Source organism: Blastococcus sp. TF02A-26 (assembly GCF_003319125.1).
GTDB lineage: Bacteria > Actinomycetota > Actinomycetes > Mycobacteriales > Geodermatophilaceae > Trujillonella.
On sequence record NZ_QOHG01000006.1, the window covers coordinates 1 to 111,289 of the forward strand.

The 111,289-nt window shown below is 73.0% G+C and carries 110 protein-coding genes and 3 tRNA genes (1 of these 113 cut by a window edge); 51 read left to right on the plus strand and 62 right to left on the minus strand.

Features of this window, described 5'->3' with window-relative positions:
- Nucleotides 1-102 precede the first annotated feature (102 nt).
- From DQ240_RS08125 to DQ240_RS08150, 4 genes are all read right to left on the minus strand, one after another.
- Nucleotides 103-765, minus strand: coding sequence for a hypothetical protein (locus tag DQ240_RS08125; protein ID WP_147261959.1), 663 nt, complete (start codon nt 763-765; stop codon nt 103-105).
- A 1,793-nt stretch (nt 766-2,558) separates the two neighbouring features.
- Complete coding sequence (locus DQ240_RS23575; RefSeq protein ID WP_199589169.1) at nt 2,559-2,780, minus strand: hypothetical protein; 222 nt, start codon at nt 2,778-2,780, stop codon at nt 2,559-2,561.
- 296 nt (nt 2,781-3,076) lie between these two features.
- Entirely contained in the window at nt 3,077-5,824 is a 2,748-nt protein-coding gene (locus DQ240_RS08145) for a site-specific DNA-methyltransferase (protein ID WP_113839142.1), read from the minus strand.
- Nucleotides 5,824-8,841 carry a BPTD_3080 family restriction endonuclease gene (locus tag DQ240_RS08150; RefSeq protein WP_113839143.1) on the minus strand — a complete coding sequence of 1,006 codons (3,018 nt, stop codon included), beginning with the start codon at nt 8,839-8,841 and terminating at the stop codon, nt 5,824-5,826. The genes DQ240_RS08145 and DQ240_RS08150 overlap by 1 nt, the downstream gene beginning before the upstream one ends.
- Nucleotides 8,842-9,277: 436 nt before the next feature.
- Here DQ240_RS08150 and DQ240_RS08155 point away from each other — a divergent pair, with 436 nt between their 5' ends.
- A complete protein-coding gene (locus tag DQ240_RS08155) occupies nt 9,278-9,481 on the plus strand; it encodes a hypothetical protein (RefSeq protein ID WP_113839144.1) in 204 nt (67 codons plus the stop codon).
- Between the two features lie 13 nt (nt 9,482-9,494).
- On the opposite strand, the gene DQ240_RS08160 is transcribed toward DQ240_RS08155, so the two are convergent.
- Complete coding sequence (locus tag DQ240_RS08160; protein WP_113839145.1) at nt 9,495-10,487, minus strand: DMT family transporter; 993 nt, start codon at nt 10,485-10,487, stop codon at nt 9,495-9,497.
- 80 nt (nt 10,488-10,567) lie between these two features.
- On the opposite strand from DQ240_RS08160, the gene DQ240_RS08165 reads away from it, so the two are divergent.
- Nucleotides 10,568-11,101 carry a CGNR zinc finger domain-containing protein gene (locus DQ240_RS08165; protein ID WP_113839146.1) on the plus strand — a complete coding sequence of 178 codons (534 nt, stop codon included), beginning with the start codon at nt 10,568-10,570 and terminating at the stop codon, nt 11,099-11,101.
- Nucleotides 11,102-11,110: 9 nt separating this feature from the next.
- Here the strand turns inward: DQ240_RS08165 and DQ240_RS24400 are convergent, their stop codons facing one another.
- Nucleotides 11,111-11,842, minus strand: coding sequence for an alpha/beta hydrolase (locus DQ240_RS24400; protein ID WP_113839147.1), 732 nt, complete (start codon nt 11,840-11,842; stop codon nt 11,111-11,113).
- A gap of 266 nt (nt 11,843-12,108) precedes the next feature.
- Between DQ240_RS24400 and DQ240_RS08175 the strand changes: the two genes are divergently transcribed.
- On the plus strand, nt 12,109-12,729 hold the full coding sequence (locus DQ240_RS08175) for a DUF4333 domain-containing protein (protein ID WP_113839148.1): 621 nt from the start codon (nt 12,109-12,111) through the stop codon (nt 12,727-12,729).
- A 9-nt stretch (nt 12,730-12,738) separates the two neighbouring features.
- Here DQ240_RS08175 and DQ240_RS08180 read toward each other — a convergent pair whose 3' ends face one another.
- Nucleotides 12,739-13,779 carry an LLM class flavin-dependent oxidoreductase gene (locus tag DQ240_RS08180; protein WP_113839149.1) on the minus strand — a complete coding sequence of 347 codons (1,041 nt, stop codon included), beginning with the start codon at nt 13,777-13,779 and terminating at the stop codon, nt 12,739-12,741.
- 174 nt (nt 13,780-13,953) lie between these two features.
- Here DQ240_RS08180 and DQ240_RS08185 point away from each other — a divergent pair, with 174 nt between their 5' ends.
- Nucleotides 13,954-15,993 carry a bifunctional diguanylate cyclase/phosphodiesterase gene (locus DQ240_RS08185; RefSeq protein ID WP_233498591.1) on the plus strand — a complete coding sequence of 680 codons (2,040 nt, stop codon included), beginning with the start codon at nt 13,954-13,956 and terminating at the stop codon, nt 15,991-15,993.
- A gap of 116 nt (nt 15,994-16,109) precedes the next feature.
- Here the strand turns inward: DQ240_RS08185 and DQ240_RS08190 are convergent, their stop codons facing one another.
- Nucleotides 16,110-16,760 (minus strand): hypothetical protein, encoded by a 651-nt coding sequence (locus DQ240_RS08190; RefSeq protein ID WP_147261960.1) that lies wholly within the window; start codon nt 16,758-16,760, stop codon nt 16,110-16,112.
- Nucleotides 16,757-17,230, minus strand: a complete 474-nt coding sequence (locus DQ240_RS08195) for a hypothetical protein (protein WP_113839151.1) — start codon at nt 17,228-17,230, stop codon at nt 16,757-16,759. The genes DQ240_RS08190 and DQ240_RS08195 overlap by 4 nt, the downstream gene beginning before the upstream one ends.
- A gap of 294 nt (nt 17,231-17,524) precedes the next feature.
- Between DQ240_RS08195 and DQ240_RS08200 the strand changes: the two genes are divergently transcribed.
- A complete protein-coding gene (locus DQ240_RS08200) occupies nt 17,525-18,310 on the plus strand; it encodes a transglutaminase family protein (RefSeq protein ID WP_199589171.1) in 786 nt (261 codons plus the stop codon).
- A 1-nt stretch (nt 18,311) separates the two neighbouring features.
- On the opposite strand, the gene DQ240_RS08205 is transcribed toward DQ240_RS08200, so the two are convergent.
- On the minus strand, nt 18,312-19,745 hold the full coding sequence (locus DQ240_RS08205; protein ID WP_233498592.1) for an NAD(P)/FAD-dependent oxidoreductase: 1,434 nt from the start codon (nt 19,743-19,745) through the stop codon (nt 18,312-18,314).
- A gap of 36 nt (nt 19,746-19,781) precedes the next feature.
- Between DQ240_RS08205 and DQ240_RS08210 the strand changes: the two genes are divergently transcribed.
- Both DQ240_RS08210 and DQ240_RS08215 read left to right on the plus strand, forming a co-directional pair.
- Nucleotides 19,782-20,282 (plus strand): flavin reductase family protein, encoded by a 501-nt coding sequence (locus tag DQ240_RS08210; protein WP_113839153.1) that lies wholly within the window; start codon nt 19,782-19,784, stop codon nt 20,280-20,282.
- A gap of 83 nt (nt 20,283-20,365) precedes the next feature.
- A complete protein-coding gene (locus DQ240_RS08215; RefSeq protein WP_113839154.1) occupies nt 20,366-22,978 on the plus strand; it encodes a bifunctional FO biosynthesis protein CofGH in 2,613 nt (870 codons plus the stop codon).
- A 14-nt stretch (nt 22,979-22,992) separates the two neighbouring features.
- On the opposite strand, the gene DQ240_RS08220 is transcribed toward DQ240_RS08215, so the two are convergent.
- Entirely contained in the window at nt 22,993-23,277 is a 285-nt protein-coding gene (locus tag DQ240_RS08220; RefSeq protein ID WP_113839155.1) for a hypothetical protein, read from the minus strand.
- Between the two features lie 26 nt (nt 23,278-23,303).
- Complete coding sequence (locus DQ240_RS08225; protein WP_113839156.1) at nt 23,304-25,151, minus strand: bifunctional diguanylate cyclase/phosphodiesterase; 1,848 nt, start codon at nt 25,149-25,151, stop codon at nt 23,304-23,306.
- A 104-nt stretch (nt 25,152-25,255) separates the two neighbouring features.
- On the opposite strand from DQ240_RS08225, the gene DQ240_RS08230 reads away from it, so the two are divergent.
- The gene (locus DQ240_RS08230; protein WP_113839157.1) at nt 25,256-26,269 is read left to right on the plus strand and encodes an NADPH:quinone reductase; all 1,014 of its coding nucleotides are present in this window, start codon (nt 25,256-25,258) and stop codon (nt 26,267-26,269) included.
- 48 nt (nt 26,270-26,317) lie between these two features.
- Here the strand turns inward: DQ240_RS08230 and DQ240_RS08235 are convergent, their stop codons facing one another.
- From DQ240_RS08235 to DQ240_RS08245, 3 genes are read right to left on the minus strand one after another with little or no spacing between them, the layout of a single operon-like run.
- Nucleotides 26,318-27,472: an acyl-CoA dehydrogenase family protein gene (locus tag DQ240_RS08235; RefSeq protein ID WP_113839158.1), complete on the minus strand. Its 1,155-nt coding sequence runs from the start codon at nt 27,470-27,472 to the stop codon at nt 26,318-26,320.
- Between the two features lie 5 nt (nt 27,473-27,477).
- A complete protein-coding gene (locus tag DQ240_RS08240; protein WP_113839159.1) occupies nt 27,478-29,469 on the minus strand; it encodes a biotin carboxylase N-terminal domain-containing protein in 1,992 nt (663 codons plus the stop codon).
- Between the two features lie 8 nt (nt 29,470-29,477).
- Nucleotides 29,478-31,091 carry a carboxyl transferase domain-containing protein gene (locus DQ240_RS08245; protein ID WP_113839160.1) on the minus strand — a complete coding sequence of 538 codons (1,614 nt, stop codon included), beginning with the start codon at nt 31,089-31,091 and terminating at the stop codon, nt 29,478-29,480.
- 56 nt (nt 31,092-31,147) lie between these two features.
- Here DQ240_RS08245 and DQ240_RS08250 point away from each other — a divergent pair, with 56 nt between their 5' ends.
- On the plus strand, nt 31,148-31,759 hold the full coding sequence (locus DQ240_RS08250; protein WP_113839161.1) for a TetR/AcrR family transcriptional regulator: 612 nt from the start codon (nt 31,148-31,150) through the stop codon (nt 31,757-31,759).
- A 67-nt stretch (nt 31,760-31,826) separates the two neighbouring features.
- Here the strand turns inward: DQ240_RS08250 and DQ240_RS08255 are convergent, their stop codons facing one another.
- Together DQ240_RS08255 and DQ240_RS08260 are read right to left on the minus strand one after the other, a co-directional pair.
- Complete coding sequence (locus tag DQ240_RS08255) at nt 31,827-33,611, minus strand: hypothetical protein (protein WP_113839162.1); 1,785 nt, start codon at nt 33,609-33,611, stop codon at nt 31,827-31,829.
- 122 nt (nt 33,612-33,733) lie between these two features.
- The gene (locus DQ240_RS08260; RefSeq protein ID WP_113839163.1) at nt 33,734-34,945 is read right to left on the minus strand and encodes a hypothetical protein; all 1,212 of its coding nucleotides are present in this window, start codon (nt 34,943-34,945) and stop codon (nt 33,734-33,736) included.
- 151 nt (nt 34,946-35,096) lie between these two features.
- Here DQ240_RS08260 and orn point away from each other — a divergent pair, with 151 nt between their 5' ends.
- Nucleotides 35,097-35,759 (plus strand): oligoribonuclease, encoded by a 663-nt coding sequence (orn, locus tag DQ240_RS08265; RefSeq protein ID WP_113839164.1) that lies wholly within the window; start codon nt 35,097-35,099, stop codon nt 35,757-35,759.
- Nucleotides 35,760-35,814: 55 nt separating this feature from the next.
- A tRNA-His gene (locus tag DQ240_RS08270) sits at nt 35,815-35,890 on the plus strand.
- A gap of 52 nt (nt 35,891-35,942) precedes the next feature.
- Here DQ240_RS08270 and DQ240_RS08275 read toward each other — a convergent pair.
- On the minus strand, nt 35,943-36,707 hold the full coding sequence (locus DQ240_RS08275) for an MBL fold metallo-hydrolase (RefSeq protein ID WP_233498593.1): 765 nt from the start codon (nt 36,705-36,707) through the stop codon (nt 35,943-35,945).
- Nucleotides 36,708-36,732: 25 nt separating this feature from the next.
- Nucleotides 36,733-37,605 carry an alpha/beta hydrolase gene (locus tag DQ240_RS08280; protein ID WP_113839166.1) on the minus strand — a complete coding sequence of 291 codons (873 nt, stop codon included), beginning with the start codon at nt 37,603-37,605 and terminating at the stop codon, nt 36,733-36,735.
- Nucleotides 37,606-37,836: 231 nt separating this feature from the next.
- On the opposite strand from DQ240_RS08280, the gene DQ240_RS08285 reads away from it, so the two are divergent.
- Together DQ240_RS08285 and DQ240_RS08290 are read left to right on the plus strand one after the other, a co-directional pair.
- Nucleotides 37,837-38,784: a helix-turn-helix domain-containing protein gene (locus DQ240_RS08285; protein WP_113839167.1), complete on the plus strand. Its 948-nt coding sequence runs from the start codon at nt 37,837-37,839 to the stop codon at nt 38,782-38,784.
- A gap of 116 nt (nt 38,785-38,900) precedes the next feature.
- A complete protein-coding gene (locus DQ240_RS08290) occupies nt 38,901-40,508 on the plus strand; it encodes a peptide chain release factor 3 (RefSeq protein WP_113839168.1) in 1,608 nt (535 codons plus the stop codon).
- A gap of 43 nt (nt 40,509-40,551) precedes the next feature.
- On the opposite strand, the gene DQ240_RS08295 is transcribed toward DQ240_RS08290, so the two are convergent.
- From DQ240_RS08295 to DQ240_RS08310, 4 genes are all read right to left on the minus strand, one after another.
- A complete protein-coding gene (locus DQ240_RS08295) occupies nt 40,552-41,340 on the minus strand; it encodes an FAD:protein FMN transferase (protein WP_199589173.1) in 789 nt (262 codons plus the stop codon).
- On the minus strand, nt 41,337-41,792 hold the full coding sequence (locus DQ240_RS08300; protein ID WP_113839350.1) for an FMN-binding protein: 456 nt from the start codon (nt 41,790-41,792) through the stop codon (nt 41,337-41,339). The genes DQ240_RS08295 and DQ240_RS08300 overlap by 4 nt, the downstream gene beginning before the upstream one ends.
- Before the next feature lie 5 nt (nt 41,793-41,797).
- Nucleotides 41,798-43,204 (minus strand): ferric reductase-like transmembrane domain-containing protein, encoded by a 1,407-nt coding sequence (locus DQ240_RS08305; RefSeq protein ID WP_113839349.1) that lies wholly within the window; start codon nt 43,202-43,204, stop codon nt 41,798-41,800.
- A gap of 91 nt (nt 43,205-43,295) precedes the next feature.
- The gene (locus tag DQ240_RS08310; RefSeq protein WP_113839169.1) at nt 43,296-43,685 is read right to left on the minus strand and encodes a hypothetical protein; all 390 of its coding nucleotides are present in this window, start codon (nt 43,683-43,685) and stop codon (nt 43,296-43,298) included.
- Between the two features lie 220 nt (nt 43,686-43,905).
- On the opposite strand from DQ240_RS08310, the gene DQ240_RS08315 reads away from it, so the two are divergent.
- Nucleotides 43,906-44,151, plus strand: a complete 246-nt coding sequence (locus tag DQ240_RS08315) for a hypothetical protein (protein ID WP_113839170.1) — start codon at nt 43,906-43,908, stop codon at nt 44,149-44,151.
- Between the two features lie 7 nt (nt 44,152-44,158).
- Here the strand turns inward: DQ240_RS08315 and DQ240_RS08320 are convergent, their stop codons facing one another.
- The 4 genes from DQ240_RS08320 to DQ240_RS08335 form a co-directional block, all read right to left on the minus strand.
- A complete protein-coding gene (locus tag DQ240_RS08320) occupies nt 44,159-44,434 on the minus strand; it encodes a MoaD/ThiS family protein (RefSeq protein ID WP_113839171.1) in 276 nt (91 codons plus the stop codon).
- A complete protein-coding gene (locus DQ240_RS08325; protein WP_113839172.1) occupies nt 44,431-45,513 on the minus strand; it encodes a sialidase family protein in 1,083 nt (360 codons plus the stop codon). The genes DQ240_RS08320 and DQ240_RS08325 overlap by 4 nt, the downstream gene beginning before the upstream one ends.
- Nucleotides 45,514-45,580: 67 nt before the next feature.
- Complete coding sequence (locus tag DQ240_RS08330; protein ID WP_113839173.1) at nt 45,581-45,967, minus strand: hypothetical protein; 387 nt, start codon at nt 45,965-45,967, stop codon at nt 45,581-45,583.
- A gap of 75 nt (nt 45,968-46,042) precedes the next feature.
- Complete coding sequence (locus tag DQ240_RS08335; RefSeq protein WP_233498594.1) at nt 46,043-47,230, minus strand: Ig-like domain-containing protein; 1,188 nt, start codon at nt 47,228-47,230, stop codon at nt 46,043-46,045.
- A 176-nt stretch (nt 47,231-47,406) separates the two neighbouring features.
- On the opposite strand from DQ240_RS08335, the gene DQ240_RS08340 reads away from it, so the two are divergent.
- Nucleotides 47,407-47,479 (plus strand) — tRNA-Lys (locus DQ240_RS08340).
- A 109-nt stretch (nt 47,480-47,588) separates the two neighbouring features.
- On the plus strand, nt 47,589-47,777 hold the full coding sequence (locus DQ240_RS08345; protein WP_113839175.1) for a hypothetical protein: 189 nt from the start codon (nt 47,589-47,591) through the stop codon (nt 47,775-47,777).
- Nucleotides 47,778-47,787: 10 nt separating this feature from the next.
- Here the strand turns inward: DQ240_RS08345 and DQ240_RS08350 are convergent, their stop codons facing one another.
- The 3 genes from DQ240_RS08350 to DQ240_RS08360 form a co-directional block, all read right to left on the minus strand.
- Complete coding sequence (locus DQ240_RS08350) at nt 47,788-48,966, minus strand: amidohydrolase family protein (protein WP_113839176.1); 1,179 nt, start codon at nt 48,964-48,966, stop codon at nt 47,788-47,790.
- Nucleotides 48,967-49,047: 81 nt separating this feature from the next.
- Nucleotides 49,048-49,719, minus strand: a complete 672-nt coding sequence (locus DQ240_RS08355; protein ID WP_199589177.1) for a TetR/AcrR family transcriptional regulator — start codon at nt 49,717-49,719, stop codon at nt 49,048-49,050.
- A 37-nt stretch (nt 49,720-49,756) separates the two neighbouring features.
- Nucleotides 49,757-50,500, minus strand: coding sequence for a GntR family transcriptional regulator (locus DQ240_RS08360; RefSeq protein ID WP_113839177.1), 744 nt, complete (start codon nt 50,498-50,500; stop codon nt 49,757-49,759).
- 322 nt (nt 50,501-50,822) lie between these two features.
- Here DQ240_RS08360 and DQ240_RS08365 point away from each other — a divergent pair, with 322 nt between their 5' ends.
- The 6 genes from DQ240_RS08365 to DQ240_RS08390 are packed head-to-tail and all read left to right on the plus strand — an operon-like array spanning nt 50,823 to nt 56,591.
- Nucleotides 50,823-52,268, plus strand: coding sequence for an FAD-binding oxidoreductase (locus DQ240_RS08365; RefSeq protein ID WP_113839178.1), 1,446 nt, complete (start codon nt 50,823-50,825; stop codon nt 52,266-52,268).
- 56 nt (nt 52,269-52,324) lie between these two features.
- Nucleotides 52,325-53,419, plus strand: coding sequence for an ABC transporter substrate-binding protein (locus DQ240_RS08370; protein WP_113839179.1), 1,095 nt, complete (start codon nt 52,325-52,327; stop codon nt 53,417-53,419).
- A 5-nt stretch (nt 53,420-53,424) separates the two neighbouring features.
- The gene (locus DQ240_RS08375) at nt 53,425-54,291 is read left to right on the plus strand and encodes an ABC transporter ATP-binding protein (protein ID WP_113839180.1); all 867 of its coding nucleotides are present in this window, start codon (nt 53,425-53,427) and stop codon (nt 54,289-54,291) included.
- Complete coding sequence (locus tag DQ240_RS08380) at nt 54,288-55,112, plus strand: ABC transporter permease (RefSeq protein WP_113839181.1); 825 nt, start codon at nt 54,288-54,290, stop codon at nt 55,110-55,112. Before DQ240_RS08375 ends, DQ240_RS08380 begins: the two co-directional genes overlap by 4 nt.
- 34 nt (nt 55,113-55,146) lie before the next feature.
- Complete coding sequence (locus DQ240_RS08385; RefSeq protein ID WP_113839182.1) at nt 55,147-56,187, plus strand: isopenicillin N synthase family oxygenase; 1,041 nt, start codon at nt 55,147-55,149, stop codon at nt 56,185-56,187.
- Entirely contained in the window at nt 56,187-56,591 is a 405-nt protein-coding gene (locus DQ240_RS08390) for a VOC family protein (RefSeq protein ID WP_113839183.1), read from the plus strand. The genes DQ240_RS08385 and DQ240_RS08390 overlap by 1 nt, the downstream gene beginning before the upstream one ends.
- A gap of 22 nt (nt 56,592-56,613) precedes the next feature.
- On the opposite strand, the gene DQ240_RS08395 is transcribed toward DQ240_RS08390, so the two are convergent.
- The gene (locus tag DQ240_RS08395; RefSeq protein ID WP_147261961.1) at nt 56,614-58,092 is read right to left on the minus strand and encodes a class I adenylate-forming enzyme family protein; all 1,479 of its coding nucleotides are present in this window, start codon (nt 58,090-58,092) and stop codon (nt 56,614-56,616) included.
- A gap of 86 nt (nt 58,093-58,178) precedes the next feature.
- Between DQ240_RS08395 and DQ240_RS08400 the strand changes: the two genes are divergently transcribed.
- Both DQ240_RS08400 and DQ240_RS08405 read left to right on the plus strand, forming a co-directional pair.
- A complete protein-coding gene (locus tag DQ240_RS08400; RefSeq protein WP_113839185.1) occupies nt 58,179-59,561 on the plus strand; it encodes an MFS transporter in 1,383 nt (460 codons plus the stop codon).
- 49 nt (nt 59,562-59,610) lie between these two features.
- A complete protein-coding gene (locus DQ240_RS08405) occupies nt 59,611-60,426 on the plus strand; it encodes an alpha/beta fold hydrolase (RefSeq protein WP_158548600.1) in 816 nt (271 codons plus the stop codon).
- Between the two features lie 193 nt (nt 60,427-60,619).
- On the opposite strand, the gene DQ240_RS08410 is transcribed toward DQ240_RS08405, so the two are convergent.
- Nucleotides 60,620-61,237 carry a hypothetical protein gene (locus DQ240_RS08410; protein ID WP_113839187.1) on the minus strand — a complete coding sequence of 206 codons (618 nt, stop codon included), beginning with the start codon at nt 61,235-61,237 and terminating at the stop codon, nt 60,620-60,622.
- Between the two features lie 144 nt (nt 61,238-61,381).
- Between DQ240_RS08410 and DQ240_RS08415 the strand changes: the two genes are divergently transcribed.
- From DQ240_RS08415 to DQ240_RS08440, 6 genes are all read left to right on the plus strand, one after another.
- Nucleotides 61,382-62,449: an NAD(P)-binding domain-containing protein gene (locus DQ240_RS08415; protein WP_113839188.1), complete on the plus strand. Its 1,068-nt coding sequence runs from the start codon at nt 61,382-61,384 to the stop codon at nt 62,447-62,449.
- 70 nt (nt 62,450-62,519) lie between these two features.
- Nucleotides 62,520-63,026: an RNA polymerase sigma factor gene (locus tag DQ240_RS08420; protein WP_113839189.1), complete on the plus strand. Its 507-nt coding sequence runs from the start codon at nt 62,520-62,522 to the stop codon at nt 63,024-63,026.
- Nucleotides 63,023-64,054: a CU044_5270 family protein gene (locus DQ240_RS08425; RefSeq protein WP_113839190.1), complete on the plus strand. Its 1,032-nt coding sequence runs from the start codon at nt 63,023-63,025 to the stop codon at nt 64,052-64,054. The genes DQ240_RS08420 and DQ240_RS08425 overlap by 4 nt, the downstream gene beginning before the upstream one ends.
- Before the next feature lie 127 nt (nt 64,055-64,181).
- Complete coding sequence (locus DQ240_RS08430) at nt 64,182-65,105, plus strand: ABC transporter ATP-binding protein (protein WP_113839191.1); 924 nt, start codon at nt 64,182-64,184, stop codon at nt 65,103-65,105.
- Nucleotides 65,102-65,911 carry an ABC transporter permease gene (locus DQ240_RS08435; protein WP_113839192.1) on the plus strand — a complete coding sequence of 270 codons (810 nt, stop codon included), beginning with the start codon at nt 65,102-65,104 and terminating at the stop codon, nt 65,909-65,911. The genes DQ240_RS08430 and DQ240_RS08435 overlap by 4 nt, the downstream gene beginning before the upstream one ends.
- 29 nt (nt 65,912-65,940) lie before the next feature.
- Nucleotides 65,941-66,285, plus strand: a complete 345-nt coding sequence (locus tag DQ240_RS08440) for a hypothetical protein (RefSeq protein WP_113839193.1) — start codon at nt 65,941-65,943, stop codon at nt 66,283-66,285.
- Here the strand turns inward: DQ240_RS08440 and DQ240_RS08445 are convergent.
- A complete protein-coding gene (locus DQ240_RS08445; RefSeq protein WP_113839194.1) occupies nt 66,282-67,442 on the minus strand; it encodes an MFS transporter in 1,161 nt (386 codons plus the stop codon). The genes DQ240_RS08440 and DQ240_RS08445 overlap by 4 nt on opposite strands.
- A gap of 165 nt (nt 67,443-67,607) precedes the next feature.
- Here DQ240_RS08445 and DQ240_RS08450 point away from each other — a divergent pair, with 165 nt between their 5' ends.
- Nucleotides 67,608-68,222 carry a biliverdin-producing heme oxygenase gene (locus DQ240_RS08450; protein ID WP_147261962.1) on the plus strand — a complete coding sequence of 205 codons (615 nt, stop codon included), beginning with the start codon at nt 67,608-67,610 and terminating at the stop codon, nt 68,220-68,222.
- Nucleotides 68,219-70,561, plus strand: coding sequence for a SpoIIE family protein phosphatase (locus DQ240_RS08455; RefSeq protein ID WP_113839352.1), 2,343 nt, complete (start codon nt 68,219-68,221; stop codon nt 70,559-70,561). The genes DQ240_RS08450 and DQ240_RS08455 overlap by 4 nt, the downstream gene beginning before the upstream one ends.
- Here DQ240_RS08455 and DQ240_RS08460 read toward each other — a convergent pair.
- From DQ240_RS08460 to idi, 4 genes are all read right to left on the minus strand, one after another.
- Entirely contained in the window at nt 70,539-70,796 is a 258-nt protein-coding gene (locus DQ240_RS08460) for a hypothetical protein (protein WP_113839196.1), read from the minus strand. The genes DQ240_RS08455 and DQ240_RS08460 overlap by 23 nt on opposite strands.
- An 11-nt stretch (nt 70,797-70,807) precedes the next feature.
- Entirely contained in the window at nt 70,808-71,587 is a 780-nt protein-coding gene (locus DQ240_RS08465; protein WP_113839197.1) for an SDR family NAD(P)-dependent oxidoreductase, read from the minus strand.
- Between the two features lie 134 nt (nt 71,588-71,721).
- Complete coding sequence (locus tag DQ240_RS08470; protein ID WP_199589179.1) at nt 71,722-72,501, minus strand: polysaccharide deacetylase family protein; 780 nt, start codon at nt 72,499-72,501, stop codon at nt 71,722-71,724.
- Between the two features lie 211 nt (nt 72,502-72,712).
- Nucleotides 72,713-73,255 (minus strand): isopentenyl-diphosphate Delta-isomerase, encoded by a 543-nt coding sequence (idi, locus tag DQ240_RS08475; protein WP_113839198.1) that lies wholly within the window; start codon nt 73,253-73,255, stop codon nt 72,713-72,715.
- A 57-nt stretch (nt 73,256-73,312) separates the two neighbouring features.
- Here idi and DQ240_RS08480 point away from each other — a divergent pair, with 57 nt between their 5' ends.
- Both DQ240_RS08480 and DQ240_RS08485 read left to right on the plus strand, forming a co-directional pair.
- Nucleotides 73,313-74,146 carry an alpha/beta fold hydrolase gene (locus DQ240_RS08480; RefSeq protein WP_113839199.1) on the plus strand — a complete coding sequence of 278 codons (834 nt, stop codon included), beginning with the start codon at nt 73,313-73,315 and terminating at the stop codon, nt 74,144-74,146.
- 41 nt (nt 74,147-74,187) lie between these two features.
- Nucleotides 74,188-74,838 (plus strand): pyridoxamine 5'-phosphate oxidase family protein, encoded by a 651-nt coding sequence (locus DQ240_RS08485; RefSeq protein ID WP_233498595.1) that lies wholly within the window; start codon nt 74,188-74,190, stop codon nt 74,836-74,838.
- A gap of 21 nt (nt 74,839-74,859) precedes the next feature.
- Here DQ240_RS08485 and DQ240_RS08490 read toward each other — a convergent pair whose 3' ends face one another.
- Entirely contained in the window at nt 74,860-75,381 is a 522-nt protein-coding gene (locus DQ240_RS08490; RefSeq protein WP_113839201.1) for a dimethylamine monooxygenase subunit DmmA family protein, read from the minus strand.
- A gap of 154 nt (nt 75,382-75,535) precedes the next feature.
- Here DQ240_RS08490 and DQ240_RS08495 point away from each other — a divergent pair, with 154 nt between their 5' ends.
- On the plus strand, nt 75,536-76,612 hold the full coding sequence (locus DQ240_RS08495) for an NAD-dependent epimerase/dehydratase family protein (protein ID WP_113839202.1): 1,077 nt from the start codon (nt 75,536-75,538) through the stop codon (nt 76,610-76,612).
- On the opposite strand, the gene DQ240_RS08500 is transcribed toward DQ240_RS08495, so the two are convergent.
- From DQ240_RS08500 to DQ240_RS08515, 4 genes are read right to left on the minus strand one after another with little or no spacing between them, the layout of a single operon-like run.
- The gene (locus DQ240_RS08500) at nt 76,602-77,345 is read right to left on the minus strand and encodes an SDR family NAD(P)-dependent oxidoreductase (protein WP_113839203.1); all 744 of its coding nucleotides are present in this window, start codon (nt 77,343-77,345) and stop codon (nt 76,602-76,604) included. The two genes, DQ240_RS08495 and DQ240_RS08500, sit on opposite strands and share 11 nt — an antisense overlap.
- Nucleotides 77,342-78,109 carry an SDR family NAD(P)-dependent oxidoreductase gene (locus DQ240_RS08505; RefSeq protein ID WP_113839204.1) on the minus strand — a complete coding sequence of 256 codons (768 nt, stop codon included), beginning with the start codon at nt 78,107-78,109 and terminating at the stop codon, nt 77,342-77,344. Before DQ240_RS08505 ends, DQ240_RS08500 begins: the two co-directional genes overlap by 4 nt.
- Complete coding sequence (locus DQ240_RS08510; RefSeq protein ID WP_113839205.1) at nt 78,109-79,146, minus strand: phosphotransferase family protein; 1,038 nt, start codon at nt 79,144-79,146, stop codon at nt 78,109-78,111. Before DQ240_RS08510 ends, DQ240_RS08505 begins: the two co-directional genes overlap by 1 nt.
- Nucleotides 79,143-80,501: an acyl-CoA dehydrogenase family protein gene (locus tag DQ240_RS08515; RefSeq protein ID WP_113839206.1), complete on the minus strand. Its 1,359-nt coding sequence runs from the start codon at nt 80,499-80,501 to the stop codon at nt 79,143-79,145. The genes DQ240_RS08510 and DQ240_RS08515 overlap by 4 nt, the downstream gene beginning before the upstream one ends.
- A gap of 44 nt (nt 80,502-80,545) precedes the next feature.
- On the opposite strand from DQ240_RS08515, the gene DQ240_RS08520 reads away from it, so the two are divergent.
- Nucleotides 80,546-81,220 (plus strand): TetR/AcrR family transcriptional regulator, encoded by a 675-nt coding sequence (locus DQ240_RS08520; RefSeq protein WP_199589181.1) that lies wholly within the window; start codon nt 80,546-80,548, stop codon nt 81,218-81,220.
- Between the two features lie 100 nt (nt 81,221-81,320).
- Here DQ240_RS08520 and DQ240_RS08525 read toward each other — a convergent pair whose 3' ends face one another.
- Together DQ240_RS08525 and DQ240_RS08530 are read right to left on the minus strand one after the other, a co-directional pair.
- Nucleotides 81,321-82,475 (minus strand): acyl-CoA dehydrogenase family protein, encoded by a 1,155-nt coding sequence (locus DQ240_RS08525; RefSeq protein ID WP_113839208.1) that lies wholly within the window; start codon nt 82,473-82,475, stop codon nt 81,321-81,323.
- 123 nt (nt 82,476-82,598) lie between these two features.
- On the minus strand, nt 82,599-83,453 hold the full coding sequence (locus tag DQ240_RS08530) for an aldo/keto reductase (RefSeq protein WP_113839209.1): 855 nt from the start codon (nt 83,451-83,453) through the stop codon (nt 82,599-82,601).
- A gap of 58 nt (nt 83,454-83,511) precedes the next feature.
- Between DQ240_RS08530 and DQ240_RS08535 the strand changes: the two genes are divergently transcribed.
- Nucleotides 83,512-84,090: a histidine phosphatase family protein gene (locus DQ240_RS08535; RefSeq protein WP_113839210.1), complete on the plus strand. Its 579-nt coding sequence runs from the start codon at nt 83,512-83,514 to the stop codon at nt 84,088-84,090.
- On the opposite strand, the gene DQ240_RS08540 is transcribed toward DQ240_RS08535, so the two are convergent.
- Nucleotides 84,071-85,171 carry an EAL domain-containing protein gene (locus tag DQ240_RS08540; protein ID WP_113839211.1) on the minus strand — a complete coding sequence of 367 codons (1,101 nt, stop codon included), beginning with the start codon at nt 85,169-85,171 and terminating at the stop codon, nt 84,071-84,073. The genes DQ240_RS08535 and DQ240_RS08540 overlap by 20 nt on opposite strands.
- A 128-nt stretch (nt 85,172-85,299) precedes the next feature.
- On the opposite strand from DQ240_RS08540, the gene DQ240_RS08545 reads away from it, so the two are divergent.
- Nucleotides 85,300-85,917: a TetR/AcrR family transcriptional regulator gene (locus DQ240_RS08545; RefSeq protein WP_113839212.1), complete on the plus strand. Its 618-nt coding sequence runs from the start codon at nt 85,300-85,302 to the stop codon at nt 85,915-85,917.
- Nucleotides 85,918-85,929: 12 nt separating this feature from the next.
- On the opposite strand, the gene DQ240_RS08550 is transcribed toward DQ240_RS08545, so the two are convergent.
- Together DQ240_RS08550 and DQ240_RS08555 are read right to left on the minus strand one after the other, a co-directional pair.
- The gene (locus DQ240_RS08550) at nt 85,930-86,349 is read right to left on the minus strand and encodes a DUF427 domain-containing protein (RefSeq protein WP_233498596.1); all 420 of its coding nucleotides are present in this window, start codon (nt 86,347-86,349) and stop codon (nt 85,930-85,932) included.
- Between the two features lie 77 nt (nt 86,350-86,426).
- Entirely contained in the window at nt 86,427-86,663 is a 237-nt protein-coding gene (locus tag DQ240_RS08555) for a DUF3618 domain-containing protein (RefSeq protein ID WP_113839214.1), read from the minus strand.
- 193 nt (nt 86,664-86,856) lie between these two features.
- On the opposite strand from DQ240_RS08555, the gene DQ240_RS08560 reads away from it, so the two are divergent.
- Nucleotides 86,857-86,937: transfer RNA gene (locus DQ240_RS08560), tRNA-Leu, on the plus strand.
- Nucleotides 86,938-86,943: 6 nt separating this feature from the next.
- Here the strand turns inward: DQ240_RS08560 and DQ240_RS08565 are convergent.
- A complete protein-coding gene (locus DQ240_RS08565; RefSeq protein WP_113839215.1) occupies nt 86,944-87,342 on the minus strand; it encodes a hypothetical protein in 399 nt (132 codons plus the stop codon).
- 81 nt (nt 87,343-87,423) lie between these two features.
- Between DQ240_RS08565 and DQ240_RS08570 the strand changes: the two genes are divergently transcribed.
- The 3 genes from DQ240_RS08570 (at nt 87,424) to DQ240_RS08580 (ending at nt 89,935) form a co-directional block, all read left to right on the plus strand.
- A complete protein-coding gene (locus tag DQ240_RS08570; protein ID WP_113839216.1) occupies nt 87,424-88,008 on the plus strand; it encodes a TetR/AcrR family transcriptional regulator in 585 nt (194 codons plus the stop codon).
- A 16-nt stretch (nt 88,009-88,024) separates the two neighbouring features.
- Complete coding sequence (locus tag DQ240_RS08575) at nt 88,025-88,954, plus strand: sterol desaturase family protein (RefSeq protein WP_199589183.1); 930 nt, start codon at nt 88,025-88,027, stop codon at nt 88,952-88,954.
- Between the two features lie 171 nt (nt 88,955-89,125).
- Entirely contained in the window at nt 89,126-89,935 is an 810-nt protein-coding gene (locus DQ240_RS08580) for a hypothetical protein (RefSeq protein ID WP_113839217.1), read from the plus strand.
- Here the strand turns inward: DQ240_RS08580 and DQ240_RS08585 are convergent.
- Nucleotides 89,928-92,291, minus strand: a complete 2,364-nt coding sequence (locus tag DQ240_RS08585; RefSeq protein WP_158548602.1) for a CaiB/BaiF CoA-transferase family protein — start codon at nt 92,289-92,291, stop codon at nt 89,928-89,930. The two genes, DQ240_RS08580 and DQ240_RS08585, sit on opposite strands and share 8 nt — an antisense overlap.
- Nucleotides 92,292-92,374: 83 nt before the next feature.
- Between DQ240_RS08585 and DQ240_RS08590 the strand changes: the two genes are divergently transcribed.
- From DQ240_RS08590 to DQ240_RS08605, 4 genes are all read left to right on the plus strand, one after another.
- Complete coding sequence (locus DQ240_RS08590) at nt 92,375-93,208, plus strand: enoyl-CoA hydratase/isomerase family protein (RefSeq protein WP_113839219.1); 834 nt, start codon at nt 92,375-92,377, stop codon at nt 93,206-93,208.
- Nucleotides 93,205-93,993, plus strand: coding sequence for an enoyl-CoA hydratase-related protein (locus DQ240_RS08595; RefSeq protein WP_199589185.1), 789 nt, complete (start codon nt 93,205-93,207; stop codon nt 93,991-93,993). Before DQ240_RS08590 ends, DQ240_RS08595 begins: the two co-directional genes overlap by 4 nt.
- Nucleotides 93,990-94,937: an LLM class flavin-dependent oxidoreductase gene (locus DQ240_RS08600; protein WP_113839220.1), complete on the plus strand. Its 948-nt coding sequence runs from the start codon at nt 93,990-93,992 to the stop codon at nt 94,935-94,937. Before DQ240_RS08595 ends, DQ240_RS08600 begins: the two co-directional genes overlap by 4 nt.
- 162 nt (nt 94,938-95,099) lie before the next feature.
- On the plus strand, nt 95,100-95,924 hold the full coding sequence (locus tag DQ240_RS08605; RefSeq protein WP_113839221.1) for a hypothetical protein: 825 nt from the start codon (nt 95,100-95,102) through the stop codon (nt 95,922-95,924).
- A 10-nt stretch (nt 95,925-95,934) separates the two neighbouring features.
- On the opposite strand, the gene DQ240_RS08610 is transcribed toward DQ240_RS08605, so the two are convergent.
- Together DQ240_RS08610 and DQ240_RS23240 are read right to left on the minus strand one after the other, a co-directional pair.
- On the minus strand, nt 95,935-96,855 hold the full coding sequence (locus tag DQ240_RS08610) for a hypothetical protein (protein WP_113839222.1): 921 nt from the start codon (nt 96,853-96,855) through the stop codon (nt 95,935-95,937).
- A 45-nt stretch (nt 96,856-96,900) separates the two neighbouring features.
- Nucleotides 96,901-97,047, minus strand: a complete 147-nt coding sequence (locus DQ240_RS23240) for a hypothetical protein (RefSeq protein WP_158548604.1) — start codon at nt 97,045-97,047, stop codon at nt 96,901-96,903.
- A gap of 178 nt (nt 97,048-97,225) precedes the next feature.
- Between DQ240_RS23240 and DQ240_RS08615 the strand changes: the two genes are divergently transcribed.
- Nucleotides 97,226-97,414, plus strand: a complete 189-nt coding sequence (locus DQ240_RS08615) for a hypothetical protein (protein ID WP_113839223.1) — start codon at nt 97,226-97,228, stop codon at nt 97,412-97,414.
- A gap of 22 nt (nt 97,415-97,436) precedes the next feature.
- On the opposite strand, the gene rdgB is transcribed toward DQ240_RS08615, so the two are convergent.
- Together rdgB and rph are read right to left on the minus strand one after the other, a co-directional pair.
- Entirely contained in the window at nt 97,437-98,048 is a 612-nt protein-coding gene (gene rdgB, locus DQ240_RS08620) for an RdgB/HAM1 family non-canonical purine NTP pyrophosphatase (RefSeq protein WP_113839224.1), read from the minus strand.
- A complete protein-coding gene (gene rph / locus DQ240_RS08625) occupies nt 98,045-98,797 on the minus strand; it encodes a ribonuclease PH (protein WP_113839225.1) in 753 nt (250 codons plus the stop codon). The genes rdgB and rph overlap by 4 nt, the downstream gene beginning before the upstream one ends.
- A gap of 125 nt (nt 98,798-98,922) precedes the next feature.
- On the opposite strand from rph, the gene DQ240_RS08630 reads away from it, so the two are divergent.
- The 3 genes from DQ240_RS08630 to bcp all read left to right on the plus strand — a co-directional run bounded on the left by DQ240_RS08630 (nt 98,923) and on the right by bcp (nt 100,583).
- Nucleotides 98,923-99,573: a DUF4337 family protein gene (locus DQ240_RS08630; protein WP_113839226.1), complete on the plus strand. Its 651-nt coding sequence runs from the start codon at nt 98,923-98,925 to the stop codon at nt 99,571-99,573.
- A gap of 43 nt (nt 99,574-99,616) precedes the next feature.
- Nucleotides 99,617-100,021, plus strand: coding sequence for a YjbQ family protein (locus DQ240_RS08635; RefSeq protein ID WP_113839227.1), 405 nt, complete (start codon nt 99,617-99,619; stop codon nt 100,019-100,021).
- 61 nt (nt 100,022-100,082) lie between these two features.
- Nucleotides 100,083-100,583, plus strand: coding sequence for a thioredoxin-dependent thiol peroxidase (bcp, locus tag DQ240_RS08640; RefSeq protein WP_113839228.1), 501 nt, complete (start codon nt 100,083-100,085; stop codon nt 100,581-100,583).
- A gap of 18 nt (nt 100,584-100,601) precedes the next feature.
- Here bcp and DQ240_RS08645 read toward each other — a convergent pair whose 3' ends face one another.
- From DQ240_RS08645 to DQ240_RS08665, 5 genes are all read right to left on the minus strand, one after another.
- A complete protein-coding gene (locus DQ240_RS08645; protein ID WP_113839356.1) occupies nt 100,602-101,189 on the minus strand; it encodes a QsdR family transcriptional regulator in 588 nt (195 codons plus the stop codon).
- A gap of 130 nt (nt 101,190-101,319) precedes the next feature.
- Nucleotides 101,320-102,195 (minus strand): dienelactone hydrolase family protein, encoded by an 876-nt coding sequence (locus tag DQ240_RS08650; RefSeq protein ID WP_199589187.1) that lies wholly within the window; start codon nt 102,193-102,195, stop codon nt 101,320-101,322.
- A gap of 210 nt (nt 102,196-102,405) precedes the next feature.
- Nucleotides 102,406-102,891: a DUF4262 domain-containing protein gene (locus tag DQ240_RS08655; protein ID WP_113839230.1), complete on the minus strand. Its 486-nt coding sequence runs from the start codon at nt 102,889-102,891 to the stop codon at nt 102,406-102,408.
- A 95-nt stretch (nt 102,892-102,986) separates the two neighbouring features.
- A complete protein-coding gene (locus tag DQ240_RS08660) occupies nt 102,987-103,877 on the minus strand; it encodes a TIGR03854 family LLM class F420-dependent oxidoreductase (RefSeq protein WP_113839231.1) in 891 nt (296 codons plus the stop codon).
- Nucleotides 103,874-104,620, minus strand: coding sequence for an ATP-dependent DNA ligase (locus tag DQ240_RS08665; RefSeq protein ID WP_369832003.1), 747 nt, complete (start codon nt 104,618-104,620; stop codon nt 103,874-103,876). Before DQ240_RS08665 ends, DQ240_RS08660 begins: the two co-directional genes overlap by 4 nt.
- A 273-nt stretch (nt 104,621-104,893) precedes the next feature.
- Between DQ240_RS08665 and DQ240_RS08670 the strand changes: the two genes are divergently transcribed.
- On the plus strand, nt 104,894-105,388 hold the full coding sequence (locus DQ240_RS08670; protein WP_113839232.1) for a hypothetical protein: 495 nt from the start codon (nt 104,894-104,896) through the stop codon (nt 105,386-105,388).
- A 79-nt stretch (nt 105,389-105,467) separates the two neighbouring features.
- On the opposite strand, the gene DQ240_RS08675 is transcribed toward DQ240_RS08670, so the two are convergent.
- The 4 genes in view from DQ240_RS08675 to DQ240_RS08695 are tightly spaced (at most 44 nt apart) and all read right to left on the minus strand, a layout consistent with a single transcriptional unit that may run on beyond the window.
- Entirely contained in the window at nt 105,468-106,001 is a 534-nt protein-coding gene (locus DQ240_RS08675; RefSeq protein WP_113839233.1) for a hypothetical protein, read from the minus strand.
- Complete coding sequence (locus tag DQ240_RS08680) at nt 105,998-108,184, minus strand: hypothetical protein (protein ID WP_147261964.1); 2,187 nt, start codon at nt 108,182-108,184, stop codon at nt 105,998-106,000. Before DQ240_RS08680 ends, DQ240_RS08675 begins: the two co-directional genes overlap by 4 nt.
- Before the next feature lie 44 nt (nt 108,185-108,228).
- Complete coding sequence (locus DQ240_RS23110; protein ID WP_147261965.1) at nt 108,229-109,998, minus strand: hypothetical protein; 1,770 nt, start codon at nt 109,996-109,998, stop codon at nt 108,229-108,231.
- Nucleotides 109,995-111,289 carry the 3' portion of a hypothetical protein gene (locus tag DQ240_RS08695; protein WP_113839237.1) on the minus strand. It continues 274 nt past the right edge of the window, so the window shows 1,295 of its 1,569 coding nt (coding positions 275-1,569); its start codon lies beyond the right edge, outside the window — the gene reads right to left on this strand; the stop codon is at nt 109,995-109,997. Before DQ240_RS08695 ends, DQ240_RS23110 begins: the two co-directional genes overlap by 4 nt.

Sequence of the window (111,289 nt, forward strand, 5' to 3'; positions counted from 1 at the left end):
TGAGTCCTCTTCGGTGAGTTCCTTGGCGGGTACTCACAGAGCCTCACGCGGTGGCCCCTCGACGTCGGTGACCGACACGATCACCGAGGCCAGGGGCCCGATCTACACCACTCCAGGGGACTCACCCATCGGCACCAACTCGACGTTGACGTCCAGCGGCCGGCCGAGCCCAGGTGCAATCGGGTCGATCGCTCTCCCGTCACGCTCCTCCTGTACCAGGGGAGCGATGATGTGAACGGCCAGGTCGTCCAGGCTGTCACCTGAGTAGACGGTTACCTGCCCTGTAGCTGTCACCGTCCGCGTGACTCGGACATCGTCGACCGCCTCCGTGGGCGTGACTTCTCGAACAGCGAAGCGCACGTCTCGCACTATCGGCTCTGGACTGCCGTAACGCAGCTCTCGCGCTGCCTTCGACTCGACTCTCTCAATCAGCCGCTCAACCCAATAGGTCGCGTCCGCCTGGAGGTCTGTCTCCCTGATGACGGGTGCCCCCTCAGGTAGGGCTCTCTCGACTGCGACCCGGTGCATCTCGTAGAGCGACCCGTCGGCGAGTGTGATGGGAGCACGCCCTGCAGAACGAAGTGTGTGTCCTCCGACTCCGGACCGCTCTCCGATGACCATCGCCCTCGTCCGTGCCGCCGATACCCAGCGGTCGCTGTACTGCGGGAGGTGAGTGCCAGCAGGAAGGACGACGACGACCTCTCCAGAGTCAATCCCGGTCCGGGCCTCTCGCTCCGTCGGCGCATCCTGCGTCAGGTAGAACACTCGCTCCTGGCTCTCGGACGGCCGTTGCGACTCGATGTCAGACCACGACACTGCTCGGAACGTCGTTGGGGCATGCCGGACGAGGTGGCCGTTCACACGTTCAGCAAGCGGCAACCGATGCAGCGCGTCGGCGAGGCGAGTTGCTAGACGAAGGTCGGCGGAGGCCCGTAGGTAGGCACGGTGAGCCTCGGCCGCTGTGAGGGCATGAGCCTCCTGCAGCCGGGATGACCGTCGTACTGCCAGTTCCGCTCGTTCCAGTTGATTCAGGCTGACGGTGTCGTCTCCGGCGTCGAGACGAGCGTTCAGTGCGGCCAGCGCGACCCGTGCGTCCGCCTCCTCTGCGGCGGCCGTTGCGTGACGAGCCTCCGCATGCCGCCAAGCGTCGACGGCTGCGGCCGCGGCAGGGGGGGATGGCAGGCGGGGAGTTGACGGTCATGTTGTTCCTTCTCGTTGAAGCCTCAGGATTCCGACTCCGCGGTTTACGCGTCGACGTCCGGACGACGCCTGGATGCTCGGTCATGTGGTTCCTTCCTCACAGTCCCGATGTATTTCGGGCATGCTGAATAGACCCGCTCTCGGCGGGCACTTTGTAGGGGTGCGCCTTGGGCGATGTGATCGACGCCTTATCGCCTTCAAGGCCGGGTGGTTAGGGCTAGGCCCCCGAGTCCGTCGGGGGCTCAGGCTGAAGCCCCTAGCAGGTCTGGCGCTTAGGCCTGTGGCCGCGCTCCGCGCGGCCCAGCGCGTTCATGCTTAAGTCGCTTAGCGCTTCTGGCCTTCCTTTGGTTGCTCCTTTCTCTGTTTCGCCGCTGCTCTAACTAGATAGAGAAGGGCAACCCTCAAACCCCGGGATTCCGGGGAAGTTGTAAACGCCTCGCGTGTATCGAGTACACGCCGTAGAGGTGGTGGTACTGGTCAAGGCGTCCGGATTCCATGCCGCCCGCAGTGCATCGTCCCGCGGCCCTCCTTCTGGAATTGCCACCGGCCCACAACAAGGCATCCCGCACCCGACTCCGAGAGGATGAGCCCGAGCTTCTTTGCTCGGTCTATGGCATTGGTGACACTTTGGACGGTTCGCGCCTGCCCATCTCGGTCGCAAAGGATCCGCCCCAAAGCGCCTTCGCCGAACTCCGCATGACCCAACCGATTCGCCCAGCCGAGCGCTGCAAAGTAGACGCGGTACGCCAACGGATGTCGCTCGTCTTGTGCCATGCGCCGGTATTCGAGCTGAGATACTGCCGCCCACGGGATGTTATGACCGAAATCGATACGAGCCATCCAACTTCCCACTCATCAAGACTCACGAGACGCCCTGGACCTTGGCAATCGTCGACGAGGTGCAGGCGATTACACACGCCACGCCTTATGCAACCTCTGTCGTGCCGATACGACGACCTTCGACATAACGACGGAGCTCCGCCAGGTCGTACAGGGGGATGCGCCCGATGCGATGGAACGACGGCCCTCTCCCAGCACTGGCCCAGTTGGCCAGTGTCCCGGTAGCCAGCCCGAGAAACCGCGCCGCGTCGTCCCGGCGCAGGTAGTGCCGTGGCAGGTGGTCGGCCGGCGCCTCAGGCTCCCCGCCCGGGATCAGGTAACCAGTGCCGCGCCGCGTGCTTGTAGGTGCCATGGTGCAGTGCTGCCTCTCCGTGTTGCTCACCTCGGCCGACACGAAGTGTGACCGGCCCCTCACGCAAGACGTTACACACCCGACTGGCCTAGGCGAAGCATCTGACCGGAACTCGTGAGGCAGGTCTCAGGCGGCAGCAAGGGAGTCGTCCAGGAAGCGCCCACGCTCAGTCGGCGCGGCGCTTGGCCGTCAGCCCCACCCGCGGCCGCCGGACGATGTCGTCGTCGTCGGGGAGGCGAGGCACCAGGCGGAAGCCCGCAGCGCTGTGCGGGTCGTAGGCGACAACGACGTCCTCCTCGGCCAGTCGACGCATGAAGTTTCGGTGCCTGCTGGCGTCGATCTCCCGCACCGGCTCCCCGGCTCGGGCACGGGCCTCGAGACGGAGCATCTGTAGAGCGTGCGCCCCACGATGCTCGGGTCGAATCGCCCATGGGATGAGGTCATGATCCCGTACGGTGCGCCGCGTCAGGCCTCGTCTGCGGCGGAAGTTTCCCCAGAGCGACGGCCTAGTCTCAATGTCGTACTTGCGCTTGTATTCCTCGCACATCCAGTCATAAGTGCGTCCTTCTTCGAACCAGCGGACAACTTCCTGCTCGTCGACAATCTTCCGCGCTGGCATTACTCACCCCCTAGCGTCGTGTTGATGGGGACTTCGGTGAACCGAGGAGTCGCCGATACGAGGACCTAGTGAGACCCGCTGCTCTTGTCGACGTCATAAACTTTCATGACTTCATCGCCGTAGTAGTTGATGACCTTGATGGCAATCTTGCCTGTAGAAGGTCTAGCGAAAGGTCGACTAACCGTCGAGTGCAACGTCTTCCAAGCGCTCTTATCGATCTCGCTCTGCAGCGCATCCGACAAGCGCTTGAAGGGTTCCTCGTCACCCGCGAAGTAGGCATGACGCACGAAGAAGCTCTCGTTGTTGTACTCCGTATCGATGAACCAGCAGTCGATGTGCGAGGTTGAGCGGCTACGCACCGATCCCGTGGTGGGATCGAAGACGTCGACCCCGCGGATTTCGACCTTCAAATCGCCCTCAGGCGTATTTGCGATGTCGACGTCAGGCTCTCCGAACACCATGAACATGTTGCCCACTCCGGTGTTCTTGAGAAGCGTGTCGCCCATCTGCAGGTCCGGGTTCATGTGGACCAACAACACTGGGAGTTTGCCCATCTTCAATTCCTGCCGACGGACCGTGAAGGCGCTCTCGTCGGTTCTCACGTCGGGCGCGAACTCGGAAGCGACCTCGCCGGCACGCCCATCAAAGGCGAAGCCCAGGACGAGGAGTAGGTCGAATCCTGCACCGCGCAGCGCTTCCTTCGCGGCTTCCTTGATCTGCTCTGGGCCGACCGTGCCGTTGTGGGGGCCCAAGCTCACCGCGACGCGACGGGTGTAGCCATCGCTGGTCTCGTACTCGCCGGCCGCCTGAAGCCACGCACCCGGATGAGCTTCCAGCGTCTCGAACGTCAGACGCTCGTCCTTCACGGTGTTCTGAACGCCGGCCTTCCTCAGGTGGTCGAGAATCGTCTGCTCGTACGAGCTCCCTGACGACCACTCGCCGGACGCCTCTGTAACTGGTCGCTCCTCGGCAGGGTCCACAACGCGGTGTGGAGCCAAGCTCTCAACCGTGAACGGACCAGCCACGCGCACCCGCTTGCGATCCTCGTAGGGCTGATCGTGGAGGACCTCGAAGTCGGCGTGCCGACTGATCGCCTCATCGACTTCCTCCCGGGTCATTCCTGGCTTGATGTCCGGGTTCTGAGCGATCGACCTGAGCGTGATGTGAGGGATGCGCTTGCAGACGAAGCCCTGCCGGATGTTGTCAGTTGGCGGGTCAACGTCGTCTGGCAAGCCGGCGCTGAGTTCGGCCTGGAGCTTCCTACCGGCCTCTGAATCCGCGAGTATGTAGTAGGGGAAGCGCGCCGACATCATCCGCGCACGCGTGATCGTCACTGCGACGCGTGATGTATCGACCGTAATCCACCGTCGCCCCCATTGCTCCGCAACAAAGGCCGTCGTACCGCTACCGCATGTGGGATCTAGGACAACGTCCCCAGGGTCCGTCGTCATGAGAAGGCACCGCTCGACAACCTTCGTGCTGGTTTGAACCACGTATCGCTTCGAGGGACCGAACCCAGCGATCGTTGTGTCGTCCCACATGTTGGAAAGAGGGAAGACCGGAAAGTCATCCGCGAACCGGATGTATCCGAGGGTATTTCCAGAGTGACCGATACGGTCAGCGATCAGCAGGTTCTGCATCCCCGACTCGTTCGTCTTCCACCTGCTCTGCATAGAGGGCCGGAAAGTGCGATCTGCATACTCCACGGGGAACCAGGACGCAGCCCCCTCCCCCTTCTCCCGCCCCGCCGACTGGCTGGTGATGTTGTCAAGGCGAAAGATTCGAGCGCCCTCGGGAATCCCCTGCACCCGCTCGGTTCGAGTAACCCGGCGACGAGTGCCGTCAGGCAGCTCAATCTGCGAGTAGGGGCCGCTCAAGTCCTGCGGTCGGTTCTTGTACAGCTTGTTAAATTTGACCCTATTCCTGTCCTTCGCATACCAGACAAGGAAGTCGGTCGTGCCCGCCAACAGGTCACCAGTGGCGCTTGTCGTCTTCTTAAATGTGATGAGCGAGACGAAATTCTCCCGTCCGAAGACCTCGTCCATCAGGCTGCGAACAAGGTGAACGTTCTCGTCCCCGATCTGCACGAATACACTGCCAGTTTCGTTCAGCAGCTGGTGAGTCACCATCAGTCGGTCGCGAAGATAACCTAGGTAGGTGTGGACGCCGTCGCGCCATGTATCCCGAAAGGCCCGGATTTGCTCCGGCTGCCTAGTCAGATCGGACTCGCGACCATCCTGAACCTCGCGGTTGTTCGTTGACTGTTGCCAATTGCTCCCAAACTTGATCCCATAGGGCGGGTCGATGAATACCGTTTGCACTTTGCCGCCTAGGCCCTCCTTCTCTGCCAGGCTCGTCATGGCAAGGAGGCTGTCGCCCAAGATCAGCCGGTTTGACCAATTGGCATTATGGTGGTAGAAGTCCACCAACTCATCGAAGTCCAGGCCGTCGAAGTCGTCGAAGAGGCTTGGGGATTCATCAGTGTCCACACTTCGGCGGCTGTATCGACGCAGGTCGTCGATCAGCGCTTGTGGCTTGACCTTCTCTTGAATGTAGATCGGCACAGAGGGGACCTGCAGGTCCGACTCGTCCTGTTCGTCCTTGCCGCGCCAAACCAGCTGAGGATCTGCTGCAGGGTCACGCGGATAGAGCAGCCGCCGCGCGAAGGACGCACTGCGTGGTTCGCGCTCGTCGTCCGCGACGAAGTCAGACAACTCACCGGTCGGGATGTTCGTGCGCTTGTCCGAATGCCGGAAGGCGTCGACTTCCGCGACGTCCGTTGTGTCCTCGTAGGTTGCGTCTTCAGCGGACATCAGGCCGCCCCCTCACTAACGTCTTCAAGAAGGTCCTGCACCTTGGCATGCAGGGCACTTAGGGCGGAAGTTGGATCAGTGATCTGAAGGAAATCCCAGCGTCCTTCTTCGCCATAGTTGTTGATAGCCGGGAGCCACAGGTTCTTGGCGGCAGTCACTTTGGCAGCCTTGTCGGCCCGCCTCTCTCCGGTCACTTCCACGATCAGTGTGGTCCGCTTCCCACCCTCGGGCGAACTCAGCGCTGCGATGAAGTCAGGCTCATAAGTGCGTTGCTGACCTTCAAAGGCATAGGGGATGTGAAAGCCAAGGCGGTCGTTCTTGACGTACTTCTCAATTCCGTGCGTTGCTTCAAGCGCCCGCGCGACGGTCTGCTCCCAACCGGAGTCGAGCGTGACGTAGTTTATGTGACACCGATCAGGATCCGTCTCATAGACGCGTCTTGTCGTGTCGAAAGAAACGGCGTCAGTCGTGCCAATAGGGTCGTAGGGCCGCAGGATAGGCAGCAGGCGAGGGGATTCACCTTTCGAACCGGTAGCACCCCGCACGACTGCTTGGTAGATCCGCTGCACTGCCTCGGCCTTGCGCTGATCGAGGAGGACAAGTCCGGGGAACGCCCAATCAGCCAATTGGAGTTGGGTCTCGACCCATTCGCGAGCAATCCTTAAGAGCTGCGGAAATAGCCACGGTCGCTCTCCTCCCGCCTCATCACGGAAGAGGACCAGCGCGCTCCGAGCAAGTTCGTACGCAATGCTCTGCGGGCGAATCCCTTCAAGGTCCTCAAGCCGGTGGAACTCGCGCTCGCCCACAACTCCCCGGACTTCTGTCTCTGTCGGCAGGTCCGCCACCGTCAGGCGCAGTTGTGAGTCCTCTGCGAAAGCGGCGACGAGACGCTGGTCGGGGATGTCGTACCGATACCCGGTCACCCGAGGGAACGTCATGGCCAGGTGACTCCGCTCGCTGAGCGCGCGCACACGAACCACGGGCCGCGTAGGTGTCTCACGGGTCGTGCCCGACGACGCAATGAAGGAGAAGGGCACGCCGTAGACCTCGGCGTACTCAGGAGCGAAGTGACCGGACTCCTCATCGACGGCATAAGAGCGACGCCTCAAGGCGCGGCCCACGACCTGCTCGCACAACAGTTGAGTCCCGAACGCTCGTACGCCCAGGACGTGGGTCACCGTGTTCGCGTCCCATCCCTCAGTAAGCATGCTGACGGAGACGACGCAGCGCACCTGCTCCCCCAATCTTCCCGGGGACCCAACCGTATTGAGGACTTCTCGCAGGATGTCTTCGTCCGTCAGGGCATCCGCATTCCGGCCAGGAAAGCGCTCCCGGTATTCGGCTCGGAACTCAGCAATTTCCTTTGCCGCTACCTGCTTGAACTCCGACGACATGCCCTCGCCGGATTCGAGCTGCTGGCTATCCACGAGAATGGAACGGGGGCGGCTCAGCCAATTGCCTCGCTCGTCATCGTTCCGTAGAAGGTCTAGCGCGCCAGTATGCACGGTCTTTGTCTCACCGTCGGGTAAGAGCTTCTCCCAGCCGGCGACGTAGTCGTAAACCAACTTCGAGACGGCAGTGTTGTTGCAGACGACGATGAATACCGGAGGCGTCGACCCATGCGCGCGATCGGAATCCTCCCACCGTCTGAAGGAGCGCTCATAATCGCTGTACAGGCTGTGTAGCGCCGCCTTAAGGGCGTCCGGCAGTTCCGGCTCCGACTGACCCGCAAGTGCCTTGCGGCTCTTCTTGGGTAATCCCTCCCGGATGCGCGGCCAGAGATCCCGATAGGTGGGCATGTCAGCCGGCGCCGCATTGTCCGCGACCGGAAGGCGAGGAATCTTAACGATCCCCGCCTCGATCGCATCGATGAGAGAGAAATCGGATACGGTCCACGGGAAGAGGGTTCCCTCGCCGAAGCCCGAGCCCTTGAGGAAGAAGGGCGTAGCCGATAGGTCATAGACCTGCCGGATGCCGAACCGTTCGTTGACGGCCTTCAAGCCATTGATCCAGAGACGAGCGTCCCGCCGCCGAGCTTCGGCCTCCTTGCGCTCTTCGGCGGTCAGCTTCTCGCCATCGGTGCTTTCGGGCCCCTGCCAACAGTGGTGCGCTTCGTCGTTCAGGACGACGATGTTTCGCTTTCCTCTGCTTCGCGACACAAGTTCCCTGCAGACACGGCGCGCCATTTGTTCGGGTGTTTCAATGAACGGATCGGGCCCACCGTCAGTCAGGATTGACTTGGCGAGTCGTCCCGTAGGTACGGCGCCCGCGGCCTCCCTCTGCTTGAAGGCATGAAAGATGGTGATTGAGACTCTCGCCCTGGACATCGCAGATTCCAGATCTAGGGGAACGAGGTCGTTCGATCGGTAGTAGTTGTTGGGGTCCGTCGGGAGAAGGACCCGCAAACGGTCGCGAATAGTGATGCCTGGGGCGACCACAAGGAACGCGTCAGAGAATCGACGATCCTGGGGGTTGGCAGCTTTATTGCAGGTGTGCCAAGCGATCAGCATGGCCATGACCATGGTCTTACCGCTGCCAGTCGCCATCTTGTGCGCGAGTCGAGGCAGTGCATCATTGAATTGTTCGTTGGATTCTCGGAGCGCGTTAGCGACCCACGCGTCCCCCTTACCGGCAACCTCTGTGATCCAGATGGCTGTTTCCAGCGCCTCGACTTGGCAGAAGAAGAGAGGCCGCGCTCGGTCAGCGCTCAGCCAATGCGAAAGAAGTCTTCGACTCGTGGGGGTGATGCCCGGCCGGTTCATCCGGCGCCAGACGTCGAGCTTGGCCCGAATCAGATTGACTTGGTCGTTCGCTCGGCGGCGGTCGAGTGTCCAGTCCAAGCCGAGGGACAGCTGACCTGAGGATCGTCGCGCCTGCGGGACGGGGACGAAGTACTCCGAGGCCCGCCGTCCTTCGACTACCTCGTTGGTGATCCCTTCATCGTCGAACCGCCAGTGACGCGCTGGAACCGTGAAGGGTGAGTTCAAGATCGGGTTGTCGATGTCCCGCCCAGCCACAGGCCCGCCGTCCTCTCATCGTCCTTAGATCAGACACCGGAACCGTATGTCCCCGGTTGTGAGTCGCCGGTGTCAGGCTCACCGCACAGGGCCAGCGCGTCTGCCTGTGAGGACGCCTGAGGGCACACGGGCACCATCCTTCTCAGCGGACCTCCCGCTTGGCCCTCAAGTCACATCGGCGTGCGTGGAGGTCGGACTCCCGGCCGGGAGTTGCTTCGCCCGTTACCGAAGCCGTTACCGGTGAAGGCGTGAAGACCCGGTCTCTGCCGTGATGCCTGGGGATCCCACTCGTAGACAAATGCGCTGTTCAGAGGTCCAGCGGTTGACTTGGGGGCACTCCCGTGATGCGCGGCGCTTCTAAGCACTTGGTCGCAGGTTCGATCCCTGCCGGGCGCGCTCCACCCCGTCCGTCGGTTCCCGCGGCTACGGTCCTGGCGTGCGGTACTGGGTGTACGAGGACCGTCGCGGCGACCGGGCGACCATCCACCTCGCCCACTGCGCGCACTGCGACCACGGTCGGGGCAGGCAGGGGACGAGGCCGGAGAACGGCCGCTGGCACGGGCCCTTCACCTCGCGCGACGGCGCGCACGTCGCGGCGACCGCCACGCACCGCGCCGTCCGGCGCTGCGCCCACTGCTGAGGGCGAGCGCCGCTCAGCTCCGCGCCGGCTCGGATGCCGCGGATTCGCTCGCGACGGCCGTCCCGGGGAGGACGGCGACCGGGGCATCCGGTCCGGGCGAGCGCATCTCGTCGACCTGGACCAGCCCGATGCCGCACAGGACCAGCAGTCCCCCGATCAGCTGCCACGGCGTGAGCCCCTGGCCGAGCAGCAGCCACGCGAACAGGACCGCGAACAGCACCTCGGTGAGCCCGACGAACGAGGCGATCTTCGCCCCGAGCAGACGGGCACCGATGACGCCGGTGACGTAGGCGACGACGGCCGCGAGCAGCGAGAGCCCGAGCACCGGGACCAGCCAGCTGACCTCCTGGTCCAGCAGGACGACGGAGATGCGGGGCGCGGCGAGCGGCAGCACCCCGAGCGCCCCGGCGCCGGCCAGCACCACGCCGCCGACGGCGAGTCCGCCCCAGGCCACGACCAGCGGCGGCAGCGCGTCGTCCTTCCCCGCGGAGAGCACGAAGTAGGTGGCGAGCCCGACGGCCGCGCCGAGGCCCCACAGCACCCCGACCGGATCGAGATCGGCCCCGCTGAACAGGTCCAGGACCAGCGCCAGGCCGGCCACGGCGACGGCGGCGCCCGCCACGGTCAGCGCCCGGGGCCGCTGCCCGTGGCGCAGCCACAGCCAGCCGACCACCAGCAGCGCGCCGGAGTACTCGAGCAGCAGGGCGACGGCGACCGACAGGTGCTGGACGGCGTTGAAGTAGCACAGCTGCGCCCCGGCGACGGCCGCGACGCCGTAGACGGTCACGGTGCCGGCGTCCCGCCGCAGCCGGCCGAGCTGACCCCGGAGCAGGACCAGCGCCACGGGCGTCAGCACGAGGGCGGCGAGGACGACGCGGACCGTCACGGCCGCCCCCGGCGTCCACCCGGCCTCCAGCAGGCTGCCGGCGAACGCCCCGGAGGTGCCGAAGGTGGCCGCCGACAGCAGGGCCAGCCCCAGTCCCACCCCGCCTGTCCGCTGCTGCATCGCTCCGCCTCCGTCAGGGGTGAACTGCCTTATGATCCTTACGCAACCTCACCGTAGGGGTGCCGGCGTAAGGAGTCAAAGTGGTATTCGCACATGACACCGAACTCGCGCTGGTGGCTGCCGCGTCGCTGGTGAACACCGACCAGGCCGAGGGCGACGAGCTGGCGACGACGGCCGCGCTCGACGCCTTCGTCGAGCGGTGGGGATGGACCGGACGGCGGGCCGGTGACGTGGACGAGCTGGAGCAGGTGCGCGCGCTGCGGCCACGGCTGCGGGAGCTGTGGCAGCTCGACGAGGACGCCCAGGTCGAGCGGGTCAACGCGATGCTGCGTGACGCCCGGGCCCTGCCCCAGCTGGTCGAGCACGACGGCTACGGCTACCACCTGCACGCGACCCCCTCGGACGCCCCGCTCGCCGACCGGATGCTGGTCGAGGCCGCGATGGCGTTCGTGGACGTCGTCCGCCAGCAGGAGCGCGAGCGGCTGCGCGTCTGCGAGGCCGACGAGTGCGCCGACGTGTACGTCGACCTGTCGCGCAACCGGTCCCGGCGCTACTGCAGCACCTCGTGCGGCAACCGGATGAACGTCGCCGCCTTCCGCGCCCGTCAGGGCTGACGTCCGCCGTCACCGCAGGTGCCGGCCCAAGAACCGCTTGACGGAGTCGCCCTCGAACGCCGGCACGCCGGTGTGCCCGCCCGTGTTGGCGTGCAGCGTCTTCTGCTCGGAGCCCAGGGCGTCGAAGAGGTCGAGGGCCATCTGCCGGTCGTTCCACTCGTCGTCCCACTGCAGCAGGACCAGCAGCGGGACGGTGACCAGCCGGGCCTCCGCGACCGTGGCGCGGGGCACGAAGCTCCCCGCGTACAGGACCGCGGCCGCGATGCGCGGCTCGACCAGCGCCATCCGGACGCCGATCGCGATCACCCCGCCCGACCAGCCGACCGGGCCGCCGAGCCCGGGGAGGGCGAGGAGGGCGTCGAGCGCGCTCCGCCACTCCGGGACCGAGCGTTCGACGAGCGGGACGACGAGGCGGTCGACGACGTCGTCCCCGACCCGGTCTCCCGCCGCCAGCGCCCGCTGGAGTTCCGCGCGGGCCCGGTCGACGTCCGGGAGCGGGGCCCGGCCCCCGGCTCCGGGCAGCTCGATGGTGGCCGCGGCGTAGCCCGCCGCCAGGCAGTCCCGGGCCCGGGCCTGGAGACGGGGGTACATCCGGTCCAGCCCGCCGGGATGGCCGAGCAGGACCAGTGGCGCTGCCGCGGATGAGGGCTCCGCGGTCCAGAGGAGGCCGGGGATGCCGTCGAGGGTGAAGGCGCGCTCGAGGACGTCGTCGTCGAGGGGTCGTTCGGAGGTGAAGTGCACGGTCGTACCTCTCGGGAGTGCGAACGGCGCTCCCGGACGACCTACCGCCCGACCGTGACCCCGGAGGGGAGCACCCACGTCGACATCTGCACGGGTCCCACCTCCTCGTCCTCTCGCACGGCCGGCGGGAAGCTAGCGCGAGTCGCCGCTGCCCGCCGAGCGGTTTTCCTGCACCGCCCCGCGACCAGCACCGCAAGCGCGGTGCAAGTCGGCCCGAAGCGGCCCGCGGCACGGTCCTCCTGTCCGCCCCGACAGGAGGAAGAACGATGACCCAGATCCAGCAGCCCCCGCAGTACGCCCCGCCGCAGCAGTACGCGCCCTTCCCCGTCGGCGGCTTCGGCTACCCGCCGCCCGCTCCGCCGCGCCGGCGCACCGGCCTGGTGGTCGGCTCGGTGGCCGGCGCCGTCGTCGTCGCCGGTGGACTGGGGGTCGGCGCCTTCCTCCTGTTCGGCGGCTCGACGCTCGACGACGCCGACGCGGAGGGCCAGATCAGCGCCCGGGTCCAGGAGCAGACCGGTGTCGCGCCCGACGCCGTCGACTGCCCGTCGGGTGTGGACCTCGCCGAGGGGACGACGAGCACCTGCTCGGTCACGCTCCAGGGTCAGGCCTTCGACTACACGGTCACCCAGCTCGACGACGAGGGGAACGTCGAGTTCAGCAGCGACGCCGTCTACGTGCCGGTCGCCGACGTCGAGACGCTTCTCGCCGAGGCGTTCGCCGAGGAGAGCCTCGAGGTCGAGGCCAGCTGCGACGCCGGGGACCGCACCGTCCTCATCGCCGCCGACGGCCTGTCGATCCCGTGCACCGTGGTGAATGCCGAGGACTCGACCGACAGCGCCGACGTCACCGCGCTCCTCGACGCCGCCGGGACGGTCACCTTCGAGTGACCGGCCCGGTCAGCGCCCGCCGGGGGGCGCCCAGCCGATGGCCGGCGCGACGTGGCGGGCGATCGTCTCCAGCAGGGAGGCGTTGTGGTCGACGCCGAGCATGTTCGGGACGGTGAGGAGCAGGGTGTCGGCGTCGCGGACGGCGGCGTCCTTGGCGAGGGCCTCGGCGAGGACGTCGGGCTCGCCGGTGTAGCTCTTGCCGAACCGGGACCGCACCCCCTCCAGGAGACCGACCTGGTCCTCACCGGGGTCGTCGCCGAAGTACAGCCGGTCGGTGTCGGTGACGATCGGGAGCACGCTGCGGCTGACCGAGACCCGCGGCTCGCGGTCCCAGCCGGCGTCGGCCCACGCCTGGCGGAAGCGGGCGATCTGCTCGGCCTGCAGCTGGTCGAACGGGACGCCGGTGTCCTCCGACAGCAGCGTCGAGCTCATCAGGTTCATGCCCTGCTGGGCGGTCCACACCGCGGTGTCGAAGGTGCCCGACCCCCACCAGATCCGGTCGGCCAGACCCGGGGACTGCGGCTGGATCGGCAGCCGCGCCCGCTGGCCACCGGTCATCCGCGGATCGGCCTCGACCACCGACGCGCCACCGATCGCGGCGCGGAAGAGCTCGGTCTTGTCGCGGGCGAGGTCGGCGTCGGTCGTCCCCTCCGGCGGCACGTAGCCGAACGCGTGGGAGCCACGCAACGCGGTCTCCGGTGACCCCCGGCTGACGCCGAGCTGCAGCCGTCCGGCGCTGAGCAGGTCAGCCGCGGCGGCCTCCTCGGCCATGTAGAGCGGGTTCTCGTAGCGCATGTCGATGACGCCGGTGCCGAGCTCGATGCGCGAGGTGCGCATCGCCATCGCCGTCAGCAGGGGGAACGGCGAGGCCAGCTGGCGGGCGAAGTGGTGCACCCGCACGTAGGCGCCGTCCAGCCCCAGCTCCTCCGCGGCGACGGCGAGCTCGACGCTCTGCATCAGCGCGTCGCGCGCCGTCCGCACCTGCGAGCCGGGGACGGGCTGCCAGTGCCCGAAGGAGAGGAACCCGATCCGCTTCGGCAGTGCGCTCATGGCCGGTGCAGCGGTGGAACGGGCACCGGGATTCCGCAGCGCTCGGAACCCCTCCGTCACACCACTCACTCGGGGCCCCCCTCCCCCGATTTCTCACGCAGTGTGATCGATTGACCACGACATACCGGGCACGGGTTCCGTCACTCCACGCCTCCGGTGCAGCACCCTGAGCGCGTGACCCTGCACGCCCACGACGTCCCCAGGCCCCGGTCGGGCGCCGGGCACGACCCGGCCGCCTCCCGGCTGCGTGCGATCGACACGCTGCTGGCCGACCGCGGTCAACTCTTCCGCGCGCTGTTCCTCACCGCACCGGTGCCCAAGGCGCTGGTCGACCTGGACGGACACTTCCTCGTCGTGAACGAGGCGCTGTGCGCGATGACCGGGCGCACCGTCGACGACCTCGTCGGCCGGCACGTCGATCTCCTCGCCCACCCCGACGAGGCGCCGGTCCCCGACCTGCCCGCGCCCCTGGACCCGTGGCTGCAGGTCGACGGCGAGCGGCGGCTGCGCCGGGCCGACGGCACCGAGCTGTTCGTGCTGCAGACCCACGAGGTCGTGCACCGCAGCGACGGGCAGCCGCACTTCGTCGTCCTCTCGCTCGTCGACGTCACCGACCGCCGCCGCGCCGAGGAGGACCTCGTCCGGCGTGCCTTCACCGACCCGCTGACCGGGCTGCCCAACCGGCGCGCCCTCGGCGACCGGCTGAACCACGCGCTCGCCCTCTCCAAGCGCCGCGGTCTGCAGGTCGGCCTGGTGCACCTGGACCTCGACCGGTTCCAGGCCGTGAACGACGCGCTCGGCCACGAGGCCGCCGACCAGGTGCTCATGCAGGTCGCCGACCGGCTGCGCTGGAGCACCCGGGTCGAGGACACCGCCGTCCGGTTGGGCGGCGACGAGTTCCTCATCCTGGCCGAGGACGTCGAGGACCTCGACGGCCTGCGCGCCCTGGCCGACCGCCTCCTGTCGGTCCTGGACGACCCGGTCGTCGTGGGCGAGCGGGAGATCGTCCTGTCGGCGAGCGTGGGGCTCACCCTCGGCTCCGACGTCGCCCCCGACGACCTGCTCCGCCAGGCGCACGGCGCCCTCATGCGGGCCAAGTCCGACGGCAGCCGGGCGCGCATCGAGGTCTACGACGGCGTGCTGTCCGACGACGAGATCGACCAGCTGCAGCTCGAGGCCGACCTGCGGCACGCGCTGGAGGGCGACGAGCTGCGGCTCTTCTACCAGCCCATCGTGTCGCTCACCGACGAGACGCTGCTGGGCTACGAGGCGCTCATCCGCTGGCAGCACCCCACCCGGGGTCTGCTCATGCCCGGCGCCTTCCTCGCCTGCGCCGAGGACAACCGGCTGACGGCGAAGCTCGGTGCCTGGGTGCTCCGCCAGGCCTGCCACGACGCGGCCGGCTGGCCCGCCGGGCTGCGGGTGCACGTCAACGTCTCCGCCCGGCACCTGGCCGAGCCCGGGTTCACCGAGCTGGTGATCGCGGCGCTCGACGAGTCGGGCCTGCCGCCGGAGCGGCTGGAGCTGGAGATCACCGAGTCGACGGCGCTGTTCGCCGCCGACGCCACCCTGCAGGCCGTCAGCGAGGTCACCGACCACGGCGTGACCCTCGCGCTGGACGACTTCGGCACCGGCTACTCGGCCATCACCGCGCTGCATCGGCTGCCGATCCACACCGTGAAGATCGACCGCTCGTTCGTCGCCGACGTGGTGACCGAGCCCTCCACCGCCGCGCTGGTGCAGGGGCTGGTGCAGCTCGGCCTCGGCATGGGGCTGCAGGTCATCGCGGAGGGCATCGAGGACCTCGACCAGGCCCACTGGCTGCGCGAGCACGGTTGCGCCATGGCGCAGGGCTACGCCTTCGGGCGGCCGGCGCCGCTGCCCGGGCCGAGCACGGTCAGCGAGGACGCCGCGGTCGAGCAGCTCGTCCCGGTCGAGGTGCGCAGCGACGCCCCGCTGACCGCGGAGGAGGTCATCGTCGCGGCCGACACGGCGCCGGCGACGCTGGAGGAGCCTGTCGCCGACGTGCTGGCCTTCCCGACGGCTGCCGCTCCGGCCGTCCAGCCGCCGACGGCGCAGTTCGACGCGCTCGCCGACTGGGACGGGGAGGACGACGACGCCGTGGTCCCCGCGCCGCGCGACGGGCTGCCCGACGTCCCGCACCTCTACGCCGTCCTCGACGACACCGGCGAGACCCCGCCCGTCCGGGACTAGGTCCCAGCACGCTCCGTCAGTGCCCCGCCCCGCGGGGCACTGACGGAGCGCCGGAGAACCCCTCTGCGCTCGCTCGTGCTCTGCCCCGCCCTGGGGGCAGAGCAAGAGCAAGAGAATCACTCCTTGATGAATGTCCCGCAGCGGTTGTTCTCGAAGTCCTGGCCCACGCTCAGCGTGACCGTCGGGAACCCACCGGTGACGATGTCGTTCTCGATGATGTCGTCACCGTTGGAGCCCGTCCGGTAAATGCCCCAATAGCAGTCCCCGGTAACGGCCTGGGCGGTGCGGTAGGTACCTGGCTCGATGTCGCGTCCGACGGTCCACGTGCCCTGACCGATGGAGGTCGCCGCGATGCGCTGCTCCACGACAGCGACGGCCTGCTCCCGTGCGGACACCTCGGCGTCGCGCTGCGCCAACTCGTCGGCGTATTGGGAAGCCGACGCTGCGGCGGCACTAGCTGAGGCCTCAGCGCTCTCGACCGCCGACCGGGCCTCGTCCTCGGTGGCTCGTTGGGCCTCCGACGCCTGCGACTGCTCCGCTGCCATTCGGCCCTCGAGGTCGCGGTACTCGTCAGACGTCGTGGGGTCGAGCGCAGCGACGGCGATCACGGCCCCTACCGCCATGCCCAATAGCGCACCGCCCCCGCCGAGCGCCCATGGGAGCCAGCCGCCCAGGCGAGTGGCTTTCGTCGGTCCGGCAAGCACGCTCTGATGTGGGGCCGGGAGCAGCGCATCATTACCGGTATCCACCTTGTCGGGCCCGGTCATGACTGCTCCATGGTCTGCGGCGCCGTGCGGGCGGTGTGCGGATCTCCGGCCGCGCCGGCGGGTGCGGAGTACCCGCTGGCGGTCGTGAACCCCGACGTACCGGCGACGAGCGCAAGACCGACGACAGCCAAGGCGGCGAAGGCAGGAATCCGGTCGTCCCGAGGCACGATCGGCGTGACAGTTGCGGCGACCTCCGGACGGGTCAGTGCCTCGTTCTGCTGCTCGGCGATGATCGTGAGCAAGTCCTTGGCGACCCAGCCGTTGACGACGGCTTGCTGCGGCGCGCCCGCGGTACGGGCATCGTTGAGCTCGTAGTCGGCCAGCGCGGCGTCGATCTCATTGCCCCGGTCGCGAACCTGCTCCTGCGTCTGCGGCTCTGGGCTCCGGACCTCGTCCGGAGCCATGAGGAACCAGACGGCGAGGGCAGCCACCGCCAAGATGGCGGCCCCCGCACGGCGGACGATGATCATTGCTCTGAGCTCCCGGTCTCAGGGGAGTATCGCGTACCGATACTTCTTCGTTCCGGTCTTCGGTCGCTGTCCGCAGAAGTGAAGCTGACCGCCGCAGCCCATCGACAACACCGGTGCAACCCCTCCGGTCCGCGATTGGGTCCTCGCTCGCTCGTGCTCTGCCCCGCCCTGCGGGCAGAGCACGAGCGTGCGCGGAGCACCTCAGGTCCGCTCCGCGTGACCGGCGCATGACGTCTGGGGAACGGTCGCGTTCCCGACCGGCGACCGGGCCCGGCGCGGGTGAGGATGCCGCGCATGCCCACCGACGTCGCCGCCACCATGACCGTCTCCTCGACCGGCCCCGCGACGGCGTTGCTGCAGGTCGCGGTCGCGTCGCCGCTGACGGAGACGCTCACCGTGCTGTGCGACGGCGAGCCGCTGGAGCCCGAGGAGTTCGCCGTCGGCGAGGCCCGGGTGCACCGCGTCGAGCTCCGCGCGGGGACGACGACCGTGGCCTACACGGCCGCCGTCGACCCGGCCGGTCCGCCGCGGGCGGTCACCCCGGCGGCGTGGGCCGAGGCGCTGCGGCCCAGCCGCTACTGCCCGTCGGACCAGCTGGAGGGGTACGCCGCCGCCGAGTTCGACCGGACGCTGCCGCGCGCGGAGCTGGTCGGTGCCGTCGCGACCTGGGTGCACGACCGGCTGAGCTACGTGTCGGGCGCGAGCCGGCCGGTCGACACCGCCGTCGACACGCTGCTGCTCGGCCAGGGCGTCTGCCGGGACTACGCACACCTCACCGCCACGCTGCTGCGCGCCCTCGAGGTGCCCGCCCGGCTGGTCGCGGTCTACGCGCCCGGACTGGACCCGATGGACTTCCACGCGGTCGTCGAGGCCGACGTCGACGGCACCTGGTGCGTCGTCGACGCCACGCGGCTGGCGCCGACCGGCGCGCTGGTGCGCATCTGCTCCGGCCGCGACGCCGCGGACACCGCGTTCCTCACCCTGCTCGACGGCGTGGCGCGGTTCGAGTCGATGACCGTCACCGCGACCGTGGACGGCGACCTGCCCGCGCCCGCGGACGCGCCGTTCCCGCTGCCGTGAGTCAGCCGCGCCAGGTCTCCAGCAGCCGCAGCCACACCTCGCTGATCGTCGGGTAGGCCGGCACGGCGTGCCACAGTCGGGCGATCGGCACCTCGCCGGCGACCGCGATGACCGCGGAGTGAAGCAGCTCGGCGACGTCGTACCCGACGAAGGTCGCCCCCAGCAGCACCTCGCGCTCGGTGTCGACGACCGCGATCGCCGTCCCCTCGTAGCCGTCGCGGTGCACCGAGGCGCCGGCGACCGAGCCGATCGGGTACTCCACGACCCGGTGCGGGCGGCCGGACTCGGCGGCCTTGGTGCTGGTCATGCCGACGCTGGCCACCTGCGGGTCGGTGAAGACGACCGAGGGCACAGCGTGGGTGTCGGCGGTGGCGACGAAGGGCGACCAGTCCGCGGTGTCCACGTCCTGCCCCGTGGCCCGGGCGACGATGGCGGCGCCGGCCTGGCGGGCCTGGTACTTGCCCATGTGGGTCAGGAGCGCGCGGCCGTTCACGTCACCCACGCCGTAGAGCCACGGGACGCCGCGGACCTGCAGGGTGTCGTCGACGTCGAGGAAGCCCTCGCCCTCGAGGCCCACGGTCTCCAGGCCGATGTCGTGGGTGCGGGCGCGACGGCCGGCGGCGACGAGCACCTGGTCGCCGCGGATCTCCTCGGCCGGCCCGTCGCCCGCGGCCACCGTGACCACGACCTCGCCGCCCTCGCGCCGGGCGGACTGCACGGCGGTCCGCAGCCGGACGTCGACCCCGGCCGCGCGCAGCGCCGCGGTGACGGCGTCCCCGGCCGCGGGCTCGGCACCGCCCAGCACCCGCTCCCCACGCTCGATCACCGTGACGGTCGAACCGAGCGCGCTCCAGGCCGTGGCCATCTCGCAGCCGACGTAGCCGCCGCCGATCACGACGAGCCGGCCGGGCACCTCCTTGGCGCTGGTGGCGTCCCGCGGGGTCCACGGCTCGACGTCGCGCAGCCCGTCGACCGGCGGGACCGACGCCTCGGAGCCGGTGCACAACGCGACCGCGTGGGTGGCGGTCAGCCGGGTCTCGGCGCCCTCGGCGTCGGTGACGACGACGGTGCGCTCGCCGTCCAGGCGCGCACTGCCGCGCACCAGGTCGATGCCGGCGCCGCGCACCCACTCGACCTGCGAGTCGTCGGACCAGTTCGAGGTGAACGAGTCGCGGCGGGCGAGGGTCGCCGCGGCGTCCTGCTCGCCGGTGACCGCGGCCGAAGCACCGGACACGGCACGCGCGGCGGAGATCGCCTCCGTGCCGCGCAGCAGCGCCTTGCTCGGCATGCAGGCCCAGTAGGAGCACTCACCGCCGACGAGCTCGGCCTCCACGAGCACCGCGGACAGCCCGCCGCGGACGACGATGTCGGCCACGTTCTCACCGGTCGAGCCGGCCCCCACCACGACGACGTCGTACGTCCGCTCCTCGGTCACACGGCCCATCCTCGCCGGTGTGGTCGACTGACCGCCATGCCGCCGGTCGACCCCGCCGAGTACGCCGCCGCGCTGCGCTCCTACGCCGCCGGCGTCGCGCTGATGACGGTGCGCGACGACATCGACGACGTGGGCACCACCGTCTCCTCGGTGATGAGCGTGTCCGCGACCCCGCCGCTGGTCGCGGTCGGGCTGACCGCCGCGGGGTACCCGCGCGAGGTGCTGGAGGACGTCGGCCGGTGCGGGATCACCGTCCTGGCCGCCGGGCAGGCGATCCTGGCCAGCCGGTTCTCCTCGGCCGGCCGACCCAGCGCCCGCCACCTGCTCGAGTCGGTGCCGTGGTCGCGGGCGGCGGAGAGCGAGGCGATCGTGCTCGACGGCGGTCTGGTCGCGCTGGACTGCCTGCTCGAGCGCGTGGTGGAGGCCGGGGACCACGTGCTGGCGCTGCTGGAGGTGGTCGGCGTGCCGGTCCCGCCGTCCTCGGGCGACCCGCTGGTGCGCTTCCGCGGCCGTTACGTGCCCGTTCCGCCGTCCTGACGGGGCATTTCGCGCGCGGAAGTCCCCCGCGATCCGGTCGGGGCAACGGACCGGACACCTCCCGGGGTTAGCGTGCAGGGGCCATGAGTTCGCAGCCCGCGCCCGACGGTGCCCCCAGCCACGCCCTCCGCCGCGCCCTCGCCCGTGCGGAACGAGGCGTCGCGCTCGACGCGGCCGAGGCCGAGGCGCTGCTCTCGGCGCGCGGCCTGGCCGAGGGGGAACCGCTGGACCGGCTGCTCACCGCGGCCTCCCGCGTCCGCGACGCCGGCCTGGCGTCGGCCGGCCGACCGGGCGTGGTCACCTACAGCCGCAAGGTGTTCATCCCGCTCACGCACCTGTGCCGCGACCGCTGCCACTACTGCACGTTCGTGACCACGCCGGGCCGGCTCCGCACGGAGGGCAGGGCGCCGTTCCTCTCCCCCGACGAGGTGCTCGACATCGCCCGCGCGGGGGCGGCGATGGGGTGCAAGGAGGCGCTGTTCACCCTCGGCGACCGTCCCGAGGCGCGCTGGCCGGTGGCTGCCGAGTGGCTGGAGGCGCACGGGTTCGACTCGACGCTGGGCTACCTGCGGGCGATGGCGATCCGGGTGCTGGAGGAGACCGGGCTGCTCCCCCACCTCAACCCCGGCGTGCTGTCGTGGGAGGAGATCCAGCGGCTCAAGCCCGTCGCCGCGTCGATGGGGATGATGCTGGAGACCACCGCGACCCGGCTGTGGTCGCAGCCCGGTGGCCCGCACTTCGGCTCCCCGGACAAGGAGCCCGCGGTCCGGCTGCGGGTGCTCGAGGACGCCGGCCGCTCCGCCGTCCCGTTCACCACCGGCGTGCTGCTGGGCATCGGCGAGACGCCGGCCGAGCGCATCGACGCCGTCCTGCAGATCCGCGGCACGCACCAGCGGCACGGGCACGTGCAGGAGACGATCGTCCAGAACTTCCGCGCCAAGCCGCGGACCGCGATGGCCGCCGCCGACGACCTGGAACTGCAGGAGTACGTCGCCGCCGTCGCCGTCACCCGGTTGCTGCTCGGGCCGAAGGCGCGGGTCCAGGCGCCGCCGAACCTGTCGGACTCCACCGAGCTCGGGCTGCTGCTGCGCGCCGGCGTCGACGACTGGGGCGGGGTCTCGCCACTCACGCCGGACCACGTGAACCCCGAGCGGCCCTGGCCGAACATCGACAAGCTCGCCGAGCTGACCGCAGACGCCGGGCTGACGCTGCGCGAGCGGCTGGCCGCCCAGCCCCCGTACGTGCTGCAGCCCGAGCCGTGGCTGGACCCGCGGGTGCGCCCGCACGTGTCCGCGCTGGCCGGGCCGGACGGGCTCGCCGTCGAGGGCCGCATCCCGGCCGGGTTGCCGTGGCAGGAGCCGGACGAGGCGTGGACGTCGTCCGGCCGGGTCGACCTGCACGTGGAGGTCGACACCGTCGGTCGGACCGACGACCGGCGCAGCGACTTCGACGCGGTCTACGGCGACTGGTCGGAGCTACGCGACCGCACGACCAGCGCCCGCGACGGGCACTCCACCGCGATCGCCGCCGGCGACCCCGAGGTGCGCGCCGCCCTGGCGCACGCCGAGCGCGACCCCGCCGGGCTGTCGGACACCGAGTACCTGGCGCTGCTCGGCGCCGACGGCCCGGACCTGGAAGCGCTCGCCGCGCTCGCCGACGCCGTGCGCACGGACGTCAACGGCGACGACGTCACCTACGTCGTGAACCGGAACATCAACTTCACCAACGTCTGCTACACCGGCTGCCGGTTCTGCGCCTTCGCCCAGCGGCGCACCGACGCCGACGCGTACACGCTGTCGCTGACCGAGGTCGGCGACCGGGTGGACCGCGCGTGGGCCGCGGGCGCGACCGAGATCTGCATGCAGGGCGGCATCCACCCCGACCCGCCGGGCACCGCCTACTTCGACCTGGCGCGCGAGGTGAAGAAGCGCCAGCCCGACATCCACCTGCACGCGTTCTCGCCGATGGAGATCGTGAACGGCTCGGCGCGGACGGGTCTGTCGTTCGAGGAGTTCCTCACGGCGGCTCGCGAGGCCGGGCTCGATTCCGTCCCGGGGACGGCGGCGGAGATCCTCGACGACGACGTCCGCTGGGTGCTGACCAAGGGCAAGCTCCCGGCCGCGACGTGGGTGGAGATCATCTCGACCGCGCACCGCGTCGGGATCCCGACGACGTCGACCATGATGTACGGCCACGTCGACACCCCCGCGCACTGGGTGGCGCACCTGCGCACGCTGGCCGCCATCCAGGACGAGACCGGCGGCTTCACCGAGTTCGTGCTGCTGCCGTTCGTGCACCACAACGCGCCGATCTACCTCGCCGGTGTCGCGCGGCCGGGGCCGACGGTGCGGGAGAACCGGGCGATCCACGCGGTGGCACGACTGCTGCTGCACGGCCGCATCCCGAACATCCAGACCTCGTGGGTCAAGCTCGCCGAGGCCGGCACGAAGGCCGTGCTCCAGGGCGGCGTCAACGACCTGGGCGGCACGCTGATGGAGGAGACGATCAGCCGGATGGCCGGCAGCGAGAACGGCTCGCTGAAGACCATCGCCGAGCTCGAGGCGATCGCCGCCTCGATCGGCCGGCCCGCCCGTCAGCGGACGACCGAGTACGGCACCCCATCAGCGGAGCGGCTGGCCACGGCGCGCTCCGACGAGGGCCGCCGCAACCTCAGCCTGTCCATCACCCCGGTCTGAGGCGCCGTAGCGGGTCAGCAGTCGCCGGGCCACTCACAGCTGTCGTAGCCGTAGTAGTCCGAGTACTGCTCGAGCTCGCTGATGCTGATGCCGCTGCCGCTCTCGAAGAGCCGCGCGACGTCGTCGTCCGACCCGGTGTCGGACGAGCCGACGGACAGCCCGATCGTCAGTGCGACCACGGCGAGCAGGACGGCGACGACGACCGTCCACACCTGCGCCGGGTCGAACCGCGACGAGTGCGGCACCGGCGCCCAGCCGGACTGCGGGGCGTAGGAGTACTGGGGCGCGGTGGTGGTCATGGCTTCTCCTGGAGCGGTGGATCGGGTCAGTGCGCGAAGAGCTCGGCCGGGTCGTCCGGCGCGGCGGGCAGCGACTCGGAGCCGGCGGCCTGCGGACGGCCGAAGAGGTAGCCCTGGGCGTGCGAGCAGGCGAGTTCGGTGAGCACCGCGCTCTGCTGCGAGGTCTCCACGCCCTCGGCGACCACGGACAGCCGAAGGCTGCGGGCCAGCTCGATGATCGAGGCGACCAGCGTGGTCGACCGGCCACCGGCGTCGAGGTCCTGCACGAAGCTCTGGTCGATCTTGATGATGTCGGCCGGGAGCCGGCGCAGGTAGGACAGGCTCGAGTAGCCGGTCCCGAAGTCGTCGATGGCGATCCGGACGCCCAGCCGGCGCAGCGCCTGGAGCTGGTCGATCACGGCGTCGATGTCGTGCACGAGCACGCCCTCGGTGACCTCGAGCGTGAGCTGCCCGGCCGGGAGCCCGCTCGCCGTCAGGACGTCGCGCACGGTCGCGACGACGTCGTCGTCGGCCAGCTGCCGCGGCGACAGGTTCACCGCCATCTCCACGGGCTCGCCGGCCTCGGCGGACCACGCCACGGCCTGCTGCACGGCCTGCTCGAGAACCCAGCGGCCGATCTCGACGATCAGGCCGCCCTCCTCGGCGAGCGGGATGAACTCGCCGGGCGGCACGAGCCCGCGCTGCGGGTGCTCCCAGCGCAGCAGCGCCTCGTACCCGGTGGTCCGCCCGTCCGACAGGCGGATGGTGGGCTGGTAGTGCACGCGCAGCTGGCCGCCGGCCACGGCGCCGGCGAGGTCCTCGAGCAGACGGACCTTCTCCTCGGCCGCCTGGGCCATGCCGTCGGCGTAGTGGACCAGCCGGTTCTTGCCGAGGGCCTTGGCCATGTACATCGCCAGGTCGGCGTTGCGCAGCAGCACCCCGGCGTCCCGCTCGGGCGAGGAGGTGGTGCTCGCGGCCCCGATGCTCACGTGCGGCACGTGCGGGCGACCCTCGATGACCATGGGGTCGGCCAGCGCGACGAGCATCCGCTGCCCGATCGCGGTCGCGATCTCGGGCCCCCCGGAGACGACGACGGCGAACTCGTCGCCGCCGATCCGCGCCACCTGGTCGCTGGGCCGCACGCAGCTGCTCAGCCGCCGGGCGATCTCGGCCAGCAGCATGTCGCCGGCCGCGTGGCCGCGGGAGTCGTTGACGTCCTTGAAGTCGTCCAGGTCGAGGAACAGCATGCTGACCTCGCCGGAGGTGCGGATGAGCAGCCGGTCGGTCGTCTCCATGAGCAGCGTGCGGTTGGCGAGCCCGGTCAGCGGGTCGCGCAGCCCCTGCTGCTCGTTGAGCCGCCAGGCGGCGAGGTGGGTCAGGCTCGCCGCGAGCACGAACGCCGCGTGGATCCCCGCCCACGTCCACGGGTCCTGGTGGGCCGCGGAGTGCCCGAACACCGAGTGCGGCAGCAGCGTGCCGAGGACCCCGTGGTGCAGGACGACGACCAGCAGCGCCACGCCGAACGGCACCCAGTGCTGGTACAGCGACACCAGGCCGATGACGACGAAGAAGTGGAAGTGCGCCTCGGTCTGCCCGTCCATCAGGTAGACCAGCAGCACCGACGCGGCCAGCAGGCTCAACGTGGCCGCGCCCGCGCGCAGCGTGCGCCCGGCCCCGGGGAGCAGCGCGAAGGCCAGCGGGTAGAGGACCGCTGCGGTCTCCATCATCGCGGCGGCCGCCCCCTCACCGAGGGCCAGCGCGAGGAACCCCAGCGCGACGGCCTGGGCCGCGGCGACGGTGAGGACGATCCGGTGCCGACGGTGCCAGACGTCGTCGGGCAGCACGCGCCCCTCCGGGAGGAGGGCCACGAGGCGTGCGGGCAGTCGGGGGCTCACCCCGCTTGCATCGACCCCCACCAGGGAGAACTCGCGCGCCCGGCCACCGCACTCACCCCGACGGGGGACGGCGTGAGGGAGCGGTCAGCGGGTACGGCGGGGCGGTGCGCGCGATCACCTACACCGAGAACGGCGGACCCGAGGTCCTCCGGCTGACCGACTCCCCCACCCCTGACCCGGGCCCCGGCGAGGTCCGCGTCCGGCTGGCGCTGGCCGGCGTCAACCCCACCGACTGGAAGTCCCGGCAGGGCACGCCGCCCGTCGGCGGCACGCAGGTCCCCGGGCAGGACGGCGCCGGGACGGTCGACGCCGTCGGCCAGGGGGTCGACCCCGGGGTGCTCGGCCAGCGCGTGTGGGTGTGGGAGGCCGCGTGGCAGCGCCCGCACGGGACGGCGGCCGAGTACACCGTCGTCCCCCTGCGGCAGGCCGTGCTGCTCGGTCCCGACGCCTCCTTCGAGCTGGGCGCGGCGCTCGGCATCCCCTTCCTCACCGCGCACCGCTGCCTCACCCTCGGTGAGTCGGTGCCCGACCGGCTCGGCCCGGGCGCGCTCACCGGCCGGACGGTGCTGGTGCAGGGCGGCGCCGGCGCGGTCGGCAACGCGGCCGTCCAGCTCGCCCGGTGGGCCGACGCCACCGTGATCGCCACCGTGAGCAGCCCCCGCAAGGCCCAGCTGGCCGCCGCCGCGGGCGCCGACCACGTCGTGGACTACCGGCAGCAGGACGTCGTCGCGGTCGTCCGCGAGGTCGCGCCGAAGGGCGTCGACGTGATCGTCGAGGTCTCCGCGGCCCGCAACGCCGGCGTCGACGCGCAGGTCGTCGGCATGCACGGCGCCGTCGCCATGTACGCCGACGACGGCGGCGCGGAGGTGACCATCCCGGTCCGCGCCCAGATGGGCCCGAACGCCCGGTGGAACTTCGTCCTCGTCTACACCCAGCCGGAGCGGTCCAAGGTGCTCGGCGTCGAGGACGTGAACGCCGCGGTGCTCGACGGCGCCATCCGCGTCGGGGAGGGGGCCGGCCTGCCGCTGCACGTCTTCCCGCTCGCGGAGACCGCCGGCGCCCACCGCGCGGTCGCCGACGGCGCCGTCGGCAAGGTCCTCGTCGACGTGACCGCCTGAGGGTGGAGGAGATCCGTGGGCGTCACGCCCACGGATCTCCTCCGGGGGTCAGCCGACGCCGAGGTCGCGGGCGATGAGCATCCGCTGCACCTCGCTGGTGCCCTCGCCGATCTCCAGGATCTTCGCGTCGCGGTAGAAGCGGCCGACCGGGTACTCGTTCATGAACCCGTACCCGCCGTGCACCTGGGTGGCGGCGCGGGCGTTGTCCATCGCCACCTCGGAGCTGTAGAGCTTGGCGATCGACGCCTCGCGCTTGAACGGCTCGCCGCGCAGCATCCGCTCGGCGGCCCGGTAGTAGGCCAGCCGCGCGGTGGAGGCCCGCACCTCCATGTCGGCGATCATGAACTGGATCGCCTGGTTGGCGCCGATCGGCCGGCCGAACGCCTCCCGCTCGCCGGCGTACCGCACCGACTCGTCGACGCACCCCTGCGCCAGGCCCACCGACAGCGCGGAGATCGCGATCCGCCCCTCGTCGAGGATCGACAGGAACTGCGCGTACCCGCGGCCCCGCTCCCCCACCAGGTTCTCCGCCGGCACGTGCACGTCGGTGAACGACAGCTCCCGGGTGTCCGAGGCGTTCCACCCCACCTTGGAGTACCGCTTGCCGACGACGAAGCCGGGCGTTCCCGACGGGACGGCGATCGCGGAGATCTCCTTGCTGCCGTCGGCGCGGGTCCCGGTCACCGCGGTCACCGTGACCAGCTCGGTGAGGTCGGTCCCGGAGTTGGTGATGAAGGACTTGCTGCCGTTCAGCACCCACTCGCCGCCGTCCAGCCGGGCGGTGGTGCGGGTGGCGCCGGCGTCGGACCCGCCGCCGGCCTCGGTCAGCCCGAAGGCGGCCAGCGCCTGGCCCGAGCACAGCCGTGGCAGCCAGCGCTGCTTCTGCTCCTCGCTGCCGAAGCGGAAGATCGGCATCGCGCCCAGCGACACCCCCGCCTCGAGCGTGATCGCCACCGAGCTGTCGACCCGGCCCAGCTCCTCCAGCGCCACGCACAGATCGAAGTAGGTGCCGCCACCCCCGCCGTACTCCTCGGGGAAGGGCAGGCCGAACAGCCCGAGCTCCCCCATCTGCCGCACGATCGCGGTGGGGAACTCGTCGCGCTCGTAGAACTCCCCGATCTGCGGGGCCACGACCTCCCGGGCGAACTCCCGGACCGTCGTCCGCAGCGCTTCGGTCTCCTCGTCGAGCCGGTAGTCCAGCACTCGCCTCACTCCCCCTCGGGGGCCGACGGGGTCACCACGGCCACCCGCTCGTCCAGCCGGACCGGTCGGCCCGCCGTCACCGGGAGCTCGGTGACCGTCCCCGCGACGGGGGCGGTCAGCACGTGCTCCATCTTCATCGCCTCGACGACCAGCAGCGGGGTCCCCGCCTCCACCCGGTCGCCGACCGCCGCGCGGACGACCGTCACCGTGCCCGGCATGGGCGCGGTCACCACGCCGCTGCCGGCCGCGCCCTCGCTCGCCGCGTGCAGCCGCTCGTGCTCGCGCAGCGCGACGGTGTGCCCGCCGCCGGCGAGCCAGACCGTCCCGCCGTCGTGCGCGAGCAGCCAGCGGGCCGTCGTCCCGTCGAGGGTCACGGTCAGCTCGTCCCCCGCCCGGCTCGCGGAGGCCCGGACGGCGTCGCCGTCGCCCACCCGCACCTCCGCGTCGGCGGCTCGACCGCGCACGCGGACCTCGACCGGCTCCCCGCCGGCGGCCTGCAGCCGGCGCAGCGTCCAGGCCGGCTCGCCGAGCCGCCACCCGTCGGGCACGTCCCAGGGGTCGACGACGGCGGCGCCCGGCTCCGCCTCGAGCAGCAGCGCCAGGGCGGCCGCGGCGTGGGCGTCGACGGGCACCTCGCCCGCCGCGGTCAGCGACGCGCCCCGTCGCTCGATCAGCCCGGTGTCCAGTCGTCCGGCCGCCACGTCGGGATCGGCGAGCAGCGCCCGCAGGAAGGCGGTGTTGGTCGGCACGCCGAGCACCTGCGCCCCGCCCAGCGCGGCGAGAAGCCGGGTCCGGGCGGTCTCCCGGTCCGGCCCCCACGTGACGACCTTCGCCAGCATCGGGTCGTAGTCGGTGCCGACGACGGAGCCGGCCGCCAGCGAGCCGTCCACCCGCACCCCCGGCCCGGTCGGCTCGCGCAGCCCGAGCACGGTGCCGCTCTGCGGGAGGAAGCCGCGGGCCGGGTCCTCGGCGTAGACGCGGGCCTCGATCGCGTGCCCGTCCAGCCGGACGTCGTCCTGGCCGAACGGCAGCGGCTCGCCGGCGGCCACCCGCAGCTGCAGCTCCACCAGGTCCAGACCGGTGACGGCCTCGGTGACCGGGTGCTCCACCTGGAGCCGGGTGTTCATCTCGAGGAAGAAGAAGTCGTCCGGGCGCTCGGCGTCGACGATGAACTCGACGGTGCCGGCGCCGGTGTAGCCGACGGCGCGGGCCGCCTCGACCGCGGCGGTGCCCATGGCCGCGCGCTGCGCCGAGGACAGCAGCGGGGACGGCGCCTCCTCGATCACCTTCTGGTGCCGCCGCTGGAGGCTGCACTCCCGCTCGCCCAGGTGGACGACGGCGCCGTGCGCGTCACCGAGCACCTGCACCTCGATGTGCCGGGCGGCGCCGATGTAGCGCTCGACCAGCAGGGTGTCGTCGCCGAACGAGCCGCGGGCCTCCCGGCGGGCGGCCGCGATCTGCTCGGGCAGCCCGGTGGCGTCCCGGACCACCCGCATGCCCTTGCCGCCCCCACCCGCCGAGGGCTTGAGCAGCACCGGGAAGCCGGCCTCGACCGCGGCGGCGGCGACCGCGGCGTCGTCCATGCCGGGCTCGGTGCGGCCCGGGACGACCGGCACGCCCGCGGCGCTCACGGTCTGCTTGGCGCGGATCTTGTCGGCCATCGCCTCGATCGCGGCGACCGGCGGGCCGATGAAGACGATCCCCGCCGCCTCGCACGCGCGGGCGAAGTCGACGTTCTCGGACAGGAAGCCGTAGCCCGGGTGCACCGCCTGGGCGCCGGTGCGCACGGCGGCCTCCACCACCCGCTCGATCGACAGGTAGCTCTCGGCGGCGGGTGCGGGGCCGAGGCGGACGGCGACGTCGGCGACCCGGGTGTGCAGCGCCCCGGCGTCGGCGTCGGAGTACACGGCGACCGAGCGGATGCCCATCGCCCGGAGCGTGCGGACGACCCGGACGGCGATCTCGCCCCGGTTGGCGACGAGGACGGTGTCGAACATCGAGGTCCTCACATCCGGAAGACGCCGTAGCCGACGTCCTCGAGGGGTGCGTTCGCCGCGGCGGAGAGCGCCAGGCCGAGCACGGCGCGGGTCTGCGCGGGGTCGATCACGCCGTCGTCCCACAGGCGGGCGGTGGCGTAGTAGGGGTGGCCCTGCGTCTCGTACTGCTCGCGGATGGGGGCCGTGAAGGCCTCCTCGTCCTCGGCCGGCCAGTCCTCGCCGCGCGCCTCGAAGCCCTCGCGGCGCACGGTGGCCAGCACGGACGCCGCCTGCTCCCCGCCCATCACCGAGATGCGGGCGTTGGGCCAGGTGAACAGGAACCGGGGCGAGTAGGCCCGGCCGCACATCGAGTAGTTCCCGGCGCCGAACGACCCGCCGATCACGACGGTCAGCTTCGGCACCCGCGCGCAGGCGACCGCGGTGACCATCTTGGCGCCGTGCTTGGCGATGCCGGCGGCCTCGTAGTCGCGGCCGACCATGAAGCCGGTGATGTTCTGCAGGAACAGCAGCGGGATGGAGCGGCGGTCGCACAGCTCGATGAAGTGCGCTCCCTTGAGCGCCGACTCCCCGAACAGGACGCCGTTGTTGGCGACGATGCCGACCGGGTGGCCGTGCAGCCGCGCGAAGCCGGTGACCAGCGTCGGGCCGTACAGCGGCTTGAACTCGGCGAACCGGCTGCCGTCGACCAGCCGGGCGATGACCTCGCGGACGTCGTAGGGGGTGCGCGGGTCGGTCGGCACCACCTCGTACAGCGACTCCGGCGGGTACAGCGGCTCGGCGACCGGTTCGACGTCCCACGGGCGCGGTGCGCGGGGACCCAGGGTGCCGACGATCTGGCGCAGGATCTGCAGCGCGTGCGCGTCGTCCTCGGCCAGGTGGTCGGTCACCCCGGAGACCCGGGAGTGCAGGTCTCCCCCGCCGAGCTCCTCGGCGGTGACCACCTCGCCGGTCGCGGCCCGGACCAGCGGCGGCCCGCCGAGGAAGATCGTCCCCTGGTCCCGCACGATGACGGCCTCGTCGCTCATCGCCGGCACGTACGCGCCCCCGGCGGTGCACGACCCGAGGACGGCGGCCAGCTGCGGGATGCCGGCCTTGGAGAGGTTCGCCTGGTTGTAGAAGATCCGGCCGAAGTGCTCGCGGTCGGGGAAGACCTCGTCCTGCATCGGGAGGAACGCCCCGCCGGAGTCGACGAGGTAGAGGCAGGGCAGCCGGTTGTGCAGCGCCACCTCCTGCGCCCGCAGGTGCTTCTTCACCGTCATCGGGTAGTAGGTGCCGCCCTTGACCGTGGCGTCGTTGGCGACGACGACGCACTCGCGGCCGGCCACCCGCCCCACACCGGTCACGATCCCCGCGCCGGGGGCGTCGCCGTCGTACATGCCGTGCGCGGCCAGCGGCGAGAGCTCGAGGAACCGGCTGCCGGGGTCGAGCAGGGCGTCGACCCGCTCGCGGGGCAGCAGCTTGCCGCGGTCGGTGTGCCGCTTTCGAGCCCGCTCACCACCGCCCTCGGCGACGCGGGCCAGCTGGTCGCGCAGGTCGGCGGTCAGGTCGGCGTGCGCCGCGGCGTTGCGGGCGGCGGCCTCCGGATCGGACGGGGTGGTGCGGGTCAGCACGGGGGCGTCCACCCCGCGGAGGTTAACGACGGTTCACAGCGAGGTCAACGGCGGTTAACATCGCCCGCGTGACCAGGGCCGACGCCGTCCAGCAGGCAGACACCGCGCTGCATGCCGACGCGACCCGGCCGTCCCGGCGCGAGCAGATCCTGCGGGCGGCGGCGCAGCTCTTCGCCGAGCGCGGGTCACGGGCCGTGGGTGTGGACGACGTCGGGGCCGCGGTGGGCGTCACCGGCCCCGCCATCTACCGCCACTTCGCCAGCAAGGACGCGATGCTGGCCGAGATGCTGCTGCGGATCAGCGAGCGACTGCTGGCCGGCGGCACCGCCGAGGTCGCCGCGGCCGGCCCCGACCCCCTGGCGCAGCTGCGGGCGCTGATCGCCTTCCAGGTCGACTTCGCGCTGGACAACCCCGCCCTGATCACCGTGCAGGACCGCGACCTGCAGAACGTCCCCGACGCCGACGCGCACGAGGTCCGCCGGCTGCAGCGGCGCTACGTCGAGGTGTGGGTGGGCGTGCTGACCGCGCTGCACCCCGCGGCCGGCGTCGAGGCCTGCCGGGCGCGGGCGCACGCGGTGTTCGGGCTGGTCAACTCGACCCCGCACAGCGGTGGACGGCTCCCCCGCGCGCGGATGGCCGAGCTCCTGACCGCGATGGCCGAGGCCGCCGCGACGTCCTAGGCATGGGTACCGATACCGGCGTCGAGACGCGCAGCGAAGGGGGTATCGGTACCCATGCCCCAGGGGGTCAGGGGGTGGGGTCGGGCATCTCCAGGGCGAGGGCGAGACCGGCCACCCGGTCCAGGTCCTGCGCCGAACCGCTCCCCGGGCCGGCCCAGGCGGTCTCCACGATCGTGACCTCGCCACCCTGCGCGGGAGAGCTGGCGTACTGGGCGCCGGTCAGCCGCGCCGGCGCCCCCGGGTAGCTCTCGCCCTCGCGCAGGAGGTCGTTCACGTTGCCGCTGCCGTCGGTGTCCACCAGCGTCTTGAGCTCACCGGCCCGGGCCGCGTCGCCCATGTCGACGGTGGCGATCGAGACGACGACCGGCTGCCCGTCGACCTCGGTGGAGTACAGCGCCCGCGCGAGCCCGGCGCAGTCGCCCGCCGCGAAGAAGTCCGCGACGTCGCCGTACGCGTGGTCGGCGCAGGTGTCGTCCTGCTGCACCACCTGCGCGGTGAACGTGAGGTCGTCCAGCGGCGTCTGCTCGCCGGCGGAGGGGCCGGCGGCGGACGGGGCGGCGGTCGTCGGAGAGGGGTCCGCGCTACCGGACCCGCCGTCGTCGTCGCCGCCGGTCAGCAACGAGATCGCCACGACCAGCAGGACGACGACGAGGACGGCGGCCGCAGCGGCCAGCGCCAGCCGCCGGGTGCGGTCCGGACGCCGGCGGGCGACCACCAGCGGCATCCCCGGCGGCCGCTCCCAGCGCGTGGCAGTCGGCACGGTGGGCGCGACCAGGGTCGGGGGCTGGGCCGGCGCGCCGGGGTCGGTGGAGTCGGCTGCGCCGAACAGGCCGCCGATCCCGTCGGTCTCGTCCCGCGCGACCGGGGCCGGGGCCACCGGAGCGGGCGCCTGCTGCACCGGAGGCCGGGGAGCGGGAGCGGAGGGAGCCGGTGCGGTGGCTGCGTGCTGCTGGGCGGCCGCGGCCGCCTCGTCGGCCCGGATCGCGGCCGCGGCGACCGCGGCGGCGGCTGCGGGGTCGATCCGCGGGCCGTCCGGGTGCGGGGCCACGAAGCCGCCGGTGACCGGCGGGACGGCCGGCGCGGGGATGGCCGGTGGCACGACCGGGGGCGCAGCGGGGGCCGGCGGGGCCACGGGAGGGGCGTGCTCGGCGGCCGAGGCGGCGTTCATGGCGGCGGGCGTGAGCAGCTCGCGGCGGCGCAGCACGTACGGGGAGTACGGGAAGCCCTCGCCGTTGAGCTCCTCCACCGAGGGACCGCGACCGGGGAGGCCCAGGACCTCCAGTGCGGTCCGCACGTCGGCGGTCGTCCAGTACCGGGGGTTGGCGACGCCGGTGTAGTGCGCCGCGCGGGCGATCCCCAGCAGCAGCGAGCGGGTGTCGAGCAGGGCCACCTGGTCGCCCTCACCGAGGTCGCCGTCCTCGGGCCGCAGGCCGGTGACGTCGCCGACGAGCACCGTGAGCCGCGCGATCCGCCCGGGCTCCAGACCCGCCTGGCGCAGCTTGAGTGCGGCGTCCATGCCCGCGCGCATCAGCCCGTCGAGCGGGGAGGAGCCGCCGCCGGCGATCTGCAGCACCTCGCCGGGACCGCCGTCGGGCGCGATGCTCCAGGCGCCCTCGGGCACCGCGGTGACGATGCCGCGCTGCTTCGGGACCTCGGCGATGCGCACCACCGCGAGCCCCTCGGGCACGAAGAGGACGGCGTCGGAGATCCGACGACCCATCGGTCCGTCGACCAGCGGCAGCGACGCCACGATGGCCGAGCGCACCGTCCCGCCGGTGTCCCACCGGGCGAGCTCGGCGAAGACGGCACGCTCCCCCGCCGTCCTCAGCGGCTCGGGGGTGAGGGCCAGCACGTCGTCGTCCTCCGGGCGGGTCTCGGGTCTGGGGGCGCGGGCGCTCGGGCACCGCGACGCGAGGCGGGCCGCCCGGCAGGGCGCGCTCCGACGCTACGTCATGTGACGGCTCGGTCCGTCGCTCAGCGCAGGGACGCGCCGCCCACCGCGGCCGGGACCGGCGCCTCGGCGGCGCAAGGCTCCACCGGCTCCCGCCAGGCGGCGAACCAGGTGCTGCGCGCCACCGCGTCCACCGCCGACCACAGCACGGTGAAGGAGGCGACGACGAGGGCGATCGACCACCAGGACCAGTTCCACGGCGGCAGCAGGTCGGCGGCGTCCTGCAGCCAGCCGGCGCCGTAGACCGCCAGGGCCGTGACAGGTGCGGCGCTCCAGCCGGGCAGGCCGTAGGTGACGGCGAGGTCGATGCACAGCGCGCCGACCAGCATCACCAGCGGCAGCACCGAGGCCGGGAAGCCCATGCCCACCAGCGCCAGCCACATCACCGCGCGGTAGGCCAGGTACACGCCGACGACCGTGGTCGCCGTGAAGCGCAGACCGACCACCTTGCGGGCGACGACCAGCGACAGCAGGCCGGCGCAGATGATCCAGGCCGGGTGCACCCAGGAGGGCACCGGCAGCATGAACATCGTCGGCGTCTGGCCCTGCGAGGCGGCGAAGTCCAGCAGCTGCTGCTCGGCGGTCGTCTCGCCGGCGTCGTAGGCCCGCAGCGACAGGACGCCGTACTCCTGGTGCTGGTTGGGGAAGACGACGTTCTCGACGAAGAACAGCCACAGGCCCAGCGACACCAGGTCGCGCACCCGGCCCGGCGCGGCGTAGAGCCACCAGCCGCGGATCGCGCCGGCCAGCATGATCGCCGTCCCGATGTAGAGCAGCGCGTGGCTGGGGCTCCAGCTGGTGATGTCCAGGCCGTTGATTCGGTGGTTGAGGATGTCGATCGGGATGGCGACGAGGAACGTCGCGATGCCGACCTGCATGAGGCGCAGCGCCCGGCGGTCGACGCCGTAGCCGCTGTAGCTGTGGAAGACGACGAGCGCGATGACCACGGCGGTGCCGGCGGAGTTCAGCAGGTGCGGCGGCGCCAGGTCGTCGCGCAGCCACTTGAAGTGCCAGGAGACGTCCCACGACGAGCCGAGCATCTTCAGCAGGAAGGCGCCGAGCCAGGCGGTGTAGATCCACCGCAGTTCCTGCTCCGCCGTCGGCCGGCCGGGCCGCCCCGGGGTCATGTAGGCGAGCCACAGCCACCGCAGGGTCGCGAACGGGTGACGGGCGGCGGCGCCGAACGAGCCGGGGGGCGCGGGAACCGTGCGGACGGCGGTCGCGGAGCTGGGCACGGGGGTGCTCCCTGCAGATCGGGGTGGGGGCACGGGGAGCGTAACCGCGCAGCGTCGCGAAACCGACCCTCCGAGTGGTCCCGACGCGGCGCATGCGCTAGGGGCGGGCAGGCGGGGCGCGCGGGACGGGCGGTGCGTAGGGTCCTGCCCCGTGGCGGAGAGTGCGGGACACCTGGTCTGGATCGACTGCGAGATGACCGGGCTGGACTTACAGAAGGACGAGCTGATCGAGGTCGCCGTCCTCGTGACCGACTCCGACCTCAACGTCCTCGACCCCGGGCTGGACCTCGTGATCCACGCCGACGACGAGGCGCTGGCCGGCATGGTCGACGTCGTCCAGGAGATGCACCGCAAGTCCGGGCTGACCGAGGCCGTCCGCGCCTCGACCCTCACCGTCGCGGAGGCCGAGCAGCAGGTGCTGGCCTACGTCAAGCGCTTCGTGCCCGACCGGCGGACCGCCCCGCTGTGCGGCAACTCCATCGGCACCGACCGCGGCTTCCTCGCCCGCGACATGCCCGAGCTCGACGACCACCTGCACTACCGGATGGTCGACGTCTCCTCGGTGAAGGAGCTCGCCCGGCGCTGGTTCCCCCGCGTCTACTTCGCCCAGCCGCCCAAGGGGCTGGCCCACCGCGCGCTGGCCGACATCATCGAGTCGGTCCGCGAACTGGCCTACTACCGGAAGACGCTCTTCGTCGACGGGTCCGGCCCGTCCTCGGCCGAGGCCCAGGCGGCGGCCGGTCAGGTGACCGAGACGTTCGCCTCCGTCCTGGCTGCGGGCGACGCCACGCCGCCCACGGCGCCGGGCGCCTGAACCGCTCGGGTATCGTTGCCCCGTTCCCGGGGTGACGTCGCCGCGGGAGCACGCGGTGGGTGTAGCTCAGCTGGTAGAGCACCAGGTTGTGATCCTGGGTGTCGCGGGTTCGAGCCCCGTCACTCACCCCACGTCGAGAGGCCCTGGCCGGTCACCGGCCAGGGCCTCTCTGCTCCCGCGGGCTCAGCCGTCCGCGCCGACGGCCACGCCGAGGGGCAGCCAGTGGACCGTCCGGTGCACGTCCGGGGCCCGGGCGAACTCCCGGTCCGCGGCCTCCCTGCCCTCCGTGAAGTGGGACCACCCCTCGTAGTGCACGGGGACGACGGCGCGGGGACGCAGCTCCCGGCACAGCCGCACGGCGTCGCGGGCGGTCATCGTGTAGTCCACGGGTCCCGTGATGCCGAACCGCACGCGCCCGAGGTGCAGCAGCGCGGTGTCCACGCGCAGCCGTCGCGCCACCTCGCGGAGCCCGCCGAAGAGCACCGTGTCCCCGCTGATCCACAGCACACCGTCGTCCTGACCGGGCCAGCGCAGCGCGAAGCCGGTGGCGTCCCCGACGATCGGCCGGCTCAGCGGTGGACCGTGCCGGGCCGGCGTCGCCGTGACCTCGATCGTCGGGCGTCCCGGCGCCGCCAGCTCCGTCGTCGCCCACGGGGTGAGACCGACGGCCGGGCGCTCCAGCCGGGACGCCGCCGACGGCGTGGTGACCACGGTGTCCACCGACGCGAGCAGGGCCCGCCCCGCCTCGTCGAGGTTGTCGCCGTGCTGGTCGTGGGTGAGCAGCACGGCGTCCACCGGCCCGACATCGGCGACCGGGAGCGCCGGCCCGGTCAGCTTCCGCGAGGAGCTGCCCCAGCCGAACGACCAGCGGCGACCGGGCGGGTCGAAGGTCGGATCGGTGAGCAGCCGCCAGCCGGCCACCTCGACGAGGACCGTCGGACCGCCCACGTGGGTGAGCCGGACGCCGTCCACCTCACTGCGCGCCGGCGACCTCGGCCCGCGGCCGGGCGTGCTGCACCGCCCAGTCGAGGACGTGGTCGGCGATCTCCTGCCAGCCCTCCTGCGCCGGCAGGAGGTGCGCGTACCCGTCGCGCACCTCGACCTCGGTGACCGTGTCGCCCTTGTAGTGCTTGGCGTTCGACCGCTGCACGCTCGGCGGCATGATGTGGTCCTCGCTGCCCGAGACGAACAGCAGCGGCGGCCGGTCGGGGTTGCGGTAGTCCACCGCGGCGTCCTGCGGGCCGGGCATGAAGTTGGCGAGCACCGAGCTCCACAGGATCCGGCCGGGGGCCGGCACGTGGTAGCGCTGGTAGAGGCGCAGGGACTCCTCCTCGCTGAACGTGTTGGTGAAGGCGTAGTGCCACTGCTCGGGGCTCAGCCCGACGGCGCGGTGCCGGTTGGCCGGGTTCTTGAACGCCACGAACGTCGACCGCAGCTGCGACAGCGGGAGCACCCGCACGCCCTCGGTGGGTGCCGAGTTGAGCGTCACGCCCACGGCGCCGTAGCCGCGGTCGAGGAGGATCTGGACCAGCGTCCCGCCGGCTGAGTGCCCGATGAGGATCGGCGGCTCCTCGAGCGCCCCGATGACCGAGGCGAGCGAGTCGACGACCTGCGGCAGGGTCAGTTCCGCGATGGGCGTCGGGTCCGCGTTGAGCGCCTCGACCTCGACCTCGAAGCCCGGGTAGGCGGGGGTGAGCACCCGGTAGCCCCGCGCCTCGTAGTGGGCCTTCCACTCCGCCCAGCTGCGGGGGGTCACCCAGAAGCCGTGGACCAGGACGATCGTGTCCGGTCCGCCGGGCGCGGGACCGGCGGGGGCCGGGCGGGGGGCGGGGACGGCGTCGGTCATGGTCGGTCTCCTGTCGGTGAGCCGGGCGGTCGTGCAGCGGGGTGCCGCGGCGCCGACCCTGGCAGCGCCCGACGGCGCGGGATGGCCGCTGAACGCACGCCTCTGGCCCCTGAGTGCACGGCCGGCCGGCAACGGCGAGTTCACCTGCGCGCGCTTCCCCGTGCCCGCCGGCTCTGCCAGGCTGGTCGGCCACCCGGGGTCCACGCACCGGTCGTCCGGCGGGAGGTCGCCATGTTGCTGCTCGACACCGCGACCGTGCTCCCCGAGGACCGGGTCGGCGCCTTCCGGGCCGCCTTCGACCAGGCCTCCGTGCCCTGTCGCATCGAGCACCTCGATCCGCCCGACCGCGTCCACTCCCGCATGCACCTGTGGTCCTTCGGGGCGGCGAACGTCTTCACCACCGACGCCTCGGGCTTCCGCCTCGTGCGCACGCCGAGACACGTGCGCAGGGAGAGCCCGGCCATCGTGGCCCTGGCCGTCCAGAGCCGGGGCGAGGGCCGCTTCCACCAGTTCGGCACCGACGCCGTGGTGCCGGCCGGTGAGCTCATGCTCAGCGACCTGACCGCCCCGTACCAGTTCTCCTGGGCGGGCAGCGGCGGATCGCGGGCCTTCCAGATTCCGTACGAGCTCCTCGGGCTGCCACCCGACGTGGTCCGCGCCGGCGCGCCGCGGCTGCGCTCGAGCCCGCTGTACGGCCTGGTCCGCGAGCACCTGGAGCGGCTGACCGGCAGCGCGGACCGGCTCTCCGCCGACCCGGGGGCGGCGGCCCTCGGGACGGCCACGGTCGGTCTGGTCCGGGCCCTGCTGGTCTCCGCCGCCGGCCGCGACGACCTGGTCGGCCCGGCGTGGGAGGAGACACTGGTGACCCGGGTGCGGGCGTACGCGAGCCGGCACCTGACCGACCCCGCGCTGACCCCCGGAGTGCTCGCCGCCGCGCACAACGTCTCCGTGCGCCGGCTGTACCAGGCCTTCGCCGACGCCGGGATCAGCCTCGAGCAGGAGCTGATCGGTCAGCGGCTGGAGGCGGCGCGGGCCGCCCTGGTGTCACCGGCAGGACTGCGCCGGTCGATCGAGGCGGTCGCGCGGGCCTGCGGCTTCGACAGCCCGAGCCACTTCTCCCGCCGCTTCCGGCAGGCCTACGGCCTCACACCGCGGGAGTGGCGCCAGCAGCACCGGTGACCTCCACCTCGCCACCGCACGCTGCTGTGCCCCCACCGGCGGTTAACCTGGGTGTGCGCCGGGCCGCGTGGCCGTCACGGTCCGCTCCGCGGCGCGTCGTCAGGGAGACCCCACCCGTGAGCACCCCCGCTTCCACGCTGCCGTCGCCGGCCGACGTCCTCTCCGAGGCACGCCGCCGCCGGACCTTCGCCGTCATCAGCCACCCGGACGCCGGCAAGTCGACGCTGACCGAGGCCCTAACCCTGCACGCCCGCGTCATCGGCTCGGCCGGCGCCGTGCACGGCAAGGCCGGCCGCCGCGGCACGGTCAGCGACTGGATGGACATGGAGCGCGACCGCGGCATCTCGATCACCTCTGCGGCGCTGCAGTTCTCCTACCGCGACGCCGTGGTGAACCTGCTCGACACCCCCGGCCACGCAGACTTCTCCGAGGACACCTACCGGGTGCTCACCGCGGTCGACGCCGCCGTGATGCTGATCGACGCCGCCAAGGGCCTCGAGACGCAGACGATGAAGCTCTTCGCCGTCTGCAAGCACCGCGGCATCCCGATCATCACCGTGGTCAACAAGTGGGACCGCCCGGGCATGGACGCCCTCGCGCTCATGGACGAGATCACCGAGCGGACCGGCCTCACCCCGACCCCGCTGACCTGGCCGGTCGGCATCGCCGGCGACTTCCGCGGCGTGCTGGACCGCCGTGACGGCACCTACCGGCACTTCACCCGCACCGCCGGCGGCGCGACCATCGCCCCGGAGGAGGTGTTCCCCGCCGAGGCCGCGGCCGCCCGCGAGGGCGACGCCTGGACGCAGGCCGTCGAGGAGTCCGAGCTGCTCGAGGAGACCGGCGCCCAGCACGACCAGGAGCTGTTCCTGTCCGGCGTCACCACCCCGGTGCTGTTCGCCTCCGCCGTCTCCAACTTCGGCGTCGGCCAGCTGCTCGACGTCCTGGTGGACCTGGCGCCCGCTCCCACCCCGGTGCCCGACGCCGAGGGCGAGCCGCACCCGCTCGACGCGCCGTTCAGCGCGTTCGTGTTCAAGGTGCAGGCCGGGATGGACGCCGGGCACCGCGACCGGCTGGCCTACATGCGGGTCTGCTCGGGCGTCTTCGAGCGCGGGATGGTGGTCACGAACGCGTCCACCGGCCGCCCGTTCGCCACCAAGTACGCCCAGCAGGTCTTCGGCCGCGACCGGGAGACGATCGAGACGGCCTGGCCCGGGGACGTCGTCGGCCTGGTCAACGCCGCGGCCCTCGGCGTGGGCGACACGCTCTACGTCGACCGGCCGGTCCGCTATCCCCCGGTCACCACGTTCTCCCCCGAGCACTTCGCTGTCGCCCGGGTGGCCGACACCAGCAAGTACAAGCAGTTCCGCAAGGGCGTCGAGACCCTCGCCGGCGAGGGCGTGGTGCAGGTGCTCATCTCCGAGCGGCGGGGCGACGGCGCACCGGTGTTCGCCGTCGTCGGCCCGATGCAGTTCGAGGTGGCCAGCCACCGCATGGAGCACGAGTTCGGCGCGCGGATCTCGCTCGACTCGCTGCCCTACTCGCTGGCCATGCGCACCGACGAGGCGTCGGTGCCCGCCATCCTCGCCAGCAGCGGCACCGAGGTGATGAAGCGCGCGGACGGGGAGCTGCTCGCGCTGTTCACCACCAAGTGGGTGATGGGGATGGTCCGGGAGAAGCCGGGCGTCACCCTCGAACCGCTGGTCGCCGCCCAGCTCGGCTGACCCGAGGCCCCTCCCGCCGCTCCCCCGGGTGGGCGGCGGGGGCTCAGCGCGACGACGGCAGGACCGGCTCCACCGTGGTGGTCGAGCCGTCGTCCCAGACGACGAGACCCGAGCGACCGGGACGCGCCTCCAGCCAGCGCGCTGCCTCCGGGCCGAGCGCGAAGGCCGTGGTCGCGTCGATGTCGGCGTCGGTGAGCGACCCCGCCACCACGGTCACCGAGGCGACGCCCGAGGGCGGCCGGCCGGTGCGCCCGTCCACGATGTGCGCCCCCCGGTGCGCCGTCCCGGAGGTCGCCACGGCGCCGCTGTGCACCGGGACGACCGCCACGAGCCGCCGCGGGTCCACGGGGTCCTCCACCCCGATCCGCCACGGCGCACCGTCGGGGTCGACGGTCCGGCAGGTGAGATCGCCACCGGCGGCGAGGCAGAAGTCGGTCGCCGGGAGGTCCCGGAAGGCTGCCGCCGCGCGTTCCACCGCCCAGCCCTTGACCACGCCGCTGGGGTCCAGGACGACGCCGCCGTCGGGGCCGGGCCGGCGCACGGTGAACGCGCCCCCCGACTGCTCCTCGGCCTCCGCACCGAGCGCGAGGACCTCCGCGACCTCCGGCGGGCAGTGCTCGATGCCGATCTCGCCGCGGCCGAGACGGGAGATGCAGGAGTCCGCCCGGTAGGTGCTGAACACCCGGTCCGCCTCCCGCAGCACCGCGAGCGCGTCGTCCCAGGCGCCCTGCGCGCGCTGGTCCTCGGTGTGCCGGCCACGCAGCGCGAGGCTGATCGGCATGCCCATGACGTGCTCGACCCGGCGGGCGGTCGTGGGCCGCGCGACCGTCACAACCCCGCCTCGTCGAGCGCGCTCTGCAGTGACTGGAGGTAGCCGCGGCTGGCGACCGTGGCGCCGCTGACCATGTCGATGTCCGATCCCTGGGCGTCGAGGGTCTCGCGCACGAGGATGGGCAGCGCTCGGGCGTTGATCTCCCGGTCCCTGCCGTTGTCGTCCGGGTACTGGAGGACCGAGACGGCGGTGATGGCGCCGTCCTGCACGCTCAGCTCGACCTGGACCGGCCCCCAGCGGGTCTGGACGGCGTCCCCCGTGACCGTGTCCACCGCACCACCGGCGCCCTCCTGCGACGTGGCGGCCGCGGTGCCCGACGGGACGGAGCCGATGACCGGCGCGAGGACCGACGAGTCGGCCACCGGCGTGTGCGACGAGGTGGACGTGTGGTAACCGAAGACCAGCACCAGCACGGTCAGGGTGCTCATGAACCAGAGGACGATGCGGCGCATCGCGGTCACCACCCGAAGCTCTCGACGTGGAAGCGGTCCGGGGGGAGCCCCGCGGCCAGACAGGTGCGGCGGACGTCGGCCGCCCAGGCCTCGGGTCCGCAGACGAACACGTCGCGCTCGGCGAGGTCCGGCAGCCAGGAGGTCAGCACCGCCACATCGGGTGCCGAGCCGACCGAGGACCCGAGCCACGAACCCGGCGCGCGCCGGTGTCCGGGCACCGCGACGACCTGCAGGCCCCGATGGGCGGCGAGCCACGCGAGCTCCGACGGGAACAGCGGCGTGCCGGTGTAGCGGTGGATCAGGGCGGCGTCTCCCGGCACGTACTCCAGCGCCTCGGCCAGGGCCCGCAACGGGGTGATGCCGACCCCGGCCCCGATCAGCGCCACCCGCGGCCGGGTGCGGGCCCGGGCCGAGAGCCGGCCGTAGGGCCCCTCGACGAGCACCCGCGTCCCCGGCCGCAGCGACCGCAGCTCGGCGCTGCCGTCGCCGACGACCCGGACGGTGATCCGCAGGCTGGTCCCGTCCGGCGCGGCGGAGAGCGAGTAGGGGTGGGCCCGGGTCCAGCCGCGGCCGGAGAGGAAGCGGAAGCCGTAGAACTGCCCGGCCTCTGCGGTGACGCCGCCCGGACGCCCGGTCATGTACACGCTGACGACGTCGTCGGCCTCGGGCACCACCGCCGTGACGCGCAAGCCGGCCCGGACGGTGCGCCAGGCCGGCAGCCCGACCCGCCACATCAGGACCGCGCCCGTGGCGGCCAGGTACAGACCCCACCAGAACACCGTGCGGCCGGTCGAGCCGGTGAAGTCCTGCCCGGTCCACAGCTGGTGCGGCAACGCGAGGCCGACCCCGAGGTAGGCGTACAGGTGCAGCAGGTGCCAGGACTCGTAGCGCAACCGCCGCCGGGCGGCCCGCACGCTGGTGACGACGACCAGGACCAGGCAGACGGTGCCGGTGACCGCGAGCAGCATCCCCGGGTGGTCGACGGTCAGCTCCCACAGCGTGGCCGGCGTCCGGGACAGCTCACCGGCCGCGTAGCCCCAGGTGATGAGGACGACGTGGGCGAGCATCAGGTCGAACGACGTGAATCCCACCCAGCGGTGGACCCGCGCCAGCCGCTCCTGCCCGAAGGCACGCTCGAGCACCGGCACGCGGGCCATCAGCAGCACCTGGACCAGGAGCAGCAGCGACGCCTGCAGCCCGGTGAGCCGGCCGGCCGAGTCGAGCGCGGTCTCCGGACCGCCGCCCAGGTCCTGGATGCCGCCGTCCGCCGCCCACCAGTACGTGACGAGCAGTGCTCCCCCCCCCCACAGGACCGTGAGCGCGGCTGCCCGGACGGCCGCGTCGACACGCGCACGGCGCGTCGGCACCGTCACCGGCGGCCGGGTCAGCGGCGGAGGCGCGAGCGTGGGCATGCCGACCACGGTGGGCGACGCCCCTGTGACCGCGGCTCGGAGTTCGCTGTGAGCCGCCTGCGAGCCCTCGCTCCCCGGGGGGCGGGGGAGGTCAGCCGATCTGCACCGTCGTCCGGCCGCGCAGGACCCAGCGACCGTCGCGGCGCTCGACCGCCGGGGGAGGGGTGTCCGCGGGCCGGGGCGTGCCGGCGACACGGGCGAACGGGCGGGTCACGTCGGTGCCGAGCAGGTCGCGGCCGCGGGCGCTCAGCGCGAAGGTCTCCGTCACCTGACCCGGCTCCCGCGGCAGCGACTCGAGGTACCCCGCCTCGTGGGCACGGGTGAAGCAGCCCAGCAGCTCGACCTGGCGCAGCCGCCAGGCAGTCGCGTCGCCGTCGGCCGGCCGCGGGTTGAGCCGCTGCAGCAGCGCGAACATCGTCACCGGCTGGTCGGCGGCGTGCAGTGCCTCGAGGACGGGACGGACGTCGGCGCGGAGGGACATGTCGGGAACGCTAGGCGCACCCGGCGGGCGATCCCAGGGCGCTGACCTGCCGAAACTCGCCCCGAACCGTGGGGAGAGGTGCCATGCGCCCCGAGTGGACACCTGACCGCGCGCGCGTCCGGTGACGCCGCCGGGAGAGGTGGGGCACGTGGGGCGGGCGGGCCGGACACGCCCGCCCCGGGTACTGGTCCGCCCCTCCCCCGACTCGGACCCTGGCGACATGACGACGGCCTACGCGTACGGCACCGCGCACGCGGTGGTCATGGTCGGTGCGGTCGGCACCGCCGACGGCCTGCAGCCGCGACGGATCGGCCCGCTGCATGCCACGATCGGCCGGGTGCACGGGCGCAGCCGCAAGTCGCTGTGCGGCGCCTACGTCGCCGTGGACGAGCAGACGCCGTGGCCGCCGCAGGGTTACGACGACGAGCAGCTGTGCCCGGAGTGCGCGGAGCTCGCCACCCTCTGACCGGCGCTCAGCCGCCCGCCACCGACGGCAGCACCTGCACCACCGCACCGTCGGACACCGGCGTGTCCAGTCCCCGCCCGAAGCGGACGTCGTCGCCGTCCACGTAGACGTTGACGAACCGGCGCACCGCTCCGGTCTCGTCGCGGATCCGGCGGCCCAGCAGCGGGTGCTCGGCGGCGACCCGGTCGAGCACCTCGGCGACCGTCCCGCCGTCCACGCTCAGGTGCTTCGCGCCGCCCGCCAGGTCGGCCAGGACACCGGGCAGCACCACCTCGGCCGTCACGGCAGCCGCGCGGCGCGGACGACGAGGACGTCGGGCAGGTGGGCGGCGACGGTGGTGAAGGTGTCCCCCTCGTCGGCCGAGGCGTAGACGCAGCCGTCGCGGGTGCCCACGTAGACGCCCGTCGGGTCGCCCTCGTCCACGCAGGCGGCATCGCGCATGACCGCCGCCCAGCTGGCGTCCGGCAACCCCTCTCCGAGCTCCGTCCACGTCGCGCCGGCGTCCCGGGTGCGGTGCACGCGCAGCCGGCCGCCCGGCGGGAGCCGCTCCATGTCGGCGACCAGCGGCACCACCCACGCCGTCCCCGGCTCGCGGGGCGAGGAGACCATCGGGAAACCGAAGTCCGCCGGCAGACCGTCGGCGATCGACTGCCAGGAGACGCCGGCGTCCTCGGTGCGGAAGACGCCGAAGTGGTTCTGCGCGTACATCCGGTCCGGATCGCCGGCGTCGACGGCGACCTTGTGCACGCACTGGCCGTACTCCGGCAGCTCGTCGGGCAGGAAGACGGCGGTGATGCCCCTGTTGCGCGGCTGCCACGAGCCGCCGGCGTCGTCGCTCAGGTAGACGCCGCCGGTGCTCATGGCCACCGTCACCCGGTCCGACGCGGGGTCGGGGAGCACCGTGTGCACCGCTCCCCCGCCGCCGCCGGGCTCCCAGGTGGGCCGGTGCGGGTGGTCCCACAGACCGCGGACCAGGGCGAAGGTGCAGCCGCCGTCCTCGCTGCGCCACAGCGAGTGCGGCTCGCACCCCGCCCAGACGACGCCGGGGCGGTCGGCGGAGTCCGGGCGCAGCTGCCACACCCGGGCCAGTGCCGCGCCGGTGTCCTCGGGGAAGCGGATGGCGCCGGACTCGGTCTCCTGCCACGTGCGGCCCAGGTCGTCGGAGCGCATGACCGTCGGGCCCCAGTGGCCGTACTGGATGCCGGCGAGCACCCGGGGCGCGGGACCGCGGGTGTCGATCGAGACGGAGGCCACCTCCTGCGCGAGGAGGTGCGGTCCGTCGAGGGTCCAGCTGCGGCGGTCGTCGTCGCTGCGCGCGAGCCACAGCCCCTTGCGCGTGCCGATGGCGATCAGGTCGGTCATGACGCCTCCCGGTGTCGGGGGCGCGGCCGCGCCCCTCGCCGGTGCAGACCGGCGAGGGGCCCCGAAGTCATCGGCGGGTGGCGCCACCCTCGGGGTGCGTCGGCCGCTCGGTCGTCAGGTCGGGGGCGAGCCGCTGGGCCTTGGCGCGCAGCTCCTCGGCGGCGGTGGCGTGCTCGTGCGCGGAGGCGGCGCGCTGCTGGGCCTCCTGCTCGGCCAGCCGGGTGCGCTCCTCCACCTCGGCGCGCTCGCGACGGGCGCGGGCGGCCTGCTCCTCGGCGAGGGCCTGTTCCTTCTCCGCCTGCACGCCGCGCAGCTGCGCCTCCTGCAGGTGCTCGCGGGCCTGCTCCCGCTTCCGGACGGCCCCCACCCGCCGGCGCTTGGCCAGGGCCAGCGCGAGCGCGGCCAGCAGCAGGACGGCGACCACGACGATCAGCACGATCACCCAGGTGTCCACGGGGTTCCTCCTCGATGGGGTGGACCCCGGTGGTTCCCGCCACGGACCCCCGGTAACCGCCGGTCCGTGCGGGGGCTACTGCAGGGCGCTCCCCGCCCGCCACTCGTCCCAGGAGATCGTCCAGTCGTAGATGTCGCCGTCGGCCCGGCTCAGCGGCGGGCCGATCGAGTTCTTGATCTCCACGACGTCGCCGGCCTGGGAGAAGCTGAAGAACCACGCGGCGCGTTCGGTCGACATGTTGATGCAGCCGTGGGAGACGTTCGCCCGGCCCTGCTGGGCGACCGACCACGGGGCCGCGTGCACGAACTCGCCATTGTTCGAGATCCGGACGGCGTACTCGACCGGCGTGCGGTAGCCACCGGGGCTGTCGGCCGGCACGCCGTAGGTGCTGGAGTCCATGACCCGGTTGCGGTTGAGCTCGGTCACCACGTGGATGCCGTTGTGGCTCGGGTTGTCGTCGCTGCCGGCGCTGATCGGGTAGGTCTGCACGAGGCGGTCGTCCTCGTAGACCTCCATCGTGTGCGAGGCGGCGTCGGCGACCGAGACGTGCTTGTCGCCGATGCGGAAGGAGATGGTGCGGTCCTTCTCGCCCCAGACGCCGCCGCCGAAGTCCACGCCGTACAGGTCGGCGTGCAGCGTGACGTCGGTGTTGGCCGGCCAGTAGGTCGAGGGCCGGAAGTGCACCTCGGAGTCGCTCATCCAGCTCCAGACGCCGTCGGTCGGCGTCGAGCTCTCGACCAGCAGATGGCTCTCCACGGCGGCCTGGTCGACGACGGGCTCGTCGAAGTAGACCCGGATCGGCAGGCCCACGCCGACCGTCTGCCCGTCCAGGGGCCCGATGTCGGGCGTCGACACCTCGCCCGGGGTGACCGTGGTGAAGGTCGCCTTCTGCTCGACCACGTCCTCGTCCGCGCCCTCGGCGCTGGCCGTCAGGGTGTAGGTGGAGCCGTAGGCCAGCTCGACGTCCGGCGTCCACACGTCGACGGCGGGGTCCTCCGCCGAGTCGGCGACGCTGCCCGGCACGGGGGCACCCGCCCCGTCGGTCACCACGACCTCGGTCAGCTCGCCGTCGGCGACGGTGATCTCCAGGGGCACGACCGGGGAGACGTCGGCGCTGCCGTCCGCGGGGCTGAGCGACACCGTGGCCGGCACGGCCTCCGCGCTGCTGGACGCCCCGGACGAGCTCCCGCCGCCCCCGTCGTCCTGGCACCCCGCGAGCAGGAGCATCGCCCCCGCCATGGCCACTGCCGCAGTCCGTCGCACTCGGTCCTTCTCCCCCTCGGTCCCCGCCGGCCCCGCTTCCGGGACCGCCCGGTCCAGGCTCCCACGAGATGGCGGAACGGGAACGGCCGCCGGACGCCGTCTCGGAGGGCCCCCGACCGGTCGCTGCTCCGGCGCTGGTATCGTTCTCCCTCGTCGCCCGGGCAGCCGGGAGACACGCGCCATTAGCTCAATTGGCAGAGCAGCTGACTCTTAATCAGCGGGTTCGGGGTTCGAGTCCCTGATGGCGCACCCACCACGAAGGGCCCCTCCGCAGTGCGGAGGGGCCCTTCGTCGTCCCGGGGTGTGAACCTGGTCGCAGTGCGTGCGGGCGCCGACCCGCGCGGGCACGCCGCGGGGTGTGACTGCCGAGTTCCGCTACACCCGCGAGGAGGCCGAGCGGGACCGGATCGGCTGGTGCCGCTGCGGACTGTCCGGCCGCCAGCGCCACCGCCGGGTGACCGCGACCGGCGTCGAGCCGCCGCTGTTCGTCCGCAGCGACTGGGTCTGCCGGGGCACGTGGCCGGGCGAGCACCTCCGCCGCAACTGACCGCCCGGGGTCACCAGAGGCGGTAGAGCTCCGCCGCGTTGCCGCCCATGACCGCGAGCTGGGTCTCCGGGCGGAGCGCGCTGATCGTCTCCTTGACCATGTCGAGCGGGTTCGGGTGCAGGGACGTCGGGTGCGGGAAGTCGGTCTCGAACATGACGTTCCCCTCGCCGACGGTGTCGATCAGGTGCTGCAGGTCGCCGCGGCCGCGCTCGAACCAGAAGGTGGCGTACCAGTTGTCGCGGAAGTACTCCGACGGCCGCTTCTGCAGCTTGTCGAACCACTCGGGAGCGTTCTCCTCGAGCTCGTAGTCCATCGCCTCGAGCATGAACGGCACCCAGCCGATGCCGCTCTCGACGGAGACCATCTTCAGCCCGGGGTGCCGGTCGAACATGCCGGAGTAGGCGCTGTTGAGCAGCACCTGGGAGTTGTTGAGGAACAGGGAGGCGCCGCCGATCGCGGGCTTCACGTACTCGTCCTGGCTGGGCCAGTAGGTGGTGCCGAAGTACGACAGCGAGGTCTGGCTGGCCCCGATGTGGAAGTGGACGGGCAGCCGCATGCCGTCGCAGACCTCCCAGAACGGGTCCCACGCCGGGTCGCCGAGGTCCGCGGAGCCGGCGTCCTGCGGGTGGGCGGTCATGTTGACCCCGCGCATGCCCATCTCGGCGCAGCGCTGCGCCTCGCGCACGCAGGCGTCGATGTCCCACGCCGGCATGATCGGCATCGGAAGCAGCCGGTTGCCCGACGCGGCCTGCACCTCGGCCATGTGGTCGTTGTAGATCTCGACGACCAGGCGCAGCAGCGCGGGGTCGGAACCGGACTTGGCGAAGTTCTGCCCGCCCAGGCCGATCGCGTTCGGGTAGATGACCTGGCTGTGGATGCCGAGCTCGTCCATGAGCTCGATCCGGGCCTCCGGGTCCCACGCGGCCCTGTGCACGTCCTGGATGCCCCAGGACCCGCCCTGCGAGTCCCGCCACGGGTGCTTCCTGCCCTCGTGGTCGATGGTCCCGCCCGAGCCGGCGCGACCGAACGTCCTGCCCTCGATGACCCACATGTCCACGCCGTCGATGCGCTCGACGTGGGGCACACGATCCTCGTACCCCTTCGGCGCCCGGGCGGTGAACAGGTCGTGGCGCTCCGTCATGTGGGCGTCGGCGTCGACCACCCGCAGACCCTCGACCAGCGCGGTCATGCGTGCCTCCTCGTGCGGCGGGGCGCGTCCCCACCCTGGAACCGACGCTACGGACGCCGCACGAGGATTACAACAGTTGATTTAAACTGGATCGCTCACCGGCGCGAGCCACAGCCCGACCACCGCGTCGACGATGCCGGTCGCCGCCTCCTGCCAGCTCGCCCGCGGCGTGGGGCGCCCCTCGGCGAGGGCCCGCTCCCGGTCGGCGCAGCCGTGCACCAGCAGCTGCACCTCCATCGCGCGGCGCTCGTCGTACACGGCGTCGGGGAGGTCCCGCACGCACCCGCGCAGCCCCTCCACCACGCGCCGGAGCGCCGGCGACCGCGCGCTGTCCTCGAGCGCCAGCTCGCGCAGGGCGGGATCGGTGACCACCTGCGCGCGGAACCGGGCGAACCAGGTCGGGTCGCCGAGCTCGGCGAGATGGTCGGTGGAGGGGCAGACCAGGCACGCGACCCAGTCCCGGAGGTCCGGCTCGGGACCGAGGGCGTCGACCATCTCCTGGCGGCGCCGCTCGATCGGCTCGGAGTGGCTGCGCAGGATGGCCTGCACGAGTTCGGGCTTGGTCCCGAAGTGGTAGCCGACGGCGGCGCTGTTGCGCTGACCCGCGGCCTCGCTGATGTGCCGGTGGGACACCGCGGTGACGCCCCGCTCGGCGAAGAGCCGCTCGGCGGTCGCGAGGATCAGCTGCCGGGAGGCGGCGCTGCGCTCCATCCGCACCCGCCCCTCGGGTCGGGTCTCCTGCGCGTCGCTCACGCGGGCGAGGCTAGCGGCGCAGGCCGCCGGACCTGTTTCAGGCGACCCCGCCCGCTGCCCGGTCCTGCGCCTGGCGCGCCTGCCACCGCGCCAGCCGCGTGCGCACCAACCGGACGTGGCGGGCGGTGACACGCTCGGCCTCGTCGGCGTCGCCGCTGGTGATCGCCCGGGCGATGTCGTGGTGCTCGGCCACCGACAGCCGCGCGTACTCCGGGTTCGCCCACCCGCTGGGGAAGGCCAGGTTCGTCCGCGACGACCAGGCGGCCAGGGTGTCGCACAGCACCCGGTTGCCCGCCGCCCGGTGGATGTAGGAGTGGAAGGCGCGGTCGAGCTCCATCAGCGTGGACTCCTCGGCGAGGACCGGGCCCGCGACCGCGCGGTCCTGCTCGACGAGCATCGCCTCGAGGCGTTCGACGTCGGCCTGGCTGAACCGAGCCGTCGCCAGGCGCGAGGCGAGGGCCTCCAGTGGCTCCTTGACCTCGTAGATCTCCATGAGCTCCCGACGGTCGAGCTCGACCACCTGGGCCCCGCGGTGCGGCACGTGGGTGGCCAGGCCGTCGTGGATGAGCCGCTGCACCGCCTCGCGGACGGGACTGCGACTGAGGCCCATGTCGCGCGCCAGCGCGGAGACGCTGAGCGGCGACCCCGGGGGCCGCTGGCCGGAGAGCACACTGCGCCTCAGCTGCCGGTAGGCCGTGTCGGCGAGCGACCCACCGATCGCGTCCTCACCACCCTGGGTCTGCGCGGCCTGCGCGAACGGGACGACGCCCTGCTCGGCCATGACGACCGCCTCCCTCCGGTTGACCAGGCGCCGAGCATAGCCACCTGCATGCAGTTGATCTGCCCGCGCGTCTCAGCGGTTCGGTGGATCCGAGGAGCGGGCAGCCGATCTCGCATAGCCACGGATCTCGGTCGTCGGTCTACATGCAGCCCATCCGCGACCTGCGGCCGCCCGGCATGGCCGGAAAGGCGCGTTGCCGCACGTAACGCAGTGTTGACGAGGCGAGCGCCCAGCCGAAACGGGAGCGCCCTTGACTCCGCTGCAGCCGGGATTGCATGCAGTCACCGACGCGATCAGCCCGCCACCGGATGAAAGAGCACCCATGACCCTCTCCACCAGGCCCCGGTCCGCCTCCTTCGTCGACGCGCTGGTCGACGCGCTCGGTGAGAGCCGCGTGGTCGAGGACCGGGCCAAGATCGGTCGCTACCTGCGGGACTTCTCCTGGTACAGCCCGATCCTCGAGTCCGCGCTCGCCGACACCACCGTGACGGCGGTCGCCAAGCCCGACTCGCTCGAGGCGCTGCGCGAGACGGTCGCGATCGCGGCGCGGAACCGGGTGCCGCTCACGATGCGCGGCGCCGGCACCGGGAACTACGGCCAGTCCCTCCCGCTCGAGGACGGGCTGGTGGTCGACGTGAAGGGCGTGGCCGGCGTCCTCGACGTCAGCGAGGGACGCATCGCCGTCCTCCCCGGGACCACGCTCAAGGCGGCCGAGGAGGCGGCCCGGCAGACCGGCCAGGAGCTCGCGGTCATGCCCAGCACCTACCGCGTCGCCACCGCCTCCGGCTTCATCTGCGGCGGCTCCGGCGGCATCGGCGCCTCGGCGCACGGCGACCTGTGGAGCGGCAACGTCCTCGCCGTCGAGCTGCTCACCGTGACCGACGCCCCGGAACCGGTGCGCCTCGAGGGAGACCAGGTCAACGCCGTCCTGCACACCTACGGGACGATCGGCGTGATCACGCGGGTGGAGCTGCGGCTGGTCCCCCGGCACGAGTACACCGCCTCGTTCGTGACGTTCGGCGACTTCGCCGACGCCTGCGCCTTCGGCTGGGACCTCGTGGACTCCGCCGTGCACACCCGCCTCGCCTCGGTGCAGCAGGCACCGATCGGCGGCATGTTCACGCCCCTCGCCGAGCTCGTGGGCGACACCGGCCACGTGGTGCTGGTGTGGAGCGACGTCGAGGACGACGCCGCACTCGACGAGCTCGTCGCCCGGCACCGCGGCACCCGCGCGTCGTGGCCCGACGGCGCTCCGCACATCACCCAGTTCCCGTACAGCCACACGATCCTCTGGTCGCGCCGGGCCGATCCCTCGTCCTCGTGGCTGCAGTGCGAGTACGCCGCAGACGACCGCGGCCGCTTCCTCGATCAGGTCGCCGCGCTCACCGAGCGGTTCCCCGGCGTCTTCCTCCAGCACGTGGAGATCAACAAGTCGCGGGACGGCGGAGTGCGGTGCATGGGCATCCCGCCCCTGATGGGACTGCCCGACCACGCCGGCGCCCTGGACGAGCTGATCGCCTTCTGCACCGGCATCGGCGTCGTCGTCCTCAACCCGCACAGCTACGTGGTCGAGGAGGGCGGGTTCGTCGGGGACGTCGCCGAGACGCTCGCGCTCAAGGAGCGCTGCGACCCGCTCGGGATCCTCAACCCCGGGAAGCTCGGCGCCAGCTTCTTCGCCGCCCGCCGGTCCGTCTCCGACGCCGGGGACCTCGACCTCCGCTCCCCCGAACAGCTCGACGACCCGGACGGAGCCGGCGCCCAGCGCTGAACCGCCCCCTCCCCAGCCGGTCGATCCGCCCACCCGACGCGACCCGAGGACCCCCCATGCGCACACGCACCCTGCCCACCACCACGTCTCTCGCGCTCGCAGCAGTGCTGGTGCTGTCCGCCTGCGGCAGCGAGGACGACCCCGAGCCGGCGGCCGCGACCGACCTGGTCTCCGCCGAGCGCTGCCAGGCGAACCGGGACGCCGGCCCCATCACCTACCTGTCGTCGTTCGACCTCGGCGGCAGCGTCGCGATCCTCAACGTGCTCGCCGCCGAGGAGCTCGGCTACTTCGACGACCTGTGCCTCGACGTCGAGCTCCAGCCCTCGGCGGAGAACAACGCCCAGCTGCTCTCCGCCGGGACCGCGCAGATCGCGGGCATGGGCAGTGCCAGCGACGTGATGACCGCCATCGCCAACGGTGCCCGGATCACCGGCGTCGCCACCTACGGCGCGGTCGGGCAGGTCGCACTGATGACCCGGGCCGGTGAGATCACGTCGCTCGACCAGCTGGCGGGCCGGACCCTCGGCTACAAGATCGTGATGCCGGCGCAGGTGCGGGCCATGCTGGAGAGCGAGGGCGTGGACCTCGGCGAGCTGGACCTGGTGTCGGTGGGCTTCGACCCCACGATCCTGCCCAACGGCGACGTCGACGCCCTGACCGGTTACAAGGACAACGAACCCGGGGTCCTGGACCGCTCGGGGCACGACGTCGACGTCTGGTCGCCGACCGACTACGGCGTCGAGGGAACGTTCTCGGTCGTGGCCACCAACACCGACTGGGCGGTCGAGCACCCCACCGCCGTGGAGGACTTCCTGCGGGCGTCGTTCCAGGCCTACTCCTGGATCGAGGAGGACGAGGCCCACCTCGACGAGGCGATCGGCTGGGCGGAGGACCGCGCCACGTCCGGGTTCGACGCGACCAACCAGCGGGCCCGGTGGGTCGCGGGTGCGCAGCTCATCGAGGACAACCTGCTCGAGGGACACGGGCTCGGCTACCAGACGCCCGAGTTGTGGGCGCCCGAGGCCGAACTGATCTCCCGGTACGGCATCGTCGACGACGAGGTGGACCCCGCGGCCGCGCTCACCACCGAGTACCTCGACGCCATCTACGACGGCGACCAGCTCGTCTGGCCCCCGGCCGCGGGGAACTGAGCCCGATGGCCACCCGGACCTCGCCGACGCCGACGCCGACCCTGCCGGCCGCCGTGCCGGCGCCGCTCCCCCCGCCCCCCTCGGACGACGCCTGCATCCGCGTGCGGGGCGTCTCGCGGAGCTTCCCCGGCCGGGGCAGCGACGTGCTGGTCCTCGACGGGGTGGACCTGACCGTCCCGCAGGGCAGCTTCGTCACCCTCTTCGGGCCGTCGGGGTGCGGCAAGACCACGCTGCTGCGGATCCTCGCCGGGCTGCAGACCCAGGACGAGGGCGAGGTCCGGCTCTTCGGGCAGACCCCCGGCCAGGCCGCGAAGGACAAGAACATCGCCTGGATCCCCCAGTCCTCCGCGCTCCTCCCCTGGGCCGGCGCCCGCCGCAACGCCGACCTGTCTCGGCGGGTCAACCGCCGGGCCGGCCGCCGCGACGCGGACCGGCGGGCCCCGGGCGACCCGGTGGCCGTGCTGGGCGAGATGGGGCTGGCCGGCTCGGTCGACCTGCTCCCGCACCAGCTCTCCGGCGGCATGCGGCAGCGGGTGTCCCTCGCCCGCGGCTTCGTGCAGTCGGCCCCGCTGATGCTCATGGACGAGCCGTTCTCCGCACTCGACGAGCTCACCCGTGAGGGCCTGCGCTACCAGCTGCTGGACACCTGGGAACGCCACCGCAGGACCGTCGTGTTCGTGACGCACTCGGCCACCGAGGCCGTCCTCCTGTCGGACACCGTCGTGGTGATGTCGGCCCGGCCCGGCCGGATCTCGACCGTCATCGACGTGGACCTCCCCCGCCCGCGGCCCGCCGGCATCGACGCGTCGCCCGAGTTCCACCGGACCGTGGCCCGGCTGCGGGCCGCCGTCGACGCGGGGAGGACGGCATGACCACCGGGATCGCCACCGCTTCCCCCTCGACCAGCACGGACGTGCCGCGGCCGGCCCCGGCGGCGCCGCGGCCCCGCCGCCGCCGCCGTCGGTGGCCGCGGACCGTGCTGCCCCCGCTGGTCACCTTCGCGCTGCTCGCCGTGCTCTGGGAGTGGGTCGCCACCGTGCAGGCCAGCGTGCTGCCGAGGCTCCCCGACGTCGCCACCGCCCTCGCCGAGGAGCCCGACCTGTTCCTGTCCAACCTCGGCTACACGCTGGGCTCGGCGGCCCTCGGGTTCGTCATCGGGGTCTCGGTGGCGTTGGTGCTGGCCGTGCTCGTCGTGCACGTACCCCTGCTGCACGCGGCGATCATGCCGGTGGCCGTGCTGATCCACGCCACGCCCGTGCTCGCCATCGCCCCGGCCCTGATCGTGGCGTTCGGCTTCGGGAAGCTGCCGCACGTCCTCATCGTCGCGCTGATCACGTTCTTCCCGATGCTGATCAACGCCATCGCGGGTCTGCGGTCGGTGTCCACGGAGCTGCTCGACGTGTTCCGCTCGATGGCGGCCGGCCGGATGGAGGTCTTCTGGCAGCTGCGGCTGCCCTCGAGCCTGCCGTTCCTGTTCGCCGCCGGGAAGACCTGCGCGACGCTGGCGATCATCGGCGCGATCGTCTCCGAGTTCACCGGCTCGGTCGAGGGCATCGGCGCGGTGATCATCACCTCGACGAAGTACCTGGACCTGCCGCAGATGTGGGCCGCCATCTTCCTCTCCGCGTTCGTCTCCCTGCTCTGCCTCGGCGCCGTCGGCCTGGCCGAGCGCCTCGTCGTCCGCTGGCGCTGACGGCACTCCCCACCCCGACACCGGAGGAACGACCATGTCCCCCCTCGCACCCCCCGACCTCGTGCCGGTCATCGACATCAGCGGCTTCGTCGCCGGCACCGACCTCGAGACAGCTCCCCGCCTCATCCGGGAGGCGGCCACGACCACCGGCTTCTTCCAGGTCGTCGGCCACGGGATCGACCCCGCCCACTTCGACGCCGCCTACGCCGTCGCCGAGGTCCTCATGGCCCTGCCGGAGGAGGTCAAGGCCACGCTCGGGTCGCCGTCCGGGCACCCCTACCGCGGCCTCATGCGCAACTACGACAAGCAGGGCGCCCTCGTCTCCGAGGGCTTCACCATCGCCCGCTTCGACGGTCCGGACGACGCCCGGGCGCACGGCGTCCCCGAGGAGTACCTGGGCTTCTTCGTCGAGAACGTCTGGCCCCCCGTCGAGGGGTTCGCCGACGCGATGGGCGAGCTGGCCCGGCACACCCGGGGCGTCGGTCGGCAGCTGATGAGCGCGTTCGCCCTCGCTCTGGACCTGCCGGCCGACCACTTCGACGAGGGCCTGGTCCTCGACACGACGACCTCGACCATCCGCTCCTACCCGCCGCACCGGGACGCGTCGCGCACCGGCGAGTCGGTCGTCTTCGACTCCCACTTCGACGGCGGCATGCTCACCCTGCTGCACCAGCGCGGGACCTACGACGGGTTGCAGATCCTCGCGCAGGACGGCGAGTGGTACACGGTGCCGACCGACGACGCGGCGTTCGTCATCAACATCGGCGAGCTCATGCACCGCTGGACCAACGGGCGCTGGCCGGCGACCCGGCACCGGGTGGTGTCGGCGTCCGACCCCGACGGCCACCGGTTCACGCTCCCGACGTTCTACCGGGCCTCGGTGGACACGGTGGTGGCGCCGCTGGAGACGCAGATCGGTCCGGAGGGCGCGCTCTTCGAGCCCGTCACGGTCCTGAGCTGGGAGGGCCGGCACATCCTCTCCAGCTTCCGCGAGCGCGAGCACACGAGCGCGCACCCGGCCTCGGAGGCCTACGTGGCCCGCCTGGAGGCCGCGGTCGGGGCATCGAGGGCCTGATGGCGGTGCCGCTCGCGCTGCCCCTGGACCACACCGGGCTGGAGACCTCGAGGATCGAGGCCGACGTCGCCGGCTACGCGGCGCTGGGCGCGCGCCTCATCCGGTGGGGCCTGCACGCCCCCACCGGGGGACGCATCGCCATGCTCCGCGCCCCGGGCGGGACGAAGATCGAGCTGATCGAGGTGCACGACGGCGACGGCACCTGGGCGCACACGGCCTTCCTGGTGACCGACCCGGACGACCTCGCCGGGACCCACGACCGCCTGGTGGCGGCCGGTCTGGTCGAGGTCCGGCCGCCGTTCGCGATCCCCGCCGCGCGGGCGGAGAGCTCGTTCCTCCGCACCCCGGGTGGCTCGTCCATCCAGCTCATCGCCTACCACCCCGGGAGCCCGGACCTGCCCTGACCGGACGCGCCACGGTCCCGGCTCACCGGGCGCCGACGCGCTCCGCAGCCAGCCGGGACCGGTTGATCTTGCCGGCGCCGGTGCGCGGCAGCTCGTCGACGATCTCGAAGGACTTGGGCACCTTCGGCCCGGCCAGCCGCTCCTTGCACCACGCCCGCAGCTCGCCGGCGGTCGGCGGCTCCGCCGCCGACCGCGGCTGGACGACGGCGTGCACGGCACGCTGCCACTCCGGGTCCGGGACGCCGACCACCGCGACGTCGGCGACCTCGGGGTGCTCCGAGAGGGCGGCCTCGACCTCGGCCGGGAAGACGTTCACCCCGCCGGTGACGATCATGTCCTGCCGGCGGTCGGCGATGTAGAGGTAGCCCTCGGCGTCCAGCCGGCCCATGTCGCCGAAGCTGCGCCACCCGCCGTCGGCCGGAGCCGGCGTCTCGGCCCCGACGTAGCGGAAGGGGTCGCTCTCCCCCGACCGCAGCCGCAGCCAGATCTCGCCGATCTCCCCCGGCGGCAGGTCGCGTCCGTCGGCGTCCCGGACGGCGACGTCGCAGTCGGCGCCGCGCCCCGTCGTGCCGGGGTGGTCCAGCCACTCGCGGCCGGTGCAGGCGACGATCCCCAGCCCCTCGCTGCCGCCGTACGTGAACAGGAACCGTTCGGGCGGCACGAGGTCGAGCCAGGTGCGCGCCACCCACTCCGGCAGCACCGCGGCGCCGTAGACGACCCGCTGGAGGCTGGAGAAGTCGCGGTCGCGGACGCCGTCGAGCCGGGCGATCCGCTGCAGCATCGTCGGCACCATGATCGCCGCGGAGACGCGGTGCCGTTCGACCAGGTCGACCACCCGGGCGGCGTCGAACCGCTCGACGAGCACCACCGGGTCGCCGGCCAGCAGCGTCGTGTAGCAGGAGGCGTAGCCGTTGGCGTGGTACAGCGGGCACACCGCCAGCACCCGCTGCCCGGCCGGGATGACGCCCGGACCGGCCGGCACGTAGCGGGCCGGGGAGGGCGCCACGATGATCTTCGGCGTCCCCGTGGAGCCCGACGTGGCGATCAGCCGCGCGTACGGCGGCATGCGGTCCCCGGGCGGCGGGGTGTCGTCCTCGTCCGTCGTGGCACGGACGTCGGCGAGGGCCAGCGTGCCGGGCGGTGGATCGGGCCAGTCCCCCACGAGCAGTCGCGGCTCGGCCAGGGCCAGCAGCCGGTCGCGCTCCCAGCCCGGCAGCTCCGGGCGCAGCGGGAGGACGGCGGCGCCGAGCTTCCAGGCCGCGAACGTCGTCATCACGTGCTCGGCGTTGCTCGGCAAGCCGACCGCGACGAGGTCGCCCTCGCCGACCCCGGCGCGGGCCAGCCGGTGCGCGACCTGGTTGGCGCGACGCTCCAGGGTCGCCCACCCGTAGCGCTGCTCCGAGCCGTCCGCGGCGGCCACCACCAGCGCGGTGTGCTCGCCCAGCTCCGTGGCCAGCTCGGTCAGCCTGCGCCCGTACGGGATCCCCTCGTCGGCCCCCACTCCGCCTCCTCCGCGCGCTCCCGGCGTGTCGACCCTCACACGGGAAGCCTCTCCGGTCCAGGTCCGCCGGGTGCGACCATCGATCTGTGGCGCGGCGGAGGTGGATCACCGCCGCCCTGCTGCTGGGGCTCTTCACCACCGCCTTCCCCTCGACGATCCTCACCATCGCCGTCCAGCCGATCGCCGAGGACCTGGACGCGTTGCCCTCGACCGTCGTCTGGGTGACCACCGCACCGCTGCTGGCCGCGGCCGTCACCACCCCGCTGTTCGGCCGGCTGGGCGACCTCTACGGGCACCGCCGGATCTACCTCGCCGGCATCGTCGTCGCGACCGTCTTCGCCGCGGCCAGCGCCCTGGCCTGGGACGCGACCAGCCTCATCGCCGCCCGCACCCTGTCGCAGGCGGGCGCGGCCGCCACGGTGCCGACCGCCGTCGCGCTGCTGTTCCGGGTGTCCCCGCCCGGCGAGCGGATGCGGGCCGGCGCCCGGGTCGGCGCCGTCACCTCGGCCGCGGCGGTGATCGGGGTCGTGGTCGGCGGTCCGCTGGTCGACCTCGTGGGCTGGCGGGCGATCTTCGCCGGCCAGGTCACATTCTGCGTGGTCGCGCTGGTCCTCTCCCTGCTGGTGACGCCGACCGACGGGGAACGGGCGGCCGGCTCGCTCGACGTGCCCGGCGCGCTCGCGCTGGCCGGCACGACTCTGGCGCTCACGTTCGGCGTCAACCGGCTCGCCGTCTGGGGCTGGTCCCCGCTGCCGGTCGCCTGCCTGGCGCTGGTGCCCCTGGGCATCTGGCTGCTCGTGCGGGTCGAGCGCCGGGCCGCGTCCCCCCTGCTGCCGGTGCGCGTGCTCGGCTCGCGGAACGTCCGGGTCGTGACCGGCGCCAGCCTGCTGCTGGGCGCGGCCTACATGGGCAACTTCGTGGTCACGCCGCTGTACCTGCAGGGCGTCCTCGGCCTCACCGCCGCGGCGACCTCGCTGCTCTCCGTGCCCCGCGCCTTCTCCATCCTGCTGGCCACCCCCACCGCCGGCCGCTGGGGCACGCGCTTCGGCGAGCGGCGCGTGGTGCTCGTGGCCAGTGCCGTCTTCGCCGCCGTCCTGGCCGCGATGGCCGCCGGGGCCTGGGCGCACTCGCTGGTCGCCGTGGCCGTCGCCATCGCCCTGAGCGGCTACGCCCACGGCCACGTCGCCCCGGGCCTGCTCGCCGCGCAGGGCGCCGCGGTCGATCCGCGCGACATCGGCCTGGCCGCCTCCCTGCAGCAGACCGGCTTCCAGATCGGCGCGGTCATCGGCATCGGCCTGTTCACCGCACTCGCCGGCGACGCGACGACGGCGGGGCCGTTCGCCATCGTGTTCCTGCTGACCGCCGGCTGCGCGCTGGCCGCGACCGTCCTGCTGGTCCGCATGCAGGACGGCCGGACGTCCCCGGCAGAGACCGCGCCCGACCGCCTCCCGGACCAGATCGACGCCTGAGCGGACCAGCGCGCGGGCCCGTTCCGGCGGGTGGTGCACGATGCCAGCCGTGCCCGATGCCGAGCCCACGCTGCCGTCCGAGGTCGTCGTCGACGGCGTGCCGATCCGGTACGGCGTGACCGGCACCGGCCCCGGGAGCCTGGTCCTCGTCCACGGCCACGGCGCCCACCACGTGTGGTGGCACGCCGTCGTCCCGCTGCTGGCCGACCGCTGGCGGGTGGTGACCCTCGACCTCAGCGGGCACGGGGACAGCGGCCACCGCCCGGAGTACTCCGGGCCGCAGTGGGCCCGCGAGGTCGTGGCGGTCGCCGAGGCCGCCGGCGCCGAACGCCCGGTGGTCGTCGGACACAGCCTCGGCGGCCGGGTCGCGCTGCTCGCCGCCGGGCTGCACCCCGACCGCGTCGCCGGCCTGGTGCTGCTCGACTGCGGGATCCTGCTGCCGGACACCCTGCGCGGCCGCACGCTGCCGCCGCCCCGGCCGTCGAAGGTGTACCCGACCCGCGAGGCCGCCGTCGCGGCGTTCCGCGTCGCGCCGCCGCAGCCGGAGCCGCCGGCCGAGCTGCTCGCCCCGGTCGCCGCGTACTCGGTGCACGCGGTCGAGGGCGGCTGGACCTGGAAGCACGGCGGCCAGCAGTTCCCCACGCTGTACGACGACGAGGTCATGGCCGCGGCGCGGACCCTGTCGGTCCCGGTCGCGTACGTCTCCGGCGGCGCGAGCCTGGTGGTGGACGACGTCAAGGCCGCCGCGGTGGCCGGGATGCTGCCCGGCGTCCGCACCGCCCGGGTACCCGGCCTCCACCACCACCTCGTGCTCGAGGACCCGGCGACCGTCGCGCGCCTGATCGACGAGCTGGCCCGGGTCTGAACGCGCGGAGGGGCCGGTGCGGCGTACCGCACCGGCCCCTCGCGTTCCCCCTCGACCGGACGCTGCGTCCCCCCGTGCATCGCAGATCCCGGTCGTGTCCCTGCTCCCCGCGGACCCGGGTCCCCCCGGTCGGCGGCTCCGTCCCCCCGTGCGTCGGAGACGCCGGCCGAACCGGATCCGCGAGGTGCTGGCTCTATCGCGCGGCGCCGTCCCGCTGGACCGCGGTGAAGGTGAAGTCCAGGGCGCTGGCCGCCCCACCGGCGGTCGCCGTCGACGGCAGCGAGGCCGTCAGCAGCAGGTGGTCCACCCCGCCGGGCGCCAGGCTGTCGACCCCGGGCAGCGCCGAGTCGAGCAGGATCCGGCCGGAGTAGAGCGTCGCGGCGGCGCCCGAGCAGCTCCACGCGCCGTCCACCTTCGCCCAGTCCACCGAGCAGTCGCGGACGGTCAGCTGCAGCCCGTTCACCGGGTCGGTGTCCAGCGCGCTGGAGGTGGTGGCCCGCGAGGCGAGCGACACCGCCGAGAGCGCGGTCGTGCCGTCGTTGACCAGGTCGACCGGGCTGCTCTCCGAGTCGCCGGCCAGGAAGCCGCCGTTCGGGAAGAGCTCGATCGTGGCGGCGCCGGCCGCCGTGCCCAGGTCGATCGACAGCACGCCGGTCCCGGTCGTGGTGACCACCGGGCTCGTGCTGTCGGTGAAGGTGCCGTAGGTCGCGAGGCCGGCGACGGCGCCGGTGACACCCAGGACGGCGACCGAGGCCGCGACGCGGGCACGAGTCCGGCGCCGGCGGGCGGTCGGAGCGGTCTGGCTGGTCACTGCGGTTCTCCTTCGTCGTCCTCGTCGCGGGTGCTCCCGGCGACAGGACAGACTCTGGGCGCCGAACCGCAGGGGTCCCGCCCGGCGACCGCAAGGTCCCCGCAAGAAGCGGAAGCCCCGTGGCCGCCAGGGCGTTGACCAGCCGTGAGCGCATCCCGGGAGGTCGACGTCGTCGTGATCGGCGCCGGCCAGGGCGGCCTGAGCACCGGCTTCCACCTGGCCCGGCTGGGCTTCGACCGGGAGACCGGGTTCGTCGTGCTGGACGGTGACGACGGCCCGGGCGGCGCGTGGCGGCACCGGTGGCCGTCCCTGACCGTCGGCACCACCCACCGGGTGCACGACCTGCCCGGCCTGCACTTCCCCGGCGAGGGCGAGCAGCCGGCGGCCGAGGCGGTGCCGGCGTACTTCGCCGAGTACGAGCGCCGCTTCGACCTGCCGGTGCACCGCCCGGTGCGGGTGACCGCCGTCCGCCGGAACGGCGCCGGCTTCCTCGTCGAGACCTCCGACGGCGACTGGTCGGCCCGGGCCGTCGTCAACGCGACCGGCACCTGGACCCGCCCGTTCGTGCCGCGCTACCCCGGTCAGGAGACGTTCCGCGGCCGGCAGCTGCACACCGTCGACTACCGCTCGGCGCGGGAGTTCGCCGGGCAGTCGGTGGTCGTGGTCGGGGGCGGGGCGTCGGCCGTCCAGCTGCTCGGGGAGATCAGCGAGGTCGCCGACACCACCTGGGTCACCCGCCGGCCGCCGCGCTGGCGGGAGGAGCCCTTCGCCGAGGAGGCGGGCCGTGAGGCGGTGGCGCGGGTGGCGGCGGCGGTCCGCGAGGGCCGCTCCCCCGGCAGCGTCGTCGGCGCCACCGGCCTCGTCGTCACGCCCTGGATCCGCGAGGCCCGGGAGCGCGGTGTCCTGGAGCGGCTGCCGGTGTTCGACCGGATCACCCCCGACGGCGTGGCCTGGGACGACGGCCGCAGCGTCCGCGCCGACGCGATCCTCTGGGCGACCGGCTTCCGCGCCGCCGTCGCCCACCTGGCCCCGCTGCGCCTGCGCGCGTCCGGGGGCGCGATCCCCGTCGAGGGCACGCAGGTCATCGGGGAGCCCCTGCTGCACCTCGTCGGCTACGGCCCGACCGCCAGCACGATCGGCGCCAACCGGGGTGGCCGCGCGGCCGCCGTCGACCTGGCCCGCCGGCTCCTCCCCCGCCGCGCCGCCGCCTGATCCGCGGGACCTGTGAACATCCGGCCCGTGCCGGACAGAAGACCTGCGTGAACCCCGAGAGATCCCGGACGTGACCCCCGAGCACGAGGTCGAGGGCTGGTACCGGGCGCACTACTGGGCGGTCACCCGCTACGTGGCCCGGCGGCTGACCGACCAGCCCGAGGACGTGCGCGACGTCGTGGCCGAGGTCTTCGCGACCGCGTGGCGCCGCCGGTCGGCCGTGCCCCCCGAGGTGCTGCCGTGGCTGTACGGCGTCGCCGCCAACGTGCTGGCCAACGAGCGGCGCCGCCGCGCCCGGTCCACCCGCCTGGCCGAACGCCTGGCCCGGGAACCCGCCGGGCCCGAGCAGCCGCCGGAGCTGCCCGACGCGGTCGACCGCGCCATGGCACAGCTCTCCGACGCCGACCGGGAGGTCCTGCGCCTGGCCGCCTGGGAGCAGCTCACCACCGACGAGCTGGCGCTGGCGCTGCGCTGTTCGCGGTCGGCGGCCGCGATGCGACTGAGCCGCGCCCGCACCCGGCTGCGCGAGCGGCTGGCCGCCTCGCCCACCACCGCTTCGCTGAGAGGAACCCCGTGAACCCGGTCGGAGAACGCGACGAACTGGCCCTGCTGCGCGACCGGGACCCGTTCCCGGCCGGCGCCGGCAGCTACCCGGACGGCCCGCTCGACGCCCGCGCCGCGCGGGAACTGGCGCACCTGCTCTCCGGTGCCCCCGTGCGGACCGCCGCGCGGCGGCGCCGACCCCGGCTGCGGCTCCTGCTCGCCGTCCCGGTCGTGGCCGCCGCGGCTCTGGTCGCCTCCCTGACGGTGGACGCGAGCGATCCCCGCGGCGGAGGTCCTGCCCCCGAGGCCGACGGCGGCGCGCTCCGGCTGTCCGGCCTCGAGGCGACCGTCGTGCTGGACCGCGCCGCGACGGGCGCGGACGCGCAGCCGCCACTCGTCCCCCGGGCCGACCAGTTCTGGTACATGCGCAGCGTCGTGGTGCAGAACGCGGGGCGGTACGAGGGGCCGGTCGAGCTCGGGGACCCGGTCGACCGGGAGGCCTGGCTGCCGCAGGGCCCCGTCGACGGGTGGATCGTCGAGGACGGCGTCGGCTACCGGCTGGTGAACGCGATCAGCGAGGAGCAGCCCTCCGGAGGGGAGCCGACGACCACCTACGCCCGCATGGCGCAGCTGCCCCTGGACCCCGCCACCCTGCTCGAGGCCCTGCGCGCCGAGGCCGGACGCTGGGGCTACGAGGACACCGATCTGGGGGCGTTCGTCGCGGCCGGCGACTGGCTGCACACGGGCATGTCCCCGCCGGGCACCGTGGCCGCGCTCTACCGGGCGGTCGCCGAGATCCCCGGCGTGGTCGTGGTGGAGGACGCCGTCGACGCCGCGGGACGGCACGGTCTCGGTCTCTCCCTGACCGCCCCGGCCGTCGCGACCCGCTACGAGTGGGTGATCGACCCGACCACCTGGACCTTCCTCGGCGACAACAGCTACCTCGTCGAGGGCAGCGACCGAGGGGCGGCGGGCAGCTCCGCCGGCGGCAGCGCGCTGCTGGCCCGCGGCGTCGCCGACTCCGCCGGGGTCAGACCCGACGTGGAGGTGCCGGTGCCCTGAGCGCGGGGGCAGGCGCCCTGGGGGACGGATGGGGGTCGGGTCAGGGCGCTCCCGGATGTACCGGGGAGGCCGTGCCCGCCAGCCTCGACGGCATGACCCCACCACTCCTGCCGCGGACGGCGACGCCGTGATCGTCGCGCGCGAGCTGACCAAGACCTACGGCACGCGGACCGCGGTCGACGGGATCTCCTTCACCGTCGAGCCCGGCCACGTCACCGGCTTCCTCGGCCCCAACGGCGCCGGGAAGTCCACGACCATGCGGATGGTGCTCGGCCCGGACCGGCCCACCAGCGGCAGCGTCACCGTGAACGGCCGTCGCTACGCCGACTCTCCCGCCCCGCTGCGCGAGGTGGGCGCCCTGCTCGAGGCACGCGCCGTCCACCCGGGCCGGACCGCCCGCACCCACCTGCGCTGGCTGGCCGCGAGCAACGCCCTCCCGGCCTCCCGGGTGGACGCCGTCCTCGGCCTGGTCGGGCTGGAGGGCGTGGCCGACCAGCGGGTGGGCCGGTTCTCCCTCGGCATGGGGCAGCGGCTGGGCATCGCCGTCGCCCTGCTCGGCGATCCCGGCGTCGTCGTCCTCGACGAGCCGGTCAACGGCCTGGACCCCGAGGGCATCCGCTGGGTGCGCACCCTCGCCCGGCAGCTGGCCGCCGAGGGGCGCACCGTGTTCGTCTCCAGTCACCTGATGGCGGAGATGGCGCTCACCGCCGACCACCTCGTCGTCATCGGCCGTGGCCGGGTGCTGGCCGACTGCCCGACGTCGGAGTTCCTCGCCCGGCACGCGGCCTCGCACGTGCGGGTCCGCAGCCCGCGGGCCGCCGAGCTGGCCGCGCTGCTGCGGCGCTCCGGCCCCGACGTCACCGTGGACGGCGACAGCGGTGAGCTGCGCGTCCGCGGCCTCGACGCCGCCGGCGTCGGCGACCTCGCCGGCGCGCACGGACTGATCCTGCACGAGCTCACGCTGGTGCAGTCGTCACTGGAGGACGCCTTCATGACCCTGACCGCCGACAGCGTCGAGTACGGCGCGGCACCCGCGGGGGCCGCGCGATGACCGCCGCCGTGGCGACCCGCGCCGTCGCCCCTGCCCGCTCGCCGGGGTTCGGAGCCGTCCTGCGGGCCGAGTGGATCAAGTTCTGGTCGGTGCGCTCCACCACCTGGTCGGTGGCGATGCTGTTCGTGCTCGGAGCCGGGCTGACCGTCCTGGTCTGCGCGAGCAGCGCGGAGTGGCTGGCGAGCTCCGAGGCCGACGAGTCGCCGGCCTCGTTCGTCACCTGGGGGCTGATGATCGCCCAGGTCACCGCCGTCGTCCTCGGCACGCTCGTGGCGACCGCCGAGTACGGCACCGGGATGATCCGGGCGACGCTGGCCGCGGTCCCCCGGCGCGGGGCGGTGCTGGCCGCCAAGGCCGTCGTCCTCACCGGCACGCTCCTGGTCGCCGGGACGGTGACCGCCTTCGTCGGCTACCTCGGCGGCAACGCGTTCCTCTCCGCCGAGGGCATCGGGCTGTCCCTGGACGACGAGGGCGTGCTCCGCGCCCTGTTCGGCAGCGGGCTCTACCTGGCCGGGCTGGGCCTGCTGTCGATGGCGGCCGGGCTGCTCATCCGGCACACGGCCGCGGCGCTGTCGACCGTGCTCGGCCTGGTGTTCGTCGTCGGCAACATGGCCTTCGTGCTCCCCGGCGCGTGGGGCGAGTGGATCGCCAAGGTGCTGCCCGGCAACGCCGGCTCGGTGGTGGCCACCCCGGTGCACTTCAACCCGTCGCTGCTCGAGCCCTGGGCCGGCTTCGCCCTGTTCGCCGCCGAGGTGGCGGTGCTGCTGGCGGTGGCCGCGATGGCCTTCCGGCGGCGGGACGCCTGAGGGCCGGCCGGCGGTGGGACAGTGGGCGGGTGACCGCTCCCGATGACCTCACCGCCGGCCGCGACCGGGCCGACGAGCTCCTCCGCCACCTGGCCGAGGACGCGTCGGCCGCCGAGGCCTTCCTCGCCGGGCTGACCGAGGTCCGCGACCTCGCCTTCCTCGGGGCCGGCCTCACCGCGATCGCCCGTGCCGAGGGCCGCCGGCTGCCCCCGGCGCAGCGGGCTCAGGCCGCCACCCGGCAGGTGCACCTCGGCAGCCTCCGCGACCGCTCCCGGACCGACGTGGCGGGGCTGCGGATCTGGCTGCTCCGGGCGGCCGAGGAGGTGCAGCTGGTGCGACGGCTGCGCGAGGCCGCCGACCGGCTCGCCGGCTAGTCCAGCGGGCGCGCCGCCTGCACGGCCAGCGGCAGGCTGACGGCCAGCAGTCCGGCGACCAGCACGTAGGTCCACGACAGCCCGAGCCCGCCGGCCACCCACCCCAGCGCCAGCGCGCCGACGGCGGTGCCGATGTCGAACGAGGCGTTCCACATCGCGCTGGCGGCCGTCGCACCGCCTTCCCCGGCCCGGGCGAACGCGGTCAGCAGGGACAGGTTCTGCACCGATCCGTAGCAGACCCCGAACAGCGCCGCGGCGCCCAGCAGCCAGGCGTCGCCCCAGCTCAGCCCCGCGCCGAGCAACGCCATGCCCGCGGCGCCGACGGCCAGCCCGGCCGGCAGCAGCAGCCGCGTGCCGACCCGGTCGGCGAGCACCCCGACCCGCCAGCGGGCCAGCGCCGTGGTGACGCCGAGCAGCAGCAGCGCCACGGTCGCGATCGCGCCGTCGGGCCGCTCGATCGGCAGGAAGGTGACCACCCCGCCGCCGGCCAGGGTGACCAGCAGCAGCACGACCGACGGCGGCAGCGAGGCCACGACCGCCCGCCGGCCGGCCCCACCGCCCGGCGACGGCGCCACGGGTGCCGTGGTGCGCAGCAGCGCGGGCAGGAAGAACAGCCCCAGCAGCGGTGAGGCGGCCAGCCAGGCCAGCCAGGTGGCGTGGCCGGCCAGGACCAGGGCGACGCCGGCGGGGACGGCGACCAGGTTGGGCACGGCGATGGCCAGGCCGTACAGACCGATCGACTCGCCGCGACGTTCCACCGGGGCCACCGCCGCGGCCAGCAGCGCGCCGAGGACCGTGATGATCCCGAACCCGATGCCGCGCACCGCCGAGAGCGCCGACAGCCAGACCAGCCCGTCCCCCAGCGCGTACAGCGGCGAGGGCAGGCCCAGGGCGAGCAGTCCCACGGCCAGCACCGGTCCGCTGCCGTAGCGGGTGGTCAGGACCGGGACGACCGCCTGAGCGGCGACGGTCACGCACAGGAACACCGCGGTGACCACGCCCGCGGTGGCCTCCGCCGCCCCGCCCTCGACCGCGTAGGTCGGCAGGGACGCCAGGGTCAGGCAGTAGCTCGCGAACCCCAGGGCGGTGACGGCCAGCAACGCCTGCATGGCCGGCTGCCGCAGCAGCGACGTCCGCACCGCCGACCCGCCGTCCATCCCACGTCCCCCCGCTCGGGCACCGTCGCCCCGGAGCAGCATGACCGGCGGGTGCCGCGACCCCGACGCGGGGTGGCGCCGCGGCCGGGCCGCCACGCCGGTGAGCGAGATCGGTCGGTCCCGTTGACCTACTCTCGGGGGAGCATGTCTGGAGGAGGAGAGGCGTTGCCTCAGGAGACCCGGGGCGACGCCGACGTCCTCAGGCGGCTGCGGTCGGCGACCGCGGCCGAGCACGAGCGCGTCGAGGAGACGCTCGGCCTCATGGACCCGCGGCTGACCCGGGAGCGGCTGGCCACGGTCCTGGAGCTGATGCACGGGTTCTGGCTCGCCGCCGAGGAGGGCCTCGACGGGTGGGCCGACCGCGAGCCCCGCGCCGCCGCGGAGCTGCAGTGGGCCGACCGCCGTCGCGCGGCACTGTTCGCCGCCGACCGCAGGACGCTCGGCTCCCCCGCCGCCGAGCCGGCCCGGCCCGGGCTGCCCCCCGTCGCCGGCACCGACGAGGCCCTGGGCCGGATGTACGTGCTCGAGGGCTCCACCCTCGGCGGCACCTTCATCGACCGGCACCTGGCGACCCTCCCGGAGCTCTCCGGCGGCGTCCGGCTGCGGGCGTTCAGCCCCTACGGCCCCGAGACCGGCCCGATGTGGCACGCCTTCCGCCGGGCCGCCCGTGCCCACGTCGCGACCGGCGGGGACGCCGACGCGGTGGTCGAGGCCGCGCGGACGACGTTCACGGTCCTCGCCGACTGGTGCCGGCCCGCGCGCGCGGAGGTGCGGGCGTGAGCGACGTCGGCGTGGACGTCGACCTGCTCCCGCCCGGCACCCCCATCGACCTGGACAACTGCGCCCGCGAGCCCATCCACGTCCCGGGCAGCATCCAGCCGCGCGGCGTCCTGCTGACCGTCGACGAGCCCGGGCAGGTGGTCCAGCAGGCGTCGCGCAACCTCGCCGACCTCATCGGGGTCGCCTGGTCCGACGCGCTGGGCCGCCCGCTGGCCGAGGTGATCGGCGTGCCCGCGGCCGGCGCCGTGGCCCGCTCGGTCAGCGCCTTCGGCGACCTGCGGGACCGCAACCCCGTGGAGCTGACCCTCGACGTCGGCGGCGACCCGGTGCCGGTGGACGCGATCCTGCACCGCGTCGCGCTGCGCGGGTCCGGCGACGCCACGCCCGACCTGCCGGCGGCCACCACGCTGGTCGTCGAGCTCGAGCCGGCCCGCGGGCCGCGGCCCTTCTCCTTCCCGAACACCTACCAGGCCGTCCGTGGCACGGTCGGCGAGCTCAACCGCGCGTCGAGCCTGCAGGAGCTGTACGACATCACGGCCCAGGCCGTGCGGGCGCTGACCGGTTTCGACCGCGTGATGGTCTACCGCTACGACGCCGACTACAACGGCGAGGTCGTGGCCGAGGCCAAGACCCCGGAGCTGAACTCCTTCCTGGGCCTGCACTACCCGGCCTCGGACATCCCGGCGCAGGCCCGGGCCCTGTACGAGAAGAACTGGATCCGGCTCATCTCCGACGTCGACTACGTGCCGGCGCCGCTGGAGCCGGCCGCCCACCCGGCGACCGGTGAGCCGCTGGACCTGACGTACTCCACCCTGCGCAGCGTCTCCCCGATCCACGTCGAGTACCTCAAGAACATGGGCGTACGCGCCTCGATGTCGATCTCGCTGCTCCGCGACGACAAGCTGTGGGGGCTCATCGCCTGCCACCACTACGCCGGCCCGCACGCCCCGCCCTTCGCCACGCGCGCGGCGGCGGAGTTCCTCGGCTCCACCCTGTCGCTGCGCCTGGTCGACCGGGCCTCCGAGGAGGAGGTGCACCGGGCGCTGCAGGTGCGCTCCACCCTCGCCTGGCTCACCGCGGCCGCGCTCGACGAGGACCGCGAGCTGACCGACACCCTCCTCGGGTCACCGAGCCTGCTGGACCTCCTGCCCGCCGACGGCGTGACGGTGTGCCTGCAAGGCACCTCCTCCTCGCGCGGGACACCGCTGCCCGACGGTTTCGTGGAGCGCATCGTGGCGTGGGCGGAGGACCGCGGCGAGGACGTGGTCGCCACAGATGCGCTGTCCACCGTGGCGCCGGAGCTCGGCGCGCCGGACGGCGTCGCGGGGGTGCTCGTCGTGCCGCTGCCGGAGGGGCAGCACCTGCTGTGGCACCGCGGCGAGACCGTCCAGCACATCGACTGGGGCGGCGACCCGCACAACAAGGCCATCGCCGAGCTCGAGGGCGACGAGGTGCGGCTCAGTCCGCGGAAGTCCTTCGAGCGCTGGCGGGAGACCGTCCGCGACCGGTCCGACGCCTGGACGCCGCCGCAGGTCGCCGAGATCGGCGAGCTGCGGACCCACCTGCTCGAGGCGCTGTACTCGCGGCAGCGCAGCATCATCCGGGCCGCGGAGACCCTGCAGCGCAGCCTGCTCACCGAACCGCCACGCCGTCCGGGCCAGCAGGTGGCGGTCCGCTACGTCCCCGCCGCCCGCGAGACCCAGGTGGGCGGCGACTGGTACGACGTGTTCACCCAGCCCGACGGCTCCACGGTCCTGGTCATCGGCGACGTCGTCGGCCACGACACCGCGGCCGCGGCGGACATGGGTCAGCTGCGCGGTCTGCTGCGCGGCATCGCCTACGACAGCGCGGAGGGGCCGGCCCGCGTGCTGAGCCGGCTCGACGCCGCGATCGAGGGGCTGGGGCTGGGCGCGCTGGCCACCGTGCTGGTCGCCCGGCTGACCCCGGCGGACGGCGGGGCGGTCACCCTGCGCTGGTCCAGCGCCGGCCACCTCCCGCCGGTCGTGGCCGGCCCCGACGGGGTCGTGCGCACCCTCGACGGCGGCCGCCCCGACCTGCTGCTGGGCGTCTCCCCCGGGACCGGCCGCGCCGAGTCCGAGGCGGTGCTCGAGGCGGGGTCGACGCTCGTGCTCTACACCGACGGCCTGGTGGAGCGCCGCGACCAGCTCTTCGACACCGGCGTCGAGCGGCTGGGCGCGGCGCTGGCGGAGCTGCGCACCGCCGGGGTCGAGGACGTCTGCGACGGCGTCCTCGCCCGGCTGGCCCCCGACGGCACCGAGGACGACGTCGCCCTCGTCGTCGTCCGGCTGGAGCCGGTCAGCCCGCCCCGGGAGCGGTGAAGTCCGCCTCCAGCCCGTCGTCCTGCGCGCCGCCCTCGGCGGGCAGCGGCACCTCGTCCTGAGCGGCCCGGACCTCGGCCTCGTTGTCCGGGCGGTCCCCGGTCGCGTCGCGCTGCAGTTCCTCGAGCAGCCGCTGCTCGTCGGGCCGCAGGTCGCCGCGGCCGAGGCGCTCGCCGGGCGCGCCGGCGTCGGACCCGCTGGCCATGCCGGTGTCGGGGAGGTCGGGCTCGGTCATCTCGGCGCTCCTCAGCGGGGGAAGTTCGGTTCCAGGCGGGGCACGATCTGCATCTCCGGCACGAACGCCGCCGGGTGCAGGGTGACCAGGTAGCGGACCATCTCGGCGACCGCGGCCGGCGGCATCATGAGGTGGGACGGGATCCCCCACTGCTCCATCATCGGGGTGTCCATCGCCGCCGGGATGACGGCCTGCACCCGGCAGGGGAACGGCCGCTCGGTGCCGTCGTCGGCCCGCGTGGCCTTCTCCCGGAGCTCGCGCTGGATGCACCGGGTGGCATTGAGGAAACCGGCCTTGGAGCCGTTGTAGGCGATCGCGCCGCTGCCGGAGGTGATCGCCGACAGGCTGACCACGTGGACGACGTCGGCGGTGCGGCCCTCGGGCAGGTGCTGCACCCGCTTCATGAACTCGCTGGTGAGGAAGATCGGCCCCTCGCAGTTGACCGCCTGCACCCGCTGGTAGTCGGCGAGGTCGATGTCGGTGACGTAGCCGGGGCGGTCGATGCCGGCGACGTTGGCCAGGATGTCGAAGGCGTCGCCGTGCTGCTCGAACAGCTGCCCGACCACGGCCCGGCGGCTGGCGTCGTCGGTGACGTCGAGCGCCACGACGTCGGCCTTGCCGCCCGCCTCCCCGACCAGCTCCGCCGTCCGCTCGCTGCCGGCGGCGTCGATGTCGGCGATCGCGACGTGCGCACCGGCCTCGGCCAGCGCGAGGCAGGTCGCCCGGCCCAGCCCGCTGGCTCCTCCGGTGACCAGCGCCACCCGCCCGTCCAACGACCCACTGCCGGCCATCCACGCCTCCTGTTCGCCGGGCCGCGATGATCACGGCTCCTCCGCCAGCCTCTCCGATGACGGGCCGGCCCGCAGGTCGGAGCCCTCCCCCGGGCAGAAGGGCGGTTCTGCACCGTGCAGAAGGGCGGTTCTGCTCAGCGCGGGGCGGCCCACACGTCGGCGAGGGTGACCGACTCGAGCGCGCGCTCCGCCAGCAGGGCCAGCAGCTGGTCGAAGACGGTCGTCACCGTCGGGTGGTTGGCGTGGCCGATGGTGATCGACCGGCCGGCGAACCACCGCCGCGCAGAGGCCATCAGCTGGTCGGGCGTGAGCAGCCGGTCGTCGCCGAGCGTGCCGTTCCACATGACGACGGTCGGGTGCCCGCAGTCGGCGGCGATCCGGTCCACCCGCGCGTCGTGGCTGCCGTAGGGCGGCCGGAAGAACGGGGTCTCCCCCGCGCCGAAGGTGTCGGCCAGGAAGCGGCGGTTGGCGCTGATGTCCTCGGCCACCGCCGCGTCGTCGATCGTGCACAGGTCCGGGTGGGAGAACGTGTGGTTGCCCATCGCCACCTGGCCGGACTCGACCAGCGGCCGCAGCGCCCGGGCGTTGTCGGTCCAGGACCGGTAGCAGCCGTTGGGGAAGAGGGTCAGCCGCAGCCCCGTCTCGGTGGCCAGGGTGGTGAACGCCTCCACGACCTCGGAGCTGACGCCGTCGTCGATGGTCAGGGCGATCCGGTCGGCGGCGCCCGGCAACTGGTCGACGACCCCGACCGGCGGGGGCATCGTCCCCGGCGGCTGCACCGGTGTGGCCGCGGCCGGCTGGAGCAGTCCGCGGTGCCGGGTCGCCGGCTCCTCGACGAGGCCGGCGGTACCCCGGCCGACCGTGGCGCCCAGCACCCCGGCGGCCGTCAGGAGGAGGAGTCGTCGGCGGTCCACGCGGCGGACGCTAGGAGCGGGCGGGTGCGCGGACCGGTCAGCGACACCCCGGCGTCCGCGCGCCCGCCACGCGCCGTCGTCCCCCGGCTACCGCAGCCCGGCCCGCCGTGCAGAAGCGCCATTCCACACCGAGCAGAAGCGCCACTTCGCCCGGTGCGGAAGCGCCATTCCGCACCGAGCAGAAGCGCCACTTCGCCCGGTGCGAGAGGGATCAGGTGGTCGGGGCGAGCCCGGCCTCCTCGATCAGCCGGGCCTGCTCGCGGCACCAGGGTGACCACGCGTCGCCCTCGGTCTCCTGCCGACGGCGGAACGCCGACCACTCGAGCAGTTCCCAGTCCCCGACCTCGGTGGGGTCCGGCGCCGGGGTGCCGGTGAACCGGCCGAGGTAGACCGGGCACACCTCGTTCTCCACCACCCCGAGGAACTCGGCGCGGTAGCGGTAGCCGGGCAGCGCCGGGCGGAGGTCGGTCACCCCGAGGCCGAGCTCGAACGCCGCGCGCCGGGCGATGGCGTCGGCGTCGGCCTCGTCGGGGCCGGGGTGGCCGCAGACGGTGTTGGTCCACATCCCCGGGAAGGTCTGCTTGTCCGCGGCCCGGCGGGTCACCAGCAGCCGGCCGTCCTCGGCGAAGAGGTAGGCGGAGAAGGCGCGGTGCAGCGGCGTCTCGCCGTGGTGCACCAGCGGCTTGGGCATGGAGCCGATCGCGGTCCCGTCCTCGTCGACCAGCACGATCAGCTCCACAGTCACGGTCCCCATGATCCCCGACGACGGGAGGGGATGCCGGGCGCCGCCCGAACGGGCAGAGTCCGGGGCATGGACAGCTTCCGCCGCCAGGGCATGGAGTTCGACGTCCGGGACGCCGGTCCGGCCGACGGCGAGCCCGTCGTCCTGCTCCACGGGTTCCCGCAGGACCGCACCGCCTACGACCGGATGGCGCCGGTGCTGCACGGAGCGGGTCTGCGGACCCTCGCCCCGGACCAGCGCGGCTACTCCCCCGGCGCGCGCCCGACCGGCCGGGGCGCCTACCGCCTCCGCGAGACCGCGCAGGACGTGCTCGCCCTGCTCGACGCCGCCGGCCTGGAGAGCGCGCACGTGGTCGGGCACGACTGGGGCGGCATCGTCGGCTGGGCGCTCGGCGCCTGGTACCCCGAGCGGCTGCGCAGCCTCACCGCCCTGTCGGTGCCCCACCCCGCCGCGATGGCCAAGGCGATGGTGACCAGCGACCAGGCGCTGCGCTCGTACTACATGGCGCTGTTCCAGCTGCCCGTCGTCCCCGAGCGCCTGGTCCTCGCCGGGAACGGGGCGGCGCTGGCGAAAATGCTCCGCAACGGCGGGCTGCCGCGCGAGGCCGTGGCCCACTACGTCCAGCGGATGCAGGAGCCGGGCGCGCTCACCGCGGCGCTCAACTGGTACCGGGCGCTCCCGTACGGCGCCCGCGACGGCGTCGGTCGGGTGTCGGTGCCGACGTTGCACGTGTGGAGCACGGAGGACGCCTTCCTCGGCCGCGCCGCCACCGAGGCCACCCGGCAGTACGTGACCGGCCCCTACCGGCTCGAGGTGCTGGAGGGCGTGACGCACTGGATCCCGGAGCTCGCCGCCGAGCGCACCGGGGAGCTCGTGGTCGCGCACGTCCGCTCGACCACCTGACCACGGGAAACGCGCTCGACCGACCCCGGATGATGGACGGCGTGACGTACCCCGCCGGCCCCCGCACCGTGCCCACCCGCATCCGCGAACGCGTCGGCTACGACCGCGCCGCGGTGCACGCCGTCCTCGACGAGGCGGTGGTGTGCCACGTGGGGTTCGTCGTCGACGGCCGGCCGGTCGTGCTGCCGCAGCTGCACGCCCGCGTCGGCGAGCGGCTGTACCTGCACGGCTCGACCGGGGCCCGCGGCCTGCGCATGGCGGCCGACGGCGGCCTCGACGTGTGCGTCACCGCCACGCTCGTCGACGGGCTGGTGCTGGCCCGCTCGGCGTTCCACCACTCGGTCAACTACCGCTCGGTGGTGGCCCTGGGGACGGCGACCGTGGTGACCGACCCGGCGGAGAAGACAGCGGCCCTGGACGCGCTGGTGGACGCCGTGGTGCCGGGTCGCTCGGCCGGCAGCCGCCCGGCGGACAAGCGGGAGCTGGCCGCGACCACCGTGCTGGTCCTGCCGCTGGAGGAGGTCTCGGTCAAGGTGCGCACCGGTCCGCCGTCCGACGACGACGCGGACCTGGACCTGCCGCACTGGGCGGGGGTGCTGCCGCTGCGCACCGTGCCCGGGGCGCCGGAACCCGCCCCCGACCTGTCCGCCGGGATCGCCGTCCCGGCGCACGTCTCCGGCTGGAGCCGCTGACCCCCGCTACGCCACCGCTCCCTAGGCCACGTGGTGGGCGGGCGCCGACTGCGCGCTGCCACCGGTCGTGTCCCGCGCCCGGGGGGCGGTGACGCGCAGCGGCACGGTGCAGCCGGAGCACTCGACCGAGTCCCCGGGCTGGACGTCGGTGTCGGTGGAGGCCGTGCAGTGCGGGCACCACACCCGACGCAGCTCCTCGCCGGTGACCGCCCAGCGGATCTCGGCGGGCCGCATGCCGAAGCCCAGCGCGGCCTGGCGGGCGGCGGCGACGTCGGCCGCCGGTCCGGCGAGCATGAGCGCCCAGCCGTCGGGCGCCGCCCGGACGAGGCGCTCCAGCTCGGCGAGGCTGATCGCGTCGGCCCGCTGGGCGGCGGCCCAGGTGACCGGGGTGCTCGGCGGCACCTGCTCGATCCAGCGCCGGACGATGCGCATCCCCGCCGCGCCGAAGCCCAGCATCCCGACCGCCCGGGCGGAGACGTCGACGACGGTCTCGGGAGCCGCCTCCGCCGCCGTCGGGGTGGCCGAGGGCGCGCGCTGCGACATGGGGACTCCGGGAGGGACGGGGCGACGGGAGGACCACGTTAGGGACCAATGACCCTGACGCAGGTTACCGGATCGTTACTTCCTGTCCACCGTCCCCGACGACGAGGGCCGGACCGGAGGGGTGGGTCGCGCGCGGGGCGGGTAGCGGCCGCCCATGGCCGATTCCCCTCCCGCCCACCTGCGCGGCCTCCGGGTCGCCGTCACCGGCGCCAGCGGCAACCTCGGCACGGCCCTGCTGCGCCGGCTGACCGACCCCGCGCTCGGCGTCGCCGAGGTGCGCGGGCTGGCCCGCCGGCAACCGCCCGGCGTGGCGCCGTACGACGGCGTCGACTGGCACCTGGTCGACCTCGGCGACGCCGGCTCCGAGCCCGCGATCGAGCAGGCGCTGGCCGGCGTGGACGCCGTGGTGCACCTGGCCTGGGCCCTCCAGCCCGGGCGGCACCCCGACCAGCTGCACGCGGTCAACGTCGACGGCACCTACCGGGTCGCCCGCGCCGCGGCGCGCGCCGGCGTGCCGCACGTGGTCCACATGTCCTCCCTCGGCGCCTACGCCGCCGGCGCCCGGGACCAGCAGGTGCGGGAGGACTGGCCGACCACCGGCATCCCCAGCTCGCAGTACAGCCGGGACAAGAGCTCCGCCGAGCGGGTGGTGCGCCAGGTGCTCGGGCACCGGCCGGACACGACGCTGACCGTCGTCCGCCCGACGCTGGTGCTGCAGCCGGAGGCGGCCAGCGCGATCGGCCGCTACTTCCTCGGCCCGCTGCTGTTCGCCGCCGCCCGCGCGCTGCCCGGCTCCGTGGCCTCGGTGCTGCCCCTGCCGCTGCCGGCCCTGCGAGTGGGGTTCGTGCACGCCGACGACGTCGCCGACGCGCTGGTCCGGATCCTCGACCGCCGGGCGTCGGGGCCGTTCAACCTGGCTGCCGAGCCGACGCTGGACGCCGACGGGCTCGCCCGCGCGCTGGGCACCGTCCGGATCCCGGTGCCGGCGTTCCTGCTGCGGGCGGGGCTGACCGCCGCGCACGCCGCCCACCTGGTGCCCACCGAGCCGGGGTGGCTCGACCTCGGCCTCGGCGCGCCCGCGCTGGACACCACCCGGGCCCGCACCCTGCTCGGCTGGACGCCGGTGCACCCCGGCGACGCGGTGCTGCGCGAGTTCGTCGCGGCGCTGGGCAGCGGGGACGGCGGCGCCGGTCCCCTGCTCGAACCGGCGGGCGGATCCGTCAGGGGATGACGTCGGCCCGGGCGGCGAGGATCGACCGGAGCCGGGCCTCGACCTCTCCGGTGGAGTGGTCGTCGGTGAAGACGTAGGCCCGGTCGCGCCGGACGCCGTCGACCACGTTGGCCGCCACCTGCCCGGCGGTGACCGTGCCGTACGGGTTCATGGCGGTCCGGATCGCGCCGGGCAGCACGAGGCTCACGCCGACGGGCGCGCCGATCTCCGCCAGTTCGGCCCGCAGGACGTCGGCCAGTCCGAGCAGCCCGTGCTTGGCCACCGCGTAGGGGCCGAGCTTCGCCAGCGGGGCCACGGCCGCCATCGAGCCGGTGACCACGACGTGCCCCTCCTCCCCGGTCGCGAGGATCCGCGGCACGAACGACCGCACCCCGTGGACGACGCCGTACAGGTCCACGTCGAGCACGCGGCGCCACTCCGCCAGCGGCAGCTCCCACGACCGGCCGCGGTTGACGATCCCGGCGTTGTTCACCGCCACGTGCAGCCCGCCGAACCGTTCGACGGCGACCTCGGCCAGCCGCTCCACCGAGTCGGGGTCGCGGACGTCGACGGCGGTGGCGCAGACCTCGGCCCCGCCGTCGGCCAGCCGGGCGGCCTGCTCCCCCGCACCTGCGCCGTCCAGGTCGGCCAGCACGACCCGCATCCCCTCGGCCACGAACGCCTCGGCGACGGCCAGGCCGATGCCGCTCGCCGCCCCGGTGACGACGGCGACCCGCCCCTCCAGCCGGTTCACGGGATGCCGCCGTCGACCCGGATCGTCGCGCCGGTCGTGTAGCTGGAGGCATCCGAGGCGAGGTAGAGGACCGCGCCGACGATCTCGCCGGGCCGGCCGGCGCGCTGCAGGGCGTGGGCGGGGAAGATCCCGTCGCCGGTGCCGGTGTGCGCCGCCCACTCCGGATGCGCGTCGGTGGCGTGCGGGCCGGCCATCACCGTGTTCACCCGCACGGTCGGCCCCAGCGCCAGGGCGAAGGAGTCGGTGAGCGAGTTCAACCCCGCCTTGGCCGCCGCGTACGGGGCGATCGCCGCGTTCGGCCGGATCGACCCGGTCGAGCTGACGTTGACCACCGAGCCGCGTCCGGCGGCCACCATCCGCTCCCCCACCAGGGCGGTCAACCGGAACGGCCCCTTGAGGTTGAGGCTCAGCACCGCGTCGAACAGCTTCTCGGAGACGTCGGTCAGCGCGTCGTACACCGGCGACATCCCGGCGTTGTTGACCAGGACGTCGAGCCGGCCGAACCGCTCGTACGCGGCGTCGACCAGCCCTGGCAGCTGGTCCCACCGCCCGGCGTGGACGGCGTACGGCAGCGCCGCGCGGCCCGTGGTCGCCCCGACCTCCGCGGCGACCGCCTCGCAGGCGGCGAGGTCGCGACTGGCGACGACGACGTCGGCGCCGCACCGGGCGAGGCCGAGCACCATCTCCCGGCCCAGCCCCCGGCTGCCCCCGGTGACCAGCGCGACCCGGCCGGTGAGGTCGAACAGCTCGTCGGCGTACCCCATCAGCCGCGGTAGTCGCTGCTGGCCGCGAGTTCGGCCGCGTCGGCCATCATCGACAGCGCGATGGGGCCGAAGTGCTCGCGCGGGCTGCCGGGGGTGGCGCGCTGGAAGCCCTGCTCGAGCACGATGGCGTGCTTGAACTTGATGAGGACGTAGTAGTAGTCCATGTCGTCGACCTGCCGGTTGCTCTCGCGCGCGAAGTGCTCCAGGAGCTGGTCCCGGGTGGGCATCCCCCGGGTGTCGACGTAACCGCCACCGGCGTCGGGGTCCTCCGGCCAGCTGCCGGCGACGAGGGCGAGGTCGAGCTTGGGGTCGCCGATCGTCCCCATCTCCCAGTCGATGATCGCGGCCAGCCGGGCGGGGGCACCGTCGCGGAACATGACGTTGGCGAACTGGTAGTCGCCGTGCATCAGCCCCGGCACGAAGTCCAGCGGCCCGTGCGCCCGCAGCCACGCGGCCGTCTCCTCGTAGCCGGGGAGCTGCCGGGCGCCCGGGACGCGCTGCAGGAACGTCGTCCAGCGGTCGACCTGGCGCTCGTGGAAGCCGTCGGGCCGGCCCAGGCCCTCCAGCCCGGCGGCCCGCCAGTCCAGGGCCGCCATCGAGACGATGCCGCCGACGAGCTCCAGCGCCAGGCCCCGCCGGGCGTCGGCATCGGCGTCGAACGGCGACGGCCACCTCTTGTCGGTCAGCTGCATCGGCGACCAGCCGTCGACGAAGCCCATCAGGTAGAACGGCCGGCCCAGCACGGAGGGGTCCTCGCACAGCGCGACCGCGGGGGTGTGCGGCACGGCGGACCCGTCGAGCGCCTCGATGATCCGCCACTCGCGGACGATGCCCTCGTCGCGGGAGGCCGGCGCCGAGACCGGGGGCATCCGCAGCGCGGCGTGCAGGTCGCCGCGGCGGATCTCGAAGATCTCGTTCTGCGCGCCGCCGGAGAGGAAGCGGTGCTCCAGCGGCGCCCCGGTGCCCAGCCCGCGGCTGTCCAGCCAGGCGGTGAGCCTGCCGACGTCGAGCGCGGTGGCCTCCTCGACGGCGCTCACCGGTGCCCCGCCAGATCGACGCCGGCCTGTGCGAACGGCACCGTGCCGGGGAACGGCTCGGCCGGCTGCGGCTCCGGGGCGCTCATCCCGTACTTGGCCAGCGCCGCCGCCGTCCGCGCCGGGACGAACTCGCTCGGCACCCCGTCGGGCGCCGGCGTGTAGTCGCGCAGCACCTGGCGGGCGACGGTCACCTGGTGCACCTCGGTCGGTCCGTCGACCACGGCCATGACCTCGGCACCGAACATCATCCGGGCCAGCGGCATGTCGGCGCTGACGCCCAGGGCGCCGTGCAGGTGCAGGGCCCGCTGGGTGATGTCGTGGTAGATCCGCGGCATCACGGCCTTGCAGGCGGCGATGTCCTTCCGGACCTTGCGGTAGTCGTCGAACCGGTCGATCTTCCAGGCGGTCTGCAGCACCAGCAGCCGGAACATCTGCAGCTGCGCCCACGAGTCGGCGACGTAGCCCTGCACGAACTGCTTGTCGGCCAGCAGCGTGCCCTGCGTCCGGCGGCTGATCGCCCGCTCGCACAGCATGTCCAGCGCCCGCTGGGCCTGGCCGATGGTGCGCATCGCGTGGTGGATCCGCCCGCCGCCGAGCCGGGTCTGCGCGATGACGAACGCCTGCCCCTCCCCGCCGAGGACGGCGTCGGCGGGCAGGCGGACGTCGGTGAACCGCAGGTCGGCGTGCAGCGCCTCGTCGTCGGTGTCGAACGCGAGGGCGACGTTGCGCTCGATGCGGATGCCGGGGGTGTCGGCCGGCACGAGGAACATCGTCATGCTCGTGTACGGGTCGGCGTCCAGGTCGGTCTTGGCCATCACGATGAAGAAGGTCGCCGTCTTGGCGTTCGACGCGTAGTACTTCGCGCCGTTCAGGACCCAGCCGTCGCCGTCCCGCTCGGCCCGCGTCGTGAACTGCTTGGGGTCGGAGCCGCCCTCGGGCTCGGTCATCGCGTAGCAGGAGAAGATCTCGCCCTCCAGCAGCGGGCGCAGGTAGCGCTCCTTCTGCTCGGCGGTACCGTAGTGGGCGATGATCTCGGCGTTGCCGGTGTCGGGCGCCTGGGTGCCGAAGACGATCGGCGCCCACGACGACCGGCCGAGGATCTCGTCGAGCAGCGCGAGCTTCAGCTGCCCGAAGCCCTGCCCGCCGAGCTCGGGGGTCAGGTGGGTGGCCCACAGCCCCTGCCGGCGGACCTCCTCCTTGAGCGGCTGGACCACCTCCCGGGCCCGGCCGGTGAGCGGGTTGAACATCCCCATCGGAAAGGCCAGGTCCAGCGGCTCGACCTCCTCCCGCACGAAGCGGGCCGCCCAGTCCAGCTTCTCCTGGTACCCGGGCTCGGTCTCGAAGTCCCACGTCACGGCCTGCTCCCTCGGTTCGGCGACTGCCCTTCTGTACTATCAGCGTGACGTTCTGGCGGTCAAGAACGGTGTTCTGGGCGGAGGCGGGCATGGCGGACGACGTCCTGGGGCGGGTGGTCCAGCGGGCGCTGTCGCGGCGCGGGGAGACCTACGAGGAGGAGGTCCGCCGGCTGATGGAGGCCGGCCTGGCGGTCATGGTCCGGTGCGGGACGTCGGCCAGCCCCCGGGTGTCCGACATCGTGGCCGCCGCGGGGCTCTCGAACGACGCCTTCTACCGCTACTTCCCCTCGAAGGGCGCGCTCGTCGGCGCCCTGCTGGAGGACGGCGCGCAACGGCTCCGCAGCTACCTCGAGCACCAGATGGCGAAGGAGACCACGCCCGAGGGCCGGGTCCGGCGCTGGGTGGAGGGAGTGCTGACCCAGGCACGCGGCGAGGTGGCGGCGACCACCCGCGCCGTCATGTGGAACGCCCCGACCGCGGGCAGCGACGCCCCCTACGGCCGGCACTTCGCCAGCGGCGTGCTCGCCGACCTGCTGGTGGCTCCCTACGCGGAGCTGGGGAGCGGCGATCCGGTCGCGCACGCCCGGCTGTCCGCGCACGCGGTCCTCGGCGTCCTGTCCGACCACGTGTGGGCGGAGTCCGCGCCGGACGAGGCCGAGCGGGAGCAGATCGTCGCCTTCTGCCTGGCCGCGGCCCGAGCGACCGCGGTCCGCGCCTGACGGCGACCGACTGCTGCTCGCCGCGGCCGCCTGCGGCGCGCGGATCGACCGACCCGCGGGGGCACCGGCCGAGCCACGGGGGCCGGCCGGTGCGCCGCCGTCAGGAGCGAGGCATGCCCGCCGCGCGCAGCAGGCCGCCGCCGATGATGACCCGCTGCACCTCACTGGTGCCCTCGTACAGCCGGTACAGCCGGGCGTCGCGGTAGAAGCGCTCGACCGGCGTGGTGCGCAGGTACCCGAGCCCGCCGTGCACCTGCACCGCGCGGTCGGTGGCCCGGCCGACCATCTCGCTGCAGAAGAGCTTGGCCGCCGAGGGGCCGACCGAGGTGTCCTCGCCGCTGTCGTAACGGGCAGCCACGTCGCGCACCAGCGCCCGCCCGGCGACGAGCTCGGTGTGCATGTCGGCGATCAGCGCCTGCACCAGCTGGAAGCGGCCGATCGGGGCGCCCCCCTGCTTGGCGGTGGCGGCGTAGGCGACCGACTCGTCGAGCACGCGCTGGGCCATCCCGACGCACATGGCGGCGATGTGCAGCCGGCCGCGGGAGAGCACGGTCAGCGCCTTGGAGTAGCCGCGGCCCTCCTCGCCGACCAGCGCGTCGGCCGGCACGCGGACCTCGTCGAAGAAGACCTCCGAGGTCCACGCGCCGGACTGCCCCATCTTCTTGTCCTTGGCGCCCAGGCTGACCCCCGGGGCCTTCGCGTCGACGACGAAGCTGGAGATGCCACGCCCGCCGCGCTCCTCGGGGTCGCTGCGCGCGAAGACGACGAACAGGTCGGCCAGCGGCGCGTTGGTGATGTACCGCTTGCTGCCGCTGATGACCCACCCGTCGCCGTCGCGGCGGGCGGTGGTGCGCAGCCCGGCCGGGTCCGAGCCGGCCTCGGCCTCGGTGAGGGCGAAGGAGCCGATCAGCTCACCCGCGGCCAGCCGCGGGAGGTAGCGCTGCTTCTGCTCCTCGCTGCCGAACTTGGCGATGACCTGCCCGGCGATCCCGTTGTTGGTGCCGAACAGCGACCGGAACGCCGGGGTCGTGTAGCCGAACTCGAAGGCGAGCTCGACGTCCTCCTTCATGTTCACGCCCAGGCCGCCGTACTCCTCGGGCAGGGCGTAGCCGAACAGGCCCATGTCCGCGATCGCCCCACGGAGCTCCTCGGGGATGCGGTCGTCGAGGTCGATCTCCTCCTCGCGCGGGATGACCTCCTCCCGCACGAGCTGACGTACCGCTTTCCGGATCTGCTCGAAGTCGTCGGCGTCCATGCAGGACATGGTGGACCAGCGCTGGAACGCCGTTCACCCGGGTGTCCCCCACCACCGCCTCTCGGCCCCCGTGCAGGGGCCCGCCGCGAGCTCGCGAGTGGTGGGGGGCACGGGGGTCCTTTTTCAGGCGAGGGCGTCGAGGCGGGCCATGTCCTCGTCGGAGAGGGTCAGCCCGGCCGCGCCGAGGTTCTCGGTGAGGTGGTCGACGGACTTGGTGCCCGGGATCGGGAGGACGACCGGCGACTTCTGCAGCAGCCAGGCCAGCGCCACCTGGGAGGGCGTCGCGTCCAGCTCGCGGGCGATGTCGGCGACCGGGCTGTCGGGGGCGGCGAGGTCACCGGTGGCGATCGGGAACCACGGGATGAAGCCGATGCCCTCGGCGGTGGCGTAGTCGAGCACGTCCTGGGACTGCCGGTTGGTCAGGTTGTAGAGGTTCTGCACGCTGACGATCTCCACGATCTCGCGCGCGGCCCGCAGCTCCTCGACCGACACCTCGGAGACGCCGATGTGCCGGACCTTGCCCTCCTGCTGCAGTTCCTTGAAGACGCCGAGCTGGTCGGCCAGCGGGACGTCGGGGTCGATGCGGTGCAGCTGGATGAGGTCGATGCGCTCGAGCCGCAGGTGGCGCAGGGAGAGCTCGACCTGCTGGCGGAGGTAGGCGGGGCGGCCGACCGGCGTCCAGATGCCGGGGCCCTGCCGGGTCAGTCCGGCCTTGGTGCCGATGACCAGACCCTCGGGGTACGGGTGGATCGCCTCGGCGATGATCTGCTCGCTGACGAACGGGCCGTAGGAGTCGGCGGTGTCGATGAAGTCGACGCCCTGCTCGACGGCGGCGCGGACGACGCGCAGCGCGCCGTCGCGGTCGGCCGGCTCGCCCCAGACGCCCGGCCCGGGCAGCTGCATGGCGCCGTAGCCGAGCCGGTGGACGGGGAGGTCCCCGCCGAGGGAGAACGTGTCGCTGAGCTGTGCGGTGGTCATGCCAGGTGCCAGCACGCCAGCCCGCGCGGGTGTTCCCCGGAGCGTGTGTGATGGGCCGGTGGGACAGATCGTCGTGCTGCGGCACGGGCAGACCGAGTGGAGCCGCAGCGGCCAGCACACCGGGGTCACCGACCTGCCGCTGCTGCCCGAGGGCGAGGACAAGGCGCGCTCGGTGGCGCCGCGGCTGGCCGAGCGACGCTTCGCCGAGGTCTGGACCAGCCCCCTGCAGCGCGCCCGGCGGACGGCGGAGCTGGCGGGGCTGACCGCCACGGGCGTCGACCGCGACCTGGTGGAGCTGGACTACGGCGGTTACGAGGGCCGCACGACCGCCGAGATCAGCGAGGAGCTCGGCCGCGAGTGGTCGGTCTGGCGGGATCCGATCGTCCCCGGGGAGACGCCGGGCGAGACGCTCGCGCAGGTGGCCGAGCGGGTCGACCGGGTGCTGGACCGGGCCCGCGCCCGGCTGGCCGACGGCGACGTCGCGCTGGTCGCCCACGGCCACGTGCTGCGCGTCCTCACCGCGCGCTGGCTCGGGCTCGGCCCGGAGGCCGGTGCCCTGTTCGCGCTCCCGGCCGGCGCGTTCGGCGTCCTGGGTCACGAGCACGACCGGCCGGTGCTCACCGGCTGGGGGCTGTGAGCTCCTCGGGCACCGGGAGCGGCTCCGGCTCCAGGACGACGGGGCGGCCGAAGAACCAGCCCTGACCGAGGTCGGCTCCCAGGGCGGTGACCTCCTCGGCGGCCCGCGCGTCCTCGACACCCTCGGCGACCACCTGCGCGCCGACCCCGTGCGCGGCCTCCACCACCCACCGGAAGATCGTGCGGGCGCCCTCGTCGGGCAGCGCCTGGACCAGCCGCTTCCCGAGCTTGACGACGTCGGGGCGCACCGTGGCCAGCAGCTCGCGGCTGGCCCAGCCGGCGGAGACGTCGTCCAGCGCCACCCGCCAGCCGAGCTCGCGGTACCGCTCGAGCACCGACAGCAGGTGGCCGTGCTCGGTGACCGCCGGCGGCTCGGCGACCTCGATGACCAGCCGGTGCGGCGCCAGGCCGGCGTCCTCCATGAGCTGCCGGGTGCTCTCCAGGTCCGCCTCCGGGCGGTGCACCGAGGTCGGGTGGGTGTTGACGAACAGATCGGCGTCGCCGAGCCACGGGGCGGCGCCGGAGACGGCGCACTCGCGGCCGATGCGGTCCAGCCGGGGCAGCCAGTCGGCGGACTCGGCGACGAAGAACAGGTCTCCCCCGCCGACCTCCCGCCCGTCGGCCAGCCCGCGCAGCAGCGCCTCGTGGGCGACCACGGCGCCGTCGTCGAGCGAGACGATCGGCTGGTACACGCTCCACAGCTCGGCCTCGGCGAGGACGCCGACCTCCGCGGTGTTGCCGCGGCGGGCGAGCTCGACGGCCAGCGTCGGCGCGGTCAGCAGGCGGGTGACCAGGGCGGTGTACTCCCCGGGCGGGTCGGCGGCGACCCGCACGACCTGGGCCTCGGCCGTGGTGAGCTCCCGGGAGAGCCGGTCGAACAGCCGCTCCACGCCCACGCCGTCGCGCTCGTCGGTGATGTCCAGCAGCCCGTCGGACCGGTAGACCGAGAGCCCGACCGACCGGGCGATCGCGGCCACGACGGGCAGCACGGTCTCCACGGGACTGGCGACCAGCAGGCGGGTCGCGACCTCGGGGAGGTCCCAGGTCTCGCGGCGCCGACGGGTGCTGATGGTCCGGGGCACCTCAGCAGGATGACCGAGGCGACGGTCCGTGACCGACAGGCGCGCGGGATGACCCGGGTGGGCGACTCGACGCCGAGCGGGTGAGTCGAGATCCGGAACTTCACAGCTTGAGTGTCTAAGGTCAGGGCATGGCAGTCGTCACCACGACCGAGACAGTGCGCACCAGCCGGGGCGGACGCCCCCGCGATCCCAGCCGGGACGGCGTGATCCGCGAGGCGATCCTGCGGCTGCTGGGCGACGTCGGGTACGGCGCGCTCACCATGGACGCGGTGGCCGCCGAGGCCGGCGTCGGCAAGGCGACGATCTACCGCCGGTGGCGGACCAAGCAGGACCTCGTGGTCGACACGATCTCGGTGATGAACCAGTCGCTGGCCACCCCGGTCGACACCGGTTCCCTCGACGGCGACGTCCGGGCGATCGTGCACCGACTGGTCGACGTCATCAACGGACCGGTCGGCACCGCCATCCGCTCGCTGCTGCCGTCGATGCAGCACCAGCCCGAGCTGACCGAGGCCTTCCGCACCGGACCGCTGCAGGCCTGGCGCGACTCCTACGACCGCATGTGGGCACAGGCGGAGGAGCGAGGCGACCTGACCAGTGGCGTCTCGCGCTCCGTGCTGGCCGAGACCACGACCGCCCTGCTGGTCCAGCGCTGGTTGCTCACCGGCGAGCCGGTGACCCACGAGTACGCCGACGAGACGCTGGAGAGCGTCGTCCTGCCGCTGCTGCACACGCGGCGCCCCTGAGGGAGGAGCCGGTCACCAGCCCAGGGTGCCCGGCTCCCCCTTGAACGGTCCGACCACGTCGGGCGTGATCCAGCCGCCGTAGAAGTCGCCGGCCTGGGCGCGGACGGCGACACCGTCGACCCGCGCGGCGTCGACCCGGCTCGGGTAGAAGGCGATCGCGCTCCGCAGGTGCTCGTACCCGCGGGTCGGGCGCTCGTAGGACCAGCCGACCGCCGGGACGCGACGGCCGCCCACCACGGCGTCCCAGTAGCTCGCCGCGCCCTTCCACTCGCACCACGAGCTGCCGCTGCCCGGCACCAGCACGCCGGGGACGACGTCCTCGCGGGGCACGTAGTAGACCGGCGGGTGGCTGGTCTCGCACACCCGCACAGCCCGGGTGGTGCGGGCGACCACCCGGCCGGCGAGCTCCACCTCGACCAGCCGGCCGGTCACCTCCGCCGACGGCGGGCGCGGGTAGTCCCAGACGGACTCCTGCCCCGGCCCGACCGGGTCGCGGCGCGGGTGCGGGGTCAGCGCTTGCGCTTGCGGCTGCGGACGGAGTTCACGACGACGACGGTGACGAACAGGCCCACCGCGCCGATCGTCGCCTTGCCGGCCGGGCTCTGGAAGAAGCGCACGACGGCGGCCTGCCCCTGCGCCTTCAGCCGGGTGGGGCTGCTGCGGAAGGCCAGCTCGTCGAGGGTGGCCGCCAGCGACTCACGGGCGGCGTCGATCTCCAGCTGGATCTGTCGAGGGTCGCGAGGCACGACGACAGCCTGCCAGAACGCCCGCGGACCGGCGCGCGGCCGGGATCCGCAGCACCCGCACGGGCGACCCCCGCGGCCCTGCCCTCGACGAGCTGCACAGTCGTCGCCATCAGCGGCCCATGCCGACGAGTGTGCCGATCTCGACGAAAGTGGTGGGGGGTGTTGGACCGGCCGCCGTAGACTCCGCGACCGCGCGGGAGTGGTGTAACGGCAGCCACGCCAGACTTAGGATCTGGTGCCTTCGGGCGTGCGGGTTCGACTCCCGCCTCCCGCACCCGGGTCAGTCGCGCCGGCCGCGGCGCAGCCACCCGCCGCCGAACAGCGCCCACAGCACCAGCAGCGGCTGGAAGAACAGCCGGACCAGCCGCTTGCCGTCGGTGTCAAGGCCGAAGGCGTCGGTCCCCTCCAGGTACTGCGCGATGTTGCCGGGGAAGATCACCACGAAGAAGGCGGCCAGGACCGCGCCCACGGTGCGCCGCCGGCGCGGGAGCGCCACGAACGCCGCGCCCAGCCCGATCTCGACGACGCCCGAGGCCAGCACCGTCAGGTCCTCGTCGACCGGGAACCACGCCGGCACCTGGGCCTGGAACTCCGCCCGCTGGGTGGTCAGGTGCGAGACCCCGGCGAACACCATGCTGCCGCCGAGGAGCAGCCGGGCAGCGGTCCGCGCAGCGCTCATGGGCGGACCCTAGCCACTGTTGACATACCGAGCACGCGCTCTCTAACGTCGCCGATTGACCCGATGTGACGGAGGCGACTCGTGGCGACCCAGGGAGAGCGGCGCGCGGGAACCCGCGCGGCCCTGCTCGACGCAGCCCTCGAGTGCCTGGTCGACGGCGGCGTCGCCGGCTGCACCACCGCCGCCGTCTGCGCACGGGCCGGGGTCTCCTCCGGCGCGCTGTTCAACCACTTCCCGAGCAAGGCCGCCCTCCTCGGCGCCGTCGCCGCCCGGGTGTTCGACGAGGCCGTCGCCGAGTACCTCGCCCGCTTCGCCGAGATCTCGCCCCGCAGCGGCGACCCGCTCGGCGACGCCGTCCGACTGCTGTGGCAGACCCACGACGAGCCGCGCCTGGCCGCCGTCCTGGAGCTGACCGTCTGGGCCCGCACCGACCGCGAGCTGGCCGCCCAGCTGGAGCAGGTGAACGGCCCGCACACCGCCCGGGTGCTCGGCGTCGCCCGCGACCTGCTCCCGGCGTACGCGGACCACCCGCAGTTCGAGGCGGTCTTCGACCTGGCGGTGAGCGCCGTCTTCGGCGTCGCGCTCGGCGTCGTCGGCGAGGCCGAGCGCAAGCACCGCATCGAGACGCTGGTCGGCGTCGTCCACTCCCAACTCGACGCCCGCTGACCCGAGAGGACGACACGTGGAGCACCTGCGCGGCTCGCTGGCCGACATGACCGAGGTCGACCTGATCCTGTACGCCATCCCGGCCTTCGTGCTGCTGATGGTGGTCGAGGCCGTCGTCCTCACCCGGGAGCTCCGCCAGGACGCCGCCGATGACGAAGCGGAGCGCCGCGCCCGCGTGGGCTACGCGCCCAAGGACACCCTGGCCAGCCTCGGCATGGGCCTGGGCAGCCTCGTCGTCCCGGTCGCCATCACCACGGTCCTGGGCCTCGGCGGCTACGTCCTGCTGTGGAACGCCACCCCGCTGGACCTGGGCACCGGATGGGTCGCGTGGCTCGTCGCGATCGTCGGCAAGGACTTCCTCTACTACTGGTACCACCGCGCGTCGCACGAGATCCGCTTCTTCTGGGCGGCGCACGTGGTGCACCACTCCAGCGAGCACTACAACCTGTCGACGGCGCTGCGCCAGACCTGGACGCCGCTCACCGAGTGGCCCTTCGGCGCGGTGCTGATCCTGCTCGGGGTGAACCCGGTGCTGTACGTGATGGCCAGCTCGATCAACCTGCTCCACCAGTTCTGGATCCACACCGAGGCGATCGACCGGCTGCCGCGGCCGTTCGAGTTCGTGTTCAACACGCCCAGCCACCACCGGGTGCACCACGGCCGGAACCCGCAGTACCTCGACAAGAACTACGGCGGGATCCTGATCGTGTTCGACCGGCTGTTCGGGACCTTCGAGCCCGAGGTCGAGCCGGTGCGCTACGGCATCACCAAGCCGGTGGGCAGCTACAACCCGCTGCGGATCGCCACGGCCGAGTACGTCGCCATCGTCCGCGACATGCGCGGCGACCGCCGGTGGGCCCACCGGCTCGCCCGACTGGTCCGCGGCCCCGGCTGGACCCCCTCTCCCGCGCCGGCCGCGGTGCCGGCGACGTCGAGCGCCGGCTGAGGTCCCCGCAGGGCCCCGCCGGCCGGGGCGCGCGGGGCGCCTGGGGCCGGTGGGGTGGCCTGAGTTGCGGGACGGCATCGGCGGTGCGCGTCGCTGGAGTGAGACCACTCGGTGCTGCTTCCCTGTGCCGCGCGTGAACGCGGTCACGCGCGGCAGCGGGGGGCGGACGGCATGGCGGGCACGGCGGTCGCGGAACGGCGCAGCTCTGAATGGGCGTGCGGCGAGGCGCTGGAGACGGCGGCGGGGTACGTGCAGAGCGTGCGCACCGCCGGCACCCCGACGGCCCGGGCACGGGCCGCGGCCTCCCGGGACGGCCTCAGCGCCGTGCGCACCGTGCTGCGCGAGCTGCCCGACCACCCGCTGTCATTCAGCGACGCCCCGGCCGGTCGTGAGCTGCGCGCCTGGTTCCGGCCCGACCGCCGGCTGCCGTTCAACCGGGCGCCGATCGCGGTCCTCGAGCTCCCGGGCACCTCGGCCGAGTACCTCCGGGGACGACCCCGCCAGGCGCTGCGGACCAACGCCGCGCGCGCCGCGGCCGAGGGCGTGCGGTGCGCGCCGGTGCACGACCCCGCGGAGCTGCGCCGGATCGCCGTCGCCATCGCGGACCGGCGCGGCGCCACCCCCGACCACGTCGCCCCCGAGCACCAGGACCCGAGCGCGGACCGCCTGTGGTCGGTCGCCTACGACGCCGACGGCGACCCGGTGGCCGTGACGCAGACCGTCGTCGACGAGAGCCGGGCGGGCCTCATCACCCTGATGACCGCCTCGGGCCACCCCGCCGCCCGGGTGACCCGCTACGCCCTGCAGGCGCACCTCGCCGGCCGGCTCATCGACCGCGGCGTGACGACGCTGGCCGTCGGCGGGTCGATGCTGCTCACCAGCCCGGGCACGCGGTACTTCCAGCGCCGCACCGGTTACGTGCCGGTGCACGTGCGCCCCGACGGCGTCCCCGTCCGCCGCCGGGGCCGCGCGGTCAGTTGACGAACCGCTCCCGGTAGTCCTCCCCCGGCTCGTAGGCCACGCCGGCGGCCACGAGGTCGTCGATCTCCCGCTGGGAGAGCCCGATGCCGTCGAGCACCTCGCGGGTGTGCTGCCCGACCAGCGGCGCCGGCCCGGCGATCCGGCCCGGGGTCTCGGAGAAGTCGATCAGGTTCCCGAACTGCCGGGTGCGGCCGTACACGGGGTGCTCGTACTCGCTGACCAGCCCGAGCCGGACGTTGTCGGCGTCGTACAGCGGGGCGACCCCGCCCTGCGTGTCCAGCGGCAGCTCGCACGGCACCCCGGCGGCGTCCAGCGCGCGCTTCCAGTTCCACGACGTGCGCCGGGCGAACGCCTCCTCCAGAGCCGCCTCGACCTCCTCGCGCGGACCGTCGCGCCGGTCGGTGAGCTCGTCGGCGCCCACGGCCACGCACAGCGCCGACCACTCCACCCCCGTGGTGGCGCACACCTGCACGTACTGGTCGTCCTGGCAGCGGTAGAGCCGGTAGCCCGGGCCGATGCCGTGCAGCCCGGCGTCCAGGTGCGGCCGCTCGACCGGGACGCCGTCGACCAGGAGCGCGTCGGAGGCGAACACCGCACCGCCGTCCAGCAGCGACGTCCACAGCTCCTGCCCCTCCCCCGTCCGGTCCCGGTGGGCAAGGGCGAGCAGCACGCCCACCACCGACAGCACCGCGTTGGCCTGGTCGGTGAAGCCGAACCGCACGTACAGCGGCCGCTGGCCCAGGTGCACCGCGCCCTGCTCGAACTCGATGCCGCTGCTGGCCTGGTACAGCGGGTCCAGCCCGCCGGAGCGGCCGAGCGGGTCGGCCAGCCCGTAGGCGTAGGTGTTGCAGTAGACGACCGACGGGTTCACCGCGCGGCAGTCGGCGTAGCCGATGCCGATCCGGTCGGCGACACCCCGGGTCATGTTGTGGTGGACGACGTCGGCGGTCCGCACCACCTCGAGCGCGATCTCCCGCCCGCGGGGGTCCTTCAGGTCCAGGGCCAGGGACCGCTTGCCCCGCTGGCAGCCGTTGAACGGCGCCTGTGCCATCCGCATGTTGTCGCCGCCGACGGGCTCGATCTTGACCACGTCCATGCCGAGGTCGCCGAGCAGCATCGGGCCGAACGGGCCGGCGAGGTACTGCCCGAAGTCGACCAGCCGCAGCCCGCCGAGCGCCGTCGGCTGCGCGGGCCCGCCCGAGGGGACCGGGGCCGGCCGTTCGGCGCCCCAGCCGCAGGCCCGCAGTGCCGCGCCGTCGGCGTCCAGCCGCGGGCGCGGCGAGACGATCGCGCCGGGCGTGCCCAGCAGGTGGATCGGCACCCCCATCTGGGTGGTCGCGCCCAGCTCGGGGTCGGCGACCTGGGCGACCATGTCGTTGGCCGCCAGCTGCGGGTGCGGCTCGGCGAGCGCCTGCTCGGCGGGCACGATCAGCTCGCAGGCGTGGTCGTTCTCCCGCAGGACGGCGGCCAGGTCTGCGGTCTTCCACGTGCCGAACGCGGCAGCTCGCTCGGCGTGCCACGCCTCGCGCTGCTCGGCCGGAGCCGACGCCTGCACGTAGGGGTGCGGCTGGTCGATGCCGAGGATCTCCTCGATCGACCGCTTCGGCGTCAGGCCGGACAGCACCGAGAGGTGGATCCACCCGTCGGCGGTCTGCCAGATCATCCCCTGGTGGATCCCGGGCGGGTACGTCTTGGCCATCACGTCGTGGAAGGCCGGCGCCCAGTGCTCGACGTCCTGCCAGATCTGCGTCGTGTAGAGGAACAACTCCTGCAGCAGCGACGTCCGCACGTGCTGGCCGCGACCGGTCGTGGCCCGCTGGTGCAGCGCGGCCAGGATGCCCATCGGCGCGAGGAAGACCGCCCCGAGCGTCGGGGTCGGGGCGTGGTTGTAGACGGGGCCGGTGCGCCACCCCGGCTGCTCGGTCTGCGCGCCGCCCGCGGCCTGGACCAGCGCGTCCCAGCCGGCGCGCTGCTCGTTGCGGTGCCCCACCGGCCAGGCCGAGACCGAGCAGTAGACGAGCCCGGGGTGCCGCTCGTGCACCGCCGCGAAGCCGAACCCGAGCCGGTCCATGACACCGGGCCGGAATCCCTCGACCAGGACGTCGGCCCCGGCGAGCAGCTCCTCGAACACCGCCGCGTCGCCGCCGTCGGTGAGGTCGAGCGCGATGGACCGGCGGCTGCGGTGCCACACGGCGCTGCCGGGGTAGCCGCGGAACGGGTCGCCGCCGGGTGGCTCCACCTTGACGACGTCGGCCCCGTGCTCGGCGAGCATCGTGACCCCGACCGAGGCGCCCGGCCCCCACGTCAGGTCGAGGATGCGGATGCCGTCCAGGGCGCTGCCCGAGGGTGTCGTCACGGTCGCAGTGTGTCCACGGGCATGCATCGACACAATGCTCCCGACGTCGTTACCGTCAGGCTCTCGATAGAGGGAGGACGCCGATGTCCGATGCCGCCGCCGGCTGGGCCGACGCCGGCCTGGCGTTCCGCGTGGAGGACGGCGTCGCCTGGCTCGTGCTGGACCGCCCGCAGGTCCGCAACGCCATCCACCACCCGCTGCGCAACGCCCTGCTCGCCGCGATCGAGGAGGTCCGCGCCGACCCGGACATCCGCGCCGCCGTCGTCACCGGGAACGGCACCGCCTTCTGCGCCGGCGCCGACCTCACGTCGCCGCCGCACATCGAGATCCCGCCCGACCGGCAGCGCGGCGCCCTGGCCAACGTCGCCCGCGAGGACGGTCGCCGCTTCGGCTGGTGGCGGCTGGCCCGGGCCATCTGGGAGAACGAGAAGCCGTTCGTCGCCGCGGTGAACGGACCGGCCTACGGCGGCGGCTGCAACCTGGCGCTGGCCTGCGACCTCGTGCTCGCCGCGGAGTCGGCCCGGTTCAGCGAGGTCTTCGTCAACCGCGGGCTGCCCCTGGAGGGCGCGGCCGCCTACCTGCTCACCCGGTCGCTGAGCCCGGTGCGGGCCAAGGAGATGGCCCTGTTCGGCGACCCGGTCGACGGGCGGACGGCGGCCGAGTGGGGTCTGGCCAACCGCTGCGTGCCCGACGCCGAGCTGCTGGACCTCGCGGGGAGCTGGGCCCGGCGGCTGGCGGCCGGCCCGAGCATCGGCATCGGTCACGTGAAGGGCCAGGTCAACGACGCGCTGGAGCAGACGATGGAGCAGGTGGCCAAGGCGGAGGTGACGCTGCTGGGGCTGGGCATCGGCAGCGACGCACAGGAGGCGATGCGGGCCTTCGCCGAGCGTCGCGAGCCCCGGTTCACCGGCCGGTGACCGCCCCCAAGGTGCTCGTCGAGCGCCGCGGGCACGTGCTGGTCGTGACCATCAACCGGCCGGAGGTGCGCAACGCCGTCGACGGCGAGGTGCACATGACCATCGGTCGGCTGCTCGACGAGGTCGACGCCGACCCCGACGTCCGGGTCGTGGTGGTCACCGGCGCCGGCGACCAGGCCTTCTCCGCCGGCGCCGACCTCAAGGCCACCGCCCGCGGGGAGACGGTGCTCCCGCCGGGCTTCGAGCACTGGGGCTTCGCCGGCTGGGTGCGGCACCCGATCAGCACGCCCACCATCGCCGCGGTCAACGGCGCCGCGATGGGCGGGGGCGCGGAGCTGCTGCTCTCCTGCGACCTCGCCGTCGCCGCCGAGCACGCCGTGATCGGGCTCCCGGAGGTCAAGGTCGGGATGGTCGCCGCCGACGGCGGCCCGTTCCGCGCGCTGGCCCAGCTCCCGCAGCGGATCGGCATGGAGCTCGTGCTCACCGGCGAGCCGATCACCGCGGCCCGGGCGCTGGAGCTGCACCTGGTCAACCGGGTCGTCCCCGGCGACCAGCTGATGGACACCGCTCTCGAGCTCGCCGGGCGGATCGCGGCCAACGCCCCGCTCGCGGTGCGCGCCAGCAAGCGCATCGCCCTGGGCCTGCGCGACGGCGAGCGCCCCGGCGAGCGGCTGCACTGGGACCTGACCCGCGAGGCCGCGCACGCGATCGCGGGGTCGGCGGACGCGGAGGAGGGCGTGCGGGCCTTCCTGGAGAAGCGTCCGCCGCACTGGACCGGGCGATGAGGATCGGGATGCCGCTGTCCTACAGCGGCGGTTTCCGGGAGGCGGCGGCGGTCATCGGCGAGTTCGAGGCCGCCGGTCTCGACGTGGTGTTCGTGCCCGAGGCCTGGTCGTTCGACGCGGTCAGCCAGCTCGGCTTCCTGGCCGCGCGGACGACGACGCTGCGGCTGGCCGCCGGGATCCTCAACGTCTACTCCCGCACCCCCGCGCTGCTGGCCATGACCGCGGCCGGCCTCGACCACGTCTCCGGCGGCCGGTTCACCCTCGGCCTCGGCGCCTCGGGCCCGCAGGTGGTCGAGGGCTTCCACGGGGTGCCCTACACCGCCCCGCTGACCCGCACCCGGGAGGTCGTCGAGACCTGCCGCCGGGAGTGGCGGGACCGGCGGATCCCGCTGATGCTCGCCGCGCTCGGGCCGAAGAACGTCGCGCTCGCGGCCGAGCTGTTCGAGGCCTGGGAGCCGATCTTCTACCTGCCCGAGCGGGCGGCCGACGCCTTCGGCGGACCGCTGGCCGACGGCGCCGCCCGGCGGGACGCCTCCCTCGAGCCGCTGGACGTCGTCGCCGACACCCACCTGCTGGTCACCGAGGACGCCGACGCCGCCGAGCGCGCGCTCCGGCGGGTCCGCCGGCACCTGGCCCTGTACATCGGCGGCATGGGCGCCCGCGGGCGGAACTTCTACAACGACCTCGCCGTCCGGTACGGGTTCGCCGAGGAGGCCGCGGAGGTCCAGGACGCCTACCTGGCCGGCCGCCCGCAGCAGGCGGCCGCCGCGCTGCCCGAGGCCCTCGTCCGCGGCGTCTCCCTCGTCGGGCCGCAGGGGTACGTGGCCGAACGGGTGGCCGCCTTCCGCGCGGCCGGGGCGACGACGCTGAACGCCACCCCGCTCGGGGAGGACCACGCGGCCCGGCTGGCGTCCCTCACCACCCTGCGCGAGCTCGCCGGCTGAGCCGACACGCCCACCTGCGCGACGCACCGGGGTAGGCCAGATCACGTCCGTGTCTTTTCGCAGGTGAGGGCGACGGCGGCGCCTCCGCCGACGGGTGCGCGACCGGCCGCCGTCGTAACGTGGCGGGGAGCCCCTGAACCGCACCGACTCCCCTCGGAGCCCATGTCCTCCCCCCGCACCGAGCCACCTGCCCGCCCCGACGACACCCCGGCCGAGGAGCCGAAGAAGAGCCAGCTGAGCGCCGTGCAGATCGCCGCCGGCGCGCTGGCCTCGGTCTCGGCCGCCGTGGTGGCCTCGTTCTTCGGGGTCGCCGGCACGCTCATCGGCGCTGCGCTCGCGAGCGTCATCAGCACCGTCTCCGCCGCCCTGTACACGAACTCGCTGAGCCGGACCAACGAGCAGCTGCGCCGGGTCCGGTCCCAGCTGGTGACCGTCGTCCCCCGCACGCGGTCCGGCGAGCAGCCGACACCGGCCGAGCCGCCGGCCACCCGGGTCCTGCCCGCGGCGCTGGACCCGCGGCGCGCACCGGCGGTCCGCCGCGGCCCGCGCTGGCCGCGGGTGGCCGGCTACGCCGTGGCGGTCTTCGGCCTGGCGATGGCGATCGTCACCGGCATCGAGGTCGTCGGCCAGCAGCCGGTGTCCGCGCTGGTCGGGGCCGAGGAGGCCTCCTCCGCCACGACGCTCGGCGAGCTGACCGGCGGCTCGACCACCCGGGAGGACTCCCCGGCGACCCCGTCGACGACACCCGCGCCCTCGACGACCTCGGACGCACCGGGGTCCGAGGCCCCGGCGGAGAGCACGGCCGGCCCGACCGGGAGCACGGAGACGACGGCGCCGACCACCACCCCGCGGTCGACGGCGGAGAGCACCAGCCCCTCGACGTCCTCGGCGCCGCGTCCCAGCACGAGCGCGCCGCAGACGACGCAGGGAGCCTCCGACCCGTCGCCGGACGCCGCGGGTGGAGCCGCCGACGCGGTCGCCCCCTGACCGGCGGGCTTCAGCCCAGCAGGATGCGCACGCCGAGCTCCGTCGAGGGGACGGCGGGGTCGTCGTCGTCCACCACGGCGAGCAGTGTGACCTCGTCGCCGGCCACCTCGCGCAGCGCCAGGCCCTCGACCTTGTGCACCCGTCCGCCCGGGGTCGGCAGCGGGGTCACGTCCAGCAGCCGGTCGCCGTCCACCAGCGCGAGGGCGGTGGCGACCACCGGGCCGTCGTCGACGGCGTTGGGCGTGTCCTCCGCGGCCGCGCTGAGCAGGGTGCGGCCGTCCGGGAGGGCGACGGCGTCGGTGACCGCCAGCCCGACCCCCGCGACCTCGCCCAGGTCGTAGCGGCGCAGAGCGCCCACCGGGACCGAGGCCGGGTCGACCGTCCCGAGCACGGCCCGGACCAGTGCCTCCAGCGGCAGGTCGACGCTGGCCGAGGGCACGCCCGCGGCCAGGTTGCCGCGCTGGAACCAGCGCACGGTGTCCCCGTGCCGGCTGCCGCCCTCGAGGTTCAGCTGGTCCGGCGGCACCCCGAGAACCGCGGCGACCCGCGCGTAGAGCGGGGCGAGGTCCGCGGCGTGCGGGACCGGCGTCCCGCCGTCCAGCCGCACCAGCACACCCCGCATGCGGCGCGCCGACGAGCCGGAGCCCAGCGCCAGTACCGCCGGGGCACCGTCGACCTCGGCCGGACAGGCGACCTCCAGGTCGGGCTTGAGGTGCTTGGTGCCCGCGGCCTCGCTGAAGCGGTCCAGCCCCTCCACCGCCGGCAGGAGCCGCACCGGGGTGACCGTGGTGCCGCGACGCCAGGCGGCGGAGGTCGCGTCGTCCTGGACGACCAGCCAGCCGTCGCCGAGCGGAGCGATCCCGGACGCGGCGGTCACCGGCGTCCCGTCGTCGAACCACAGCTGGGCGACCGACTCCACGAGGACCTGCACGGCGTCGACGGTGCCCCGCGGGGCGCTCCGGCACGCCTCACCGGGTCAGTGCTCTGCGGCCGTGCCCTCCACCAAGGTGGGGAAGGGGTCGGCGTCGTCGCTGAACGACCCGACCGCCGCGACGACCGGCAGGGCGGCGGCGGCGCCGACCACGGCGAGGGAGGCGAGCAGCTTGCGGAGCAGGGACGGCACCGGCTGATCCAAGGCGATCGGGGTCACCGGGCGTGACCGGAGAGCCGGGGAGCCGCCCGATCCGGGGACACCGGTCACCCGCACGGGACGGCCGGCTCCTCCCCGCGGGTCACCCCTTCGGGTCGGCCGGGCCGTCCGTGCGCTGCTCCCCCGGGTGGCGGCTGCCGACATGGGGGCCATGACCACCGCTCTCCCGCGCCCGTCCACCACCGGCCGGCACCGCGCGCCCGAGTCCGCCGACGAGCCCCGCTGGGCCTCGCCGGCCGACTTCCGCGCGGCCTGGATGCGGATCGGCCGGCACGCCGCCGCCGAGCCCGCCGGGACCGATCCGTTCGACTGGCTGGGCGTCGCGCCCGCCGCCGGCTGACCGGCGACCCGGTTGCTGCGGTTCAGCGTCCCCCGAGCGCCTCGGCGACCACCGGGACCAGGGCCGCGAAGGCCTGCGCCCGGTGGCTCCTCGCGTCCTTCTCCCCGGGTGAGAGCTCGGCGGAGGTGAGCTCCAGGCCGTCCGGGACGAAGACCGGGTCGTAGCCGAAGCCGTTCGTCCCGCGCGGCTCGCGGACGACGCGTCCGCGCCACTCCCGCTCGAGCACCCACTCCCCGCCGTCCGGCGTGACCAGGGCGGCGGCGCAGACGAACGCCGCCCCGCGCCGCTCGTCGGGCACGTCGGCGATCTGGGCGAGCAGCAGCGCGGTGTTGGCGGGGTCGTCGCCGTGCCGCCCCGACCAGCGCGCCGAGAGGATGCCGGGCATCCCGTTGAGCGCGTCGACGGTGATCCCCGAGTCGTCGGCCACCGCGGGCAGACCGGTGTACCGGACCGCCTCGTGCGCCTTGAGCAGCGCGTTCTCCGCGAACGTCGCGCCGGTCTCCGGCGCCTCCGGGTACTCCGGGACGTCGCGCAGGCCGACGACGGTCACGCCCGGTACGGCCCCGGCCAGCAGCCGCTGCAGCTCGGCGAGCTTGCCCGCGTTCCGGGTGGCGAGGACCAGCCGCGTCGTCATGCCGACAGCGCCCGCTGCTGGATCGCGGTGAGCTCCGCGCAGCCGGCCACGGCCAGGTCCAGCAGGGCGTCGAGCGTCGGGCGGTCGAACACCGCCCCCTCCGCCGTCCCCTGGACCTCGACGAAGCCGCCGTCGCCGGTGCAGACGACGTTCATGTCCGTGCCGGCCCGGACGTCCTCCTCGTAGGCGAGGTCCAGCCGCGGCTCGCCGTCGATCACCCCGACGCTGACGGCGGCGACCGACTGCACCAGCGGCGTCGCCTTGGCCAGCTTCCCGCGCTCGCCCAGCCAGGAGACGGCGTCGGCGAGCGCCACGTAGGCCCCGGTGATCGCCGCGGTCCGGGTGCCGCCGTCGGCCTGCAGGACGTCACAGTCGAGCGCGATGCTGTTCTCCCCGAGCGCGCCGAGGTCGATCGAGGCCCGCAGCGAGCGGCCGATCAGCCGGCTGATCTCGTGCGTGCGCCCGCCGACCCGGCCCTTGACCGACTCGCGGTCACCGCGGGTGTGCGTGGCGCGCGGCAGCATCGCGTACTCGGCGGTCACCCAGCCCAGGCCCGAGCCCTTGCGCCAGCGCGGCACCCCCTCGGTGACGCTGGCGGCGCAGAGCACCCGGGTGCGGCCGAACTCGACCAGCACCGAGCCCTCGGCGTGGTCGAGCCAGTTCCGGGTGATCGTGACCGGACGCAGCTGGTCGGCCGTGCGGCCGTCGGGGCGGGGCGTCTGCGGTGGGGTCTGCGAGGCGGGAGTCACGTGAGTCGACAGTAGTGCGCACCTCGCCACGAGGGACGACGCGAACGGCCACGCGCGGGCCTCCCAGCCCCTACGCTCCGCGAGCCCCATCCCGCCTGCCACCTGACCTGCGAGGACACACCCCCATGGCCCAGCACGCCGACCTGACCGCCGACGCCCCGGAGGAGCCGTCCAGCCGCCGGATGGAGTTCGCCTCCGCGATCCTCCTGGGCCTGGCCGCGGTCGCGACCGCGTGGAGCGCCTACTGGGCGGCGATGTACGGCGGGGACGCGATCGCCGGCTACGCGCAGGCGAACACGCTGACCAGCCAGGCCGCCGACGTCTACGGCGATGCGACCGGCCAGTACAACTACGACCGGACGCTGTTCCTCCAGTACGCCGAGCTGCGGCTGACCGGCGACGAGGCGACGGCCGACGCGCTGCGCGACAACTTCTTCTCCGAGAACCTCGAGGAGACCGTCGACTGGTACGACACCACCGGCGACGAGGTGACCGACCCGTTCGACGCCGACGCCGGCTCCCCCTACGCCCTGGAGGAGTGGGCCGAGGGGAACGAGCTCAGCGAGGAGGCCGACCGCGTCTACCAGGAGGCCACCGCCAACGACGACCAGGGCGACAAGTTCGACCTGGCCACCGTCTTCCTGGCCCTGTCGCTGTTCTTCGGCGGTATCGCGACCGTCTTCCGCCGCCACCTGCCGCAGGTCGCCACCATCGCCGTCGGCACCGCCGGCCTGGTGATCGGCGTGGGCGCCGTCGTCTGGGCGCACGTCAGCTGAGCGCCTGCGCGCCGCCGGTCCCGGTTCCCGGCAGGATCACCCCATGCGATCCGAGCTGCGATCCGTCCGGACCGGCGGCGCGCCCGCCGTCGTCGACCTGACCGACGAGTGCGCGGCGTTCGTCGCCTCCGAGGCCGACGGCCTGCTGCAGGTGTTCGTCCCGCACGCGACCGCGGGCGTCGCGATCATCGAGACCGGCTCCGGCAGCGACCCCGACCTGCTGGCCCAGCTCGACGTGCTGCTGCCGCCCGACGACCGCTGGCGGCACAAGCACGGCAGCCCCGGCCACGGGCGCGACCACGTCCTGCCGGCGTTCGTGCCGCCGCACGCGACGGTCCCGGTGCTGGAGGGACGCCTCCAGCTCGGCACCTGGCAGCGGATCTGCCTGGTCGACCCGAACGGGGACAACCCGCAGCGCCACGTCCGCCTCTCCTTCCTGCGCGGCTGACCGGTCGCGCCGGCACCCACCGGCGTGGATCCGGTCGGCCGGGCACGGCAGGATGCCGGACATGACCGACACCGCCGCCGCCCCGGACGCAGCCCCCGTCCGCCTCTCACCCGGTGACCCGGCACCGGACTTCACGCTGCCCGACGCCGACGGCAACCCCGTCGCGCTGTCGGCGCACCGTGGCCGGCGGGTGATCGTCTACTGCTACCCGGCGGCGCTGACCCCGGGCTGCACCACGCAGGCGGTCGACTTCACCGCGGCGGCCGGCGAGCTCGCCGAGGCGGGGCTGGACATCATCGGCATCTCCCCCGACCCGCCGGCCAAGCTGCTGCGCTTCCGGGAGAAGGAGCAGCTGGGCATCACGCTGGTCTCCGACGTCGACAAGTCGGTGCTCACCGCCTACGGCGCCTTCGGGCCCAAGAAGCTGTACGGCAAGGAGGTCATCGGGGTCATCCGGTCGACCTTCGTCATCGACGCCGAGGGCCGGATCGAGAAGGCCGCCTACAACGTCAAGGCCACCGGGCACGTGGCCAAGCTCCGCCGGGACCTCGGCCTGGGCTGACGCCCGGCCGGGAGCGGCTCAGCGCGGGGACCGGAACACGCCGGTCACCAGCGCGTCCACCACGGTGGTCGCGGCCTTGAGGTCGGGCTCGCGGGAGACCATGACGTCGGAGTAGAGGAACGACTCCCCCAGCCGCACCACGGCGTAGGACAGCAGGGGGATCGGCACGTCGGGGACCGAGCCGAGCGCCTCGACGTCCCGCTCGAACAGCGCGGTGTAGGCCTCGACCAGCCGGGGCTGGACGCGGCCGCGCGGGTCGGTGAGCACCCGCAGCGCGGTGGTGGGCTCGTCGTCGAGGAACCGCCGCAGCGAAGGCGCCGTGCTGAGCACGTTCCGGAAGTCCTCGGCGATCGACAGGCTGCGCAACCGGCCGGGCGGCTCGGCGCCGACCGGCCGCGCGTCGTGGACCTCCGCGGCGCGTCGCAGGGTCCGCTCGGCCAGCCACCACATCGCCTCGCCGAGGACGGCGTCGCGGCTGCCGACCCGCCGGAACAACGTGACCCGCGAGATGCCGAGCCGTGCGGCGAGCGTCGCCATGTCGAGCCGCTCGCCGTCGAGGAGGGTGCGCGCCGCCCGGCGGATGACCTCTTCCGGGGGTGCGATCACGGGCCGAGCGTAGGGCGCCCGGGGCCCGGAGCAGCCCCATCTGCGCGCCGGTCCGACCGCGAGCGCGAGGGCGGCCACCGTGCACGCACGGCGGCCGCCCTCCGTCAGGACCCGCAGGGCCCGCCGGTCGTCAGACCGGGCAGGTGTTCCGGTAGGCCGAGACGCTCCCGAAGGTGGAGACCGACGGGCCCGGGCAGATGAACTGCGAGTACCGGGTGTCGGTGTCGACGAAGCGCTTGAGCCAGGCGATCGTGTTGGCCGCGATCACCGTGTTCGGGCTGTTGGGCGCGAAGTGGCTCGCGTCGTTCAGCTCGAGGTAGGCCCGCTCACCCGAGTTGGTCAGGCTGTTGTAGAACGGGATCGAGTGGCTGCTGACCGGGGCCACGCTGTCCTGCTCGGCGCCGATGACCAGGGTGGGCGTCCGGACCTCCGGCCACGTCTTGTCGGTGTTCCAGCCGGTCAGCGGGACGGCCGCCCGCAGGGAGGGCCGGTCCTTCGCTGCCTCGAGCGTGCCGCCACCACCCATGGAGTGGCCGATGACGGCGAGGCGGCCGGCGTCGACCCGGCTGCGGACGGAGCTGGAGCCGGTCAGGTAGTCCAGGGCGGCCAGCAGCTGGTCACCCCGGGCGGCGGGCTGGTCGTAGCGGGAGTTCGTGTCGAACACGATCACGACGAAGCCCTGCGAGGCCAGCCGCGGACCCAGCCAGGCGACGGTCTCCCGGCCGGCGGTGTAGCCGGGCGAGACGGCGACCCCGCCGAAGGTCCCCGCGGTGGTGGTCGTCGGGTAGTAGATCGTCGCCGCGCCGAAGCCCGGCGTCGAGAAGTCCGACACCGTGGTCGAGGCGGTGGCGAACGGGCCGGTGGTCGCGGTGATGCTGGCCTGCGTGGGTGCCGGCCCCCGCCACCAGGACTCGTCGGCACTGGCCGGTGACACGCCGGCGAGCAGGGTGGCCAGTGCCATGACGAGCGCCATGAGCGCGCCCGCCAGGAGACGTCGTGTGCGCACAGGTGTCCTTTCGTCGAGCCCGCGGCACGCGACAACGCCCGCGGAGGAGGGAAGGAGTCGCACCGGCGCCGGCCTGCTGTGTGGTCTGCGTCACGCCGCTGCGTGGACGAAACGTAACGGCTCCATCACGGTGGCTCAACGGCTTCTTGGAACATTTTCGCCGGATGTTTCAGCCGGGCGTGTCGCGCTCTCGGCGGTCCGGGTCGGGGGTCAGGCGGCCCAGGTCCCGGGTCGCGGCTGGCAGGTGGGTGGGCAGGGGTAGTCGTCGTCCCAGGGGTAGCGGCCGTCGCGGTGCGGCCAGGCGAGCTGGTAGGCCGGCACCGAGTGCTCGGGTGGCCGGGCGTACCAGCGGTTGGCGCCGAGGACGACGTCGCCGGGGTTGGGGCAGACCTCGACCACCAGCTCCCGCGTGCCGTCCTCGTGCGCCAGCACCTCGCCGGGCACCAGGTCGCGGCCGCCGCCGACCAGCCCGGCTCCCCACTGGAGCATCGCGTGCGCCGCCTCGGCGCCCACGCCCACCACCACGAGCTCGGGGTGGCCCAGGCCGAACAGGCCGATCGTGTAGGCGAAGGCGGGTTGGCCCGGCTCCTCGCCGGGGCCGACGTACTGCACCGCCCAGCGGTGCTCGCGGATGACGGCGGCGAGGCGGGCGTCCTCCTGGTCGAGCCAGGCGGTGGTCTGCGGGTCGAGGGACATGGCCGCAGCCTGTCCGCCGGGCCCGACGTGGCGCGGGCGACCGCCGGCCCGGCTGTGGACGGCGGTCCGTCCTGGGGACGACGTCCCGGACCGTCCTACCCCTGTGTCTGCAGCGGCAGCAGCTCCGCGCAGAACCCGGCCACGAAGCGCTCCCACGACTCCGGGGGCGCCGCCGGCCGCACGACGAACTTGCTCACGCCGGCCGCGACGTGCTCGGAGACGACCCGGCGCAGCTCGTCCCAGCCCTGCGGCACGAGCACCCGGGGGTCGGTGCCGGGCCGCCGGGCCGCGACGGTCGCGAGCAGCCGTTCGTCCGGAGCGGTCAGGGCGACCGGCAGGCTCATGCCGTAGTGGTCCTCGTCGACCGCGCGCCCGGCCTCGGTGGCGGCGTCCCGGATGACCTGGATCGCGTCGTGGGCCTCCTCCGGGGTCAGGAAGCTGCCGAGCCACCCGTCGGCCAGCCGGCCCACGCGGCGCAGGCCCGCCGGGGCCGAGCCGCCCAGCCACAGGTCCAGCGGCCGCTCGAGGCGGAACCCCACCGAGGCGTCCTCGACCGAGAAGAACTCGCCGCGGAAGGTCACGCGGGGCTCGCCGAGCAGCAGCCGCACGAGGGTCAGGGACTCGTCGAGCACCGCGCCCCGCCGGCCGGCCGGGACCGGGAAGAAGGCCCGCTCGGCCTCGCGCGCCGGCTGGAGCCCGAACACCGGGAGGATCCGCCGGGGTGCCAGCCAGGCCAGCGAGGCCAGTTGCTTGGCCACCCGCACCGGGTGGCGACCGGGCAGGACGCTCACGCCCGTGCCCAGCTTGAGCCGCCGGGTCCGGGACGCGGCGTGGGCGAGCCCCACCACCGGGTCGACGACCGGCGCGGTGACCTGCTCGGAGAACCAGAGCGAGTCGACCCCGGCCTCCTCCAGCCGGTCGACGAGAGCGGTCAGGTCCTCCGACTCCGCCATCGGGCCGAGCCCCAGGCCGATGCGCACCTTCACGCCGGCGGACCGTCCTCGCTCGCGCGCCGGGCACGGGCACGGCGCCGGCCCTCGTGCATCGCCGCGACCCGCGCGACGGGGATGGTGTGCCCCTCCGCCACGAGCTCGGCCGGGAGCGGCTGCGGCTCGGGGAGCGCGGCCGCCCACGGGTCACCGGCACCGAGCAGCTCCCCCGCCGTCCGCACCGTGACCCGGCCGGGGGCGGCTGCGGGCAGCTCGTCCCAGGCGACCGGGGCGGACACCGGCAGCCCCGGCCGGATCCGCGGGCTGTAGGCGGCCACGATGGTCGCCGTCCCCGAGCGGGTGGAGTCGACGAAGACCAGTCCGTGCCGGTCCTCCTTGATGTAGGCGGTGGTGGCCACGGTCGGGTCCAGCGCCGCCGCCCGCGCGGCGAGCGCACGGGTGGCCGCCGCCGCGTCGGACGGGTCCGCGTCCCGGATCGGCACGACGACGTGCACGCCCTTGGAGCCGCTGGTCTTGACCGCGCACGACAGGCCGGTGTCGGCCAGCGCCCGGCGGACGAGCTCGGCGGCGGCCACGACGACGGAGAAGTCCGCACCCTCGGGCGGGTCGAGGTCGAGCACCAGGCCGGTGGGCTGCGACGACCCGGCCGGCAGGAACGGGACGTGGAACTCGACGGCCCGCTGGTTGGCCAGCCACAGCAGCGTCCGCCGGTCGTCGCACAGCTTCCAGCGACGGTTCGGACCTGTTCCCCTGCTGCGCCGCCAACATGCCCACCGCAGGCGCCGCCACCCCGGAGGAGTGCCCCTTCGGGAGCCGCGTCAGACCGAAGTTCCCGGGAGCCGAGCAGCACGGGGTCAGTGGTGTCCGATTGGCCGGTTGTGGTTTCTGAGCCGCCGAGCCTCGGAACTTCGCGCCACTGCCGAGTCCCCCACGCACCCTTGTGGGACTATCGCCCCCAGCGAGCAAACGGGGAACTTCGGGGGCGGACATTCCGTGCGTCGTCTCTGCCCGAGACTCGAACCACGGATGGTCCAACGGTGAGGAAAGCAGAGATGGCTCAAGCAGCGCAGACCCAGGCACCGGCGAAGAAGCCCTTCTACAAGAAGTGGTGGTTCTGGCTGATTGTCGTGATCGTGGTGATCATCATCGCGACGCAGTCGGGCGGAAGCGACGACGGTGAGACGGGCGCAACCCCCAGCACCGGAGGAGTTGAGTCCTCCGCGCCTGAGGCCCCCGCTGAGGAAGCGGCGCCCGCCCCGGCCGATGACCCGCTGTCCGACGACGGCTGGACCGCCAGCAGCATCTCCGTGGACGCCCAGTCCTTCGGCACGACCATCACGGCCCGCCTCACCAACAATGAGGGTGGCACCCGGTCCGGTGCATTCACGCTGACCGTGTTCAGCAACGGCGAGGTGGTCGCTGCGGCCAACGGCTTCGTCAACGACGTTGAGGGCGGAAGCACTCAGACCGTGCAGTTCATCGCCACGGACGATCTGTCCGGTGTGGACCCGGCCACGTTCACCTACGAGTTGCAGAACGACTTCTGATCCAGGAAGCACCAACCGAATGGGCACCCGAGTCGACGTGACTCGGGTGCCCATTCGCATTGGTAACACCCTGAACGGTTCACTCGACCGGCGTAGGCGGCACGCTCTCCAGTCGTCGTCGACCGGCCTGTCTCCGCATCGCCTCGTTGCTGCGGCGCAGGGCCTCGTTGCGGGTGCGGAGGTCGGCGTTCTCCTTCTCCAGAACCTGCACCATTCTGGCCAGCGAGGTGGTGCCCCTCTTCCATTCATCCCTCTCTGCCACCGTCCGCACGTGCACCTCAGTCAGTTCCCGATGCTTGTTCTTGAGGCGGTCGAGTTCTTCGGTCAGCCTGATCTCATGGGCGGTTGTCGGCTGAGACTGCGCCTCGATGAGTGCTGCGAACCGCTCACCGAGATCCCGTAAGCCGCCTTTGGTCAGTTGGTTCCGGTTGACCTGGGCCTCGACCGCCAGAGATGCCACGCTCAAGCGTCCTTTAGGCACGCGAACCGGTTCGCCGCTCAGCATCCGCACCATCGCGTTGAGCACCGCGACGCGGGACGCGCTCTTCTCCCGCCGGATCTCGTCCAGGGTCGGCGGCACCGCCACGGCACCAACACCCACCTGCTCGCTCATTCCTCCGCGCTTTCCTCTCCGGCAGGCCGGGTCAGCGTGCGGCGGGTTCGGACGTGCTCTTCAACGTCACGCTCGTGCTCTTCCGCGTGACCGATGAGACGATCAGCCAGCGGTCCGGGTGAGAAGTCCGCTTCATTCCGAAGGCGGACGGCCTCGGACGCCATCTCTTGGACTGTCGCGTCGGTGCGGACCATGTTCGCGCACTTCTTGCCGACGCATCGATACGCGAGCGGTGGTCCAGGCTCCATGTCCTTTCGGCACGCCGCCTTGTCCGGATCGTTGATGCAGAGCGCGAACGCTCTCGGATTGAAGAAGACCCCACGATCCTTCTCCTTCAGGAGTTCCTTCTCCTCACGGGCCGACAACTTGCCCATTGGGGTGCCTCGGGCGATGTCGAGGGCACGTTCCGCACCCAAACCCGACACTCCACCTCCGGCCATCACTTCGTCGCGCGCGAAAGCGGTCGCCGACCCCAACGCCGAACGGGTTTCTTCATCGAGCACGTCGGCCAGTCCGGACGCTTTCCGCCCGCTGTATCCCTCGCCCGTCTCAGTGTCGAGGAATCCGGCTGGGTTGACGTGGCCGTACTGAATAGCGAGAGCGACATGGCCGTCCGGTCGGTGCCGAATGTGCCAGGCAAGCGTTCGTCGCAGACGAGCGAGCCGCACCGGTCCGCCAATGCAGTCGGGGATGCGGAGTTGCTCCGGCAGTCCTAGGGCGTCCACCTGTGCGTTGGCCCAGCCAACGAACTCGTCGATCCAGTCAGCCGCCGTGGTGGGTGTGATAGCGCCGCCGCTGGGTCCTGTGGAGAAGAGGTAATCCGTCTCTGCTGCGTAGCGCGTCCAGGTTCGGATGCGCTCGGCGATACTGAGGGCGTCGTATCCAGGCTTGACTGTCACCCACGTATGCGGACGCCCCTCTGGGTCTTGGCGACCATCCTTATCCACCACGCCTTTCCAAATGCGACCTCTGATTGCGTAATCAGCGGCGCCGTCGGCAGCGGGCACCTCTACTCCACAGCCGGTCTTAAGTTGCCGGGATTCCTGCCCGCGCATCCCGCTCAAGTACGTGATGGCGAGCAGGCTGGCGGTCCGCAGATGGGTGATGAGTGCGGGCACTTCCCGGTAGTCGATGTGTTCGCGCCAGGTTTGGTCTGCGATTCGCCCTTGGGGGTTCATCGTCATGGGCAACGGGATGGCGTCGTCGAGTGCATTGCGCCAGTCGGGTCGCTCCTTTGCCATGGCCCAGCGGACGTGCAGGCGGTCGAGACGGCCTCGCCCGTGAGCGGCCGCGAGATAGGATGCAGGAAAGTCGGGCAGCGTAGGCGTGCGCCAGTCTGTCGAGCCTGGCACCGGAGTTCCCGGCGGATACTCCGCGCGAATGATTTGCCGGGCAAAGTCGGTGGCCGACGCATCTCTGCGTAGGCGTCGGGTGGCTCCTTCGCTCTCACCTTCTCCGCGACGCATCATGCTCACATACTCGTCACCGGCGCCAATGATGTCTGGGGCCAGATCGAGCATCGTTAGAATCCAGGCCAGCAGCGGTTCCATGGTCGAGGGAGAAACGATCAGCGTGCTGTTCTCCGCTGCCGTTCGTGTGCCCGTTGTACGAAGTCGACCGTTGTCGCTCCACGACGGCTCCTCGATCCGGTCGCCTTCCGGGAGCATGGGACCCCGTGCCCACAGGTCGATAAGCGAACGTCGATACTGGTCCACGGTGCGCGGTGCCAATCCTCGACCCGGCGCTTGCAGCCATTCGAGGTAGAGGTCGAGCAGATCCGTCGTCACTGCATCGAGCGAACTGACCCCTTCCTTGTCGAGCCACGCGGCAAAGGGTCGCCACCTGTACGCGATCGCCTGAATAGACACCGGGGCCGTATGGGGACGGCGCTTGGACTTGCTTGCGCCCATCAGCGAATGTGGCGTCGGCTTGTTGATCAGTAGCCAGGCCGCCCGCTTGAACTGGCGGAGGAGGTGCTCCGGCCACGTGACGGGAGTCGCCTCCCGCGCCTTGGCCTTGGCCTCGACGCGCCTGTCGTGCCAGACGAGGGTGACCGCCTTACCCCCGTGAGCAAGCGCCGCCAGGGGCCACTCGTCGGCATCGAAGGGCGCGACAGGCTCCTCGCTGGCCCGAGCCTGCTCCGGCAGGATGGAGGGACCTGACTCGATCGCCGACCAGTCCAACGGCGCCTCAACGTCGGGGACTGGGGCTAGTGCATGTGGAATGGTCATGTGGGGTTGTACTCCCCCCACAGAAGTCGTTCGATCGTGCGACGATCCTCATCGGTCACCTGTACGCGGGCCTCCGCAATCTGTGCAGGCGTAAGTTCGTCGCGGAGAAACGCCACCACGTCCAAGTAGTACGGCGCGAAGTTTTCCGTCCATGTCTTCGAGTCGATGGCGCTGCGCAGGTTCTCCATCGCATCGTGCAGGCAAACGATGCGTGGAAAGTGACGCGGTCCGGCTAGGGCATTTGCGCACCGTAGGCACATCAGAAAAGAGTCCGAGCACTTAGCCCCGGTGCGGGGGTTGTGGTCGTAGTCCCCACATGAAGCCACAGCGGTATCCGACTGCGCATTGACATCCGCATCACTCCGAACGACGCGAATGGCGAGCCGCTTTCGGGCGGGCGCCAGCGCGGCCTCCAACCCCTCACGAGCGGTCGCCAGGGCCGCCGTCTGCGCTGTCGCATCCAGTAGAAGGTATTCCTTGAGGAAGGTCCCTCGGGAGTGGTGCTCCGGCTGCCGCTTGATCCGGGTGACGTGGGTACGGTGCAGCATCGCGAAGTTGGCGATGCCTTCGACGCCCTTAGGCCACCATTTCGCAGCCGCGTATCGCGCACTGTTGTGCTGCGGGATGCCCAGAATCGGCTGTTCACCGTCTGCTGCCCAGGACACCAGCAGTCGGTCGGTCGGCACACCCTGGCTGCCGAGGTACTGGCGCGCCGGTTCGGTCGCATCGGTAATCCAGCGGATGGCCCGCCCCACGCTGTTGATTCCATCGTCCACGAGGATGCTTGTTTGATGCCGTGCCGACCTCCCACGACGGGGTTTGTCAGTCGGCGTCCGATAGGCGTCCATCTCGTCAGCGGTCGTGGCTGCACTATCGGGAACTGTCAGTTGGTCGACCACGGATCGGTTGTAGCCCTCGTGGCAGAGCAATAGTACCGCTCCCGCAATAATCTCCGACACCGTAGGGAACAAGGCCGCTCGCGCCAGGCTGACCAAAGGATAGACCTGACCTCTCGCCCTCCGCCTCACTGTGCCGAGCGCGTGATGCAGCGGGAGGTCCGCAGGGTCGAGGCGCCCATTCGCCATGACGGCCCTGAGAGCCGTCGCCTTGAGAGCCTCTTCCTCGGTCAGGTTGGAATCGCCATACCGTTCGAGCAATGCTGCGTTGGCTCTGATTCGGGTGGCGGCTGCGTAGATGACTTCCTGCGCCGCTTTCTGGATGGCCTTGAAGTCATCGTCGGAGTGGTGCTTCTGGATGCGCCGAGGTTCGGATACGACTCGCAGGCGTAGCGCACGCTTCGTTCCTTCGGGAAGCCCTTCTGCCGCCTTGAGTAGTTCAGCGATGGATGTGAGGATCTTGCGCCGGGTCGCCGGTGCGTACGGGGACGAGACCTTTCGTCGTGGCCCGATTGGTCGCGGATGTGTGTCGAGGTGCAACTTGAAGTCGTTCCATACGTCTGCGGTGATCTCCTCGACCGACGTGATGTCGCCTCGCTCGTCGAGATAGACACAGAACGGAGGGAGTGATTCAGTCAGGCGGCTTACAGTTTGAATCCGCTTCCAGGTTCCCGTTGGTCCCGTCTTTCGCTCCAACGCCGCAGCGAACTGGCGGCGGAGTTCCTCTGGACCGGGCAGGTTCGTGAAGTCGATGATGCGACTGTTTGTGCTGCCTTCATCGGTAACCGTCACCTTGAGGCCGCTGTCGTCGATGCGGCTCGGCGGAGCCCAACCGGGATCGGGCATTGCCGCCCGACGACGAGGACTCATCTGTCCTCCTCCGACAGATACTCGACGGGAGCAATGTCTCGGACCTCCGGGTTGGTGAGGGCGAGGGCGGCGATGGCTGCCTGCACATCCCTCGTGCCGATGATGGTCTTCCCCCTCAAACCCTTAACAGGCTCCAGGTAGATGTTGCGGGTGGTGGTCGTACTCCTGTGCCCAAGTATGTCGCGTACGTGCTGGTACGCCGATAGGTAGCGGTTTTCGTCGTACGGTTCCGTTGGCGAGTAGCCGTACTTGCGGTCTATCGCCTGATGCAGGACGACCAGGACGAAGAGGGCGTAGGAGAAGCGCAGGGAATGGGGGGACAGAAGGATGATGTCGCGGTTGGGTCGCCCGAGGCGTTCGCATTCGCTCTTGAAGCGTTCAGACGCCCGGTGAAGGATCGTTCCCCAGCCTTTCGGGTTCATGGGCAGCCCGTCCTCCCCGAGCCACAGCCATAGCGGCTCTGGACCCGCGTGCACCCCTGAATCCCGGCTCCGCATGAGGCGCATCCGGGTCATGACGTCGATGTCCTTTAGCGGCCACTCGGCGCCGTTGGTCGTGACGAGCACTTCTCCGTGGCGGGAGCGGACCTCGATGTGATCAACCCAGATGGGATCCATCGTGTCGTAGCGGCCAGCCTTTTGCGCCCGTTTCACGGCCGCGCGCCGAGTGACGTTGATGTAGCGGGCGAGATTCGTAAGGGCGGCGCTCTCTGCCGTCCAGGAGCGAACCGTTCCGCGCTTGGCGGTGGCGCCAAGATAGGATTCCTGCCCGACCTCTGGGATTTCGTCGATCAGGAGTGATCCGCCCTCCTGGCGTCGTAGGGCGCTTGAGAATAGGAGGTCGGTGAAGGCGGTGTTGCGCTGCACGTTGCGCCCTCGGAAGCGCGGGTCCTCGGTCGTGGCCACGAGCCGCTTCCCGTCTACGCCGAGGCGGTATCCGGCGACGCCTACGTCGCGCCAGACTCGGTAGGTCGCAGCGGATACCCACTTGGCACGCTCGGACCTTGCGTTCTTGGAGTAGACGGCGGATGCCGGTGCAGCGCCGCGACCGGCCTTGGTGTCCGGAAGGGGGCTCTCCTGGACGTGCCCCTTCTTCGTTGCCCACCTGTAGAGGTGGTCGAGCGCGGCTGGGCACTTGTTCCAGGTGGCCCCATCCACCCACTTCTTTTCCTGCCGATTCCGGGGAACCGGGTGGAGCGTTGGATCGGTACGCCAAGCCTTGTAGGCGGCGAAGTCGCTTTCCGTGGCGAAATCCCAGGCCGTACTCCTCCGGTCGAGGAACTCGAACCACC

Excerpts from the sequence above, each read along its gene's own strand:
- DQ240_RS23575 (WP_199589169.1), bottom strand. The coding sequence starts at position 2,780 with ATGCTCCGTCTCGAGGCCCGTGCCCGAGCCGGGGAGCCGGTGCGGGAG.
- DQ240_RS08145 (WP_113839142.1), bottom strand. The coding sequence starts at position 5,824 with ATGTCCGCTGAAGACGCAACCTACGAGGACACAACGGACGTCGCGGAA.
- DQ240_RS08160 (WP_113839145.1), bottom strand. The coding sequence starts at position 10,487 with ATGCAGCAGCGGACAGGCGGGGTGGGACTGGGGCTGGCCCTGCTGTCG.
- DQ240_RS08175 (WP_113839148.1), top strand. The coding sequence starts at position 12,109 with ATGACCCAGATCCAGCAGCCCCCGCAGTACGCCCCGCCGCAGCAGTAC.
- DQ240_RS08180 (WP_113839149.1), bottom strand. The coding sequence starts at position 13,779 with ATGAGCGCACTGCCGAAGCGGATCGGGTTCCTCTCCTTCGGGCACTGG.
- DQ240_RS08190 (WP_147261960.1), bottom strand. The coding sequence starts at position 16,760 with ATGACCGGGCCCGACAAGGTGGATACCGGTAATGATGCGCTGCTCCCG.
- DQ240_RS08195 (WP_113839151.1), bottom strand. The coding sequence starts at position 17,230 with ATGATCATCGTCCGCCGTGCGGGGGCCGCCATCTTGGCGGTGGCTGCC.
- DQ240_RS08200 (WP_199589171.1), top strand. The coding sequence starts at position 17,525 with ATGCCCACCGACGTCGCCGCCACCATGACCGTCTCCTCGACCGGCCCC.
- DQ240_RS08210 (WP_113839153.1), top strand. The coding sequence starts at position 19,782 with ATGCCGCCGGTCGACCCCGCCGAGTACGCCGCCGCGCTGCGCTCCTAC.
- DQ240_RS08215 (WP_113839154.1), top strand. The coding sequence starts at position 20,366 with ATGAGTTCGCAGCCCGCGCCCGACGGTGCCCCCAGCCACGCCCTCCGC.
- DQ240_RS08220 (WP_113839155.1), bottom strand. The coding sequence starts at position 23,277 with ATGACCACCACCGCGCCCCAGTACTCCTACGCCCCGCAGTCCGGCTGG.
- DQ240_RS08240 (WP_113839159.1), bottom strand. The coding sequence starts at position 29,469 with ATGTTCGACACCGTCCTCGTCGCCAACCGGGGCGAGATCGCCGTCCGG.
- DQ240_RS08280 (WP_113839166.1), bottom strand. The coding sequence starts at position 37,605 with ATGACCGACGCCGTCCCCGCCCCCCGCCCGGCCCCCGCCGGTCCCGCG.
- DQ240_RS08285 (WP_113839167.1), top strand. The coding sequence starts at position 37,837 with ATGTTGCTGCTCGACACCGCGACCGTGCTCCCCGAGGACCGGGTCGGC.
- DQ240_RS08300 (WP_113839350.1), bottom strand. The coding sequence starts at position 41,792 with ATGCGCCGCATCGTCCTCTGGTTCATGAGCACCCTGACCGTGCTGGTG.
- DQ240_RS08305 (WP_113839349.1), bottom strand. The coding sequence starts at position 43,204 with ATGCCCACGCTCGCGCCTCCGCCGCTGACCCGGCCGCCGGTGACGGTG.
- DQ240_RS08310 (WP_113839169.1), bottom strand. The coding sequence starts at position 43,685 with ATGTCCCTCCGCGCCGACGTCCGTCCCGTCCTCGAGGCACTGCACGCC.
- DQ240_RS08315 (WP_113839170.1), top strand. The coding sequence starts at position 43,906 with ATGACGACGGCCTACGCGTACGGCACCGCGCACGCGGTGGTCATGGTC.
- DQ240_RS08325 (WP_113839172.1), bottom strand. The coding sequence starts at position 45,513 with ATGACCGACCTGATCGCCATCGGCACGCGCAAGGGGCTGTGGCTCGCG.
- DQ240_RS08350 (WP_113839176.1), bottom strand. The coding sequence starts at position 48,966 with ATGACCGCGCTGGTCGAGGGTCTGCGGGTGGTCGACGCCGACGCCCAC.
- DQ240_RS08360 (WP_113839177.1), bottom strand. The coding sequence starts at position 50,500 with ATGGCCGAGCAGGGCGTCGTCCCGTTCGCGCAGGCCGCGCAGACCCAG.
- DQ240_RS08365 (WP_113839178.1), top strand. The coding sequence starts at position 50,823 with ATGACCCTCTCCACCAGGCCCCGGTCCGCCTCCTTCGTCGACGCGCTG.
- DQ240_RS08370 (WP_113839179.1), top strand. The coding sequence starts at position 52,325 with ATGCGCACACGCACCCTGCCCACCACCACGTCTCTCGCGCTCGCAGCA.
- DQ240_RS08375 (WP_113839180.1), top strand. The coding sequence starts at position 53,425 with ATGGCCACCCGGACCTCGCCGACGCCGACGCCGACCCTGCCGGCCGCC.
- DQ240_RS08380 (WP_113839181.1), top strand. The coding sequence starts at position 54,288 with ATGACCACCGGGATCGCCACCGCTTCCCCCTCGACCAGCACGGACGTG.
- DQ240_RS08385 (WP_113839182.1), top strand. The coding sequence starts at position 55,147 with ATGTCCCCCCTCGCACCCCCCGACCTCGTGCCGGTCATCGACATCAGC.
- DQ240_RS08390 (WP_113839183.1), top strand. The coding sequence starts at position 56,187 with ATGGCGGTGCCGCTCGCGCTGCCCCTGGACCACACCGGGCTGGAGACC.
- DQ240_RS08435 (WP_113839192.1), top strand. The coding sequence starts at position 65,102 with ATGACCGCCGCCGTGGCGACCCGCGCCGTCGCCCCTGCCCGCTCGCCG.
- DQ240_RS08445 (WP_113839194.1), bottom strand. The coding sequence starts at position 67,442 with ATGGACGGCGGGTCGGCGGTGCGGACGTCGCTGCTGCGGCAGCCGGCC.
- DQ240_RS08460 (WP_113839196.1), bottom strand. The coding sequence starts at position 70,796 with ATGACCGAGCCCGACCTCCCCGACACCGGCATGGCCAGCGGGTCCGAC.
- DQ240_RS08465 (WP_113839197.1), bottom strand. The coding sequence starts at position 71,587 with ATGGCCGGCAGTGGGTCGTTGGACGGGCGGGTGGCGCTGGTCACCGGA.
- idi (WP_113839198.1), bottom strand. The coding sequence starts at position 73,255 with ATGGGGACCGTGACTGTGGAGCTGATCGTGCTGGTCGACGAGGACGGG.
- DQ240_RS08480 (WP_113839199.1), top strand. The coding sequence starts at position 73,313 with ATGGACAGCTTCCGCCGCCAGGGCATGGAGTTCGACGTCCGGGACGCC.
- DQ240_RS08490 (WP_113839201.1), bottom strand. The coding sequence starts at position 75,381 with ATGTCGCAGCGCGCGCCCTCGGCCACCCCGACGGCGGCGGAGGCGGCT.
- DQ240_RS08495 (WP_113839202.1), top strand. The coding sequence starts at position 75,536 with ATGGCCGATTCCCCTCCCGCCCACCTGCGCGGCCTCCGGGTCGCCGTC.
- DQ240_RS08505 (WP_113839204.1), bottom strand. The coding sequence starts at position 78,109 with ATGGGGTACGCCGACGAGCTGTTCGACCTCACCGGCCGGGTCGCGCTG.
- DQ240_RS08525 (WP_113839208.1), bottom strand. The coding sequence starts at position 82,475 with ATGGACGCCGACGACTTCGAGCAGATCCGGAAAGCGGTACGTCAGCTC.
- DQ240_RS08530 (WP_113839209.1), bottom strand. The coding sequence starts at position 83,453 with ATGACCACCGCACAGCTCAGCGACACGTTCTCCCTCGGCGGGGACCTC.
- DQ240_RS08545 (WP_113839212.1), top strand. The coding sequence starts at position 85,300 with ATGGCAGTCGTCACCACGACCGAGACAGTGCGCACCAGCCGGGGCGGA.
- DQ240_RS08565 (WP_113839215.1), bottom strand. The coding sequence starts at position 87,342 with ATGAGCGCTGCGCGGACCGCTGCCCGGCTGCTCCTCGGCGGCAGCATG.
- DQ240_RS08580 (WP_113839217.1), top strand. The coding sequence starts at position 89,126 with ATGGCGGGCACGGCGGTCGCGGAACGGCGCAGCTCTGAATGGGCGTGC.
- DQ240_RS08590 (WP_113839219.1), top strand. The coding sequence starts at position 92,375 with ATGTCCGATGCCGCCGCCGGCTGGGCCGACGCCGGCCTGGCGTTCCGC.
- DQ240_RS08600 (WP_113839220.1), top strand. The coding sequence starts at position 93,990 with ATGAGGATCGGGATGCCGCTGTCCTACAGCGGCGGTTTCCGGGAGGCG.
- DQ240_RS08605 (WP_113839221.1), top strand. The coding sequence starts at position 95,100 with ATGTCCTCCCCCCGCACCGAGCCACCTGCCCGCCCCGACGACACCCCG.
- DQ240_RS08615 (WP_113839223.1), top strand. The coding sequence starts at position 97,226 with ATGACCACCGCTCTCCCGCGCCCGTCCACCACCGGCCGGCACCGCGCG.
- rdgB (WP_113839224.1), bottom strand. The coding sequence starts at position 98,048 with ATGACGACGCGGCTGGTCCTCGCCACCCGGAACGCGGGCAAGCTCGCC.
- DQ240_RS08630 (WP_113839226.1), top strand. The coding sequence starts at position 98,923 with ATGGCCCAGCACGCCGACCTGACCGCCGACGCCCCGGAGGAGCCGTCC.
- DQ240_RS08635 (WP_113839227.1), top strand. The coding sequence starts at position 99,617 with ATGCGATCCGAGCTGCGATCCGTCCGGACCGGCGGCGCGCCCGCCGTC.
- bcp (WP_113839228.1), top strand. The coding sequence starts at position 100,083 with ATGACCGACACCGCCGCCGCCCCGGACGCAGCCCCCGTCCGCCTCTCA.
- DQ240_RS08655 (WP_113839230.1), bottom strand. The coding sequence starts at position 102,891 with ATGTCCCTCGACCCGCAGACCACCGCCTGGCTCGACCAGGAGGACGCC.
- DQ240_RS08670 (WP_113839232.1), top strand. The coding sequence starts at position 104,894 with ATGGCTCAAGCAGCGCAGACCCAGGCACCGGCGAAGAAGCCCTTCTAC.
- DQ240_RS08675 (WP_113839233.1), bottom strand. The coding sequence starts at position 106,001 with ATGAGCGAGCAGGTGGGTGTTGGTGCCGTGGCGGTGCCGCCGACCCTG.
- DQ240_RS23110 (WP_147261965.1), bottom strand. The coding sequence starts at position 109,998 with ATGAGTCCTCGTCGTCGGGCGGCAATGCCCGATCCCGGTTGGGCTCCG.